Origin of the sequence: Peribacillus sp. Bi134 (assembly GCF_918698065.1) — a bacterium.
Lineage (GTDB): Bacteria > Bacillota > Bacilli > Bacillales > DSM-1321 > Peribacillus.
On record NZ_CAKKLN010000006.1, the window covers coordinates 57,672 to 173,014 of the forward strand.

The window sequence follows — 115,343 nt, forward strand, 5'->3', positions numbered from 1 at the left end:
CAAGAGAACGTCATCACTTATGTGAATCTGCAATTTGAAAAAATGGTCCATTATGAACGGTATGACATGATAGGGTTGCATCTTAGCAACTTGCCTATTAAATCTGAAAATGGGGACTTTGTTTTATTACAGACCTTACACTCAGGAAAACAGGGTGAAGAAATCGAAAGCGATATTATTGATGCCAATGGCAAAAAGAGAATAATTAAAATTACGACTTCAAGGTTTTACAATGAAGACTTCCAAACTATTGGAATCATTGCTGTCATGCAAGATATATCACAAATGAAACTACTGGAAGCTAGATTAAAACAAAATGACAAGCTGGCATTGATCGGTCAAATTACATCAGGACTTGCTCATGAAATTAAAAATCCACTTGCCATTTTATATGGATCGGCTGAAATGTTATTGGAAGAAGCAGAGGAAAGTGAATGTTCAGAAGAAATCAAGGAATTATCGGCTGACATATATGTTGTTATAAATAGAATGAAAGATATTGTAGAGAACTTTCTTAACTTTGCTAAAATTAACAAGAAGCAAAGGGAAAGTATATTACTCAATAGCATAATAGAAGAAATTATCCATTTACTGAGAGTAAAGTTAAATGAAACAAAGATTCAAATCATCAAAAAATATGAGGACGATTACTGTATTAAAGGAGCTTATGATCAATTAATACAAGTTTTCTTAAATTTAATTTTAAATGCGATTGAAGCAATGCCTGATGGTGGATCAATTACCATCACAATAAGGGAAGAAAATGATAATGTACTCGTCATTATTGAGGATACCGGCATTGGTATTAATGAACAAGATTTAGAGTGGTTATTCAATCCTTTCTTTTCCACCAAGGAAAATGGTTCCGGTCTTGGTCTTACGATTGCCCGAGATATTTTGGCCGAGCATGATGCCAAACTTGAAATGGTAAGTGAAATGGGAAAGGGGACCATCACAACATGCTGTTTTTATAGGTAATACCATAAAAGGAAAGGAAGAGTTATTGGTTGATCTGACAAGGTGTAAACCACCAATGGATCTCTCTAATTCTTTGCAAAACCGAGGAGGAGCACAATGACTGTTACTTGGAATGTATTGATAGTGGATGATGAAGAGCAATTATGTAAATTGATCGCCCGTAAATTACAAAAGGCTCAGCTGCGTACTTTTGTTGCCCACAATGGACAAGATGCTTTAAATATAATTAGTAAAACAAAAATCGATGCCGTTATTTTGGATTATATGCTACCTGATATGACAGGGATAGATGTCTTAAAAGTCATTAAAAAAGAAAATGATATTCCAGTTATAATGTTGACTGCTTACGGAAATGTTGAAAGCGCTGTATTGGCGATGAAACTTGGAGCTGCGGATTATTTAAATAAGCCGATTGAACTTGAGGAACTAAAAAAGATTGTAATAAAGGTGTGTCAGCAGCCGCGTGGGGAAAGCGATGGCAGGTTGAGTGTTCAAGGGTTTATATCCCAAAGTGGGAAGATGAATAAAGTGATGGAATTGGTGCAACGCGTAAAGGATACAGAAGCCAGCATCCTGATTCTTGGAGAGAGCGGTGTTGGCAAAACTGCTTTAGCGAAATGGATTCACGAAAACAGTATTCGCAGGGACAAGCCTTTTGTAGCGATTAACTGTGCTGCAATTCCAGAAACGTTACTAGAAAGCGAGTTGTTTGGTTTCCGAAAAGGATCCTTTACAGGAGCGACATCCTCACAAAAAGGGAAGTTTTTGGCAGCGGATGGGGGAACCATTTTCTTGGATGAAATCGGGGAAATTTCGTTAGGAATGCAAGTCAAACTACTGCATGTTATTGAAGAAAAGAAAATAATGCAGCTTGGGAGCAATGAGTACCATTCATTGGATGTAAGAATTATTGCCGCTACAAATAAAAACTTAAAAAAATTAGTCCAAGAACAGAAGTTCAGGGAAGATTTATATTACCGTCTTAATTTAATGGAGGTTGAAATTCCTCCATTACGAGATCGGAAAGAAGAAATAAGCCCGCTTGTAAATCATCACATTGAAAAACTAAATCAAAAATACAAAAAACAACTTACCATTCACCCTGAAGTTGTACAACAATTATCTTCCCATCTTTGGCCAGGTAACATTCGGGAGCTATTAAACACGATAGAGAGGATCCACATTCTAAAGCGTATAGGAACGATCGAAGTGGCCGATTTAGAGTACACATTCACCAGCCAGCAATTAGCCCATGACAAATCGTCTTTACGTAATGAGCAAAAAACGATAAGCAATAATCTTTCACAAGTATTGGAAGAGGTGGAGGAACAAATGATAAAAAAAGCACTTACGGAAACAAACGATAATCAAACAAAAGCTGCAGAAAAGTTAGGTATTGCACGTCATACTCTTATTTATAAGATGAAAAAAATGGGGATCAAACCATGAATCCGCATTTGAGGAAGAGAATATCTTGAACAGTTGCCTTTATAAAGTGTGTAGAGTTTTCGTGATGTTATTGTGCTGCCTATTTTTATTGTCCTGTAACGACTCTCATTCAATCGAATCAACAGAAAAAGAAAACCAGCCCAAAACAGATCAAACATCAGGAAATCACGTTATCCAAATCGGATCCAAATCGTTAACGGAACAATATCTGCTAATGAAAATGACTGCGTTGTTATTAAAAAATGAAGGGTTTATAGTAAAAGAAATTCGCTTTCTAGACAGCCCTTCCATTAGACAAGCCGTTGAACAAGGATTTATCGATATTTACTGGGAATATACGAATACAGCCAGAATGTACTATCATAAGAAGTCTCCCGTTTATAATGGAAATCAATTATATCAACTTGTAAAAGAAGAAGATGCTAAAAGAGGGATAACCTGGTTAAATCGCAGTGATTTTAATAGCAGTTGGGGACTCATTGTTACACGTACTTTCATGGAAAAACATCATATTTATACAATTAGTGATTTGATGAAATATATCCAAAGAGAAGAAAATAAAATAAAGATTGCAACAAACGAAGAGTTTTTGATTAGAGAGGACGGATTCAAGCGATTAAACGAGGCGTATCATGTTGACCTGGGGAAAGAGGATGTGATTGCCCTTGATTCAAAAATACTTCCATTAGCTGTAAAAGAGGGAAGAGTGGATGTTGCTGTAGGAATGGAATCAGACAGCCGTATTGAAGAATATAGTTTAGGTGTATTAAAGGAGGATAAAGTGGTGTTTCCTCCTTATCATGCCGCTCCTATAATGTTAACGAAAACAATGAAAGAATATCCTATCATCAGTAAAAAAGTAAACCTTCTTTCGGCCAAATTAACAAATGAAAAGATAGATCATTTAATCTATCAAGTAGATATTCTTCATCAAGATGTATCAAAGGTAGCCTATGATTTCTTGGTCACAAATGAATTGATCCAAAAATAAGCCTGCAAATGCAAGGCTTATTTTTTTTGATTATGGATAATTATGTATCGCAGAAAGCGTAATTTTGTAGAGAACCTATACACTGTAGAATTTTTCTACACTTATTTTGTAGAGGATTTCTACAATTCAAAGTATTCATGCTTATTATGGCTGATATTAGAGCATAAAAGAAGTTGGCATGTGACTTGCAATATTAATTTATAGCAAATAAAGAATTAGCAAATAAAAAAATTTAGCAATTCAAATTTTATAGGAGGCATCAACATGAAAATTACAGGCATTGAAATCAAGCACTATTTATTGCCGCTAGATCCACCATTTAAGGCAGCGTGGGACCCGGAACCGAGGAAAAAATTTGCATCAACCGTGGTGTATGTTCATACGGATGAAGGCATTACCGGTGTTGGGTCAGGAGACCTGATGATGGGGTTTGAAGGTCATGAGCATTTATTTATCGGCCAAGATCCTTTTGCAATAGAACGTCATTCACAAGTCATTCAGAATATTGATTTTCATTATGGACGTTGTTGGCCACTTGATTTGGCGCTTTGGGATTTAATGGGAAAAGCGACAGGACAACCAGTCTATAAATTACTTGGCGGACGTTCAAATAAATTGCTGGCTTATGCTTCGACAGGCGAAATTGTCACTCCGGATGTGCGTGCAGAACGCGCTATTTCTTTTGTGGAACAAGGTTTCAAAGCGATGAAAATTCGTTTTCACCATAAAGATGTCAAAGATGATATTAAAGTGGTGGAAGCTGTACGGAAAGCAGTTGGAGACAAGCTGGAAATAATGGTTGATGCGAATCAAGGCTGGAAAATGCCTTGGGATGTTGAACGTACCTGGGATTTGAAAATGGCTTATCAAGTCGCAAAAGAACTTGAACAGTTAAATGTCTTTTGGTTAGAGGAACCACTTCCATCACATCAATTTGAAATGATGGCAAAATTGCGTGACATGGTCGGTATTCGTATCGCAGGGGGGGAAATGAATCGGAATTGGCATGATTTTAGAGAAATGAATAAGAGTAATTCACTTGATGTATATCAACCGGATGTTGCTTTATCAGGAGGAATTACACAAACGAAAAAGATTGCTGAACTAGTTCAAGGGAGCGGTGGGTGGTTCAGTCCCCATACGTGGACAAATGGCGTGGGTCTTCTAGCGAACCTACATCTAGCTGCAGCAATCAGTCATTGTCCATATTTGGAATTTCCTTATGATCCACCTGCATGGTCAAATGACCGCCGCGATTATATTCAAAAGCACAGCTTAATGATCGACGCCGAAGGATATCTAGTCGCACCTGAAAAACCAGGCTTGGGGATCGAGTTAGACGAAGAGGCGTTAAGAAAATATGAAGTGAATCACTTTTATGTAGGAGAAAGCAATCCAATCTCTATTTAAAATGTATTCGCTTTCGAAATATGAAACTAGTAAAGAAGGGTGAAAAGAACCGTGAAACAATACCAAGCATATATTCAAGGACAATTCATCCATAGTGAAGACTATATGGATGTTATATACCCAGCAACCGGTCAAGTAGTTGCTCAAGTGTCATCTTGTACAAAGGAAGAAGCCGAACACGCCATTCAAGGAGCAAAACATGCTTTTTCCTCATGGAAAGGGTTACCGTCGTACAAAAGAGCTGAATTCGTCATGAATCTATTAAACGAAATGCGAAAAGAAGGATCATTAAATGAAATTGCCGCTGCTATTACACAGGAGATGGGGAAACCACTGTCTGCTGCAAAGTCAGAAGTCTTTTATGCAGCAGATTTAGGTGAATACCAAGCGCAGTGGGCCCGACGTATTGAAGGCGATGTAGTTGATAGTGATAATCCGAATGAAAAAATTATTTCTTTTAAAGAACCGCTTGGTGTTGTTTTAGTGATTGTTCCATGGAATTTTCCTATTTACGTATTAATGAGAAAAATCATTCCAGCACTTATTTGCGGTAATACAGTTGTCATCAAGCCAAGTGTGAAATCACCCTTATCCGCCTTAGAACTTGCACAATGTATTCATCAAGCCGGGTTCCCTGAAGGAGTTATTAATATCGTCACTGGAACTGATGATGTTGTGGGTGAAACATTAAGTTCTTCAGACCAAATAAATATGGTGACTTTTACTGGAAGTACGAGAGTCGGTAAACGAATCATGGAAAAAGCATCTCGTCATATGGTCCGTACTTCGCTCGAGCTCGGCGGAAAGGCACCTGCCATTGTTATGGAGGATGCAGATATAGACTTGGCTGTCAATGCAATAAAGGGAGGCCGGCTTGCGAACTCTGGTCAAGTTTGTAATAACACCGAGCGCGTCTATGTTCATCGGGACATTAAGGAAACGTTCACGAAAAAACTGGTCGAGGCTTTTCAATCCGTTCATATTGGTGATGGGCTAGCCGATCCGGATGTGGAAATGAGTTGCTTAATAAGCGCTCATGACGTTCAGCGTGTGCACAGCATGGTACTCGGGGCAATAGATGAAGGAGCCACGATTTTATGCGGTGGCAGTTTAGTAGAAGGATTGACCGATAGTTTTTATCCTCCGACTCTTTTAGATCAATGCACTCAACAAATGAATATCGTTCACGATGAAATTTTTGGCCCGGTGCTGCCGATCATTACATTCGATACGTTAGAAGAAGTGATTGATATGGCAAACGACTCACAATATGGCCTGACTGCCAACGTCTACACAAACAACTATCAATATGTGATGGAACTTACAACGAAGCTGGAATGTGGCGAAGTATATGTAAATCGTCAACAAGGAGAAGCTTACCAAGGGTATCACTCTGGTTGGAAACAATCGGGTATTGGCGGCGATGATGGAAAACATGGATTTGAAGAATTTTTACAAATCAAAACTGTTTATTTTAAGTTTTAATTTGGATCCGAAGAAGGTGAAATGTGTTGAACAATATGAGAGTAGAAGAGGATGAAATCGGAAAGGTTGCACTTCCTAAAGGGGCTCTTTATGGAATTAACACAGTACGAACAATTGAAAATTTGTCGTTTTCAAATCGGACGCTTCAGCAATACCCACTATACGTGGAAGCCCTTTTAATCGTAAAAAAATCAGCTGCTGCAGCAAATGTAGAAGCTAAAGTGTTTTCAAAAGAAGTGGGTGAACAGATATCCTCTGCTTGCAATCACCTTTTATCTGGAGCAAATGGAGATCAGTTTTTAATTGATGTATTACACGGCGGCGGTGGGATCGGAACAAATATGAATGTCAATGAAGTGATTGCCAATTTTGCTAATGCAGCATTCTGTGTGGAAAAAGGCAGGTATACACCCATTCATCCAACAGAGCATGTGAATGCATCTCAATCTACTTCAGATGTTTGTCATACAGCGATCCGGATGGCGATAATCTCAAGTTTTCAATTATTAAGACAAGAAATGAATGATCTTATAGAAAAAGTGACGTTCAAAGCAAGTGAATTTAGTGATATTACCACAATTTCGCGAACATGTTTACAAGATGCCATGCGTGTTACATTAGGTGAAAAATTCAGTGGTTATGCAGCAATGTTGGAGCGCCGTCTCAAGCATATGGAAAAGGCTGTTGAACAATTGCACGCAATCAATCTGGGAGGAACGGTTATTGGCTCTGGTGTCGGTGCATCGGACAGATATCGAGATGTGATTGTTATGAAGTTATGTGAAGCATCGGGACTGCTGCTTCATCATCGGGAAAATTTATTTGATGCTGCTCAAAATATGGACGATTTAGCTGATGTGTCAAGTGAACTGAAACAGCTTGCATCTTGTTTGATTAAATTCGCTAAAGATTTACGATTGCTGTCATCAGGACCAGAAGCAGGGTTTGGTGAAATCGTACTTCCAGCAGTACAAGCAGGTTCATCGTTTTTCCCGGGGAAAATAAATCCGGTTATACCGGAAACACTCATTCAATGTTGTTTTCAAGTATTAGGTTGTGATCGTGTCGTCCAGTCTGCATTAGAACATGGTGAATTGGATTTGAATGTATTCGAAGGTGCAGCGGGAGTTAATATCTTAGATGCCATGAACATGTTTTCAACCATGCTGCCAAAATTCACGATGCTTTGTATAAACGGGACTACTGTCAATGCACAGAGATGTGAACAATTATCAAATGGTCTGATTCCACTGGTTGTGACCCTTAAAGAAAAATACGGTTATGCAAAAATTTCAACGATATTGAAAGAAAAAGGTCATGAAGGTGTAAAGGAACTTTTTTATAGCGGAGGGGAAACAAATGACACAAATCAATGAGCAAACTTTATTTAAAGGAATAGAGCAACCGAAATTAGAATGGGCAAAAGAATGGCTAAAACAAACGAAAAGACTCTATATAAATGGCGAATGGCTTGATAGTGCAAGCGGGGAAACGATTGAGACAATCAATCCTTCAAACGGTAAAGTTATCGGACAATTTCAAAGTGCAACAAAAGCTGATATTGATCAAGCTGTAGCAGCCGCCCGCCAGGCATTTGACCACGGCCCTTGGCGCGAATTGACACGAAAAGACCGCGCAAAAACTTTACGCAACATTAGTGCGTTAATAAAACAGCATCAAGCAGAGCTTGCAACGTTAGAGTCATTGGATAATGGAAAGCTTTATACAGAATCATTTAATGATGACGTGCAGGAAGCTTCAGATTTATTCGAGTACTATGCTGGATGGACGGATAAATACTACGGTGAAAACAACCCGGTGGAAGGAAATTTTTTAAGCTATACGACACGTGATCCGATTGGTGTATGCGGTCAAATTGTCCCGTTTAACTTCCCGATCGATATGGCGGCCTGGAAGCTTGCACCGGCGTTGGCGATGGGAAATACCGTCATTATCAAGCCATCGAGTACAACGTCTCTTTCAGCCATCCGTTTATTTGAAATCATTGATGAAGCAGGTATCTTACCAGCTGGGGTCCTTAATTTAATATTAGGAAAAGGATCGATTGGTTCTTACATTAGCCGTCATATGGATATTGATAAAGTTTCGTTTACTGGAAGTACCGGTGTCGGAAAACAACTTGTTCATGACTCGGCAGATTCTAATTTAAAACCAGTAACACTTGAACTTGGCGGGAAATCCCCAAACATTATTTTTAGTGATGCTCCGGATTTACAGGCAGCGATCGAGCGCTCGTTTTATGGATTATTTACACATAAAGGAGAAAAATGCTCCGCTCCAACCCGTTTACTAGTTCAACGTGACGTATATGATCAAGTGGTCGATAAAATTGCAACGTACGCTAATCGTTACAAATGCGGCAATCCATTTGATCCGGAAAGTGATCAAGGTGCCCAGGTATCTAAAGCGCATATGGAATCCATTTTGAGACATATTGAAAATGGCGAAAAGGAAGGTGCCCGGCTTGTAACAGGCGGTGAGCGCGATATGACGGGTGAAAATGAACACGGATACTTTATCCGCCCAACAATTTTTGCAGATGTAGATAATAAGATGTCAATTGCTCAAGAAGAAATTTTCGGACCTGTTTTATGCATCATTCCATTTGATACAGAAGAAGAAGCAGTTCGAATTGCGAACGATACTGTATACGGACTAGCAGCGGGTCTTTGGACAAATGATGTATCACGTGCAAACCGTGTAGCCAGAAAATTAGAAGCGGGCATGGTGTTTATTAATAAATACGGATGTTACGATTTTGCGAGTCCATTTGGCGGATGGAAACAGAGTGGTTGGGGCAAGGAATATGCGATTCACTCTCTGCAATCGTATACGAAAACAAAAGCAATTTGGATGGCTTATTAAACTATGAAGGAAGCTGGGGGACGAATGATGAAAATGAAAGCGGCAGTTATGACAGGTGTTGGGGCACCATTAGACATTCAAGAAGTGGATCTTGCAGCACCGAAATCAAATGAAGTGCTTGTCAAAATAGAAGCAACCGGTGTGTGCCATAGTGATTTAAATGCTTTAAATGATGCCTCGACGCCAACCCCGACTATTTTAGGCCATGAAGGAGCAGGTGTTGTTGCTAAGATTGGACCGAATGTCAAAAATGTAAAAGTTGGTGACAAGGTTGCATTAAGCTGGGTTCCTTATTGCGGTACTTGTGAGTTTTGTGTAACAGGCGCTGTTCACTTATGTGAGTCAGCTTTTGGGCCGATGTTTGATGGAACATTATTGGATGGAACGTCTCGATTAAGTAAAGAAGGGGCAACAATTTTTCATAACTCGCTTCTATCTACATTTGCTGAATATGCAGTAGTGCCGGAAATGTCTTGCATTAAACTTCCGGACGAAATGCCGATGGCACAAGCCTCTTTAATCGGTTGTGGGGTTGCCACTGGATATGGAGCTGCGGTAAATGCGGCAAAAGTCACTCCAGGTTCAACGGTGGCTGTGTTTGGAATAGGAGGTGTAGGTGTTAATGCCATTCAAGGTGCCCGAATTGCTGGGGCAGCCAAGATCATTGCATGTGATGTAAAACCTGCAAATCTTGAAATTGCGAAACGTTTTGGCGCTACTCATACAGTTAATGTCGCAAAAGAGAATGTAGAAGAAAAATTAAAAGCTTTAACAAATGGACACGGTGTCCATTTTGCGATTGATTGTTCAGGAAATACAAAGGCAACGGAAAACGCTTGGAAAGGGACAAGAAAGGGTGGAACGGTCGTAGTGGTCGGCGCCTTTAATCCTGATATGGCATTGAATTTGCCTGCAAGCGGCTTCCATCGTGTCGGGAAAATCCTAAAAGGGAGCTTCTATGGTGATGTACAGCCATTCCGCGATTTTTCGCGAATAGCCCAGCTTTATCTTGATGGCAAATTTATGTTGGATGAACTGGTCCTTGAGCGTATAAAGCTTAATGATATCAACACTGCCTTTGATGCATTCCATGACTGCAACTGCATTAATGTAGGGAGATCCGTTATTGAGTCTTCAACACAACCAGCTATTGACAACAGGGAATTTGAAAGTGAAAAGATTGGACCGGTAATATAAACAGCTCCTTTATCATCCGATCAACGGATGAAGGATGGGCGAGCAAAGATCAGAAGTAGGAGGATATAACTTGAGTATTTCTTTTGAATTCATACCTAAAACGCAAATTGCATTCGGAATTGACCGCTCTTTGCAAATTGGAACAGATGTAAAGCGAATTAGTGGTCATAATAAAGCAGTTCTAATTACAGATCCCGGTGTAATGAAAGTTGGCCTTTCTGATATCATCGTGAAGGCGCTCGAGGATGATGGAGTGGAAACCATTGTCTTTAGCAATGTACAAAGTGATCCAACGGCAGCATCTATTGACGAAGCGGCAGAACTCATTAGGCGGTCCGGCTCTAAATGCGTAATCGGGTTGGGTGGGGGCTCTGCAATGGATGTAGCAAAGATGGCCTCCCTTGTGGCAGGAGCAGAGCATCCGGCCATGCATTATGCGCTAATGGTACATTCATTTGCACCGAAGAGCATTAAATCGATCATGATTCCCACTACTTCAGGAACAGGAGCCGAAGTGACAAGTACGGTTGTTTTTTCTACTGACGAAAAAAGAAAGGTGTGGGGATGGGATGCCGATATGGCACCCGAACTGGCCATTTTAGAACCGAAATTCACTGTAGCCTTGCCGGACTTCTTAACAGCTGCCACAACTCTTGATGCCCTTGTTCATTCGATTGAAGCATGCGCCGGAAAAAGATCGAATCCATTTATTGAAGCATTAAGCTTACAATCTATTCGATTGATAACCAAGCATTTTGAAACGGCGCTGCATAACCCTGCCGACCTGGAGGCGAGAGGAAATCTCGCATTGGCGGCAACCCTTGCAGGAATGGCCATCGAGCAAGGGGGAACCGGAATCGCTCATTGCATCGGTCATGCCCTCGGAACCCTAGGACGCATTCACCACGGCCGTGCGGTCTCCATTGCTTTAACTGCTGCATATGCATGGAACGCAGAAGAGTCCATTAAAATTCATGCTGAAATTGCCCGTGCTCTCGGAGTTAAAGAAGCGGGATTGACAGAGGAAGAACTAGCTCTGGCAGGTGCAGATGCATTTAATAGGTTAGTGGAAAAAAGTGGCTTGAAGATTTCCCTGCAAGATGATGGTTTAAGCCCGGCTGACATCGATAGCCTGGTTGAAATTGCATTTTCAGAGGAAAATACTCCAATGCGTCTAAATAATTGCCGTGTGGCAACCAAGGAAGAAATGAAACAGTTTGCCAGCAAGATTTTAACACCTTCACAAGTTAATGCTTAATAATAAATAGTTTAAATATTTTGGAAGTGTCTTATTCTTATAATTTCGAAATGGATGATGGTAAAAGCATCCGTTTCGAAATTAAGGTTGTAAGCGCTTTCCTTTAATTAGGAGGGTATTATGAAAAGTATCAGACACTTAGTGTTTTGGCCGCCGTTTTTATTACTGTTAGGCGCCGTTATTCTTAGCTTTACTAATAAAGAAGCGTTTATAAAAATAACGACTGATGCAAACAATTGGGTAATTGCAAACTTAGGAGGGGTGTTTAGTATAAGCGGATTACTAATGGTAATAGCGTGCATTGCTACTTACTTTTCTCCACTGGGAAAAGTTAAAATCGGCGGTGTAAATGCAAAGCCCATCTTGAGTTTCAAAAACTGGTTTGCTATCACTTTAACCACAACCATTGCCTCTGGGTTAACTTTCTGGGGGATTGTAGAGCCTGTATACCATGTATCAGCGCCGCCTGAGTCTTTGGGAATTGACCCAAATAGTCCAGCCGCGGCCATCTTTGCGATGTCGACGATGTACCTTCATTGGACAATTACACCTTATGCTATTTATTGTGTACCTATTATTGTTTTTGCTTTTACTTATTATAATATGCGTAAACCATATAGCTTATCGTCTACACTATCACCCGTACTAGGTAAGAAATTAGACGGGAAAAGCGGACAGGTGATTGACGCAGTCTGCTTATATACATTGGCTTTGGGTATGGCAGCCTCGATGGGTACGAGTACGATGAGTCTAGCTGGCGGAATCAAAAGTTTGACCGGAATTGAAAGTACACCGGTTGTTTGGGGAATTATCACACTCGTCGGAACGGCAATCTTTATTGTTTCTGCATCAAGCGGATTGACAAAAGGAATCCGGATACTATCTAATATTAACGTTAAAGCGTTCTATGCCGTTGCTTTATTCCTTCTTATTGCAGGTCCCACTTCTTATATGCTGAATTTAGGAACAGAATCGTTAGGTTACTACTTAACGCACTTTTTTGAGAAGAGTTTATTTACAGGATCTGCTGCTGGAGATCAATGGCCTCAATGGTGGACAACATTTTATTGGGCAAACTGGTTTTCTTGGGCAGCGATTACGGCTTTATTTCTAGGAAGAATAGCTTATGGATATACAGTAAAAACCGTAATCCTTGTTAACTTTATTTTGCCGGCGATATTCGGTGGCATTTGGATGACGATTTTTAGTGGAACATCCATTCAAATGCAAATGGAAGGGGGAGCACTCGCAGGGGTTTTGAATAACAGTGGTGCTGAATCAGTTTTATATGCAGTATTCGAAGCGCTTCCTTTTGCTCAAGTCGTTATCCCTTTTTATCTATTCATTGTTTTCCTATCATTTGTCTCGGGAGCGGATGCAAATACCGCAGCAATGGGCGGAATCAGTTCTACCGGTATCTCCCCAAAAAGTCCGGAGCCGGGTATTTTAATCAAAGCTACCTGGGGAATCACCGTAAGTTTTGTTTCCTGGATGATGATCAGCTTTGCCCAAATAGACGGGATTAAAATGCTCTCTAATCTTGGCGGTGTCCCTGCTTTGATATTAGAGCTCGGAGTATTGATTGCGCTCTTTAAAATCGCCAAATCTCCTGCAAAATATGATGTTAGTGATCAAAGCGGAGAAGACCAAGACTTAATAGATTTAGAGAAAAAAAGTGAAGTTATATAATTTTGGGAAGTTAAAAGAACCGGGACAGTCATGCTGCCCCGGTTTTCTTTGTGTAGTATTTTAGCATTTAGAAAAAGTTCTGGAATACCCTATCGAATTCTTTTCCTTCTTTCATTATACAGATTGATCAATTCTGCATTTTGCTCATTCATCTTTTTCACATTCTTATTAATCGTTGCCAATTCCCAAAGTACAGCCAATCCAAAGATTAGCATAAGCGTTAATAAATCCATTGTTGCCCTCCTATTGATGTTGTGTACCTTTAATTAAATGTTTCTTTTCACTTGGATTCATTTCCTTAACCCGGGAAGGCAAGTTCTTTCTTTGAAAATAATTGTTTTGAATCAAAGCATATATCACTAAAAAAGTTCCGAGTAATTCGTAGGATGATAGTGATCCTCCTTGGATGAGAACGATGGCCAACGTGGTGATTGGAACTAAATTGATAAATAGGATTCCATTGATCGGCGTTAAAAGTTTAATGCCTAAATTCCAGCTTAAAAGAGCTATGGCACCAGGGAAAATAATCATGAAAATCATCTCGCCATAAATGGATTGCATAACCTCTGCCGTAGGGACGGACAGGCCCATAGCCGTTGCGAGGAATGTTATGATCGCTGATACGGCTGTTCCTAAAATGCACGTTAAAGTCGAATAGCGAAGTGTTGACCATCCGTTGAATTGGTTACCGCCCATCGTATAAATAACCCACCCTATAACCCCGATAAGAATGAAAAGGATAGGGATGATGCTATCTTTCAATAAAAATACGAATGATAAGTTGCCATTGGTAATGACAAGAATGGCCCCTATCAAGGCAAGGAACATGCTGGCGATTGTATACTTCATGGGTCTGGCACTTTTGAAAACCCACAGAATTAAAATTGAAATCATGGGCATTAATGATTCCATGATGGAAGCAACAATTACCCCGTTATGCCCCAGTAAATCTTGACCTGCGAAAATGAGAAAGTTGTATACAGTGAACGCCATCGTCCCAAAAAACAATAATTTCTTTCCTTGCCCTTCCAGGCTAAAAGACTTCTTACCCTCTTTAATTAAAAGCAATATCCCTAAAATGACGCTAACAGCTAAATATCGCAAAAAAGCGAAATAAAAAGGATCAATATACATTAAGGCCCTTTCTGCAACTGGAAACATCGCTCCCCAAGAAATGCTGGCAGTCAAACATAAAAGTGCACCGATTAAAACTTGATTTTTTTTCATAAAAGCTTCCCCTCAAAAATAATGATTGATTTAATTCCTATACACACCTTATGATAAAGTCATTATCATGTAAAATGACTTAAAATGAATGTAATCATCATTATTAATGATAGTTGAGGAAGGGGGGCACTTTTATGGAAATGCGGGATTTGCAAATATTCCAGTGCGTCGCTAAATATGGCAGCGTAAGTAAGGCGGCTGTTGAGTTGAATTACGTCCAATCCAATGTAACGGCGAGGATTAAGCATTTAGAGCAGGAGTTACGAACGCCTTTATTCAATAGGCACAAACGCGGCATGTCTTTAACTGCAGAGGCCAGAAAAATGCTGGAGTATGTAAACAAAATTTTGCTAGATGTGGAAGAACTCAAGCAAGTATTCCTGGATAGTGAAACACCTACAGGGATATTGAACATCGGTACAGTTGAAACGGTCAGCGATCTTCCCAAGATTCTAGCTTCTTATCATAAACAGTATCCAAATGTCGATTTATCCATAAAGGCGGGGTTAACGGAAAACTTAATTAAAGATGTCATTGAACACAGGCTGGATGGCGCTTTTGTTACAGGACCGATTAAACATCCGCTCATTCAGCCATACGATGTATGTACAGAAAAACTTGTATTAGTTACAAGAAATGAAACATTTAACCTTGAAGAAATCATAACAGAACCATTTTTAGTATTCAGTCAGGGCTGTGGCTATCGCTCTAAACTGGAACAATGGCTGAGGGAAGAAGAAGTGATGCCCAAAAGGATCATGGAGTTCAATGTATTGGAAACGATCTTAACCAGCGTAACACTCGGTCTTGGCATTACTCTCGTACCACAATCGGCGGTAAACCACCTAACAAAAGTCCACGTGCATGCAATTCCGGAAGAATACCGCAATATCTCGACTGTCTTCATTCACCGTAAAGATGCTTATATGACAAACTCGATGAAAAGCTTCTTGCAAACGATTGAAGCTCATCATGAAAACCTATTTAAGCAAAACCCTGGACCTACTCCTGAGCTGATATGAAGGAGGAGCAGCAAATAGCTTTACATAGAATGATAGAGGATCGCTGAAACCAATTATTTTAGGCTGCGAAACTATTCATAAAAAGTAAAACATGGGGATACAGGGACAGCGATATAGCATAGTATGGTATTTATTATTGCTTCGGTTTCCTTATGCTTGTCGTTTATTAATCATGTTACTTCTAGAAAGTATTTAGCATTAACCAAAGGTGGACCAAACGTTAACTTGGAAAAGCATTTGTGAATTATTTAGACAAAAGCCAACGATTTCGTTGGCTTTTTGTCTGTACGATCATTTCAATTATCATACATTCAAATAACCTACTTAAACTAAACTGGTAGTTTAACTATAGAAAAATTGTATTACTTTTCATCAATTGGGAAAAAATATAAATAATAACAAGAAGGAGGGAACAGAGATGGAAGTAAATATGAGTGTTGAAGAAGTCGTGAATCAAATTTCTGACTTAGTAGAAAAAGAAGGGAAGCTACCTCGAAAGAAAGAGGTAAAGAAGTCAGATCCGGAGTTAATGAAGAATGCATTGTATTATTTTCCTAATTGGGATACTGCAGTAGAACATAGCATTGGATCTTAACGATAAACGATACATAAACATTTATTTTTCAAATTAGTAGAAGTTATGAAGGCCGCCAATTGGCGGCCTTTTGAACATGCGATTCTTTACATTATCATACATTCAAGCACTCCTACTCAAACTATCTATTGAATAGTTTAGTTAAATAAAGATATAGACGCATCAAAGTGAATCAATCTCATATTTTCTTTTTCGGAACGAGTGGAGTATCGATCTTTTTTAGTCGATAAAGTCTGATATTTCAATGAAGCATAGTGTAACTTTTTTCCATATGGGACCGTATAATAATTTGTTAAAACACAAGAAAAGAGGGTTCCAATGAAAAAGATATTGTTGATTTTGGCAGCCGTTTTTTTGGTAACAGGACTTAGTGCTTGTAAAGGAGTCCAGGAGGGAAATAAGGAATCTCCGCCAATTTCAGAAAAGCCAAATGATAATCCTAAGCAAACCGACGGGCAAGATAAAGATTCTTCAGGTGAATCGGGTGAAAATCCGACAAAAGATCTGCCAAATAAAACGGATACGATCATATTAGAAGGTATGGAAGAACCATTCCAATTCACGCTTCATCATAGTCAGGCATTGGGATTCTCAACCTACATCGTGGATGACATGGTCGTTGAAGAGGCTAGTTCTGGTGAAGGAGATACAATGATTGTTTTTGCAAATTTTGCAGGCAAGAGAAATGAGGATGCCAAAGTTCAGATATTTTCCAAAAGTGAGGGTACGAATGCGACAATAGAAGAACAGGCGGAGTTTGCGAGGGAAGTTGTGATAAGCAACGACTTTGAGATAAAACAGCGATCTGATAATTCGCCTAACCGATTTGATTGGTCTGAGGTGGAATTTGACATTAGTCAGAAGGGCAGTAATTATTCCATATTAGGTACAGTGTCGGTTTTTCAACATGGCGACCGCGTTTACTATGCAATCGTTCAATACCCGGAAGAATATGAAGAAGGCTTCATACCGCGGGTTGTAAAAATGTTTGATGATATCGTATGGTATGAAGCACCTTGATAAATGAGTTTGCAAAAATGGGTACACCATTTGACAGATGATGGTCATATATTTGTCTAAAAAGTGGGCATAAAAAGGAATCCTGTTGAACGGTAGGTAGCTAGTTTGTCTACAGTCTGAGAGCAGCTCTTTTGCTGCTCTTTTTTGTATGATAGGATTGTCTGCTTTATTCAGATTAAGGAGGATAAAGGATTGGGTTAGAGAATAATTAGTGATAGGATTTCGAAAACGAATTTGATAGAAAATAGGTGAAGCAAGTGGAGTTAGATACATTATATAAGACATATCGACCTTTTCTTTTTTCCATCGCATACCGGATGCTCGGATCGGTTACAGATGCAGAAGATATCGTTCATGATTTATTCCTGCAGCTTAAGCTTGATACCGACGAAATTAAGGACATGAAAGCATATCTTGCGAAAATGACGACAAATCGCTGTCTCAATTACTTGAAATCAGCCCGTAAAAGAAGAGAGGTTTACACAGGTCCTTGGCTGCCAGAACCTCGGGTAAACGAAACAGATCAGCCTCTAGATAAGGTCGTAACGGATGAAACGGTTGCATATGCCTTCCTCGTTTTGCTGGAACAGCTTTCACCTGTTGAAAGAGCGGTTTTCGTGCTTAGGGAAGCATTCACTTACAGCTATGAAGATATCGCCGAGATGCTGGAAAAGAATGAAGTGAACTGCAGAAAGATCTACAGCCGGGCTAAGCGGAAATTACAGAATGATAGGCCCGTCCATCCGGAGGATACGAAACATGTCGATCTTTTGGCAAAAAAATTCATAAAAGCATCTGCGACAGGAAACTTTGAGGAGTTTTTGGATCTTCTTACAGAAGATGTTGTCCTTGTTACTGACGGCGGAGGAAAAGTGCTTTCTGCTTTAAATCCAATTGTAACCAGACAGCGCGTATCCGCCTTTCTTAAAGGCGTTTCTGCTAAAGGAGGCTTCATAGGAGAACTTCTTCCGGTGATGGTCAATGGCCAGGAAGGAATTTTGCAAATGAAAGAAGGAAAGCCTATCAAAGTCATCTGCTTTGAATTAGATCCAAAACAAAAAAATATCCGCAAAATCTTCATTGTCACCAATCCCGATAAATTAAATCATATTCCTGTGATAGATTGAGGGGTCTTTTTTTTTGGATGTCACAAATCAAACCTCTATTTTGTCTTATAAGTGGAACCTAAAAAGATTATGGAGGAGATAGACATGGAACAACGGATTAACTACATGAAGACAAATCGTGAAGTGGTCAAATTAATGATGGGTTTGGAGGAGTACAAGAAAACAACGGAAATCGATAGCACATTAATCGAATTGATTAAAATTCGCGCCTCTCAAATCAATGGCTGTGCGTACTGCTTGGATATGCATACAAAGGATGCCCGGGCGAAGGGTGAAACGGAACAAAGAATTTACTGTTTGAGTGCTTGGCGTGAAACACCATTCTATTCTGATTCAGAAAGGGCAGCGTTGGAATTGACGGAAGCGGTCACGGCCATTTCTGCAAACGGTGTACCTGATGAACTGTATGAGAGGGTCCGCCTTCATTTTGATGAAAAACAATATATCGATCTCGTTACCATAATCATCACGATCAATGGCTGGAACCGATTGGCCATTTCAGCCCAAAACATACCAGGGCACTATAAGCCTGTAATGGAAAAATAATGTCGTTATCAAAACCCCTTGTATGGTTACAAGGGGTTTAATTGTAAAAACGTGGCTTTTTAATTAGTTTTCTTTTTTATAAAAGCGTTCACCCGTATCAGGATTATAATACACCCTTGTTTTTTCTCCTGTCACGGGGTCTATATTTATTTCATCTGTCGATTGAAATCCATCAGGAACTTTTACACCGTGATTACGTTTAAACCGTTTATCATAGATAAAGTATCCAAGTAAAATGCATAAGATAACTATAATAATTTGTAATATATAGTACCCTATGATGAATTTCATTATATTTTCTCCACAATGACGGCGGTTCCATATGCAACAATTTCGCTCATATTCGTGCCGATTTCCCCAGAATCATATCTCATCATTATAATTGCGTTTGCACCCATTTCAGTGGCATTTTTTATCATACGGTCCATAGCTTCTTTTCTTGAATCTTCAAGCATCGCTGTATATTGCTTGATTTCTCCGCCTACCAGGGATTTTAACCCTGCCATGATATCGCCGCCAATCCCTCTGCTTCTTACAATTAGACCGAAGGCAGGCCCTTTTACCTCTACAATTTTGTATCCTTCAATTTTTTCTGTGGTAACTACCAACACATTAATCGCCTCCACCTTATTTACTTTATAATTTTAAAACTTCTCTTGAAATTCCCTAGACTGAAGGCATAAACAAATGATTCAAGTTCTCTTAAAAGTTTAAATATTATATTTAGTTTATCACTCAATAATTACGAGCAATAATAATATCATTCCTTTAAATTTTAACATAATAAAAGCTTTATCCTTCTTATACGATAGGAATTTCACTTCTTTTGCACGTAACATATTTCGAGTACGCATAAAAAATCCCATTTCGTAGAAAATAAATGGGATTAAAATTATTAGTGTTAATTACTGCTGTTTTGATTGTTATATGTGTGTAGATTTATGATGCTAATTGAAACACCTTTTCCTTCTGCAATATAAATTTTTCTTTCTCATAACGGAACTCATTAGTATGGTTACGAGGGGTTTTTTAATGACTGCAGTTTTAATCATTTTTTTTGACTTTGAGATATTAAGATGAATACTATGCCTATAACGAAAAAGATAAATATGTTGATAGATTTTATAAATCCTATTGGGAACAACACAGCACAATTAATACTATGACTCCTAGGGAATAAACAAATCTGACTCTACTAATCATAACTCCTCCTATAAGTACTAAAAATAGCGGTTATTTATCTTTATTTCATTAAGAATTTCATACAATTTATTTTCATAGTACAAGCTGATTAATTGTGATCTGGATGTAACATCTAGTTCTTCAAACATTTTATTTACATAGTTACGAACTGTAGAAACACTTATATTCAGATTATCAGCTATTTCTTTATCTTTGAGACCTTGAGTTATATTTTTTATTATTCGCAATTCAACTTCATGTTGTTGTTCCCTGGTGATTAAAGATGATGTATCTGTTTTTATTATCTCTTCTATTAATAATTTCTCACGATACACATGTAACTCGTAGGAGATTTGATTAGCGAGCATTTCAGAAATCATTTCGAAATTTCCATTATCATCCTTTGTGATTATACCAACATACCCTTGCAATTCCTTATTTTTAATTTCATGGATCGGGGAAGATAAAACACTAAAATACTTCCCGGAGATTTGATTTTTAGTTTTTACAGTAGTATTTTGCAATGAACTTAAAACAAATGCATTATTTTCAACAGATTCTTTTATAACCAAATTACATATATCTTTATGTTCAAAATTACTCTTAGAGTATAAAACATTTAGCTCTTTATCAAAGATAAATATAGTAGTTTCAAAATTAAACTTGAAATTCTTAATACTATTCAATACTTTTTTACTGATATAAATGATTTGATTTTTCAATTCCATATTCATACCTCATACTTGTTCCTAAAATGAAATACCTGTTTACTCTCCTCGTTTCACAATAAACTATTTTACCTTGTGATGGGTTCCAAAAATGATGATTGCTATTTCAGAAATGATACGGCACGTCGGGTTTGGATTTTATTCAATTGCTAACTTATTTACACAGAGTATTGATGAAATTCTAAAAATAATGCTTATACACCCATCTCCTAAACCTAAAACAAAATTCGACAAGGATTTCATGGCTGGTGTAAGATGAATGAAAAAGCCAGAAATGGGGTGGATGCTTTGGTTGATTTATTACCGTCGCTGTTTGAAAAAGTGGGGATCATCGTAATTGCTGCATTCCTGCTTTCTTATATGAAACCCTTTCGGCAAATGATAGGCCATGAACATGAAATGTCGAAGAAAATCATGTTTATCGCGCTTTTTGGAACATTCGGTATCATAAGTAACTATACAGGAATCGAAATCGGGAACCATGCCATGCCGGAGGGTGATTGGCATGCTGATATTGCTCCCGATAACGCGATTGCCAATACAAGGATTATGGGCGTGGCAATCGGCGGTTTACTGGGGGGACCATTTGTTGGGTTGGGAGTAGGTTTGATTGCAGGGCTTCACCGTTATTTTCTCGGGGGTTTTACAGCGGGGGCATGTGCGATCGCCGCGATTTTAGCTGGGTTCTTATCGGGTTTTTTGGGAAAAAGGCGACGAGAGCATGGGGTGATCACTCCTTGGTTTGCGCTGCCCATTTGCATGGCTTTGGAAGCGATTCAAATGGGCATTATCCTGTTGACTACCAAACCATTTGAAAGGGCGTGGGAGCTCGTACAAGTAATCGGACTTCCGATGATCATCATCAACGGGTTCGGGACTTTACTATTCATGCTCATCATTCAATCGATTACAAGGGACGAAGCACGGACACGGGCCGTACAAACGAATCTTGCGTTTTTGATTGCAGATCAGACTTTACCCTTTTTCCGGCAAGGTCTTAATCAAACTTCATGCAAAAGAATAGCCCAAATCATCTTGGGGCTGACTGAAGCCGATGCCGTGGCCATTACCAATGATCATAGCGTACTTGCCCATGTTGGCGCTGCGTCAGATCACCATGTCCCTAAGGTGGGAATAGCGACAGGCTTAACGAAAAAAGCCCTTGAACAAGGGAAAATAATCGTGGCCAAAACAAAAAAGGACATTTATTGTTTTCATGATCAATGCCCATTGCAAGCGGCCGTAGTCCTGCCGTTGCAGGTCCAACAGAAAACGGTCGGGACTTTGAAGATGTATTTCAAGCATCCGGATAAATTAGGCCAAGTGGAACAAGAGTTAGCTGAAGGATTGGCCAAACTATTTTCCACTCAATTGGAACTCGCTAAAGCGGAAATGCAAACGAAATTATTGAAAGATGCTGAAATTAAGGCATTGCAGGCACAGGTCCATCCGCATTTTTTATTCAATGCAATCAATACGATATCTGTTCTATGCAGGACGGATGTCGAGAAGGCAAGAAGTTTATTGCAGGAGCTCAGTGCTTTCTTTCGCTCTAATTTACAAGGAGCCCGACAAATCCTGGTGCCGCTAGAAAAGGAATTAGAGCATGTTAATGCTTATTTATCACTGGAGCAGGCGCGTTTTCCAAATAAATTTCATATCGACTATCGCATTGAGCCAAGGCTGAATGAAGTTCTTATCCCTCCATTCACGTTGCAGCCACTTGTTGAGAATGCGGTACACCACGCATTTCCACATGTGAAAAGCAAAGGTCAAATCATCCTTCACGCATACTTTAAAGACGATGCCATGCGCATTGTTGTGGAAGATAACGGAAAAGGGATTTCAAGCGGGAGAATAGATGAATTGGGTAAGCATGCTGTAGAATCGGCTAAGGGTACAGGAACGGCCCTTCATAATATCAGTGAACGGCTGGAAGGGATCTATAAAGGACAGGCCAGCCTCTCGATAGAAAGTGAGACGGGACACGGAACAAAAGTGAAAATATCAATACCACTCGAAAGGAGCATATGGCAACGATGATGAAAGCATTTATCGTAGAGGATGAACCACTGGCAAGAGATGAATTGAAATATCTATTGAAGAGAAGCAGGCAAGTTGAAGTCGTGGGTGAGGCTGAGGGGATAGAAGATGCCATAAGGGATATCTCCCGACTTAAACCTGAACTTGTCTTTTTGGACATTGAGCTTGCAGATGGAAATGGCTTGCATTTGGCTAAGCAATTGGCGGAACTTGACCCCGCACCATCGCTTATTTTTGCGACCGCTTATGATGAGTTTGCCCTCCAAGCCTTCGAGTTATATGCATTTGATTATCTATTAAAGCCATTTAATGAAAAAAGGATTCGGCAAACATTGGATAAGCTCATGAAGCAGCGTCAAATCGGGAAAGACGAATCCAGGACAGCAGCTTCCGCCAGCCGAACCGCGGTGGAACAGACAGGTAAATTGGCTGTAGTGATAGATGATCGGATCGTTTTGATCGACCGGGATCATATTTTGTTCATAGGACTCATGGAAGGAAAGACGATCATTAAAACAGAGGAAAATGAATATAAAATCGGTGACCCTCTCATCGTGCTTGAAAAGAAGCTCGATAAGCGCTCATTTTTACGGGTGCATCGCGGTTTTATCGTGAATGTCATCCATATTTCTGAAATACAGCCTTGGTTCAACTCGACTTATAATCTCATTATGAGTGATGGATCAAACATCCCGGTAAGCCGGACGTATGTGAAGGAGCTAAAGCAGCTCATCGGTTTTTAAAAATTTTCATAATTCTGCATTTTACCTTCTTCATAATGCAATCTATCCCTCGATATCTGCATTATAACTTGAAAACCCATTGAATTCGCTTTCATTGTGATATCATTTTTTTACGATGTAAGTAATAGAGGGGGTTCAAATATGAATGCGGTTACAATTGTCATAGGCTCCATTTGTATATTAATGATTGCCTACCGTTTATACGGGACATTCATAGCACTCAAAGTATTAAAACTTGATGATTCCAAGCCGACTCCGGCCCATAAATTAGAAGATGGAAAAGATTATGTTCCAACAAATAAATGGGTGGCATTCGGCCATCATTTTGCAGCCATTGCTGCGGCTGGTCCTTTGGTGGGTCCGATCCTTGCAGCACAATTCGGCTATTTGCCAAGTTTATTATGGCTTTTGATCGGGGCTGTAATCGGGGGGGCCGTTCATGATGCCGTCGTGCTCTTCGCGTCGATGCGTAAAGACGGCAAATCCCTTTCGGAAGTTGCGAAAGAGGAACTTGGACCTGTAGCAGGCTTCTGTACAGGACTAGCGATGCTTTTTATCATTACGATCACGATGGCAGGACTTTCAATGGTCGTGCTGCATGCTTTGGAAAATAATCCATGGGGGACGTTTGCTGTCGGGATCACCATTCCGATCGCCATGGGTGTAGGGCTTTACCATAAAAAAACCGGCAACCTGAAAGGGGCGACCATCGTCGGGTTCGCGCTCATCATGGCCGGAATTTTACTTGGTCCGAACATTCAAGGAACGGCACTTGGTGAATTATTGACACTTGAAGCGAGTACACTTGCCATCATTTTGCCGATCTATGCTTTCTTCGCTGCCGCATTGCCTGTTTGGCTGCTGCTGGCACCACGTGATTACTTGAGTACATTTATGAAAATCGGTGTATTTGCCGCATTGATTATCGGTGTTTTCGTCGTGAATCCAGAAATCCAGTTTCCTGCGGTTACCGAATTCATTAATGGCGGGGGCCCGATCGTAGCCGGTCCAGTTTGGCCTTTCATTTCAATAACCATCGCCTGTGGAGCGATTTCAGGATTCCATGCATTTGTCGGATCAGGCACAACTCCAAAAATGTTAAACCGTTGGAGTGATATCAAATCCGTTGGTTTCGGAGCGATGCTTGTCGAATGTGTCGTCGCCATCATGGCATTGATTGCTGCGGTTTCGCTGCAGCCAGGAGATTATTTTGCGATTAACTCCACACCTGAAGTATTTCAAACATTAGGCATGGAAACCGTACACCTTGACGAGCTCAGTGAAGAAATCGGCATTAATCTGGAGGGACGGACAGGCGGGGCAGTTACACTTGCTGTCGGCATGACCTATATTTTTACCGAAATACCCTTCTTTGACAAACTGGCTTCGTTTTTCTTCCAATTCGTCATCATGTTCGAGGCGGTGTTCATATTAACCGCAATCGATTCAGGGACACGTGTTGCCCGTTACTTGATCCAGGACTTCTTCGGGGAGTTCTATAAACCATTAAAACGAGTCGACTGGCTGCCGGGGAACATCTTCGCCAGCGCGTTAGCCTGCTTTATCTGGGGATACCTGCTTTACTCTGGGGACATCGGTTCGATCTGGGCACTCTTTGGCGTATCCAACCAGCTCATGGCTTCGATTGGACTCATCATCGGTGCGACCGTCGTATTGAAAATCGCAGACAAACGCTGGTATATCTGGACATGCCTAGTACCCCTTGCCTACTTATATGTAACGGTTAATGTAGCAGGGTACTGGATGGTGAAAAACGTATACCTGAACCCGGACTCTGCAGGATTCAGCATCTTGAACGGAGTATTATCGATCACCATGTTAATCCTGGGCTTGATCATTCTGGTTGCCGCCTTGAAAAAATGGCGGGAGCTTTGGAAAATACCTCAAGCAGAACTATTGAAAAGATCAGCATGAGCATAAAAAAATCCGGGCGGAAAACTGCCCGGATTTTTGTTCGTTGCGAACGGTGGAAAATGCCCTCAATACCGTTTCCTTGTAATTAAGACACCAAAACCTGAAAAAGGAAAGTATCAATAACCCCAACTTTGTTAATGATAGCAAATGAGGAGGTGTGATAAGATGGCAAAAGATGTTCTATGTGAAGTGAATAATTGTAAATATTGGGATTCTGGAAACAAATGCAGTGCAGATGCTATTTATGTTGTCAGCCATAAAGGGAACCAAGCATCAAATAGCAAAGAAACGGATTGCAAGACATTTGATCCAGAAATTTAAACAATCGGGGGTAACCATCAACTGGTTACCTTCTTTCATATTTATTATTGATAATAAAAATCATTTTCATTCAAGATTATAGAAATTCATATTATTTTTTCTTCATGGAAAGGATATTTGGGCGATATATTTGAGAGTTTGATCGATAAAATCGTGAAATTGATCGATAAAATCGAAAGTTTGGTCGATATATACTTGAGATTGAGCGATATATCGAGAATTTGATTGATATATACGTGAATTTGAACGAAATACTCAAGAATTCGCACTATACTTGTGAGTTTGGGCAGTTTACTCGTGAGTTTGAGCAGTTTACTCGTGAGTTTGGGCAGTTTACTCGTGAGTTTGGGCAGTTTACTCGTGAGTTAAGAAGTTTTACTCGTGAGTTTGCACTTACCCGAGAATTACTTTTGAAATAGTCAGCCCATCACCGATTGGAATTAGCATGGATTCCAATTGAGGGTGATTGGCCACCTTTTCATTGAATGCCTTCATAAATGCAGTGTAATGTTTAGGTTCAGCATCCGGATCTGCGACACTGCCCCTCGCAAGTACGTTATCCATGACGATTAAAGCACCCGGTTCTGCCAGTTTAATGCAATATTGCAGGTAATTTTCATAATTGTCCTTGTCAGCATCTATAAAGAAAAAATCAAATTTCCTGTTATCACGCTCAAGTTGTTCAAGGCTTTGCAGAGCTGCTCCGGTCATATATGATACTTGGTCGCCAAAGCCAGCTTTGGTTAGATTGCGATAAGCTAACTTTGCGTATTCCTCCTTTAATTCAAGAGAGGTTAATTTTCCTTCGCTGCCGAATCCCCTGGCAAGGCAGATTCCGCTATACCCCCCAAGAGCGCCTATTTCCAATACATTTTTAGCTCCTGAAATGGATATAAGCATAGTAAGAAGTTTTCCGGATGAGGGGGATACCGATATGGACGGCATTCCGTTTTCTTGTATGGACGAAATGACTTCTTCCAAAAGGGCATCTCCGGAATAAAACACTGAGTCGATATAACTGTTAATTTGTTTCATTCGTTTCCATTCCTTTCTCATTGGAAGTTTCCTTTTCTTCACTTTTCTTATCGGCTGCTTCATTTTCTTGTATTTCAAATAATTGAATGAACTCGTTGATTAACATATCAATTGCTTTCAATTCACCGACTAAGATTTGATTGATGGATTGAAACTCTGGTTTATCTAACTGTTCCATAATGGTTGAACGTTTAAGATTCATCATCTCTAAAAAAGCAATTGCCCTTCCGCGGCGAAACGTTTTGGGGCCACGATGGTGTGAACCATGGTCTTTATGCCTGCCACCGTGATGTCCATCTTTTTTGAATTTTTCATCTCTCATGTTATAACCTCTTTCTGTGTATACAAATGTATACACTTTCTCTTTTGTTTAATGTATACATTTGTATACAAAAAGTCAACTGATAATCGAATAGAATAATCAAAATGCAGTTAATAAAAAGTTTGTCTAAATTGTTATTTAGAGAGGAAAAAAGAGACTTACATTCAAAGATTTTTTTGAAAATAGACCGGTTTGTATAACCAAGGGCAATTGGGATAGCGGTCATGGTTTCCCTATTCTCTGCGAAGCAAAATGGCTACTTGACTGATGTGGCAAATGATTTACCGGTAGCTGCCGCCTCAGGTTCATCACTTGTATTTAAAATTTGTTTGATTTTCGCCATCGTGAATGTGGTGCTTCATTGTTCATGAAAAAACCGAAGTAACAAAGATAAAAAAACAGATCACCATTCAAACGGGTGATCTGTTTTTATTATTTTTGAACTTTACTAAGTAAATCTAAAAGCTGTTGTTTTTCCGTCTCATTCAAGTTGGAAAACTGTGATGCCTGAAAATGCTCTTGTTTTGGAACGACTTCATGAAAAAACTCTTTTCCTTCATCAGTCAATGAAAGGTATTTTGTTTTCCATTCCTGCTCCCGTTTAATCAATCCCATTTCTTCCATTTTCCTTAATAGTTGAGTGATATTGCCTTTCGTCACAAAAAGCTTGTTTGCCAGTTCTTGCTGAGACAATCGTTCATGGGAACCCACTTGAACCAAGATATCGAATTGGGCTGCCGATAGATTCCATTTCTTTAAATGTTGATTGGATTCCCGGATACTCTGATTATATATTCGTGTGATTCGGAACCATAACATTAAACCTAGTCTTTCCTCATTATTAGATGTGAAGGGATGCATGAATGTCACCTCATACTTTCTTTGTCCCAATCAGTTTATGAATAAACTAATTAAGTGTCAAATGCAAAAACTTCCAACTTCTATACAAAGAAACTAGTATAATCTTACGATACTGGTTTCTTTGATTTCTTTATTATGTAGTCGTTAGTTTAGCAAAGATAATAAAAAACAGTGTTAATTCGGCTATAATCACAATATTTGGTACACCGACAAACAAATTAAAAATAAAAAAGAGTGCTAAAATCACTAAAAATAGCCCTAAATGATAAATTTGCAACCGCTGGTGTTTGTGTCTATATTGGTGGAAAACAAAAGTGGTTGAAATGAAATAGAGCAATACGGAACCAAAAACAAAATAGAGGGTGAATGAATAGTGGACCTCATGTAAAAACAATAATCTGATGGCTGCTGCAATCATGCTTATAGACATTAAAATAAACAGATGTCCGTAAATGATGATCTGGCCCGAAGATTGTACAGACTTGTCGACTTTCTTCTCCATGTTATCAAAATATTGCCACCACATAGCTATTATCAGGGCAAATGAAATGATGGAAAAGGCTATCGAATCCCAATTTCCTTGTTTAGGTTGAATTACCGCAAGAGTGCTGACAAGAGCTTCCCCAAAGAGAATGATGGTAAATAGACCAAAGCGCTCTAGCAAGTGGGCCGTATTTGTAGGAACCTTTTCTAAGCACTTTCTTCCAAGGATCGGGACAATGATATCAATCAGAATACCCAAATACAACACAGCATACCGAAGCCAAGAATCAAAAAGGACGGAGAATAATGAAATGGCGATTCCAATCCAAAAATACCTTCCCAAAAAAAGTGCTGCCTTTTTTCTAAATCCCTTTTCTATCCGCTGTACAACAAGATATTGGATAGCAGTCACGGCTCTCAATCCAATATAACCAATTAAAAAAGAAACATAATAGGGATCAAAATCAGCAGATAAGCTTGATGTCATGATCAGGACAAAAAACATTTGCAATATCAAAAATAGCCGTTGATGAAATACATCCTTTCCAAACCGGTTAATAAATATGGTTTGTCCTACCCAAGCCCACCAGATAGGAATAAAAATCAATACGAACTTTAATAAATACTCTGGATGGATATAACCATCTTCAACATGCAGTAAAACATGAGTTGCGCCAGCAACGGCCGCCACAAATAACAAATCATAAAAGAGCTCTAACCATGTAACTTTCTTTTCATCCATCTCTGCACTCCTCCCAATCGCCTTATAGTTTATAGTATGTTGGAAATATTCAGAAAATGGAAGGGGGGTTCAATATAACTTTGGGGAAAGCAATTTAGAATTCATGATCCATTATAAGAAGTTCTAATTACCCAATATTAAGTTAAGCCAAATTCAGTAAATATTTAATTAGGAATAACGTCACTTTTTTAATTTTGGTATATTATGGTACTATAGGAGATGATTTCAAACGGGGAGGGAAGTAGATGACCAGAACCATCGGCCTTATTTGTGGCAGTTTACGGGAAAATTCTTATAATCGAATCATTGCTCAATCATTGACAGATATGGTTGATTCGTATCAATTTCGCTGGATCGAAATTAATGATCTTCCGTTGTTTAACGAAGACTTAGAAATAAGTGGGGTTCCAGAAACAGTGGCATCATTTAAATCCGCCATCCAGGGCGTCGACGGTATCATTATCGTGAGTCCAGAGTACAATTCTGGAATACCAGGCGTATTAAAAAATGCATTGGACTGGGCATCAAGACCTCGGGAGTTCGCTGTTCTTACCAAAAAACCAGTTGGCCTGATTGGAGCTACTCCTGGTGGAATGGGAACTGCATTTGCTCAAATGCAAATCAGGCAAGTATTAGAAGCCATGCAAGTTCATGTTCTTCCATTTCAAAAAATGCTGATTTCGCAAGTACATAAAAAGATTGATCCTGATCGGAAAGTGCTTACTGACGATCAAACAAAACGTTATCTTGAGCGTTATTTACAACAATTCATACATTGGATCGATCACACTCCAATTATAGATTAACAATCAATGATTCTTAATCTATATATGATTGACAGGCTATGAGTTTATAGATAAACTAATAGCAACAGTCAGTTAAGTTATAAACTGACTGGAACCAACGAAGGAGTTGGGGGGATTTCCCTACATATGAACTTTCTTCGATAGCTTTTAATAAAAGGAGGACTTTAAAAATGTCTGATCTCTATTCCCGTCTTTCCAAAGATGATGCTGCCGTTCTTCTGGTGGATCATCAAACCGGTCTTATTTCCGGGCTAGTGCGTGATTATGGTGTTGATGAATTCAAGAACAATGTTATGGCTCTGGCCAATACAGCTAAGTTTTTTGATTTACCAGTCATTTTAACGACAAGCTTTGAAAACGGACCAAACGGACCGCTCATGCAAGAATTGGAAGAACTCTTTCCTCACGCACCAAAAATAGCTCGGCCTGGACAAATTAACGCATGGGATAATGAAGATTTTGTTAAAGCAATCGAAGAAACTGGAAAAAAACAACTTATTATCGCGGGAGTGGTTACAGATGTCTGTGTTGCTTTCCCGGCACTTTCCGCTTTAAAAGCTGGTTATGAAGTATTCGCTGTCACTGATGCTTCTGGAACAGTAAGCAAACAGGTAGCTGATGCGGCTTTAGCGCGTATGGCCCATGGCGGTGTGCAGCTTATGAACTGGTTTAGTGTAGCGTGCGAATTACAACGTGATTGGCGCAACGATGTCGAAGGTTTTGGTGCTTTACTTTCCAGCCAGCTTCCTGGTTATCAAAATATCATCGGAAGCTATAGGGGAGCTCAGCGCGACTTCAGCAAGCAAATCTAGATTGTGTCTTTATCCAAGTTGATAAGAGGGGCCATTATGTCCTTCCCAGTTTGTAAACAAAAAGGTTTCGGAATGTTCTCATTCCGAAACCTTTTTTATTTTTTACCGGATTTGAAGCGTTCTTAAACGCGTTTTATAAGCTGCAGCTTTCAAACAAAAAAAGAATGTACCATGATTATTCTTCAAAACCTTATTCATTTGAATAGTTAGAGGATACCCTTCGTAAAGTCTTCTTTTTGTTTATCGTTTTTTGAACCATTTTTTTATCATTATGCATTCTCCAATTAATAAACCTACTAGAACACAAGTAATGCCTATAAAATAATCTGGATTTTCAAATAAAATGTCTGCAAGTATTGTACCAATAAAAACCCCTAAAAGAATAATAATATATGATTTATATCTAAACCTTAGGTAATTAAACATGAAAATACAATTCCTCACTTTTTTAGTTAGTATATTACGCATTGTAATCTAAATATTTTGAATTTAAAAATAAAAAGAGGAGGTTTTACCTATGGAAAAAGAGATTTTAAGTCTATTTGTTACCTTTGCTATTACTTTTTCATTATTTTCAAGTAGTACTATAGCATTTGCTTCTCAAGAACATGAAAATGAAGAAATATTGTTTGAAGGAACTAGCGAGGAGCTTCACTTTAATAGTGTTGAGAACGATAACTTCATCATTTCAACAGTTACAGATGCAGAAGGGAATCAGATTACTGAAGTAAAGATTAATAAATTAACAAATCAGTTGGAAATTAATGGTATGAATTTGTCTAAAGAAGAACAGATAGAACTTAATAATTATGTTGAATATGTTAATAATGAATATATTTCCGATAGTGAATACTTTGTCTCAGCAGAAAATGAAGTTCCAATTATAGAAATGGCCTCAGCTAATGCGTGCAAGTATTAAAGTCTGGGGACGTATTATGGAAGTTCAGCTGTACCTAAAATAGGTGTTTCAGCATTTGCAGCATATCTATCTACTATTACGAAAGCTCCTTACAGTTCAGCTTTAGCAGCTGCAAGTGTTGTTGTTGGCGCTGTTCCAAATATATATTACTCTTTGAATGATGCTCAATGCACATCTGGTAAGTACTTATACAACAAAAGAACAGTGAAATTCTTTAAAGACAAGGCACGTAAAATACAAGTAGGAAAAACAAGTGTGAGTTATCAAAAAAGAGCTAAGTAAAATAGTAATCTGGAACATTACTTGTGATTTATAAACAGGTCCTGTTGGCATATTTCTTAATAGTTATAAAAAAGTGGTGGACGTTTAATCTCAAAACTTTCACGACTTTTTTTGTTTGTTTTAAAGAGTGTGTGCAATTTCATTTTAATACTGCATAATGCACTTTTAATTCACCCGCTTTTCTACAAGGCAGAATGGTAATTGACCTAGCAAGGATGCAGTATTGTGCACAAATGTTTAAAGAGTATATTATTGTGCAGTACCGATGACAACATTCGGACTGAGAAACGCTACATTTTTAATAAGAAGTGAGATATCGTAGAAGCAGGGAGAGGGATTGAGAATGTTTTTAGATGAAAGAAGCGCCAATTTACTAAAACTATTACAGCATTCGCCCATTTCAAAAATGAAAGAGCTTGAAGCCCAAACAGGTCTGACGAGAAGGCAAATCCAATATGGTCTGAGCAAAGCGAATGACTGGCTCCAATTTCATGGATATCAACCGATTCAATATAATCGTGAAATGGGCTACTCCTTTTCTGAAACAATCAGGGATGAAGAATTGAATGTAAAACTAACAAAACGCAATTATATATTTTCAGAGACAGATAGGGAAAAGGTCTTTTACCTCATGATCCTGTTAAGCCGAGAGGAATTGTCCGTCTATCATTTCCAAACGATCACCGGGCTTTCACGAAATACGGTGCTGAAGGATTTAAAAAGACTTAAAGAGAAGAACAGGGACATATCGCTCAAAATCCAGTATTCCAAACAGGATGGCTACGTGGTGATTGGGGAAAGCCGAACAAAGAGATATATCATCGAACGTCTCGTGCATGATGTACTGAACAGTCCCAATAGTGAATGGATCATGGAGTGCATATGGGGAAATCATGAAAAGCAAATCAGCTCGATCCGGTTACAGCTTGAAAGGGCCGAACGTAAATTGGGCATCACCTTTACGGATGAACGGCTTCATGAACTGAGCTATTTATTTCTATGTACAGATCAGCTCATAGGAAAAGGGGAAGAGTTACAGGCCGATGAGAGCTGGGCGCCATTTGTTGCGACGGAAGAATACAAACTGGTTGAGGAAATGACCAGGACGAATGCCTTTCAATCAGTATGGAGCGAAACGGAAAACTTATACGCAACCTTACATTTACTGAGCATGAATCGAACGAAGGATATTTCCCCTCTTAAGGATGATGAAGTCATTCAACACCTTTTGCAGGAAATCGTGGAAGAGTTCGAGAGGCTGGCATTTGTTCACCTAAAAGACAAAGAGCAGCTATGCCAACAATTATACGTTCATTTTAAACCGGCATATCATCGCCTGCGGTATGGCCTCCCGCAAATGAATCCGATGACGGGACGGGTGCAGAAGGTATATCCCGAACTGCATCATTTGACAAAAAAATCTCTGTGGGTGTTGGAGAAAGAGGTTGGCTGTCCAGTATCAGAAGAAGAAGTGGCATATTTCACAATCTATTTTGGCGGATGGCTGCGCAGGCAAGGAACAACATTGGATGATCGAAAACGGGCGATTGTCGTATGCCCGAATGGTATTGGCATCAGCAATATCCTCATTTATACATTGAGGGAATTATTTCCTGATATTTTGTTCCTGGATGTTTTGTCCGTTAGGAATGCGGCTGAATACCCGCTGTCGTACGATCTTGTTTTCTCGACAGTGCATATGAGAACAAAAGCGGCATTATTCGTTGTACCGCCGATTTTGGAAATGCAGGACAAACATACATTACGCCAGCAGGTCATGCAGGAATTGTATGGATATACGAGTGAAAGTGTGGATGTTGCAGCTTTATTAAAGATCATTTCCAAGTATGCAACCATCCATGAACAGGATCAGCTTGAAAAGGCTTTGAAGTCGAATGTGTATACCCATACACCAAAAATAACCCAATTTTCTTTAAAGGAGGCAGAGAAGCCTGTGTTAGAAGAACTGCTCAATATGCAAACAATCCAATTACAGCAGCAAGTTTCCGATTGGAAAGAAGCCATTCAAGTCGCGGCCAAGCCTCTCGTGGACTTAGGTACCGTCGAAGAACGATATGTGGATGCCATGATTGAGGCAATAGAAACGAATGGACCATATGTAGTGATAACGCCTGGAGTGGCGATTCCCCATGCACGTCCGGAGCAGGGGGTCAGGTCTTTATCCATGAGTTTGCTGAAATTGGATGAGGCCGTGGACTTTGCGCCGGATAAACCGGTCCGCCTGATTATCATTTTGGCGGCAGTGGATAACGATTCGCATCTGCGGGCATTGATCCAGCTTACTCAATTATTGAATGAGCCAGCCAATATAGAAGAAATCTTAAGCACTTCAGATAAATCGGTCCTTATGGAGTACGTTCATAAATATTCGAAGGAGGAAGCGGAATGAAAATCATGGTAGTATGCGGAAACGGATTGGGAAGCAGCTTCATCATGGAGATGAATGTGAAGAAAGCATTGACGGAAATGGGGAAGACGGCCGAGGTGGATCATACGGATCTGGCATCCGCAAAAACGGTTCAGGCTGATATTTTCCTGGGAGCGGCAGATATTGTCGGTCAGCTGGATGATGGAACCCGGACGATCGTCACACTGGAGAACATGATGAGCATCCCTGAAATCAAATCAAAATTGGAAATGCACGTAGGATAAAAAAAGGAGAGATTGATATGAAGAAAATCATGGTAGTATGCGGAAATGGATTGGGAAGCAGCTTCATCATGGAGATGAATGTGAAGAAAGCATTGACGGAAATGGGGAAGACAGCCGAGGTGGATCATACGGATCTGGCATCCGCAAAAACGGTTCAGGCTGATATTTTCCTGGGAGCGGCGGATATTGTCGGTCAGCTGGATGATGGAACCCGGACGATCGTCACACTGGAAAACATGATGAGCATTCCTGAAATCACATCGAAATTGGCTTCACATCTATAAGAAGAAAACATAAAGAAGAGGGGGAGAGGCAATGCTGGAACTTATCATGAATGACATCTTGGGTACACCTTCCATACTTGTGGGGCTGTTTGCCCTCATCGGACTGCTGTTACAGCGGAAATCCAGTGCGGATGTCGTATCTGGAACGCTAAAAACCGTCATGGGCTTCATTATCATCGGAGCGGGAGCGGCGGTGCTCATTGGCGCCCTTGATATATTCAGTAAAATGTTCGATCATGCATTCAACGTACAAGGCGTCATACCGAATAACGAAGCCATTGTCGCAGCCGCCCAAAGTGATTTTGGGACTTCGACTGCACTTATCATGGTATTTGGTATGGTTGTCAATGTTTTGCTAGCTCGTTTCACGCCATTTAAATATATATTTTTAACGGGACACCATACCTTATTCATGGCTTGTTTACTTGCAGTCACCCTATCCGTCGGCGGGCTCAGCGGATTTCCGCTTATCTTGGTCGGCTCCATTCTATTAGGAGTATGCATGGTGATGTTCCCAGCCCTCCTTCAGCCATACGTACGGAAGATTACCGGCAGCGATGATTTTGCCATCGGCCATTTCGGCACAATCGGGTATTTCGTATCCGCGACTGTGGGAAAATGGTTTGGAAATAAGGAAAAAACGACAGAGCAAATCAAGGTTCCTAAATCTTTAGGATTCCTGAGGGATACATCAGTCGCTGTATCGCTTACGATGACGATGTTCTTCGTGATCGTCGCATTGTTTGCCGGACAGAACTATATTGAAACGGAATTATCCGGCGGTTCGAACTTCATCGTATTTTCTTTCATCCAGGCGATAACATTTGCTGCAGGAGTCTACATCATCCTTGCGGGGGTACGGATGTTAATTGCTGAAATCGTTCCTGCATTCAAAGGGATTGCCGATAAAGTGGCGCCGAATACAAAACCTGCATTGGACTGTCCGACCATCTTTCCATTCGCTCCAAATGCAGTGATCATCGGGTTCCTATTCAGTTTCCTGGCTGGACTATTATCCATGTTCCTCCTTCCGGTACTAGGATTGAAAGTAATCGTTCCGGGACTTGTACCGCATTTCTTCACCGGAGCTGCAGCAGGTGTTTTCGGAAATGCCACAGGAGGCAGACGCGGAGCGATGCTTGGATCGTTTGCCAACGGACTCATCATCAGTTTCCTGCCGGCGATACTCCTGGTCTTCTTGGGGGATGTAGGGTTTGAAGGGACCACATTTGGTGATTCGGACTTCGGTGTGGTCGGTCTCTTGATCCTGAGTGTCATGAAACTTTTAGGATTATCCTAAACTGTTATACTAACAAGGTACAGAAATAAAAATATATGAATGAAACCAGCAGCCTAACATCTTCTAGATAATGGGCTGTTGGCATTTTCATCATCATTCTGATTTTTGAGGTGATTTTCATGACCAACAAGGCAATTGTGCTCGATTTGGATGGCACGACATTGAACGAAAGAAATAATGTGAATGAGACGCTGGAACAATACATAGGCGAACTCAGGAAAAGCGGTAAACTGATTTTCATTGCAACAGGAAGAACGCTGGAAGAAGTGAGGGACGTTTTGCCGTCCGGCATGGAAGCCGATGGAATGGTGACCGCCAATGGAATGTCCGTATTCATCGGAAAGGAACAAATAGTAGAACACGCCCTGTCGACGGAACTTGTGGAGGAATTGGTAGCAAAAGCAGGAGCAGAAGAGATTTTTTACGAAGTTCATCCGAATGATGGAACACGGATGGCATTACTTAAAGATAAAGACTATATGGTTAAACAAGGTTTGATACCAAAACCTGAGACAGTCGATGAAAATGAATGGCTATCAAGACAGGATGCAGTCGAAGACAAAATAAGATGGTCGGAACAATTGGATATAAGCAGCGTCGCCAAGATCTACTTTTTCAGCAATGAAATGAATACGATTCGAAAATGGAAAGCGGAGTTGGGGAAAATCAAGCAGTACAATGCCTTTACCACAGCTTCCTCCACCCATCATAATGTAGAAGTGACCGTGGAAGGCATCACAAAAGCAACAGGCGTTCAACTGCTGCTGAAACATTTTCAGCTAGCACCCGAAAATATCCTCGCAGTTGGCGATGGCGAAAATGACCTCCCGCTATTTAAACTCGCCGGACATTGCGTTGCCATGAAAAATGCCACTGACCTTGTCAAAGAACAAGCCGATGAAGTGACGGAGTATTCATATCGAGAAGATGGACTGTATCGCTTTTTAAAGGCTAAGTTTCATTGAAACCTGGAAGGCGAGTGCCTTACGTTCCAAACAACGTGTAAGTTTTGACAACTTAATTATGTCTACAAAAGGGGTTCGGAATGGTATCATTCCGGACCTTGATATTAAACAAGATTCCTTAATGGTTTTAAACTGTTTGAAACCCTCAAAGGATTGAAGAAATTTGCGACACTCCTGCCGAATAACTGGCTAGCCGAGACCCCACAGACGCTTGCGTCGAGGAGGCTTGGCAGACAGTCGGCGGAAAGGGAGCGGATTTCTGCAATCAACTCCGAACGTTTTTTATTTACTTCTACCTAATTTTAACAGTATCGGTATGAGTTTTACCATTATGTTCCCAAACTACGGACACAACTGTGCCTTTTGATGGCTTAGGTCCTAAGGAAAAATCATCTGAAAAAGGATGCAGAACAGTAATTTCGCCATCTTCCGCCCTTCCTTCTTCAAAACTATCGATACGTGTTTTAACTTTATCATTTACCTCAACTACAATGGCTTTTACAGTTGCATTATCGTTATTTCCTTGTTTTAAATGACCTTCCCATCCATATGGTTCGCTGGGATCTATATTTTTCGAATAAGTTACCTTCCACATCCCATTGTCTGAAGTTCCCGATATTACGATACTTGAGTAATACCAATAAACGCAGGCTACAATGAGAGCTAACGGTATTATAATTTTCAAATATTTATTTCTAATCATATAACCCAATGCTTTCCTCCAAATACTTGTTTTATCTATATTTTAACATATTACGGAAAAAATAAGATTTATTATACAAATCATTTTGCTTACTTGTTTACACAGATGAATTCAATGGATTGAAGAAATATGCGACATCCCTGCAAAATAAATGGCTAACCAAGGTCGCTTGGCAGAAAGTAGGCGGAAAGGGAGCGGATTTCTAAAATCAACTGGAACGTGTTTTAATTTGTCTATATTCTAGAAGTTACAGCAGTTTGTAGACAAAAGGAGATCCATCTAAGTTTTTAAGCAAAGTTGATTGGAACGGAAGGTACGAGACTCCCGTGGAAAGCGAGTACCCTACGTTCCACTTAATTAATATCGAGCTTGTCTCCAGTCTGAAGCCAATCTTAAAGATCCGCTCTTTTTCCTATAGGATAAGAAAAGCTACAAAAGCTGCTTCATTCACTTTATTTTCCGAAAATTTTAACCTCACACAATCCAAAACCCAAAACTGTTCCTTAACTGGAAGTAAAATTTTAAATATTATGATATATTAAAGGGAAATCATAATGTTTATTTTGTATAAATACGTTATTTTAGTTTCCTAGGATAACAATTACTAGACGTAGAAAGGATTAATGAAGCATGAAGAGAGTGACGACAGAAGATGTGGCAAAAATAGCGGGTGTTTCACAATCGACCGTTTCCAGGGTGTTGAATGATTACCCCTATATTAAGAAAAACACTCGTGACAAGGTTCTTGCTGTAATTAATGAGCTGGGTTTTACAAGGGATGAAATAGCCAGAAGCCTTGTTGAAAAAAGAACCAAATCAATAGGTTTGATATTAGGGAGCATTTCAAATCCATTCTTTGCTGAAACGGCGGAAGTCATTATAGAAAGGGCACAGGAATTAAAATATGATGTCATCGTTTATAACACGGGGCATAAAGATGAAAACTTGGAACAAGCCATTAATTTGCTGATTGGCAAAAGGGTAGAGGGAATCATTCTTACAAGCGTTAGTAAAAACTATACTGAAAAAATCAAAAAGTTACATGATAATGGATTTCCAGTATTATTATATAATAGTTTCCTCGATATCAAGGACGTTAACTTTATCGTAATGGACAATAATAAAGGTGCCAGGCTCGCTGTTCAGCATCTAATAAAATTAGGACATAAAAAAATTGCGAAAATATCCGGTCCATCCAAATACTTGGCAACATATGAGCGAACGGTAGGTTATAAAGAAGAGCTGATGGAGAACGGATATGAGATTGATGAAGGTTTGATTTTCAATAGCGAATTTTCCTATGACAAGATTTATTCATTTACAAAAAAACTGCTGAAAAAGAAGGACAGGCCGACTGCAATCATTGCCGCATCCGATCAGATGGCTCTCGCAGTCTTAGATGCAGCTTCAAGTCTGAATTTGAAAATCCCTGCTGATTTATCCGTTGTTGGGTTTGATAATATAAGATTGTCCTCTAATGAATTTATAGGGCTGACCACAGTATCTCAACAAATGGATCAAATGTCCTTAACAGCTTTGGAAAAACTAATCTTTCTCATAGAAAATAAAGAAACATCATCTTCATCTATACAAATTTTTCTTAAGCCTGAATTGATGGTCCGTAAAACAACAGGGCCTGCCCCCATGCAAGACTAAGGGTAAAGGCAGGTTTTGGGTTGGGCCTTAAGTGTATTTTTTATTAACACTCCTTATATAGAAATCGGTCACTTTTAATATATAAATTAAAGTTTTTTAGACTTAATATTATTTTTACTATTTACAAAAGTCAGAAAGTTGTTTATATTGTAATTTGTAATCGCTAACAAGTATTTTGCATAATTTTGAATACGTATTCAAAACCAAAATGCCAAATGCCTGAATGTAAAAAAATCGCCTCGATGAGGTAAAGATAGGTGATAGATTGGATATAAATCATTTATTTAATTTAAGCGGTAAAGTGGCTATTATAACAGGCGCAAGTAAAGGAATCGGTAAAGACTTAGCCCATTTGCTTGCGCAGGCCGGAGCCGATATAGCGATAGTTGCCCGCAATAAAGAGCAACTCGAAGAAGCTGCACATGAAATTGGGCAAACCGGTGCAAATGTTTTACCCGTTTCATTTGACTTAACAAAGGTTGAGGAAACGGCGGAAGTAATGGAAGGGATATACAAACACTTCGGTAAGATTGATATTTTAATAAATAATGCAGGAATTAACGTGGCAAAGCCAGCTGAAGTGCTGACATCGCAAGATTGGGATACAGTACTGGACATTAATTTAAAAAGTGTATTTTTTACGAGCCAAGCTGCAGGGAAGTATATGATCGACCAAAAAAAAGGCAAAATCATAAATATGTCTTCGCAAATGGCATTCGTCGGTTATTACAAAAGGGCTGCATACTCCTCCAGTAAAGGCGGAATTACACAGCTGACAAAAGCGCTTGCGATAGAATGGGCACCATATCAGGTCAATGTCAATGCCATTGCTCCAACTTTCATTGAAACACCGATGACCAAGCCGATGTTTGAAGATGAAACGTTCAAAACTGAAGTATTGAGCAGAATTCCGCTTGGCAGACTTGCTAAAACGGAGGATTTATTTGGCGGCGTGGTCTATCTGGCATCGGATTGTTCAGATATGATGACAGGTCAAACATTGGTGGTTGATGGCGGATGGACTGTCTGGTGAGTTTTTTGAATACGTATTCAAAGGAGGGGTAATCATGTCTATTGCTCAAAATATAATCCAAGATTTTCGAATGCCGACAGTTTTCCGGGTTGGTGTTGGGGCATTTACGACGTTAGTAAAGGAAATCGAAGAGCTGGGAGCCAAGAAGGTTGCGATTGTAAGTGACAAGGGTCTGGAAAAAGTTGGCGTTGTTCAAAAAGTGTTGGATCATATTAAGCCTCTATCCGTACCAACCATTACATATACGGAGATTTCGGGAGAGCCGACGTTTCAGCTATTGAAGGAGGCCGTACTAACGCTGGATGCCGAAAAATGTGATGTAATCATCGGAATCGGCGGGGGAAGTGCGCTGGATGTAGCAAAAGCAACAGCAGCTTTATGCGGGAAAGACGATATAACAAGTTATCTAAACGGTGAAAAAGTGGTGAAATCGAGAACGGTTAAATGCATTCTTTTGCCGACAACTTCAGGAACAGGTTCGGAAGTGACGATGAATGCCATTTTCGGTGATGAAGAGCAGCAAGTAAAAAGAGGGATCGTAAGCCCGGTATTCCTTCCGGATGTAGCGATCATCGATCCGGAATTGACCATTTCCTGCCCGGCACGAGTTACTGCGGCATCAGGAGTGGACGCCTTTACACATGCCATCGAATCTTATATTGCCATCAAGGCTACACCGCTTACGAAAGTTTATTCAGAGAAAGCAATGAAACTATTTCCTTCGAACATTACGAAAGCTGTCCATAACGGAAATGATTTGGCTGCACGGACAGGAATGAGCTGGGTAAGTTCATTAGCGGGTGTGGCTCTAGCAAATGCAGGGGTTGGGGCGGTTCATGCACTGGCCTATCCGCTAGGCGGTAAATATCATATTGAGCATGGTGTCGCAAATGCCCTTTTAATGCCATTCGTTTTCGAAGTGATTGGGAAAACATGCACGGAAGAAATGATGGAGGTAGCGTCCTTTTTACAGCTGGGTGATTTCAAATCACAGCCAAGCGAAGCATTGAAGGCAGTTGTTGATTATATGTATCAGCTTCTGGAGGATCTTGATTTACCTACATCGTTATCAGAACTTGGGATTGAAGAGGACTCATTACCGATGCTGGCGGAACAGGCGGCCAAAATTGATCGCTTGCTATCGAACACTCCTTATAAGCTAAATGAACAAAAGATTCTCGGAATCTATCAAAGCGCCTTTAAAGGAAGGGTGGGAAACTGAATTGATCAAGACAAATTCCGATAAAAAGAGATTATACATCGGCGGCGAGTGGCTGGCAGGAAAGAATCATTACGATCTTCGGTCCCCTTATTCCGGCAAAGTGATCGCGCAAGTGCCTTTGGCAGAAAAGGAGACGGTACTAAAAGCGATAGAATGTGCGGAACAAGGTGCAAAAGAAATGAAAAAGCTAACAGCCCTTGAGCGCTCCAATATCTTGGAACGTGCAGCCGAAATTTTCAAGGAAAGACTTGAGGAATGTGCATTAATACTCGCTAAGGAAAATGCTAAGCCATTAAAGGCGGCAAGGGGCGAAATTTTACGCACGATTGAAACATACAAGTTTGCAGCAGAAGAGGCAAAACGGATTCATGGTGAAACGATTCCGATGGATGCCGCTAAAAATGGCAAGGGCCGCTTTGCTTATACAAAGCGTGAACCGCTCGGCGTCATTGCTGCCATCACACCATTTAACTTTCCATTTAATTTAGCGGCACATAAGCTTGGTCCCGCGTTTGCTGCAGGCAACTCGGTCATTTTAAAACCGGCTTCACAGACACCGCTTAGTGCATTGGCCGCAGCCGGAATTTTTGAAGAAGCAGGTTTACCTAAAGGCGCCCTGAATGTTGTCACAGGTAAAGGAAGCGTCGTTGGCGATGTATTGGTCACTGATCCGAGAATTAAAATGGTCACATTTACAGGAAGTGTCGAAGTCGGTTTGGGGATCAAAGAAAGAGCTGGCTTGAAAAAGGTGACATTGGAGCTTGGTTCCAATTCTGCTGTCATTATCGACAGTGCTGCTGACTTGGATGCCGTTGCACAGCGCTGTGTCGAAGGTTCCTTTGCCTATTCAGGTCAGGTTTGCATCTCTGTCCAACGAATTTATGTACAGGAAGATTTATATGAGTCCTTTTTGCAAAAGTTTACCGAAAAGACTAAGCAGCTTAAATTTGGAGATCCGGAATCAGAAGATACAGATCTTTCCGCGTTGATCAGTATAAATGAAGCAAAACGAGTGGAAGGGTGGATCGAATCGGCTAGAAACGCTGGAACGGAAATTGCATATGGCGGTCAAAGAACAGGTGCAATCCTTCATCCAACCATTATCAAAAATGCGGGGTCAACACAGGAGGTAAGCTGCCAAGAAGCATTTGCCCCCATCGTTTCAGTGAATTCCTATAGCACATGGGATGAAGCCATCGATCTTGTGAATGATTCTTTATACGGCCTCCAAGCAGGCGTCTATACAACTTCGATGCCAAAAGCTTTTGATGCTGTTGAACGGCTTGAGGTCGGAGGTGTCATCGTGAATGACATCCCATCATTCAGGGTGGACCACATGCCATATGGCGGTGTGAAAAACAGCGGGACAGGCAGGGAAGGTATTAAGTATTCAGTCGAGGAAATGACTGAATTAAAACTAGCCGTCTTTACTCTCTAAATAGCGCGGTCATGAAAATAAAAAAATGAAAAAAATCAACGAACACGGAAGGGGAAATTAAAATGTCAGTACAAGAGCCTAAAGTAAAAAAAGCGGTAACGAATGAGGAAATGGAAAACAATTGGATCGTCCGTTTTGATCAAATGAAATCAAAAGGAATACCGTTAATGTTCATTGATAGTATCATTCCGGGTCATCAACGTATCAACTATACATTAATTGGTGATACAGCAAGCGAAAATGATAATTTCACTCCTGAAATTACCGAGCCGCATGGTTTTCAAATCGGAATGGTGAAAGCCCAAAAAGGGAACGGTCCTGCTTACCATACGCATGATTACATTGAATCCTTCCTTCCTCTTTCAGGAAAATGGCGTTTTTACTGGGGGAAGGGCCCTGATGAAATTGATGGCGAAACGATCATCGATCAATGGGACTTAATTTCATTACCGCCAGGCTTATGGAGAGGTTTCGAAAACATCAGTGAAGAAGATGCTTGGATCTTCGCCGTTCTTGAACAACATAAAGTATTTGATGGAAAAGACCCTTACTGGTCGCCAAAAGTGATCAAGGATGCAGCTGAATATGGATTCTTTGCCAATGATTTAGGCAAAATGATTAAACCGGATAACTTTGAAGAACTTGAAAAGGAAATTGCCGATAAATTGAAAATGGGTGAAAAATAAGAATGGCTAAAGTCCCGCTCATTTTGCTTCCTGGTACGCTTTGTGATGAGCGTCTATGGGGAACGGTGAACCTATCAGATCTTGCTGATGTGAAAGTCTGTGATGTATCAAAGGCTGATACTATAGAAGGAATCGCAAAGTCGGTATTGGAAGAGGCACCTGATAAGTTTGCACTTGCAGGTTTATCCCTGGGTGGCATCATTTCTCTGGAAATCATGCGAATAGCACCAGAACGGGTCATAAAGCTAGCGTTGCTTGATACGAATCCAAACCCTCCAAGCCTTGAACAAATCGAAGGTTGGGAGAGGTTCATCGATATGGCGAATAACGGTCAATTTCTGGATATTACTATCAATCACCTTCTGCCGGTGTTAATCCACCCCGACCGAAGAAATGATGAAGGATTAGTTTCAACGATCATCGAAATGGCTGAAAAAGTCGGGATCGAAGGATATATCAATCAGTTAAAAGCAGTGATGACGCGCTCTGACCAACGTCCCATCCTTTCTACTATTTCATGCCCGACCATGATTTTGGTAGGAAGGGAAGACAGGGTGTGCCCCCTGCACATGTCCGAGTTTTTAACGGAAAACATCCCGGCGGCGAATCTTGAAATCATAAGTCATTCAGGCCATTTAAGCCCTTTGGAACAGCCTGAAAAAGTAAGCGCTGCATTGAGGGATTGGCTGTCATGTAATTGAAATGCTGGGAACTGGATTGAACAAGATACAGTCTGTAGAAAGAGAGGGAAGACGATGAAGAATAATGCCATAAAGGAAAAAATCAAACGAGGGGAACAAGTTCTTGGTGCATTTTTAGGGCTAAATTCCCCGCCATTAGTCGAAATGCTCGGTTATGCCGACTTTGATTTCGTCGTAATAGATGACGAGCATGGTGCATTCAGTGCATCAGAGCTTGAAAACATTATCCGTACGGCAGATTCTATTGGGCTTGTCCCGATTGTCCGGGTTTCATATGACCCTTCCAGTATTCAAAAGGCTTTAGATCGCGGAGCAAAAGGTGTACAAGTACCAATGGTCAATACAAAAGAAGAGGCACTTGAGGTAGTTAAGCGGGCTAAATTCCCTCCATATGGAAATAGAGGAGTATCGTATTCCACCAGACCGGCGCGTTACGGAAAAGATGGCGGAAAACCCTATTTAGATGAGAGTAATGAAAATGTTATGATAATTGTGCATATTGAAACGCTCGCTGCAGCAAACAATTTTGAAGACATTGCAACAGTTCCTGGTATTGATTTGGCATTTATCGGTTCTACAGACCTCTCGGTGAACATGGGATACCAACTTGAAGGGGCAAGTCATCCTGAAGTGCAAAAGGTCATCGATGAACTGTTCATAAAAGGGAAAGAGCTCGATATGCCAATTGGTACCGTTGCCAGTAACAGTACTGCCGCTAATGGGGCTTTTGACAAAGGCGCCCAATATGTCGGGGTCATATTGAATAATGTGATTACGTCTGCGTTAAATGATGTTGTCTCTGTAAGCAAGGCCACTCAATCTGTTAAATGACTTTACAAGAAGTACAGCATTTCAACGAAACTATTTAAACGAAAAGGATGGTTATAATGGCAGACAAAAAGACAGGTTCAGTGCAAGTAGCTCCAAAAGAAGAAAAAACAGCAACGAATGCAAGCCAACCGGTCAAGAAAACACCGAACTTCATCTTCTATGCGGATGCTGAAGACGTTAATATGCTCGATACAAAAGATGATTATGATTACATTAATATAGAAGAAACGAATCAAAAGAAACAGAGGATGAACGGCTTTGACCCGGAATACAACAACATCGTTGATTATATTGTGAAAATCACACGTCAAATCTGGAAAGAGAAAGACATCGGACTTATATACGATACGTATAGCACAAGCATATCCGTTCATAAAGGGTTGATCAATAGCCATGGGGTTAACGAAGTCATCTCAGGTACGCTGCAAACACTGCATGCTTTTCCGGATCGGAAAGGGCTTGGATGGAGTGTAATCTGGTCAGGGGATGATGAAGCAGGATTTTTCACTTCACACCGGGGACGTTCAGTTGCAACGAACCTTGGAGATAGTTTATACGGTCCTGCCACTGGAAAGAAAGTGATGTTCAGAACAAGCGCTGATTGTATGATTTTAAATAATAAGATTTACGAAGAATGGCTTGTGATGGATACATATCATCTTGTCCTGCAACTTGGCTTGGATCCGGTCGAGTTTGCTAAAAAAATGGCAAGAAGTACGCAGAAGCTTGCTCCTTCGATACAGTTTGGATTTAAAGAGACAGCAGAAACGGGGCTACCTCCCAAACTATTCACGCCATCCTCTGATGAGTTCGAGATAGGGGAGTTCATGCAGCTTGTATTCAATCGAATTTGGGCTCGGCGCTCATTTAACTTTGTTCGGGAATATTATGAGGAAAATGCAGTCGTTCATTATGTCTGCAACAAGGACGTAATCGGAGTAAGTGAAATTCAAGGAATGTTCATGAGCCTCTTTGCCTCCATACCGAATGGGAAGGTGATTCTTGAGAGGGTAACTTGTAATAGGCGCGGCTCTGACAGTGATTGGGATGTAGCGGTCCGCTGGAGAATACAAGGCGTGCACGAAGGAACGGGATACTTCGGAGCCCCTAGCGGAAAAGCCATTGATATTGCCGGCATCAGCCACTATAAAATCCGTAATCAAAAAATTTCGGAGGAATGGCTATTGTTTGATGGAATGGAAGTGTTGCGTCAGATCTATTTGCCAGATGAAAACGAATCACAAAAAGATGGTGAATCCACAATGGATGATGGGAATTTTACCGGCGTATCATGATTGCCAGTTGACGGCTGTGCTGCAGCCGTCTCTTCACTAAACAACGATTAGGGGGAAAATAGGATGGAATATATGAAAAAAGCGGACGTAGTTGAACAGACCTCTTCACATGACGTGGAACAAACGGTGAAGTCGATTATTGAAAATGTAAAAGCAGGCGGGGATGAAGCCGTACGGGAATATGAAAAAAAATTCGGTGATTCCGATCGTCCGGTCCGGGTTAGTGAAGAGGAGATCGAGCATTGTATCAGGACTCTTCCAGAAGAGGTAAAGGTGCTGATCGATCGAGTCGTGGAAAGAGTATCCGATTTTGCTAAAGCACAGTTGAACTGCCTAACTCCATTCGAAAAGGACTTTGGCGAGGGTATTAAAATGGGGCATAGAATCGTACCGATCGAAAAGGTGGGGGCTTATGTTCCAGGCGGGAGATTCCCGTTATTATCATCAGGACCCATGGTCGTTGCCCCGGCAAAGGTAGCAGGAGCAAAAAGGATCGTTGCAGCAAGCCCGGCCAATTATGAAGGCGGCATCCATCCGGCCGTTTTATATGGCTTGATCCGCTCCGGTGCAACAGACATTTTTGCAATTGGCGGGGCGCAGGCCATTGCTGCCATGGCATATGGAACCGAATCCATCCCGGAAGTGGATATCATCGCTGGACCAGGTAACCGGTTTGTCGCAGAAGCAAAACGTCAGGTGTTCGGTAAAGTGGGCATAGACCTTATTGCCGGACCGAGTGAAGTGATGGTATTTGCTGATGATTCGGCTTCACCTCAGAAAATAGCGGCCGATTTACTTGCCCAGGCTGAACACGATCCGTACGCACGGGCCATTCTTGTCACAACGTCCAGAACGGTTGCCGAAGAAACAGAAAAAGCAATCGAAGGATTTTTGAAAACATTCTCACCATCTTCCCCTGCACACGAATCATGGGAAAAAAGAGGGGAAATCATTTATGCAGATTCATTACAAGAAGGACTGGATATTTGCAATGATTATGCCATTGAACATCTACATTTGCATATCAAAAATAGCCGCGAATTGATGGATAAACTAAATAATTATGGATCATTGTTCCTTGATGAAGGAAGTTCCGTCGTCTTCTCTGACAAAGTATCTGGAACGAACCATACATTGCCGACTCAAAAGGCAGCAAGATATACAGGGGGACTTTGGGCAGGAAGTTATGTGAAAGTCATGACACATCAGGAAATCACAGGTCAAGGCATTCAATTCCTGGCATCCCATGCGGAAGATCAATCCGAAATCGAAGGCTTGGAAGGCCATAAATTATCGGCTACAGTCAGGTTGACAGAGTGTGCTTCTAAATGATTATGATTGCTGAAAACGCATTCAATTAAGGAGCATGCTTCTGGTGCAGCCCCTTGAAGAAATGGATACTACCATTCTGCCTGAAATAGTTTCAGGTGGATGGGCAGTATCTGCAGATTAGATCCTAACCCTGAAAAATATATGAGAATATGTGTAAATACTAATAGCATCGCTTTCTGTCCAGTGGGACGAAAGGGAGGGGAATGAAAGGGTGGAATATATGGACAAAACTAAAATTAATAATCGGAAAGAAACCATCTTATTCTTTATCATTAGCTTGTTGTTCTTTGTCACCATTACCGCATTTGATCCATTTATCTCCTCTTATGCTAAGGATCTTGGGTTCGATTCAGTTATTATAGGCAGTATAATCGGAATTTCAGGGATTGTGGCCTTATTGACACGACTTCCGATAGGTGTATTTTCGGATATGCTGCATAAACGAAGATTGTTTATCCAAATGGGGTTGCTGATAACCATTGTAATGTGGACGCTAGCCTTTTTCATACCAAATGCTACCACATTGTACCTTGGGAAAATTTCGGATGGTTTAACTGGTTCCACCTGGGTTATTTACAATGTTATGTTCGCCTCTTATTTTGGTGTGAAGGAAGCTGCAAAAGCAGTGGCGATATTGGGTGTTGCATCGCCGGTTGGCTCCATACTAGGGACAACCATCGGTGCATTAGTGGCCAATAGTTATGGGTATCGGTATAGCTTTTTAGTAGCGGTGGCCGCCGCCATACTTGCGTTTGTTTTAACATTTTTCACAAAAGACCTCAGCATTAAAGGGGTAAAAGTAAAATACGATAAGAAAATACTTGTTGAGCAAATCACCGATAAAAAAATCTGGGTCATTTCCGTTTTGGCAACGATTGCTTTGATGGTCACCATTGGAACAAGGGATACGTTCACACCTTTAGTTGCAACCGACCTTGGAGCAAATCCGCTATTGATTGGCATGCTGGCAAACACACACCTGATCATATATGGCTTAGCCGCAGGATTATGCGGAGCCCTTTTTTATAAAAAAATCGGTTTAATGAATACGGCGATTTTGGGAGCGGTATTACAAGGGGTCATCATCATATTGATTCCTTATGCTGAAAATTTAACGATGCTTTTTCTATTGCAGGCATTCCAAGGTTTCGGTTACGGGCTGATCTTTACGGTCGTCACTTCCTGGGCTGTTGAAAATATCCCGGAGATTAAACAATCTACGAGAATGGGCCTGTTCCAAAGTTTATATTCGGCTGGAATGTTTTTGGGACCCGTCCTAATTGGCATCTTGATTGAAGTGTTTTCAAGATCCACAGGTTACCTGATCATGGGGGCATTATCAATTGCTTCAACCATTCTTATCAAAACCTCCATAAAACGCTCAAAAAAAGAAGCTTCTAATAAAGAATTTCCTCTTGAAGAGATGCTGATAAATAGAAAATGATTCATTGAAACAGGCAAGAGCAGACCTTAACGGGTTTGCTCTTTTTTAGTTTGAGTCGGATCCTATATTAAATAAAACAACTATCTGTCATTTAAGGCTGAGCGTCAAATCAATATTAGTTAACATTTGAGTTTGTAGACAAAAAAGGTATTACCTAAAATTTCAAAACAAAGTTGATGGGAGCGGGTGTGCGAGACTCCTGCGGGAAAAGCGCGTCAAGGGAAACCCCGCAGGCGCATGCCGAGGAGGCTCGCGGACCGCCCGCGGAAAGCGAGTGCCTGCAGTGGAAATCTACGCTGGTAAATCTTGATAATCTAAGACTATCATAGGGTCCAATGTACTTCACGTTATCAATAAAATGCATGCAGATTGTCTTAATGGCCATAATGATTTTTATTCACAAAATTTCATTAATATTGACCGCATCAATCTATGACTTTATCATAACAACAGGATAATGATAATCATTTTCAATTATGAATGTATTCGTCGGATAAGAAGTTAAGTAGTTATAGATGACGGAAAGGGTGCAAAAAATGAGAGAATCTAGAAAAGTAAGAACATTTGGGGGAGGAGCATTCATCCTGTTATTTACGATTATGATGGTGTTAACAGGATGTAATAATTCTCAAAAAACAACGGAGGCAGAGAAGACATCTGCCGCAACAAAGAATCAAGAAGTAAGGACGATTAAGCATGAAATGGGAGAAACGGAAATTAAAAACACTCCTAAAAAAATAGTTACGCTTGAGTTATCTTTCGTTGATTCTTTAAATGCCTTAGGGATAAAACCTATCGGGATTTCAGATGACAACAAAAAAGATATGATTACAAAACTTGTTGGTCAAGAAATGGATTATACTTCCGTAGGAACACGTGAGCAGCCTAATTTAGAGGTTATCAGTTCTTTACAGCCGGATTTAATCATTGCAGATGCTGAGCGACATAAAGGAATTTATAAAGATTTACAGCAGATTGCTCCTACCGTTGTCTTAAAAAGTCGGGAATCTACATATCAAGAAAATCTGGATTCTTTTAAAACGATTGCAAAGGCAGTAAACCAGGAAGATGCTGCAGAAAAAAGATTGAGCGAGCATGAAAAAACGATTAAGGAACTTAAATCAAAGCTTACTGTTGATTCAAATATGACGGTTTTACCAGCAGTTGTACGTGATACCTCATTCCAAGCCCATACTTCATCTTCGTATGATGGAGAATTGCTTGAGCGCATGGGATTGAAAAATGCCATTCAGCAGGAACTACCACATGCCGAAATGAATCTGGAGCAGCTTGTCGAGATTGATCCGGATGTGCTGCTTTTAGCGAACAATGAGGGTAAGTTACTTACTGATGAGTGGAAAGACAATCCTCTTTGGAAAGACTTGAAGGCTGTAAAAAACGGACAAGTGTATAGTGTTGATCGAGATTTATGGACGAGATACCGCGGTGTTGTATCCGCAGAGGCCATTGCTAAAGACACTTTAAAAATGCTTGGAGAAGAATAGACGAACAAAAGCGAAGTAAGAGATCCCATTCTTACTTCGCTTTCCATTAGGTTTAAATTTTGTCAGGAAGTGTGTTGTATAGAAAATGGAAACTGTAGGTAGAAGTAAACTGAAAGTGTTATGTACGGCTATAGCTGGGATCGTTTTGTTAATTTTAGGTATCCTGACGAGTATTTCTGTGGGAGCGTCCGATATTGATGCATCAATGGTTTTGAAGTCCTTTTTTGAGGCCGACTCGTCCAAGGAACAGACTATTATAAGGACTCTTCGATTGCCACGAGCTTTAGTTGGAGCGTTGGTCGGTGCTAATTTAGCGGTAGCGGGTGCTCTCATGCAGGCTATTACCCGGAATTCATTAGCTTCTCCACAAGTGTTTGGTGTTAATGCCGGTGCCTCATTTTTTATTGTGTCAGCTTTTGTTTTCTTTCCTAACCTTTCTTCCGTGTCTCTAGTTTGCGTTGCATTCATTGGTGCAGCAGTGGGAGGGATGGCAGTCTATTCTTTTGCTTCGGGGGGAGGAATGACCCAAGTGAAGCTGGCATTGGCTGGAATGGCTGTTCACTTTTTTTTATCTTCTTTAACGCAAGGCATGATCATCTTTAATGAACAAGCGAAAGATGTGCTCTATTGGTTAGTCGGGTCTATTAATGGAAAAACATGGGCTCACGTGAACATGATCCTTCCTTGGTCTCTTTTCGGGCTGCTTGTTGCTGCCATGCTCTCTCGATCTGTTTCGATCCTTGTCTTAGGAGAAAATATGGCGCAGGGACTTGGGCAGCGGGTGCATCGAATCCGTATTTTAGCAGGAATATTGGTGATCATTTTGGCAGGATCTTCGGTTGCCGTCGCAGGCCCAGTGGGATTTGTGGGATTGATCATTCCTCATATCGTCAGGAGACTGGTGGGCGGGGATTATCGAAGGATCATCCCTTTTTCTGCATTATTCGGCGCTTTACTCTTAGTTTACGCAGATATTCTCGCACGTTTCATCGCTTATCCTTTTGAGTCGCCGGTAGGCATCGTAACCGCTATGATCGGTGCGCCATTCTTCCTTTATTTAGCTAAGAAAGGGAGGAATATTAAGCAATGAAACTAAAACGGACATTTGGGTTGAAATCAACTTTGCCCCCGTATTCTATTATCCTGTTGCTGACGGTTACCGTGCTGATTTTAGCAATGGTGAGCCTGGGCTTAGGGGCCATTTATATTTCACCTTTAGAAATTATCCAAAATTTCCTTGGAAATGGCATGCAAAGTCAGACATTCATTTTGCACAACTATCGCATACCGCGCATTCTAATTGCCGTGATAGTGGGGGCCGGATTGGCAACGGCCGGAGCCATTCTGCAAGGAGTCCTTCGAAATCCGCTGGCTTCTCCAGATGTGATTGGGGTAACAAAAGGGGCCGGATTGGCAGCAGTTATCGTCATTGTTTTATTTCCGCAATCGCCCATTATCGTACTGCCTCTTTCAGCTTTTATCGGCGCTGCGGTCATGGCGGCCATTTTGATGATATTTGTTTATAAAAAAGGAGCTCAACCAAATACGATAGCTTTGGTCGGAATCGCTTTAGGGGCCATATGTCAAGCTGGCATAGAGTATTTCATGGTCAAGTTCCCGGATGATGTAAACACGACACTGCTGTGGTTGACTGGCAGTCTATGGGGAAGAGGATGGGATCAAGTATTCATTTTGCTTCCATGTCTTGTGCTTGTACCTGTATTGATTGCATTGACGTCTAAAATGGATGTACTGAGTCTTGGAGACGATATAGCTACAGGTCTCGGTGAAAGATCAAAATCACTGCGTTATATATTGTTAAGTGTTTCTGTCATATTAATCGGAGTCTGTGTAGCAGCGGTTGGTTCGATCGGGTTCATTGGTTTAATTGCCCCCCATATTGCACGGAGGATGGTAGGGTCAAAATTCAAGGTATTACTTCCTGCTTCAGCTCTTTTCGGTTCCATCTTTCTCCTCGTTGCCGATAGTCTTGGAAGAGGATTATTCCCTCCAATAGAAATACCCGCCGGAATCATCACTGCGGTGATTGGTGTACCATATTTTTTATATCTATTACGCCGTGAACGAAAAATAACATAAGGAAGGCTGGCGATCATGACAACATTATCAGCAGAGCATCTTTCTCTCTCTTATGGATCAACTCAAATTATTGAAAATATCGATTTAGAAATTCCCGAAGGCAAGATCAGTATAATCATTGGCTCCAATGGTTGTGGCAAATCAACCATTCTGAGGTCTCTAGCTAGATTATTGATGCCTCAGCAAGGCACGATCTATTTAGATGGAAAAGCAATTCATCAGCAGTCTTCCAAGGAAGTGGCGAAGAAATTGGCCATCTTACCCCAAGCTCCGGAAGCTCCGGAAGATATAACCGTTAAAGAACTATGCTATTATGGCAGGCATCCGCACAAGGGCTTATTTTCTAGACAAACCCCGGAAGATCATAGGATTGTTGACCGTGCATTATCAGCAACAAAAATGACGGAGTTTGCTGATCGGACATTGGATGCATTATCTGGAGGACAAAGGCAAAGGGCATGGATTTCGATGGCTTTAGTACAAGAAACCGACCTTTTACTGTTAGATGAACCGACAACCTATCTCGACTTAGCGCACCAAATTGAAATATTGGAATTACTGCGCGATTTAAACGTAACTTATGGACGTACGATAGTCATGGTTCTGCATGATTTGAATCAAGCGGCACAGTATGCCGATCACCTGATTAGCATCAAGAAGGGAAAAATCTATAAAGAGGGACCTCCTGAAACGGTATTCACAAAAGAGATGATCAAGGACGTCTTTAGACTGGAATGCTGTATTATTGAAAATCCAGTAGATCAAACGCCCTTATGCATTCCCATTGGTTTATCTAAAGAGTATTAGAAAAACTAACGACGATCGTGCCGGATGGAATAACGAATTACAGAAGTCAACATATTCATTGTTGGCTTTTTTGCTTATTTACGATGTTGAGAGGGATAGTTAAGATATTTTAGATCAAGAGTATAAATGATAGAATAGATAGACATATATATTAAAGGAGACTTAGTATCTTGGAAGCCAAATGTGTTAAATTCTATGAGTTTGGGAATCCAGAAAAGGTTTTAAAAGTTGAAAATAAACTTATTCAAAAACCTTTAAACGGGGAAGTCCTCGTTCGGATGACCACACGTCCCGTTAACCCGTCTGACTTGCTGCCCATTCGCGGTGCATATTCTCACCGAATTCCCTTGCCTTCCATACCTGGTTATGAAGGGGTCGGCATTGTCGAAGAGGTGGGTGCTTCGGTTTCGAAAGAACTGATAGGCAAGCGTGTTCTGCCTTTGCGCGGTGAAGGGACCTGGCAGGATTATGTTAAAACATCTGCGGGGCTGGCCATCGTCATTCCAGATTCACTTGAGGACCATATTGCAGCGCAATTATATATAAACCCGATAACCGCATGGCTAATCTGTACAGAAGTATTAACATTGAAACCGGATGATGTTTTACTAGTAAATGCCTGCGGATCTTCCATTGGCCGCATCTTTGCCCAGTTATCCAGAATTCTTGGATTTAAGCTGATTGCTGTAACGAGAAACAATAAGTATACGGAAGAACTGCTTAAACTTGGTGCTTCATATGTGATCGATACGTCACGATCATCATTGCATGATACAGTGATGGAAATGACGGATGGGCGCGGAGCAAAAGCGGCCATAGATTCAGTGGGCGGCATCGATGGCTCAGAACTCGCTTTTTGCGTTCGGCCAAATGGCATCTTATTAACGATTGGCCTTTTATCGGGACAGTCTGTGAATTGGGCAAAAATTTCCGAAAGGACAAAAGTGAATGTTAAAATGTTTCATCTTCGGCATTGGAATCAGCAGGCTTCCGTTCAAACCTGGCATGAAACGTTTAATCTTTTGATGGGGTTCATCGCTGATAAAAGGTTGAAATTCATGATGCCGGATTCCTACTATGGTCTTCAAGATGTGAAAGAAGCCATGATTGTCACAGGCAATAGAGGGAAGATATTTTTAAGCAATTGATTTTGCAATAGGCATCCACTATGTGGTGGTAATTGAAGAAGCATTCATCTTGGAGCACTTCCAATAGGTTCCTAAGGTAAATGGAAATGTCCCTTGATAATATGGAATTACTTGATTACATGTAAGGTGCTAGTTTAGAATGCGGAATAGAACATGTTAATACATGTGACGACTTTGGAGGAAATACTTATGAAAACAATATATGTGAATGCTACATTTTTTACTATGGACAAGGAAAATCAAATCTTTGAAAACGGCATGATGATTGTACAAGATCATACCATATCCTACATCGGCCAGCATGATGAACAACAATTGGCAGATGCAGATCAAGTGGTCAACCTTGGCGGGAAATGGATTATGCCAGGCCTTGTGAATGCCCATTCGCATATTGTAATGACCCTTTTACGCGGTATCGGGGACGATATGCTGCTGAAGCCATGGCTTGAAACGAAAATATGGCCGATCGAAAGCCAGTTTACAACGGAAATCGCCTCTGTAAGTTCACAGCTTGGCATCATGGAAATGATGAAATCAGGAACCACGACATTTTCGGATATGTTTAATCCTAATGGAATAGATGCGGGTGCTGTCATGGAGACGATAGGCGAAACAGGAATGCGGGGAGCCTTTTCCTACACGATCTTCAGCTTGGGTACGGAAAAAGATCAAAAGGCGAACCTCATGGGAGCTGAGCAGTTTTCAAAAAACTATAAAACGTTTGCCGATGGCCGCCTGACTACAATGGTCGCACCACATAGCCCATATGCCTGCACACCTGAAGCGATCATGGAAAGTGCACGGATTGCAAAAGAGAATGACTTGATGGTGCACATTCACGTATCGGAAACGGACTTTGAAATCCTCGACATCGAAAAACGTTACGGATCCCGTCCTGTCGAGCACCTTCGCCGTCTAGGGCTGTTCGATCAGCCTACCGTGATGGCACATGGAGTGGTTCTCAATGATGAAGAGCGGGCAATCCTAAAACAGCATGATGTTCGCGTTGCCCATAATCCAATCAGTAACCTGAAGCTCGGATCTGGAATAGCAGATGTCGTCAGCCTTCTTGAAGCAGGCATTAAAGTGGGAGTGGCAACAGATGGCGTTGCCTCCAATAACAACTTTGATATGTTCGAAGAAATGAGGACGGCTGCATTACTGCAAAAAGGAATGTATAAGGATGCTACTAAATTCCCTGCCCAAACGGCACTCGCCATGGCCACAAGAATGGGTGCCGAAGCAGTAGGCATGGGTCATACAGGATCACTGGAAGCTGGTAAAAAAGCAGATTTCATCACCATTTACCCATATGACAAAGAACATCTTCAGCCATTGAGTGAAGCCTATTCGCACCTGCTTTATGCAGCACGCGGAAATGATGTATGTGATGTATACATTGATGGCAAAAACGTCGTGAAAGATGGCCGCTGCTTAACGATCGATGAAGAAAAAGTAATCGCCGAAACAAATCGTCTGCAAGGTACCTTATCACGATAATGCAGATGTGAGAATAAAAAATGGAGCTGCCATTTGCAGCTCCTTTTTTATGGATTAAGTTAAGCGACGAAAATTGGTTGTAGGTCAATTAATCTGGTTGCACGTCGGAATAAATTTGTAGGGGATAATTCGTGTCAAATGGCATTCAAAAAAATTTACCGCCAGTATTGTAGAATAAATAGATCTCAACACTTAGAAACCCGTCGTGAGTCCAGTTTCTTGGAAATATGGAAACAAAGGAAGCCGATAAAAAATATTAATAAGAAAATAGGTATGGCAAAAACGGTAAAAAACGAAAAGACGAAAAAAATGCTGCTGACCGCAAATATTAACCAACTGGTAATCAGCAAGCAGCTGGATAAAAAATCTTTGACAGCATGGATCATGAATTTCACCACCGTATGAAGATTTATGTAATGATTATACACTATCTTCCAATCATGTTGTTTCGACGGCTCACCCTTCATTCACATCACGATGGAAATGCCTTTCCATGACATAGCCAAAAAAGGAGGCAAGCATTTGTTGAAACAGCATCCCAAGTACAACGGGTACCGCGACGGCAGCAGGGAAATAGGCGGTTGCAAGAACGGCTCCCGCACTGATGTTTCGCATGCCACCTGTAAATGTCAAAGTGATGATATCCGCCTTATCCCATCTTAAATATGCCCCGACCATCCAAGAAATGGCATACCCAGAAGCAGCTATGAACAAAACCAAGAAGGCCATGATCATTAATTTCTTATCGAAATGGGTTAAGTAAGGCGCGATTTTTGAACTGTTCAATATGACTACGATTCCAACGCTTATCTTGGAAAATGGAGCTAAGCGGGGGGATAGTGTATATTGTATCTTCCCTTTTGTAGCTTGATTCAAGAACATGGCAAGCATGGAGGGAAGAACGACCATACCGATTAATCCTTTCACCATCGAACCTAAATCCATTTCGATCGAACCGCCTCCAAAAAGGGATACACTGTATGGAACGATGAATGGCGAGAGTAGGGTGTCGATCAAGATGATCGTTAGGGCAAGTACGGCATTCCCATTATAAATGGATACCCAGATCATACTGGTGACACCGGTTGGAATCACTACAGCCAGGACTAGGCCGGTTATCGTGAAAGCATCACCATGGAACACTAAATGGCCGAGTCCAAAAGCCCAAACAGGCATAAGCAAATGAAGGATGAGCAATACGATGAAAACAGGTAAAGGGTGGGTGACTGCCTGTTTAAGAGATTCAAAGTTGGAGCCTAAACTTCCGGAAAAGGTAATGAAGGCAAATATCCATGGGACAAGAAAGGTGTAATCCATTAGGTGTTCGGCCAATAATACCCCAATAACCACGCTTATCGGCGTGATAAGGGGCATAATTTTATCCATTTGTTCATTTATTGTTTTCAGCATGATTCATCCACTTCCTGAGTAAAGTAAATTCTATTAAGTAAGTTTACCATATTCCTAAAAATATAATTTGTAAGACAAGAAATTTGTCTATATCTTTTTTGGATTTTTAAAAAAGATTACTATCACTGCCCTGGAACTCGCATCGTTCCAAAAGGGCTTCAAGCTTTCCCCGACGAGGGAGGGTTCATTAAAAAGAGGTTTTAGGCAGGATTGTTCGATGCATCGTTGTATATTCATTGAAAAATAGTTTAAAGTAGAGGAGAGAGGTGAAAGAAATGTCAGAAAAGGTTTCCAGTATTATGTGGTTTAGTCTTGCCGTACAAGCCCTGCTTGTTCTTGCTGATCATGATGGATTATGTAATAGTAATAAATTGGCCGATAAGCTTGATTCGGAGTCAGGTTTTCTTAGAAAAATATTAAGTAATTTAGTGAAGGCCGGGCTGATTCAAGCGAAGGAGGGCAGGGATGGGGGATATTCACTTGCCAAAAATCCCGAACAAATCATTCTTGCAGACATATACTCTGCAATTAAATCGGAACCTTTCTCAAAAGGCTTTCTTGATGTGAATGATAAAAAATGCTTTCATCCATCTTCTAGAGAAGCGTTATGCGGTTTGAAAAACGAGATGGAGAGCTGGATTATACACGGCTTGGAACAAAAGACGATTGCTGACTTACTATCAAAATCTTAATGTGAAAAACGAAACTGACAAGGTTTCGTTTTTATTAAACTGTATTTGACAAAAGAACAGTATGCATTATATACTGTTCCTGTATTAAATACAGTTAAATGGAGGTCATTATAAATGACAAAAAATATAATGAGTAAAGAAGAGTACCTAAATAAATCGAAAGAATTGAATATACCGGTTGAAAAGCCCAAAGTCCTTAATGATACGGATTTCATTACGGTAGCAAATGAACGGAGATCTGTTCGCCAGTACGATCCTGAATACGTGATGACTGAAGAAGAAATTCGTGAAATTCTGGATATTGCGATTCAAGCACCATCTTCTTCCAACTTGCAGCCATGGAGATTCCTTGTGATTCAAGATAAGCAAACCCAGCAAGAATTGCTTCCCATCGCAAATAACCAACAACAAATCGTCGACGCATCTGCTGTCATTGCCGTTTTAGCTGATATTGAAGGTTACAAAAATGCAGAGCGGATTTATGGTGAATTAGTCAATAAAGGGATCATGAAGAATGAAATCAAAGAGCCATATGTAGCCTCTATTCTGCATAATTACGGAAACTTTTCTGCTGAAAAGGCTTTAAGTGTAGCCATGATTGACGGTGGCTTGGTTTCCATGCAGATCATGTTGGCTGCAAAAGCAAAAGGATACGATACAGTACCAATGGGAGGCTTTGATGAAGCCAAATTTGTCGATGCATTCAATGTACCGGAAAACTTCAAGCCTGTCATGTTAATTTCCATTGGAAAAGGAACTAAAGCAGGGTTTGAAAAAGTTCGTTTGCCACTCGATACTATATTGACTTGGAATAAATACTGAGGAAAGAACGTATTAAGAGGATAGCTGAAATTTGCTATCCTTTTTTTCATGGTTTGAGATTGGCATTGAAAATGATTTAATCTCGCAAGCGATAAATGGATATGTTACAATTTTTCCATATATTTCTTTGGGAAGTCACCTCGAAAGTCCCCGACCGCAAAAGGATATTTAAGGGGATAAACAGAGCTAAAGAATTGCGCTGAAAGCCAATAATTGGTTTAGCCGTTCACAATGGATGGGAGGAAGTCCTTATGAAGAATATGAAAAGTGAAGTGTTTTCGTGGTTGAAAGCCATTTTATTCGCTTTAATGATCGTGTTCATTTGCCAACAGTTTTTATTTACGCCAGTCACAGTAAAAGGTGAATCAATGGAGCCGACTTATGAGAATGATGACCGGATCGTGGTAGCTAAAATCGGAAAGCCGGAGCGCTTCGATATGGTTGTATTTTATGCTCCGGACGCTGAAGAGAATTATATAAAAAGGGTGATCGGTTTACCAGGTGACAGTGTCGAAATGAAAGATGATGTCTTATATATCAATGGGAAAAAGTATACGGAACCATATTTGAAAACAAAAAAAGGGGAAATTCCGCCTGAAGAAAATCTGACGGAGAATTTCAGCCTGAGTGATTTACTTGGGAAATCCAAGGTACCTGCGGGTCATTTATTTGTCATGGGGGATAATCGGAGGAACAGTTGGGATGGAAGAAGATTTGGTTTTATTTCTGAAGAATCACTTGTGGGCAAAGTGAAATTTCGTATTTACCCACTTAATGAAATGGGAGTGCCGAAGTGAATTGAACACAGTAAGTACAAGTGAAAGCTAAGAGGATAATTATGTGGACTAAGTTGTATTTATAGCAGATGATGGATAAGAACCTTTTCCTGTGGTTAAGGTTTTTCATTTTGGATTGTGGGGGTATTAATATGACGAATGGGTTAGCTGCCATCTCCATCCCGATGCTGGATGAAGAAATGGGACGGCAGGTTAAAGGACATGTCGATTCACTGACGGTTCCTAAGGGAAGCTTAGGCCGGCTTGAAGAATGGATAATCGAACTGGCCAAGATGACAGGAGAGGCATTTCCGGACATTTCGAAACCGGGGGTTATCGTGTTTGCGGCCGACCATGGAATTACGGAAGAAGGGGTTTCGGCTTATCCAAAAGAAGTGACGGAACAAATGGCTCTCAACTTCCTGAATGACGGTGCCGCAATCAATGTATTAAGCCGGGCGATAGACGCTTACTTGGATATTGTCGATATAGGGATCGATGCAGATATCGAGGCACCAGGGTTAACTTCGAGAAAAGTCCGCAATGGAACTAGAAACTTTTATAAGAAAGAGGCGATGACAAAGGAAGAAGTAATTCAAGCGCTTGAAATTGGATATGAGCGTGCAGAGAAAATGATTGCCCATGGTGTGAACTGCCTGATTCTTGGTGAAATGGGAATCGGAAATACGACATCCAGTACCGCCATCATCTCCATCGTAAGCGGGAAAAGCGTCGAATCACTAGTGGGGCAGGGAACAGGATTGAATTCAGAAGGCATTTTACATAAGCGAAGAATAATTGAGGAAGCGATTTCATTAAGAAATCCCAATCCTGATGATCCAATCAACATTTTGATGAATATCGGTGGATTCGAAATTGCAGGTATGGCAGGGGCCATGCTTGCTGCAGCGAATAACCGTATACCGATTCTTGTTGATGGTTTCATTACAACCACGGCTGCTGTATTGGCAAACCTGATTTCCGGACGTGCAGTCGATTATATGTTTGTTGGACATCGATCTGCAGAACCTGGTCATAGAACGGCCATAGAACTGCTTGGCAAGGAGCCGATCCTCGACCTGGGAATGAGAATCGGGGAAGGAACAGGGGCTGCCCTGTCATACCCCATCCTTAAGGCAGCGACATTGGTCATTAAAGAAATGGCAACATTTGAATCTGCAGGCGTGTCAAATAAATAAGAAACAGGAGACCTTCGATACGCTGGTCTCCTATTTATACAGGTTAAAAAGGTGGATACTGCATTGAAATATACACTCATCCCGCTGTTACTTAATGGGCAGGTGTTCTTTATATTTCTTCATTTTCCTGACGACGGAAGGCTGGCTGATACCTAAGAATTTAGCCATTTCATATGTGGACTTGCATTGTTTACTCGCTTTCATCATCATCCATTTTTCGACTTGTTCGAGGGCGGTATTGAGATCACTATCATCAACCATCATATTGTCGATCATTAGGGTATCATCTATTTTCTCCAAAGATTCTTGTCCATGGAAATGGGAGGGGAGAAAGCCTGGGAAAATGATGGAGTCTTCCGAGGTCAAAATGAGCCGTTCAATCAGGTTTTCCAATTCACGAACGTTTCCTGACCATTTATGCTGAATCAGTATTTCATAAGTGGAAGGGTGCAACTTCTTATCTGTCTTGTATTTCTTGTTGATAATTTCGAGATTATGATTGATTAAGATGGCAATGTCTTCTTTTCTTTCGCGTAATGGAGGTATTTGGATCGGAATCACATTTAAGCGGTAATACAAATCTAGCCTGAATGTTCCCTTTTCCACCATTTCTTCAAGGTTTTGATTGGTTGCAGTCACAAGCCGAAAATCTATCCTATACTCTTTTTTTCCGCCCACTCTTTTAAAGGTCTTCTCTTGCAGGACATTTAATAATTTCACTTGCATATCCAGGGGAAGCTCCCCGATTTCATCCAGAAATAAGGTTCCGTTATCTGCTTGTTCCACCAGCCCCTGCTTCCCCTGCTTCTGCGCACCGGTGAAAGATCCCGCTTCATATCCAAACATTTCGGATTCAAAGAGACTTTCTGGGATGGTACTGCAGTTGACTTCGATGAATGGCTCTTTGCTGCGGTAACTCTGATTGTGCAGCCGCCGGGCAAATACGCTTTTTCCCACACCGGATTCCCCAAGAAGCATGACTGTCGCATCCGTTTTGGAAACACGGTGTATCGTTTTGGCGATTTGCCGCATTTCCTTACTGCGATAGATCAGCTCCTCCTGTTCCCTAAGTTCCTCGACCTCCGATTGGTATTCTTGAATCTTTTTCTCCAATTGACCGTACTGATCCTGGAGGTTCCTTATTTCAGTTTGATCTTGGGCATAGCTGACGACACGAATCAATTCACCATCCTCATCAAAGATGGGGTAGGCAGTCGACATGACGATTTTTCCCGTCTTCGTTTGCTGCATGATCTGGACAGGTGTTTTCTCTTTCAATACCATGGCGGAAATCGACGGTGAAAGGATTCCTTCCGTTTCGAGCTGGTAAACGGATTTCCCAAGATAATGTTCTGGTTCGATTCCATATATCCACCAATGGTTAGGATTCGTGAATAAAATGAATCCTTTTTCATCGGTCACGGTAATATTGTTATTGGAAGTGTTGATGATGCATTCCAAAACTCTTTTAACATTGTTATCACTCATCATTTTCCCCCTTATCCACTTTCCAGTGATTCAAATATAAATCAAAATCAGAGGTGAATCAAGAATTTTCAGATATTTTGATTTGGAATTGAATCATTTATGAAATCATGCCTGCGATAATCTCACTCACTTCATACATCAAAGCTAAAACTAGAGTAATAGAGTAGCGAACTGCCTTACTTACGGTTAACCCACATATGTTTGGGTATAAATAAAGTATAGAGTATTCGATTTGAAGGAGTGATTGACTTTGAACAGAACCTTGGGACAATTTTTATACGACTGCTTAAAAGCAGAAGGCATTACAGAGATTTTTGGTGTGCCTGGAGACTATAATTTCTCATTGCTAGATACTTTGGAAGATTACGATGGGATTGAGTTTATTAATGGACGAAATGAACTCAATGCTGGATATGCAGCGGACGCATATGCCCGGGTGAAGGGCATGTCGGCACTGATCACCACCTTTGGTGTCGGTGAAATGAGCGCATGTAATGCAATCGCTGGTGCATACAGTGAAAATGTGCCGCTCATACATATTGTCGGCTCGCCAAAGTCCATGATGCAACAGGAGAAGGAGCTTGCCCATCATACGTTAATGGACGGAGATTTTGATGTTTTCCGTAAGGTTTATGAGCATATCACCGGTTATACGGCGATCCTTACACCGGAAAACGCGGCTAGGGAGATACCGGCTGCAATCCGAATCGCGAAAGAAAAGAAAAAGCCGGTTTATATGGTAGTGGCTATCGATCTCGTTGAAAAACCGTTGATTTCCCACAGTGAGGCTTATGAGAATGCGGCCAAACCGAATGTCAATGCGTTGCAGTCAGCAGTAAAGCATATAAAGGGTATGTTAGAACATGTAAATAAAGCGGTTCTGCTTGTCGACGTAAAAACACTTCGCTATAACTTGCAGAAACCAGTACTTCAGCTCGCTGAGAGATTAAATGTTCCAGTAGCTTCGTTAATGCAGGGAAAAAGCGGGTTTGATGAGAGCCATCCCCAGTATATTGGTGTATACGGCGGAGCTTTCGGAAGTAAGGATGTAACTCGGACTGTTGAAGAAGCGGATTTCATCATAGCCGTTGGTGCTGTTTGGTCAGACGTCAATACTTCTAAAGGTACAGCAAAGCTTGACCCGTTGAAAATGGTGGAAATTCAACCTGACACTTTAAAAGTGGGGGAAGCCAGTTATATGAATGTCATGGCGGAGGAAATTCTAAGTGCGCTCCAGGACATTGGCTACCGGCAGAACGAATCTGTCGGAAACATCTCGTTTCCGTATGACACAATGGTGGAAGACCCGTCAGCACCACTGAAAGCGGCTTCCTATTATCCTCGAATTCAGCAAATGTTGAAGGAAAATGACATTGTGGTCACGGAAACAGGAACATTCTCTTATGGCATGTCACAGGTCAGATTGCCGAAAGGGGCGACCTATATTGCTCAGGGAGGCTGGCAAAGCATCGGTTATGCGACGCCCGCAGCTTTCGGAGCTTGTATAGCGGATAGAAACCGGCGTGTTCTTTTGTTTACCGGGGACGGCTCGATTCAGCTGACAGTACAGGAAATAAGCTCGATGCTGGAGAACGGCTGCAAGCCCATCGTGTTCATCCTCAACAATAACGGCTATACGATTGAAAAATTCTTAAACGTAAAAGTCGATATAGAAAAACAGAAATACAACGAAATACCAGAGTGGGATTATACAAAACTGGCTGAAGCGTTTGGTCAAGAGGCATTTACAGCAAGAGTCGAGACTAATGGTGAACTGGATGATGCCATTACAAATGCTCAGGACATGAACGCCGATAAACTTTGCCTTATAGAGCTGGTCGTGAAAGATCAAATGGATGCACCGGATTATTTGAAAAAAATAAGGCAGTACCTTGAAGAGCAAGAGAAACTAAAGTAATTCATGTACGAAATTCCCTCACTCCTGATTAAAACACTAGAATATATACTTTATGTTTTGTTTATGAACCTCACTAGATAGAAGAATTATGCGACACTCCTGCCGAATAACTGCTGGCCGAGACACCACAGGCGCTTGCTTAGATGTAGCTTGGCATACAGCCGGCGGAAAGGGAGCGGATTTCTGAAATGAAGCTGGAACGTTTTTTTAGTAGAAATTGTAGGCGAACTTGCTCTTCATCGAGTGTGGAGACAAAATGGGTTTCGGAGTCCGAATAATGAGGTGAAAGTCGAAAAAAATTCGTGAACGGTCGAATAAAGTGCCTCAACGGTCGAAAACTGTCCGGGATAGGTCGAATCCAGTGCATGAACGACCGAATACAGTGCGGGGTAGGTCGAATAAAGTGCCTCAACGGTCGAAAACTGTCCGGGATAGGTCGAATCCAGTGCATGAACGACCGAATACAGTGAGGCTTAGGTCGATAAACTGTGTCAACGGCCCAAGACAGTGCAGCTGTTCGAATACCTTGCTCCGGCCTTGATGGTTTTTACTGTAACCGTTATTGGATAGAAGAATTATGCGACACTCCTGCCGAATAACTGACTGGTCGAGACACCACAGGCGCTTGCTTAGATGTAGCTTGGCAGACAGTCAGCGGAAAGGGAGCGGATTCTGAAATGAAGCTGGAACGTTTTTTTAGTAGAAACTGTAGGCGAACTTGCTCTTCTTATTAATATACAGTCTGAAAGGTCTTCTGTGAAGAAGGCCTTTTTTTGTTGGTAATCTAGATACTGCACGGCCCGATCAAGGACAAGAATGGCAAGTTCCAGAGTGACAATACCAGTATTGGTACCTGTCATTTCAAAATTGAAACCAAGAATTTTTAAACTAATAGTATTATGAAAATGTCACTAAGTAATAGGGAAAATATTTTTCCTAAGTAGAGAAAACCATTCTTTTTAGCAATTTCTGTAGAGAAGGAGGCACAAAAAATGCGTAAAAATGTATCATTAGCGCGGTTAATAGAGTCGAATAAAGAAAATCTCAACAATAATCAGCCGTTCATAGATCTTATAGAAGAAAAAGTCCATAGAAAGCAAGTTGAAATGCAGGAAAGGCATTTAACAAAACAGGCAGGTGAGGAAAATGTTATTAAGAAAAGCTTGGTTATTACAACAAACGATTACCTTTCATAGAAAAAAGAAGGATGAAATAGCACAACGAAAGGAATTATCAAGCTTTGAAGGCGTCCGTATCAGTAATCAACTTAATTATGCGATTGTGGAAATGCAAAGGTTAATGCGCGAGGTATGAGGAAAGAGGGGGATAAAAAAGGTTAGCTTAAATTTGTATATTATTAAGTGAAGAATTTTAATGGTTTAACTAAAACTACCTATTCAGATTATTAAAATGAAAAAAGAGGTGATGATAATTAGTAAGTATTGGTCTTATAAAATGCTTTTAACTGGTGTGTTTATCATTACTACGATTATCTTTTATAAATTTGGTTTACTAGTGAAGGTTTAGTTTATTTTGTATGTCTTGCAATACTTTTAAGTGTGTTGAGTATTTTTAATCGTAAAATCAATTATAAAAAAAGACTTTATACTTTAACGAATAAAAAATAATAACATTTCATTTCCAGTTATAAATAACAAACCACATTTGGATTATCTAGCTTGGAAGGAGTCCGTATCAATAAACAACTTAATTATGCGATGCAAAGGTTAATGCGCTAGTGAGGATGAGAAGGGGTATAAGCCATAACACCAGTTGGCGGCTATTTGACATTATCATACACAAAAAAGCGTGTTTGATCTTTTTTATCAAAACACGCTCTTTGCTCCTTATCGTTTACTGCCATCACATTTAGTTAAGAACTCGGACTGCCTTCACAAAGCTAGGTCCCCAGTAAGAATTGTTAATGTTAGCGTAGGATACTCCTTTAGATGTAGAAGCATTCAGCATTTGACCGTTACCGGCATAAATTCCTACATGGTTGATTACTCCATCATTATTGGTATCAAAAAATACTAAATCCCCTTTTTGAAGGGCTTTTGAAGATACAGCTGTACCAACGTGTGATTGTGCCACTGAATTTCTAGGCAAGGAAATACCTGCACTTTTGAATGCCCTTAATGTGAACGAAGAGCAATCAAAAATGTCAGTCCGCGAAGTGCTCGCACCGTAAACATACTTGGCTCCCATGTATTTAGCACCAGCTGCCAGAACTTGATCCGCTTTGGTCGATTTGGACGGTTTATTAATTGAAGAAGCCGAGGCTTTCCCTGAAACACGGATGGTTTGGCCTATACGAATACGATCTGAATTAGAAATATTAGGGTTTATTTTAAGTAAGGCACTAAGGGAAAGGTTATATCTTTTAGCGATGGTTGATAAGGAATCCCCTAATTTAACCACATAAACGTCTGTTGTATTTTTATTATTATCCGGAGTGCTGGTAAGGGTATTAACCTTCAGGACCTGACCGGGAAAAATAAGGCTACCAGTCAAATGGTTTTTAGACTTTAATTGTTGGACAGTCATATTGTTGACTCTTGCAATTTTGTCCAGGGTGTCCCCGGATTTGACTGTATATGTAGCATTTGTTTTAGCCGTAGAGCTGGATGCAGGAGCTTGTCCGGAAACACGGATGGATTGGCCAATATAAATGCGATCCGAATTAGAAATATTAGTGTTTAATTTAAGCAGGGCACTAAGTGAAAGGTCGTATCTTTTAGCAATTTTAGATAAAGTATCCCCCAGTTTAACTACGTATTTTTCGGTTTTATCTATATTCTTAGTGTTAAGAGTATTAAATTTCAAGATTTGGCCGGGAAAAATAAGGTTACTAGTCAAATGGTTTTGAGATTTTAATTGTTGGACAGTTGTATTATTAGCTTTAGAGATTTTATCAAGGGTGTCCCCTGATTTAACTTGATAAGAACCAGCATAGGCAGAAGTGCCGGCGATAAGGGTACCTATAATGGTTCCTGCAAGAATGAAAGAGTTTTTCGAATTGTTCATTTAGGAAAGTTCCTCCTGATGTGGTAAAAAAATATGTAGCATTTATATTATAAAGGTAAGGCATATAAAAAACATGACCCATTTAAATAAAATTCAACTTTTTCGTCATTTATCAGGATAATTTGCAGATCTGTCATATTGAGTGGATTCAAGTGGATGGGCAGGATCCTTAATATCGCCTAAAGAGATAACTAGGCTAAAAGAGATTTCATAAATGGAAGCTTTGAGGTAATTAAAAAGAAAGGTAAGAATAATATAATATCCTTACCTTTCCATGATAAATTTTTTAATATTGTCTATAAACATAGGGATCGTCAGGTTCTGCGATTTTACTATGTGATGATACTCTGAGCAGGGGAATGGTTTTCTTGAATGGCTGATAATAAATGGATTCCAATTCTCCTGTCACGGAATACCACTCATCATTTTTTGGATGCATACCTTCGGGAAATTCGATCAGCATACCGAATACCCCAGAGTCTGCGACACAGTGAATGACGCCAAAGCGAAACAGGAATACCTGGTTTTTGGCTAGCTCATCTGAATTGTACGAAAACCCGGTTAACGTAATTTGTTTGCCAGTGAATTTTCCAGGAGAGTAATAGATGGCCTCTAAGTCGTTTAGATAGTTTTCATAGGTTAAATGAAGACTATCATGGTCAACTAAGTCTTTGAGCGAGTGATCCATTAAAGTTAAATAGTCATCCTTGCCATAATAAAGACTCGTATCCGGCTGCAGAAATTGATGCTGGCTATAATCATCTGAGTCATCATATACCGGGAAATGAAATCCTTTTTTTTCTACGATATTCGAGTCCATAGTGGCAACAGGCAAAAAGAGACCGGTTAAAATGGGAATGACGTAAAGGAAGTAAGTAAGGTTCTTTTTCCATTTCTTGTTTTCCTGGGAGTGATCATGTCCGCACTGACAATCAACACATTCTTCTTGATTATCTTCTTTAAAATAATGGAAGGAAGTCAATTTAATATTACTGGGGTAATAGGCTGGAAGTTAAATAGGGAGGGGGATTAAGAAAATTGAATAAAGTAAACTCCCCTCAAAGTTGTGTCACATCCAAAGGATTTACACTATTCAACATAGAGGGGATAAAATCATGGTTTATTTTTCGGTACAGCTTTATTAATTAGGTTTTTACGCGATACAAACTGATTGTCGGTAACCCAGAAGCGCCAAGGGTAATCTTTTGCTACCCCGGAGTTGTCGATTCCGACGCGGGGGCCGCTGGATATGTGTTCAGGCTGTTTTCCGACAGCTAGATATAGCGGGGGATCCGTAAAAGATCGACCATAATCATCCATGGTGATGCCCAGTGCCTTTGTTAGCTTACCTGGTCCATCGGTCCATTTACGAATATCGGCAATTCCTCGTCTTTCATGCATTAACTCGAGCCCCGAATAGGGTTCAACCGCACGGATTAAAATGGCTTCCGGATTTTCAGGCCCTCCGCTTACGACATTGACCAGTGTATGTGTGTGCATGACGTATGTATAGATCAAACCTGAATTTCCGAACATCACTTCCGTCCGTTTTGTCCTTCTATTTCCAAAGCTATGTGCGGCCCTGTCTCCAGGTCCAATATAGGCCTCTGTTTCAACAATGAATCCAGAAGCGGTTCCATCCGCTGTTTCTTTTATAATCAGGCAGCCAAGAAGGGATTTTGCCAGTTCAAGGGTAGGCTGCTGATAAAAATCCGCAGGTAAAATTGAATCGTATATCTTGTTCATGATATCACTCCATTTAGTCTCATACAGGTAAAATTCCCTTATCAATGAAAAAGAAACATGAAGGGAAAAAAAGACCGGCTGATTATATCAGCCGACCTTTCTTTAGCCTAATTCCTTTTCCGTTTCTTGATCTTTTTTGATTCGGCCCGAACCCACGGAAAGTGCCACTAATATCCCTGCGGAAACAAAAAAGATACCGGTGATGAAAACACTGGAGAATGCATCGATCCAAGCATTTTCAATCGTTTTTACAAGGACAGTGCTGACTTCTGCGGGCATTTTAAGGTTTTCAGGATAAAGCATGATGTTGAATAACGTGTCCGTTTTATCGGCTAATGCTTTCAGTGCCTCATGCAATATAGGGTCCTTTTGACTTACGACCGCATCATCCATATTTTGCTGGAGATTGTGATTCATGACAGCATTCAAAATCGTGATGCCCATCGTTCCTCCTATTGATCGGAAGAATGTCGAAGCCGCTGTAACCGACCCGAGCTGCGATTTTGGAAATTCGTTTTGAACGGCAATCATCAATGTCGGCATGACAAGACCCATGCCTATCCCAAGGATGGCCATGAATGAGTACGCAGTGAATATAGTCGTACTGCCGTCCATCATGCTCATTAGGAAAAAGCCAAGCGTCGCAAAGACCATTCCAAAGGTAAGCACGGTACGAAAACGGAATTTCAAAAGTAACCGCCCGCCAATGATGCTGGAAAGAATCATACCGATCATCATCGGAGTCATGGTCGACCCTGCTTTTGTTGGTGAAACTCCCAATACGCCTTGCATGAACAGCGGGACAAACATGATTGCCCCGAACATGCCAAGGCCAAGCAAGAATCCCAAAATATTCGTGGTGGTAAAAACTCTATTTTTAAAAAGGGATAAATCAAGGATCGGTTCGACCGCTCTTCTTTCAAAAAAGATGAATAGGGCAATGAAGACAATGGTGCTGCCGAAAATCAAGAAAGATTCTAATGATAACCATTCGAATTTATCACCACCGAAGGTCAAGCCAAGCAGTAACAGGACAATACCAGGAATCAAGGTGAAAATCCCTAGATAATCGATATTCACTTTCTCTGTTTTCCTTATCGCTTCATGTTTCAATCCTACATAAATCAAAATGGCAGATAGTAAGCCCGTCGGTACATTGATCAAAAAGATCCAATGCCAGCTGATATGGTCAACGATCAGGCCGCCCAGAAAAGGGCCGATGACAGAACTTAAACCAAAAAGGGCTCCGAATACACCCTGCCATTTGGCTCTTTGTTCCGCAGAGAATATATCACCGATTATCGTTTGGGATAAAGGCATGATCATCCCGCCGCCGATTCCCTGCAGGCCCCTGTAGATGATCAATTGCTCCATCGAAGTGGCTGTGGCACATAAAAACGAACCGATCGTAAATATGATCGTGCCAAGCAGATAAAGGGAACGTCTGCCATATAAATCAGATAGCTTTCCAACAATGGGTACAACAGTCGTTGAGGCTATTAAATAGGCAGTCGTTACCCATGCAAAGATGGTAAATCCATTCAATTCCCCGATAATTGTCGGCATGGCCGTACCGACGATCGTCTGTTCCAATGAACTGAAAAACATTCCAATGATCAATCCTGTTAAGACAAGCTTGGTATTGACCGCTTTTTTTTCCATTTGCATAGCATTTCTCCATTCCTATAACTGTATTCCTTATTCGTTTTTTGACTGATAGGTCAAAATTATAAATCTCTAATGACCATTTAGTCAACATTTTTTTTGCTAAAAAATTCAATTGCATGACTATATTGCGTAAAGGTGGATTTAAGGATACATCCATATCACTAAAGTAATTCGACCAGAAACCACCAAATCCTTCCTTATTAATGTCTCCAACGTGTTTCCATTTATCATATCCGATATAATAAGAAGGAATATAGATGAACTTATGATTGGAAGTGTAAGATATGAATAAAAAAATAGGATTTATTGGATGCGGCAAAATGGGTGAGGCGATGCTTGAGGGCATGCTGCTTGCAGAGGTCATTTCACCTGAAGGGATCATGGTCAGTACTGCGAGTGTGGAGACCAAAACTAAAATCACCACGAAATATAAGGTTAAAGGTACTTTGGATAATAAAGAGGTTGCCGGTTTTGCTGATTTTCTCTTTCTAGGAATCCAACCTGCCATGCATAAGCAAGTGCTGGAAGAAGTGAAGAATCATGTTAAAGAAGACGCTGTGATCATTACTATGGCAGCAGGCATCACTGTATCACTAGTTGAGAACAGCTTCGGAAAAAAAGTGAAGGTTGTCCGGACGATGCCAAACACTCCTTCGCTTGTCGGTGAAGGCATGACTGCCATGAGCATTAATGATCAAATTACCGATGCTGATATAGAGGATGTGACTGCACTGCTGAATAGTTTCGGTAAAACGGAAATCCTGCATGAAGATTTGATGGACGCAGTACCTGCCATCAGCGGTTCGTCGCCTGCTTATGTATATATGTTCATCGAGGCGCTGGCTGATGGAGGGGTCCGTGACGGCATTCCACGAAAACAAGCATACCGAATGGCAGCACAAGCTGTAATGGGAGCTGCTAAAATGGTACTGGAAACGGAAAGACATCCCGCTGCTTTAAAGGATGATGTCTGCACGCCGGGCGGTTCAACGATAGCTGCGGTAGCGTCTTTAGAAGAAAATCAGCTAAGATCCAGCATTCTGCAAGCAATGAAGGCATGCACGGATAAAACGAAAGGTTTAAGTAAATGAAGAAAGATGGATTGCCTTTTAGAGGGCAATCTTGTCCGTTTTTCATTTTCAGAATGTTTTGTGAAAAAAGAGGAGGATGCATAATGAATGGTTATATAGAAGAATTAAGGAAGATTCTGACGGAAGAACAAGTAACGGTGAATGAAACATTATTGGAGCAGCACAGCCATGATGAATCATATCACACTCCGCACCTTCCGGATATGGTCATATATCCAAGGGATACTGCGGAAGTAAGCTCAGTCATGCGTTATGCGAATGAGCATGAAATACCGGTCATTCCTTTTGGATTAGGATCAAGTTTGGAGGGGCATGTCGTTCCAGTCAAAGGGGGAATTTCCCTGGATCTGTCCTTGATGAATCGAGTATTGGAAGTCAGGGAAAATGACTTCCTTGTGAAGGTCCAACCAGGTGTGACTAGGACGCAGCTCAATAAAGAATTAAAAAAATACGGTTTGTTCTTTTCCGTCGACCCTGGTGCCGATGCTACATTGGGAGGGATGGCAGCTACGAATGCAAGTGGGACGACCTCGGTCAAATATGGGATAATGCGCAATCAAGTAAGGGATTTGGGAATAGTTTTAGCAAACGGTGAAGTGATTCATTCCGGAAGCTTAGCGACAAAATCATCTTCAGGCATCCATTTGAATGGCTTGTTTGTTGGCTCTGAAGGTACGCTGGGTGTATTTACTGAACTGACATTAAAGGTGTATGGCATTCCTGAAGTCACAATGGCAGGGAGAGCATCATTTCCAACCGTCGAACAGGCAGTATCTGCGGTTAATGGGATTATGCTTGCTGGTATTCCGATTGCACGAATTGAATTGGTTGATGCCGAGTCCATAAAAAAAGTTAATCATTTCATGGACAAATCCTATGAAGTCAAACCAACTTTATTCCTCGAGTTTCATGGGAACTTTGCCGGACTGGAACAGGACGTCAAATTTGCCAAGGAAATCGTAAGTGATTTTGGCTGTGGGGATATCCAGTTTGAAACCGATTCAAAAGCACGGAATGCCTTATGGGAAGCGCGCCATAATCTCGCGTACGCATTCATTCACAGCGCACCGGGGAAGAAGTTGATGGTGACCGACGTTAGTGTGCCCCTTCATGAATTATCGAATGCCATACTGGATACAAGGAAGAAAGTCGAACAATCCAAAGTGGAGGGGGCGATTGTAGGTCATGTAGGTGACGGGAATTATCACGTATTGTTCATGATCGATCTGAAAAACCCTGAAGAAGTTAAAGAAGCGAAGAGGTTAAATGAAGAAATCGTCGAATATGCATTAACCAGAGGCGGTACATGTACGGGTGAACATGGAGTGGGCCTTGGAAAATCGAAGTATCAGCGAAGGGAGCATGGAGGAGCTTACGAAGTGATGAAAACGATCAAACAGGCATTGGATCCGAAAGGAATAATGAATCCCGGGAAGATCTTCATAGATTAAGAGGAATATTCTATTTTGATAGATCAGTAATAACATTAACTGGGGAAAGGGCAGAGTAGTGGCCTTTCCGGAAAAATAGTCCGTCATAGCAGATAATTCAATCTAACTCTGGATAATTCGACCGATCGAGCAGAAAATCGGACCTAACCCCAAATAATTCGACCTAAAGGCCGGATTCGTATGAAGACATACAGCTTCATCGAGATTCTCGTCCAAAAAAAATAAGACTCCAGACAAGATTCTGGAGTCTTATTTTTTATTAAGCGTTAATGTTATTTGGGTTTAAGGCGTTTTCAACACTTACGTAGTTGTAGCCAAGGTCTGTGGCAACTGCTTCGAACGTGATTTCACCGTTCGCCACATTGACGCCTTTTGCAAGGGCATCATTTTCAAGGATTGCTTTGATGGCACCTTTGTTTGCAATTTGAAGTGCAAATGGTACAGTTACGTTAGTTAAAGCAACTGTAGAAGTTTGAGGCACTGCTCCTGGCATATTCGCCACTGCATAATGCACTACTCCATGTTTAACATAAGTAGGGTTATCATGTGTTGTTATGTGGTCGACCGTTTCAAAGATACCGCCTTGGTCGATTGCAACATCGACAATGACTGAACCTGGAGACATCGATTTAACCATTTCTTCAGTAACGAGCTTAGGAGCTTTAGCACCTGGAATCAATACAGCACCGATAACCAAATCGGCATCTTTGACTGCTTCTGCAATATTATAAGGGTTGGAGATGAGTGTAGTCAGTTCATTTCCGAAAATATCATCAAGTTGACGAAGGCGGTCTGGGCTTAAGTCAAGAATGGTAACATCTGCGCCTAATCCAATAGCGATTTTAGCAGCATTCGTTCCAACCATGCCTCCGCCGATAACAGCGACTTTACCGCGTTTAACTCCAGGAACTCCGCTTAAGAGTATTCCTTTACCGCCGTTATTTTTTTCAAGGAACTGAGCACCGATTTGTGCAGCCATGCGTCCTGCAACTTCACTCATTGGTGTCAATAAAGGAAGTGTGCGGTTTACTGCAACCGTTTCATAAGCAATGGCCAAGACACCGCTTTCTTTTAGGGCCTGAGCTAGTGCCGGTTCTGCCGCAAGATGTAAATATGTGAAAAGGATTAAATCTTTTCGGAAATATTTATATTCAGATGAGATAGGTTCTTTTACTTTCATGATCATTTCTGTGCTTGCCCAAACGCTAGCAGCGTCCTCGACTATAACAGCTCCAGCTTCTTGATATGCTTCATTTGTAAAACTGCTTCCTAGACCTGCGTTCATTTCGATTAATACTTCATGTCCTGCATTGACTAATGCTACGACCCCAGCTGGAGTGATAGCTACACGATTTTCATTGTTCTTAATCTCTTTTGGAATTCCTATTCTCATCTTAATCCCTCCAATAATATGTTTTACTATTTGTATCACAAGTATAGTTGGAAAAAGAAACAGTTAGTATGTGGAAATCAGAAAAATGAAAAAGGTGTATTTGTGGAATTCCACAAACGCAGTTTCAAAAAACATGGACTTGCCAGGATCAAAACCTATTAAAAGCTGAATTCAATTCTTTGCAATTGGTTCTTGAATGCGCTCTAGAATCCTTCTTTTCTTATAAAGCATGATTCCCGTATCGGCTATGTCGGCAATCATGGAACGATTTGTAAGGGCGCCAAATATTATTCCGGCAACAGGAACCATTTGCAAAAGCTTTTTCCAGCCAAACTGATCACGGTATGTATAAACTACTTCTCGCCATCCTTGCAGTTCTGAGGCTATTTCCCTTTTTGATTGGGAATCAGTCTGGGTCATTTTCGACAATTCATTTAATAGAGCCTTTTTGCCGACTACATCCGATGTTGTGAATTGCAGGCATTTGACGATGAATATACGTTCTTGGCGGTCCCTAGGATTGAAGCCATATGTGATGGCGATATCCTGAAGGATTTTGATCGACATGCCGAGAAGAAGGGGGATGTCGATTGCCAAGGTGAAGATTCCGCCAATCCCGGTAGTGGCACCTTGAACCGTTGCCAATTTGCTCCCTGAATTTTTAATATCCTGACTCACGCTATCCATGATATGGAGGGGGATGCTTGAAACATCTTCCAGGGCAGTAATATTCAACTCGGGATTCTTGGCTTGCAGCTGATTTAGAATATGAGCTTCTTTCGTTAAATATTTTCCGCCATTCTGAATGTAGCTGCCGATTTCATCAAGCATGACACCCAATTTTTTCTGAATGAAATCCGGTGTCAACTTATCCAATAGCTTGAAAGGGATCCGCCCAATACGTTCCCAAAACCATAGTCCTTTCTGATCCTTCTCCCATTTATCTATGATTGCTAATTCTTTTTCAAGTTCTTCTTTTGTTTCAAGTTTCATAAGATCAACCTTTCCACACCTCTAGTATTCCATATCAGGGAATATATCATTAATTTTTCTTGAAGAATTCATCATATTGATTAAGTTTAATGTTAAGAAAGAGGGACATTTTTTGAATCGGGTCTTTTAACCGGATATTTCCCACTTCCGAGATCCTTTTTAATCGGTAATTCAATGTATTCACATGGATATGAAGGTTTCTTGAAGCTTCGTTTGGGTTGCAGTCTTTCTCTAGATAGACAGTTAGTGTTTGCAGCAATTCCGTCTGGTTTTTCATGTCGTATGCTTTTAGTTTAAGGATGGAAGGATGAACACGACGCTGTTTGTTGCTTGCGAGTGATTCAATCATTTGAAACATGCCAAGTTCTTCATAATGTAAAATGAGTTTCATGTCATCAGGGAATATATTCTTCATTTTTAGGGTGTATTGAGCTTCTTCGTAACTTGATTTAACGTCCATTAAGTTTTTATACATATTGCCAGCCGTTCCAAGGATATGCTCAACACCGAAACGCCGTTTCATCTCCAGAATGAAAAAAGGAATGAACTCATAAATGGATGAAGTGAAAGAAGGGCTGTTTTCCTGGTTGGCTCCCGCGAAAAGAATGAGTTTGTTATGGTCAATGGCAAATAATGAACTGTTTATCTTTTGAGTGGTCGTTAACATGTATGAAATGTAGCGCTCCACTTCGCGATTGATTTCTTTAGGGAATTCAAATACCAATATGGAAAAAACAACTGGAACATGGATGGAGAATTTCTGATAATTTTCAATTATTTCCGATTCTTCTTGATAATGCCCGGTCAACATGCGCCAAAGAAACTCTTGATGACCGGCTTCTTTCCTTTTCTTTTTCAATTGCAATTGCTGTAACTGGTTCTTCGCTTCCTTGGCAGCGAATTGCAGAAATTTCATATCTTCTTCGGAGAAAGGTTCATTTACTTCCAAAGCCCAAATGAAACCAAGTACTTCATTATTTTTCCGGATGGAAACCGCAACCCTGTTACCGAGCCCGACATCATTGATGGCCCCGATTTTAATGGGGGCATCTTCTTTCAATAACGCGGGTATGAAGCCATCTTTCCATAAACTGTTGATGACCTTCTCAGGGACACGTCTTCCGATTATGGTCATGATACGAGCCTGATCCGTAGTATCATCGTGTGTGCTATAAGCAAGTAAGCGATGGTTACCGTCCTCGATTGTAATGGGGCAACCTAAAACAGAACTGATTCTATCGGCAAACTCCATCATATCTCCATAAAGGTCTTTAAAAATATCTCTATTTTTTTCGAATTCCTTCATTATTATTTTGCCCCTCGCTAAAAAAATTCCTTCTCCTTGAATTTTAAACGATTTTCTATTAATAAGCATAGATAAATCCTTTGTTAATACAAAAAATCCCTACCTATGGTTACCGGTAGGGATTTTATTTTAGAATAGGAAGTTAATTAAAAGATAAAACAAACCAGCTAATGTTGCCGAGATGGGAATGGTGATGAACCAAGTGATGATCATTCTCTTTGCCGTTCCCCATTTTACGCCCTTGACACGATGCGCAGATCCAACACCAAGGATTGAAGACGAAATAACATGGGTTGTACTGACGGGCATGTGTATTACAGTCGCGCCGAAAATAATGAAAGCGCCGGTTAAATCCGCTGCAACACCATTGACCGGACGGATTTTCATGATTTTGCCGCCAACGGTTTTAATGATTTTCCATCCGCCGACGGAAGTTCCAAGTCCCATTGCCAGTGCACATGAGAATTGAACCCAGAAGGGGATATCGGTACTTGATGCATAACCATTTGCAATAAGGGCCATCGTGATGATACCCATCGCTTTTTGAGCGTCGTTCGTTCCGTGTGTATACGATTGAAGTGCCGCAGTAGCAATCTGTATAGTACGGAATTTTTGGTTTGTTTTTGTCAGGTTATTGTTTTTAAAGACTACTTTAAAAATGCTGTATACGATAAACCCGATTGCAAAAGCAATTAGCGGGGAGAAGATCAAAGCTTGAAGAATTTTCATGAACCCTTCCCATTTAATGCCGGCGAAGCCTGCTGCAGCAATGGCTGCACCTGCAATGGAACCAATCAATGCATGGGAGGAACTGCTTGGTATTCCGTAATACCAGGTAAGAAGATTCCATATGATAGCGGCAAGCAGAGCAGCCAGAATTACATATGAACCATTCGGAAGCGTGAACGGATCCACGATATCCTTCGTTATGGTCTTCGCCACTCCAGTAAATGTCATAGCTCCGACGAAATTCATGATTGCTGCCATGATGATGGCATGCCTAGGCTTCATGGCCTTTGTTGAAACAGCAGTAGCTATTGCATTGGCTGTATCATGAAAACCATTGATGAAGTCAAATGCTAAAGCAAAGAAAACGATTAATATTGTTAAAATTAATAAAGTATCCATTTATTGGGGTACTCCTTAGGCGTTTTTCATTATGATTGTTTCAAGTGTATTGGCCACCGCTTGACAGTGATCGGCGATCTCTTCAAGGCTTTCGTAAATTTCTTTATATTGAATGATCCTGATTGGATCTTTTTCAACTGTAAACAAGTTTTTGATTGATTGACGTTGGATTCCGTCACAAACTGATTCAAGATCTTTAATTTTGATTGCATTTTCACGAATCATTGGCAATTTTTTAGTGGATAGTGTATCGACAGCATTTTCAATCTCATACGTACACTGTTTGATTGCATCCACAAACTTAAGCATATACTCATCTGCATTGACAATTGAGTACATTTCGAATAATGCCGCACAGTGTTCCAAACCGTCTATGACATCATCCATTCTCATGGTTAATTCAAGGATATCCTCCCGTTCGATAGGAGTGATGAAAGCATTGTTCAGCTCTTTGATCACATTATGGACCATTGAATCGCCTTTATGCTCATAGTCTTTCATCGTATCTGAAAATACTTTTAGATCGGAGATATTTTTGAGTTTATAATCCGCGAAATAGTCAGCACCTTCTTTAAGGTTTTGAGCGATGTTAAAAAGCATTACAGCGAATTTGTCTTTTTTTGATTTAAAAGCCATGTTAAAGCCTCCCAATTAGTCATGCAAATTTACGCACTTTAGTCGTACGCTTAGTATTAACAAATTGATTGTAACGAATTCATGTAGTATCCGGGAAGGTTTTTCGACGAAAATTTACAAAATCTTAATAAAACTTTACATAAAAAAACAAGGAAAATTAAAAAAAGGGAAAAACCTGCAATTATAAGGGGGTATTTGTAAAAAAAAAAGCCTTTCCGATATGGAAAGGCAAAAGTTTCTATAAAAATAAAGCAATCAAATAGTAAATGATTCCAGATAAGGAAGCGGAAATTGGCAATGTAATGAACCAAGTGACCAACATGTTTTTTGCGGTTCCCCATTTTACCCCTTTGATGCGGTGTGCAGAACCGACCCCTAGTATTGAAGAAGAAATGACATGAGTCGTGCTGACAGGCATATGCAGGAAGGTTGCACCGAAAATGATCGCTGCACCAGTCATATCTGCAGCAACGCCATTAACCGGACGGATTTTCATGATTTTACCGCCAACGGTTTTGATGATCTTCCAACCTCCGATAGATGTACCAAGCGCCATGGCAATGGCACATGATAATTGTACCCAGAATGGAACTTCAGAGGTAGAGGCATATCCGTTAGCGATCAAAGCCATCGTGATGATACCCATGGATTTTTGAGCATCATTCGTTCCATGTGTATAAGACTGGATGGCCGCCGTGAGAATTTGTATTCTCCTGAATCGCTTATTGGTTTTTCCTAAATTATTATTTTTGAATACTACCTTGAAAATACTGTATACAATGAATCCAAGCGTAAAGGCAAGGATGGGAGATAGAATCAATGCTTGTACAATTTTAGTGAATCCACTCCATTTAATTGCATCGAATCCACTGGCCACGATGGCAGCTCCCGCTATTGAACCAATGATCGCATGGGAGGAACTGCTTGGAATGCCAAAATACCAGGTGATTAAATTCCATATTATGGCCGAAATTAGTGCAGCAAGGATTACATAAGAACCATTGTTCAATGTGAAAGGATCCACGATATCCTTCGTAATGGTATGCGCAACACCGGTAAAGGTCAGTGCTCCTAATAAATTCATGACCGCAGCCATGATGATTGCATGACGTGGTTTAAGCGCCTTGGTTGATACTGCTGTAGCGATGGCGTTAGCCGTATCATGGAAACCATTGATAAAGTCAAAGACCAAAGCAAAAATAATAATTAACACTGTTAAGATGAGTATGCTATTCATACATGGAGGACTCCCTTGATTTCAAGTGTAAAGTGTATATGGATTTTGGCCAATGAATGGGCGCATAACAGTTTGCAACTCCTCAATATTTAGGATGGGAGTTTTACGTTTGATTATTCTATAAAAGCTGACACCTTCTTTTTTACTTGGTTTTAAGTCGAACTATTCAATTGTAACGAATTTCATAACTATAAGGATAGATGTTTCGTCATTTTTTTACAAAATATTTAACTTAGTGAATGATTAAAAAGATAAAATGTTTCCTTTTATATATATAAATTGGTGCGTTTTCGTTTAAGAACTCTGTAAATCCCGAGGCTTATGGTTAGAAATAGAAGGTGGAGGGATGTATAATTGGTAAATAAAAGTAAGGGGGAATGATGGAATGATTTCAAATATTGGGGAAACGATCACCTTACATAATGGAGTTAAAATGCCACAGTTGGGTTTTGGTGTATTTAAAGTGAAAAACGGCAATGAAACGGTTGAGTCTGTCAAGAAAGCGATCGAAGTTGGATATCGTGCGATCGATACGGCTGCCATTTATGAAAATGAAGAAGGTGTTGGTCAGGCGATTCGTGAATGCGGCGTGCCTCGTGAAGAATTGTTCATTACATCTAAAGTGTGGAATACAGAGCAAGGATACGAAACGACGCTCCAGGCATTTGATGATAGTTTAAATCGCCTTGGCTTGGAATACTTGGATTTATACTTGATCCACTGGCCGGGAAAAGATAAATATCTGGAAACCTGGAGGGCTTTGGAAAAGCTTTATAAGGATGGAAAGGTGAAATCAATCGGTGTAAGTAATTTCCATGTTCATCATTTGGAAAATTTACTTGCAAACAGTGAAGTGAAGCCGGTCGTCAATCAAATTGAATTGCATCCACTTTTGACTCAAGTCGAAATTCGTGATTACTGTGCAAAACATGAAATAAAGGTAGAATCTTGGAGCCCGCTAGGAAGAGGAAACCTATTGGAAGAGCCGACAATTAATCATATAGCGAAGAAGCATGGGAAAAGTTCAGCGCAAGTGTTGATTAGATGGCATCTGCAACATGATCTAGTTGTAATACCTAAATCGATTACGCCGTCCCGCATTGAGGAAAATGCACATGTATTTGACTTTTCATTAAGCCTGAATGAAATGAATCAAATAGATGCCTTGAACAAAAATGAACGGTTCGGCAGCAATCCCGATGAACTTTTGTTCTAAAAAGAATGCTGCAAATAATAGAAGGGTGTCCCGAAAATTGGGGCATCCTTTTTCTTTTTCCTTTATGAACATATTTGAGACGGTTACTGCTTATACTAACAATGTGACAAAGTTAAAGCCTATGGTATACCCGTTTAATATGTCTGATAATCCTGTTTTCGTTGCCAAATATTTTTAAAAAAAATTAGGTTTTAGATTATTTAAACGGGGAAAATAATGAGTACAGCGGCAAACAAAAAGAAAAAAATCACTAACATGAGGATTGTCCAATCAGTTACTCAAGGGCTATAGCTAGCTAACTCTACCCAATAACTAAAGCATTCACATTCATTAGATATCGTGCTAATCGGCATCATACCATTTGAATGTAAAAGTTAAAATAACTGAAAAAAGCATGACAAAATGGAAGTGATTTGATTTCTTGGAGTCTGCTGCAGAAATGAAAAAATAACTAATTTGAAGGAGGAAATATATTATGGGATTTTTATGGTCATTAATTATCGGAGGTATCATTGGTTGGTTAGCAGGTATGATCGTTGGACGTGACGTACCATTTGGAATTATCGGTAACATTATCGCTGGTTTTGTTGGTGCATGGTTAGGTTCATTAATTCTTGGGAACTGGGGACCTTCAGTAGCAGATTTCGCTATAATTCCAGCATTGATTGGTGCAATCGTATTTGTCTTCATCTTAAGCCTTATCTTAAAAGGCATGAGAAAAGCTTCATAAATAAAAAAATAAAGCTGGCCCAAGTGGCCAGCTATTTTTTATGCCAAAATGAACGGATTTCGTCCCGACATGCGTATATTTCGGCCGTATAGCGGAAAAATTCGACCCAACATGCAGAAGATCCGTCCGTGAAAAAATATGAGCGACAATTCGGATAATATTAATGAAGAAATAAGAACACCGTCCGAAATGGAACGGTGTTTTTTTGTTTAAATGGTGACATCGAATATATCAGGTTCATCAATGAAAGGAGCTTCAATGATCATTTTTTCTTCTGATATGGGATGGATGAATTCAATTTTCCTTGCATGAAGGGCTTGACGTGGAAATGTCCTTTTTCCGCCATATAAGGTATCTCCGGCCAATGGGTGGTTTAAATGACTGAAATGCACCCTGATTTGATGGGTTCGGCCGCTTTCCAAGGTGCAGCTGACGAGCGTCAAGTTTTTCTTGGGATCTCGGTTGAGCACCCGATAGTGGGTGACTGCTGTCTGGCCTGTAGGGGAAACCCTTCTTCTCGTCGCATGGTGGCGGTCGCGGCCAATTTTTTCTTTGATTTCTCCTTCATTCTTTTTAATGTTTCCTTCGACTAAAGCTAGGTAAGTCCGCTTGATTTCCCTTTCTTCCAACATTCTGTCCAGCATGGACCCAATAAGGCGGTTTTTGGCAAAAAGGACGGCACCGGTGGTATCTTTATCAAGCCTATGAATATGCTTGATCATACAGGTCTGGCCGGTTTTTTGAAGATGGTGCGCGACACCATTGAGGAGGGAGTGTGCTTCACCGGGCTGAGAAGGATGGGTATCCATTCCAGCCGGTTTATTGGCTATCAACAACACATCATCTTCATATAAGATGGAAATTCCTAAGTCTGCCGCTTGTACTGTTTCATTTTCAGCGTGATCCAATAAGGGGATGCTGATCGAATCTCCTTCATTAAGGATAGTTGACCATGCGATGGAATTCCCGTTCACTGTCACTTCTTTACTCATTCTCCATTCATGCACTAATTTTTTTGGGGCCTGCCAATGCTCCCTAAAAAGCTTTTCAATTGTTAATCCTTTCCAACTTCGGAGAACATCAATTATTAAATGTTGGTTAGTTATTCTGAAATTTTCCAATAAAAACTCCTACTTTCGACTGCTTTGGTTTTGATTAAATGAAAAAAATATATAATAATTAAGAATTAGTCATGAAAAAGTAACCTTGGACCTATTGATGAAATTTCCGTGGTGGAAATTACCACATATTTTTTACAATATTTATGTTATTCTAGTGAGAAAGAAATCGCTTGTCCTAGAATATACATATAATAGATAGGTCTAACGGATCTGAAAAAAGGTGGTTTTTTTAGTGAAGACGGTCTTTTCTTCAACGGAAGAACAAGAGCAAGAAATAGCGAGTCTCGTTTCTCGTTTCTACGAATCTGTATTTCCCAAATACTTTACGGAAAGTGAAATCCTTCATTTTCGCGAGATTGGCGTTTTAAAGCCCAATCAAAGTTCTGTTACTTACTTGGCAACATTAAGAGACGCATTTCAAGTAATGACATGTCTTCAAGTACTTATGTCGATATTAGACAAACAAAAGAGAGAAGATTTTATGGAATCTGAATCTGAAGAATTGTTCCAACATAACATCACTCTATTGAATGAATGCGGAATATTCTTCCCCTTTTATTATGACCATTTTTCAAGTATAAACCATGAAGCGAATAATGAGATGCAGATGATGGACATCCAGGTGGCGAATCAATATTTAGTATAAGGCAAAAAAAATGAGCCGGCTATAACGGGAGAAGCATTTCCGTTAGGGCCGGCTCATTTTTTCCATCCTTAATTAATATCGTGGTCCTTGAACCATTTCTCGAACGTTTCCTCATCATTATAGCCAACGATCCGTTCTTGTTCTTTGCCATTATTATAGTGAACGATGGTCGGTGTGCTTTTGATGCCATAATCGCTCCATCCTTGTTCAAACTCCAAAAGATTGTATTGAACTAGATCGATTCCCAGCTTTTCTGCCAAAGGAGCCACGATTGGCGTGGTTTTTTGACAATGCGGGCACTCAGGACTATAGAAGTAAACGGTCACATCTTCATTATCCTGGAGGTCCTGCTCCAATTCTTCAGGCAGGATCAAGTTTTGATAATTGGGGTCATCCAGCTGATCGACAGTAGCGGGTTTAAGCTTATCCTTACCGTATGGATTTCCTTTTGATTTTTCTTCTTTTTTCAAGTTTGTAAAAACGCCCAGCAGGACAAATATCGCGACGATTATCACTAAAAATATAGCCATTTTCTTCATTAAGCTGCAACCTCCTTGGATCTTGTCCATATGATGTAACTGCATATGAAAATAATGATGAATGCAGTCAAGGCTAGGAACGGGATGGTGATGAAACCAAATACGTTTATATATTGACCTGTACATGGAACCCTTCCGCATGCAAGGGTGTGGTCAGAAAAGAATGAAACCTTTTGTATCAAGTAATGGTACGTGGAAATGAATGCACCGATAGCGGATAATATCATCGTATAAAAGCTGATCCAATAATCTTTTCGAATGATTGCAATTCCTAAAATGATCGTAAAGGGATACATGATGATCCGCTGATACCAACAGAGGACACAAGGTTCATATTGCTTGATTTCAGAAAAATATAAGCTTCCAAACATAGCAATGATGGAAGCAGCCCAGGCTACAAATAATAAGTTTTCCACACTGCGTTTTGTATTGTTCATGGTTCCTCTTCCCCATCTCTTTTTACTCTCATGAAAAGTATAGTATGTAAGGACCGGGTATGTAAAATATATATTCTTTTAACGGACATTCAGAATGTTTTTATTTGTAATCCATGGGTAGGTTCAGTTGTTTTAATTTTTGAATAAGGGGTATAATTCTTATGGAAGAGATTAAAGGAGTCTGAGGAAAAATGCCCAATTTGGACCTGCATAAATATGAAAAAATAATGGAAATACGTAATATGAGGCTAGGAGACATAGATGAAATAATTGCTTTGCAGTCGAGTTGCTTTCCTGGAATGGTTCCCTGGAAGCGAGATCAGCTTGAGAGCCATCTGGCGATTTTTCCAGAAGGACAGTTTGTGGCTGAATATGATGGAAGAGTGATTGGCTCATGTTCCAGTCTCATTATTAATTTTGACGAATATGATGACCGCCATACATGGGATGATGTAACCGATAATGGGTACATCACGAATCATAATCCGGACGGTTATAATTTATATGGAATCGAGGTCATGGTCCATCCTGAATTCCGCAGGATGAAAATTGGCCAAAGATTATATGATTCAAGGAAAGAGCTTGTTGCCCATTTGAATTTAAAAAGCATCATTATCGGGGGAAGGATCCCCAATTACCATAAACATGCGGAAGAACTATTACCAAGGGAATATGTGAAAGAAGTGCAATTGCATAAAATATATGATCCGGTTCTTTCATTCCAGCTTTTAAATGGGTTCACGCTTATGAGGATCAATCCGAATTACTTGCCTGATGATCTGCAATCGAATAAGTATGCTACTCTCATGGAGTGGAATAACGTCGATTATCAGCCGAAAACAAAACGTTATTATAAAACATCAGAGCCGGTACGTATCTGCGTCGTGCAATACATGCTGCGTAAAATCGATTCATTCGAAGATTTCGCTAACCAAGTCGAATATTTCACCGATGTTGCTTCGGATGCTAATGCGGATTTCGCCGTGTTCCCGGAATTGTTCACCACCCAGCTGATGTCTTTCTTGAATGAAAGATCACCAAGCTTGGCTGTCCGGAAACTGTCGGATTTCACGGAGCAATACATTGAATTGTTTACCACTTTAGCTGTAAGGTATAACGTCAATATCATCGGCGGTTCCCACTTCGTTAAAGAAGATGATGACAATATCTATAATATCGCTTATTTATTCCGTCGCGATGGGACGATTGAAAAGCAATATAAAATTCATATCACACCGAATGAAAGAAAATGGTGGGGTATTAACGCAGGTGACCGCGTTCGTGTCTTTGATACGGATTGTGGAAAAATTGCGATACAAATTTGTTATGATATTGAGTTTCCGGAACTCGCCCGGATTGCTACCGACATGGGAGCCAAAATCATATTCACTCCATTTTGTACAGAAGACAGGCAAGGCTATCTGCGAGTTCGTTATTGTGCCCAGGCCCGTGCAGTCGAAAACCAAATTTATACTGTTATTTCCGGAACGGTCGGAAATCTTCCGCAAACGGAAAATATGGATATCCAATATGCCCAATCGGCAATCTTCTCTCCATCGGATTTCGAATTTGCGCGTGACGGCATAGTCGGGGAAACCAGCCCGAACCTTGAGATGGTCCTGATTGGCGATGTCGATTTGGAAATCTTAAGGCGGGAGCGTCAGTCTGGTACTGTAAAGCAATTGAAAGATCGCCGCCATGATATTTACCATCTGCATTACAAAGATGGCCAAAAATAAAGAGGTAAACGAGCTCGTGATGTGAAGAATGCTAGATTCGGTTCTTTTCATTACGAGCTTCATTTATTGGAATAAATGTGATAATTTTGTATATGTAAGGTAGATACATAATAATTACAAATATGAGGCGTTTGGGAGGAGATGTTGGAGATGGATTGGAAATCTTTATACACCACTTGGGCAGGGTACCAGAATTTAAATGGGGAATTACGTGTCCTCCTTGAGGAAATGCAGCGGGATGAAGCACAACTCGAAGATGCCTTTTATAAAAATTTAGAGTTTGGAACAGGCGGAATGCGCGGGGAAATCGGAGCGGGAACGAACCGGATGAATGTTTATACGGTAAGGAAGGCAACGGTTGGGTTGGCTCAGTATATCTCTTCGTTTGGGGAAGAAGCGAAAGGAAGAGGGGCTGTGATCGCTTATGATTCAAGACATAAGTCCCCGGAATTTGCACTGGAAGCAGCTAAGACCTTGGCAACATTTGGGGTGAAAGCTTATTTATTCGATGAATTGCGTCCAACTCCAGAATTGTCATTTGCGGTTCGCGAGCTGAATGCTTTTGCTGGGATCGTCATCACGGCAAGCCACAATCCGCCTGAATATAATGGTTACAAGGTTTATGGGTCAGATGGGGCACAATTGCCACCGGATGCGGCGGATCAAGTGATCAGCTACGTGAATGCCATTGAAAACGAGCTTGAAATTCAGGTTGAAGAAGCTGAAGTCCTTAAAGGGCAGGGCCTCATCGAAATGGTTGGGGAGGAAGTGGATGCAGCGTATAATCGCGCGTTGCTTACAGTTCCAGAGAACCCGCAGCTTGCCGAGGAAATAGATGTGTCAATCGTCTTTACGCCGCTTCATGGAACGGCAAATAAATCCGTCAGGCGGGCACTGCAAAGCTTAGGTTATCAAAATTTGCATATTGTTAAGGAGCAGGAATTGCCAGATCCGGATTTTTCGACAGTTCAGTCTCCAAACCCGGAGGAACCTGCTGCATTTGAAATGGCCATCGAGCTTGGTAACAAGGTGGAAGCGGATCTATTGATAGCAACGGACCCGGATGCCGACCGGCTTGGAATTGCCGTGAGAGACGAGATGGGCCAATATGTTGTCCTGACTGGTAATCAAACAGGTGCCCTTTTCCTGGATTATTTACTCTCCCAGAAAAAAGAAAAAGGGAAGATTCCTCAAAATGGAGTCATCTTAAAAACGATCGTCACTTCAGAAATCGGGCGTACGATTGCCGAGTCATATGGCTTGAAGACGGTTGATGTACTTACCGGATTTAAGTTCATTGCCGAGAAAATAAATCAGTACCATGAAAGCGGGGAAAGCAGCTTTTTGTTCGGATATGAAGAAAGCTACGGTTATCTGATTAAAGACTTTGCACGTGATAAGGATGCCATTCAAGCTGCGGTGCTTGCTGTCGAGGTCTGTGCCCATTATAAAAAGCAGGGATTGACCTTATATGAAGGGTTGCTGAATGTGTTTGAAAAGTACGGCTTTTACTTGGAAGGTTTGCGTTCATTGACTTTGAAGGGCATTGAGGGAGCGAAACAGATTTCTGGAATATTGAATCAATTCCGTCAAAATCCTCCTTCCCGAATAGCTGGCATTCCGGTAGTCGTTGAAGAAGATTACCAAAGCAGCAAGAAGCGTACATTACTTTCAAATAATGAAGAATTGATCGAGCTTCCGAAATCAAATGTATTGAAGTATTTCCTTGAGGATGGTACATGGGTTTGCCTGCGTCCTTCAGGCACTGAACCGAAAATTAAATTCTATTTCGGTGTCCAAGGTAAATCAATGCAAGAAGCTGAGTCCAAGTTATCGGGAGTCATGGAAGATTTCATGAGCAAGATTGAAGCATTGGTTTAAATGTATGAAAGCTAAACGAAAGACTTCTTCAGGTCTTTCGTTTTTTTTTTGATTTTTAGTTGCATGAAAAATCAAAATTCTAGGAATTTCCGTTGCGGTTTTGGTATACTGTATTGGCGACTGATCTCGGAAAACATCGGGGAATAATGGAGGTTTAATTCATGAAATTAGTAATCATTAATGGTTCACCACGTAAACAAGGGCGTACGGGGATTGCCTCACGCTACATATCCAAGAAATACGGAGCGGAACTTATTGATTTAAGCAATAGCGAAATCCCTTTATATTCAGGTGAAGGTGAACAATATCAACTGGAAGTTATTCAAGGACTTCGGAAAAGCATCGAGGAAGCTGATGGCGTAATTCTGACAACTCCGGAGTATCATGGTTCCATGAGCGGAGCCTTGAAAAATGCCTTGGATTTTCTAAGCAGCGAACAATTCACGCATAAACCAGTCGCTCTATTGGCTGTTTCCGGCGGAGGAAAAGGCGGGATCAATGCCTTGAATTCCATGAGGACAGTGGGTCGAAGCCTTTATGCAAATGTGATCGCCAAACAATTGGTTCTGGATCCGCATTGCTTCGATTACGAAAATGATGGTTTATTTGAAGAATCTGCATTACTTGTAGAAGGTATGATTGAAGAGCTTAAAATGTATGCAACGGCATATGCTACAATCAAAAAATGATGAAATGAGGGTCAGGTATTTACATACCTGACCCTTCCTTGTTTTTATAGGGTTTCACCAGCCAAAGTTATATCCCCGAAAATCGATCCTCTTGTATAATTTTTCCCGTTTTGCAAAAACTATAGTTGATTTTAGCTTGGAAGTTCACTTAAATAATCACTTGTTTTTTCTGCTGCATGATCCAGATAACGAAGCAGTGCATACAGCTGGGATTGAACGATTTGATAATCATGCTCAAACCTGTAAGCGTGCAGAAAATGTTCTATTTTTTTTGAAAGAAAGTGATCTTTCGTTCGAACCATCAATACTAACAAGCTGTCCCAATCAGAACGGTGCGTGTGAAACAATGCCTGATCATAATCAGCAATCCTCATGTTCTTCTCCCCCTTATTAAGGAGCTATTTGTATTTTGTTCAGATATGACAGAACATTTCCTTACAATAAGTGGCGATGTATTTGGAACGCGGTTGTTGCTTTTTACCTGAATAAAAATAAAAGGTGAGTACATGAGAAAAATAATGGTAATTGGAATACTGGTGCTTCTTTTTTTCCCTGAACCATCGCTGGCGGCAAAAGTGTATTCCCCTGAACAGATGGAAATGGATCTGCAAGGAATCCAAAAGCAGTATGAATTGGACGTTCAAATTATCGGACAAACTGAAAAGGGAAAAAATATAAAGGCAGTCAGGTTAGGAAAAGGAAAAAGATCGATTTTGCTGGTGGGATCACATCATGGTCGGGAATGGCTCAGCTCCAAACTTTTAATGCGCATGCTTGAAGAATATGCAGCCGCATATCGAGCGGGCAAACCTGTTGGAGAATATCGGACGGAATCATTGGATGAAGTGAGCATCTGGTTCATCCCGATGCTGAATCCAGATGGCGTCAGCATCCAGCAAGGAGATTTATCCAACTTAAATGTTCTTGAAAAGGCTGCGGTATGGAAAATGAATCGATATAGCAGGAATTGGTCCCGGTGGAAAGCCAACGCTAATGGCATTGATTTAAATAGGCAGTATCCGGCTGGATGGAAAGAAGTCATGAGTCATGAAACAAAACCGACGTATCAATTTTATAAGGGCCGACAACCACTTGAAGCAGCTGAAGCTATAGCGCTTACGGATTTCACGAAAAAGATCGATCCCCTTATTGCCGTTTCCTATCATACCTCAGGAAGGGAAATCTTTTGGCATTACAATAATAAACGGAAAAATATGGCGAGGGATTATGGGATTGCGAAAAAGGCTGCCGAATTGACTGGATATGAACTGACCTTTCCGGACAAAGAAGCGGTAGGAAGCGGATATACGGATTGGTTCATAACTGAATTCCGCCGCCCGGGAATGACGATTGAACTTAGTTATTTAGTGGATGAAACCAATCCGCCATTGACTGTGTTTCCTGAGGAGTGGGAGAGGAATCGATTAGTTGGAATCATGCTTGTAAAAGAAGCAAAGCAGCTGCATAACAACTGAACAATTTTACATAATAATACTAACCGGAAAGTATGAGGAGGAAAGATTTTGAAAAAAGTCATCGTGATGCTAATGGGTATTTTTTTGATTATGCAAGCAGGGGCCATTTCAGCACAAGCCCAAAAACCCGATTACGAAAAATACGGAAAGATTGCGATTACAATAGTTCAGGCAGATTATCCTGAAGTTGAGATTACCGATTACGAATATAAGGGCAGAAAAACAGTAGCGAAAAATTTAGTCGAAGACGATTTCAGATTTTTGGTCGAGAATAAAGGTCAGAAGTTCAATGTCATCGTGACTGTACAACATGATTTGAAAAATGAAAAATTACTTAGTTTGAAGGTCACAGAACAAAAAGGAAAGTGAGATCGGAACAACCGGAAAACTTAAGGGATGCATTACAGACATCTTCACCTCGAGAAGATGTTTTTTTCTGATTTTGTTTAAAGGTTGTCCGGGAAATGGTGGATTTCGGATTAGCTGCCAGTGGGGAATGATGGCAGCCGTTCAGCTTCCATGAAGTTTTCATTGCATTTATGAGCAGCTAACAAGTATAGTTAGTATCAGAATGAAACAATAAGCTTGATTGTAGGGGTATTAGAAAATGAGAAAGTTTAAGAAAGTTTATGTGGAAATTACGAATATATGTAATTTGAAGTGTAATTTTTGTCCAAGCTCCAGTCTGCAAAGGACCCTGAAATTCATGGATCCTGAAGGGTTTACGGATGTTATCAAGAAAATCAAACCACACACCGATCATATTTATTTTCATCTGATGGGTGAACCGTTTTTAAATAAAAATTTGGGTACATTCCTGGATATCAGTGCTGAAAATGACCTGAAGGTTAATATTACAACGAACGGTACTTTGATTCAAAAGGTCAAAGACAAGCTGCTCTCCAAAAAAGCCCTTCGGCAGGTGAATATTTCACTTCATAGCTTTGAGGCAAACGATACGAGCAATAGTCTTGACTCTTATGTCAGTAATATTGCCGATTTTATAAATGAAGCAAATGAAAAAAGCGAAGTGATTTGTGCCATTCGTTTATGGAATATGGATACGGATGAATTAAAAGCGAGTAATGGCCTGAACGATGATATTCTGAGCATGCTGGAGGAGAAGCTTTCATTGGACATTCGCTTAAGTGAAGCTCTTCAGCAAAAGAATAATATAAAGTTGAGGGACAGGGTTTATATAAACATGGCCGAAAAATTCGAGTGGCCGGAATTGGACCGTGACATTATCGATGAAAATATTTTCTGCTATGCCCTTAGAGATCAATTAGGCATCTTGGTGGATGGTACAGTCGTACCTTGTTGCTTGGATAGTGAAGGCAAAATACCGCTGGGAAATATATTCGAAACATCACTTGAAGACATTTTAAATGGCGAACGGGCGAAAAATATGTATGATGGTTTTTCAAGAAGATGTGCAGTTGAAGAATTATGCAAACGATGTGGCTATGCAAAGCGTCATAAAAAATAAATGAAGGAAAACCACCGGTACATTTCGTGGTTTCAGACTGTAGACAAACTCGATGAAAACTCAGTTTGCCTACAGTTTTTTATTTTAAAATGTTCAGTTGATTTCAGAAATCCGCTCCCTTTCCGCCGACTGTCTTGGGCCGTTGACGAAGTTTATCGACCTAAACCACACCGTATTCGACCGTTGAGGCACAGTATTCGACCTACCCCGCACTGTATTCGGCCGTTTAAGTTCACCTCACTATATTGGGCTCTGAACCCCATTTTGCCGCCAAATTGAGACCATGGCCATCTCCGTGGTTTTTTTGTGCTTGAAGCATTTCCTTCCTTTTTATTAAAAATTCAGAATATTATTGTTTTATTAAAAGCCCTGTGATAAAATACTCTCTATTATTGTTGAAGTGAAAACTTCATATTGTCATATAAAAAGTTTTGGATTCATATCTTGTTTCAGAGGGGATGTTTTATGGATTTACAGCAAAAAGTTAAAGAAGTATTCCCTGGTTTATCTACTGGTCAAAAAAAGGTAGCAAAATACTTGTTGGTGCATTCACATACATTTGCAGTCACTTCAGCTCAAAAGCTCGGAAAGGATATTGGGGTGAGTGAAACGACCATCATCCGCTTTTGCTATTCATTAGGGTTAAGTGGATATGCTGAGCTTCAAAAGCTTATTCGCAATCAGTTGATATACGAGAGCAGCAGTTTGAATGAATATCATTCTTCAAAACTTGAAGCCGCGAGTCAGCCAAACTTCATGGCTCAGGTGATGGGGCAGGATATCATCAGCATCGAAAAGACAATGAAAAATTTATCAAATGAAGATTTCTCCAAAACAGTCGATAAATTGGCGGCAGCTGACAATGTTTTAATATCCGGACACCGTTTATCATTTTCGGCAGCACATTGGTTAACCTTTACGCTTAGGCTTGTTAGGGAAGAGGTTCATTTATATCGCCCTGATACTGATGATATATTTTTAATGTTGAATAAAATGACTGAAAATTCCGTTTTTGTGGCCATTTCATTTCACCGCTATGTTAAAGAGACTGTGAAAATAACGGAAATGGCCAAAAAAGCGGGTGCATTTGTAATTGGGGTTACGGATTCCGAACTGGCTCCGATTGCTGAATACACTGACATTTTACTGCCCATTTCAACACCAAGGACTTCCACGATCGATACCGCACCGGTTTTATTCTCATTATTGAATAGTTTAGTAGCTGGTGTATCGATTAAGGACGAACAGGGTTTCAAAGAAAGAAAAGCTATATATGATGCGTTCAATCAAGACGATTACTTCTTTTGAGGTAAAACTTCCACCAGTTTGGGGAACAAGCCGATTAAACCGGGATACAAGGGGGAGACAGAAATGGATATCACACAATCTATCGAAAAATTAAGGCCGCGTATACTCGATATTTTTGACCATTTACACGCAAATCCTGAAACGAGTTGGAATGAAGTGAATACGACAGCTTTCATTTCAAATATTTTAACGGAGAATCAGTGTACGGTGAAAACATTCGAGGACTGTACAGGAGTGATTGGGGAAATCGGGGATGGGAATTTTACGGTCGGGTTACGATCGGATATCGATGCACTTTGGCAGGAGGTGCATGGCACGTTTCAAGCCAATCATTCGTGTGGACACGATGGTCATATGACCTTGGCACTTGGAGTATTCCTGGTATTGAGGGAAATGGACTTTCATCCTAGAGGGAAGCTGAAGTTCATTTTTCAACCTGCCGAAGAAAAAGGCACGGGCGCCTTGAAGATGATTGAAGAAAAGGTATTGGATGATGTCGATTTCCTTTATGGAGTGCACTTAAGACCGGTTGAGGAAGTGAAGGATGGGCAAGCGGCGCCAGCCATTGTGCATGGAGCCGCTCAGTTCATTAAAGGTGAAATAGCGGGAACTGATGCGCATGGAGCCAGACCGCATCAAGGACAAAATGCCATCGAGATAGGAGCGGCATTCATCACTTTGTTAAATGGTATCCATCTCAATCCGTCCATCCCTTATTCCGTAAAAATGACGCAGTTTTTTGCTGGCGGCGAAAGTTCCAATATCATCCCGGGGAGAGCCACTTTTTCCTTGGATTTAAGGGCACAGGATAATGCAGTGATGGAAGAGCTCACCAAAAAGGTGGAAAAGGTTGCAGAATCTTTGGCCATTGTCCATGGAGTCGAAATGAAACTCGAACCGGGAACCTGTGTTGCTGCAGCAACCGTGAACGATCAAGCCCAGGAAATAATGTCTGAAGCGATAGCCGATACACTCGGGGAAAAAAATCTGGTAGCTCCTGTCATTACAACCGGGGGAGAGGATTTTCATTTTTATACGTTGAAAAGACCTGAACTCAAAGCGACGATGCTTGGATTGGGCTGTGATTTGGCACCAGGGCTCCATCATCCGAACATGACTTTCAACAAAGATGCTTTGTTATCGGGAATTGAAATCCTGGCCAAAGCCATCATACTGACTTTCGAGAAATATGGGGATGGGGGCCACTTACATGACTGATGAATTAATTGTTAAATCCCTATCCACATTAGAGGATTTACAAGAAGTGCAGCGACTGGAAGCCCTCGTATGGGGTATGGATTGCGTTCCCATCCATCAGACGATTACGGCAGTCAAAAACGGCGGGCTTGTTTTAGGCGGCTATATCAATGGCCAGTTAGTCGGGTTTCAATATAGTTTCCCGGGATTCAAAGACGGAAGGGTATATCTTTGTTCACATATGTTAGCCATCCATCCGGACCATCAAAAGAAGGGCTACGGCAGATTACTTAAACTTGCACAAAAAGAAGAAGCACTAAAAAAAGGCTACGACTTGATCACATGGACGTATGATCCATTGGAAAGTGTGAATGCAAACTTGAATATCGGTAAGCTAAAAGCTGTTTGCTCTACATATATGGAAGATTGTTATGGAAATATGAAGGATACCCTCAATGAAGGACTGTCCACTGATCGATTCATGGTGGAATGGAATATACGGCAGGAAGCAAAGGAAGAGACTCCGCTTCCTGATGAAGCCATACACCTCGTAACGACAGCAATGAATGACCAAGGCTTTCCTTACATCAAGGATTATCATTTCGAAACCAATGCCGAGGTGATTGCCATACCCATTCCGACAGATATTCAACAAATCAAAAAAGCTGATCTTCGCCTTGCGATTGATTGGCGGTTAAAAACCGGTGAATTATTCAAAGCCTTTTTTGCCAAAGGATATGTTGCAGCCGGGATCGAACGGGAAAAAGGTAAAAACATTCAAAACTATTTATTAAAAATAAAAGAATAAGAGGGGATTCGGGATGAAAATAACAGAAGTGCGTTTACGTCATTTAAATATGGATTTGGTAGCTCCCTTTACAACAAGCTTTGGAACGTTTGTGGATAAGGAGTTCATTCTTGTGGAAGTGAAAAATGGAGAAGGGCTTTCGGGCTGGGCTGAATCTGTGGCGTTTTCAGCACCTTGGTATAACGAAGAAACCATAAAAACCAATTGGACCATGCTGGAGGATTTCCTGATTCCGCTTGTATTGGATAAAGAAATAGAGCATCCTCGTGATGTATCGGATATGTTCTCGCATATTCGTAAAAATAATATGGCAAAATCGGCAATCGAGGGAGCCATCTGGGATTTATATGCGAAAGAAAAGAATATTCCATTAAGTATGGCTTTAGGCGGAAAACTGGAAAAAATCGATGTTGGAATCAGCATCGGCATCCAAAAAACGGTACCTGAATTACTGAAGAAGATAGAAGCTGGATTGAGGGATGGGTATAAAAGAATCAAAATGAAAATACAACCAGGATGGGATGTAGATGTAATCAGGGAAGTACGCAATCGTTATCCCAATGTTCCGATCATGGCAGATGCAAACTCCGCTTACCGGCTGAAAGACATCGAATTACTGAAACAACTTGATCAATTTGATTTAATGATGATCGAGCAGCCCTTGTCATCAGATGATATTGTCGATCATGCCACATTACAAGCGGAAATCAAAACACCGATTTGCTTGGATGAAAGTATACATTCCGTCGAAGATGCAAGAAAAGCCCTTGAATTGGGAAGCTGTAAAATCATTAATATTAAGATCGGCAGGGTTGGCGGTTTAACGGAAGCAATGAAAATACATGAATTATGTAAAGAAAGGAATGTACCGGTTTGGTGTGGAGGCATGTTGGAATCTGGTGTCGGGCGTGCTCATAATATCGCTTTGACAACACTTGATAACTTCACGATGCCTGGTGATACGGCAGCATCCGCGAATTATTGGCATAAAGACATCATCCAACCAGAGGTTACAGTGGAAGGTGGTGTCATAACCGTCCCAAAGGCGGCAGGCATTGGCTATGAAGTCGATTATGCTGCGATCGATGAATTCACTTCCTATAGTAAAAGATATCCTAATAAATAAGAGTAAGAATAAAAGAACTCCCGGCTTCATGGACATCGGCCCGTTAACTTGAAGCTGGGAGGCTATTAAAGAACAGGATCACGATGAAGGGGAAGATATTTCTTTTAACTTAAATTATCAGAATAATCATATAATTAGGGTGGTATTTGATATGAAAAATAGTATAAATCTTGCAGGAGCATATATTGGAATCATCATTGGAGCAGGTTTCGCTTCAGGACAAGAAGTATTACAGTTCTTCACGAGTTTTGGAATCTACAGTGTATTGGGAATTGTGGTGGCGACAGCTTTATTCGCGTTTTTAGGCATGCAAGTTACCCAGCTGGGGAGCACTCTCCAAACACGCTCCCATAAAAGCATCATCGATCATATCTGTGGCCGCTATATAGGCAGGGTGGTCGATATTATCATCACATTTTTCTTGTTTGGCGTTACAGTCATCATGATTGCCGGTTCCGGAACGATTTTTGAGGAACAATTCGGGATTCCAAGCATTGTCGGTGCAATCGTCATGACGGTGCTCACGATTGGTACGCTTTTACTTAATGTTAATAAAATAATGTCCATCATTAGTGCCGTCACACCGTTTTTATTTGTTATCATGATCATTATTTCAGGTTATTCATTTTTTACATCCGATCTAAGTTTCAATCAAATCATTTCATCTTCAAGTAAAGGAACGGCTGCAACCGGGAATTGGATGATGGGTTCATTACTTTATGTTTCATATAATATGACTGCCGGAATAGCCATGCTAGCCGTAATGGGAGGGACCTTCAAGAATAAGAAAGAGGCTGGTATGGGAGGAATTCTAGGAGGGATCGGTTTAGGGATCCTGCTATTCTTGATCAATTTGGGGATGATGTCCGACTTGAAGGGCATAGAAGGCTCAGGAATGCCTACCCTTCATTTAGCGAATCAGATTTCTCCATGGTTGGGATATATCCTATCAATCATCCTTTTAGGAATGATTTATAATACCGCTGTCGGGATGCTGTATGCGTTCACCGCCAGGTTGGTGCCTGCCGAAACGAAACGCTTTAAAATATCCGTGATTATAGTCGGCATCCTCGCTTTCCTTGCAAGTTTCGTTGGCTTTATTAAATTGGTTGGGACGGTATACCCTGTCACAGGATACTTAGGTTTTGTCATCATTGCAGCGCTCATCATTTCCTGGATCCGTTCAAGAACGAAAAAAGAGGCTGTGAATACGGAATTCGCGAAATTTTAATTTCAAAGGGATTAAGTGCAGAACTGCACGAAACTTTTGGCCTGGCATCTTCTATATGGAGGTGTTTTTTTTCTGTTATCGAGGACCTTTCTCATGATCACGGCATTTTTCCTCCTTTTTTTCATACATTAGTTTAAAGGCGAAAGACAAGGGGGATATCGGATGAATGAAGCGGAGCAAAAGGCTCTGGAATATGCCATTAGTGAAATTACCGAAATAGCAACAGGGTTCGGGTTGGATTTTTACCCGATGCGCTATGAAATTTGCCCTTCAGAAATCATTTATACATTTGGTGCCTATGGGATGCCTACCCGTTTTTCTCATTGGAGCTTTGGGAAGCAATTTCATAAAATGAAGCTGCAGTACGACTTTGGATTAAGTAAGATCTATGAACTGGTCATTAACTCTGATCCTTGTTACGCTTTTCTGCTGGACTCCAATTCACTTGTACAAAATAAATTGATTGTTGCCCACGTTTTGGCGCATTGTGATTTCTTTAAGAATAATATACGTTTCAATAATACTAAGAGAGATATGGTAGAAAGTATGTCGGCAACTGCAGAAAGAATCCGTGAATATGAAATCCTGCATGGCAAAAAGGAAGTGGAAACCTTCCTTGATGCACTTTTAGCCATTGAAGAACATATCGATCCGTCGCTGATGAGACCAAAGCTTGCCTGGACGATGGAGGATGAGGAAGAAGAAGAGGAAATAAAACCGACAGCCACACAATATGATGATTTATGGGACCTTGATAATAAAGATAAACCGAAGAAATCCAACATTAAAAAAAGAAAAAAATTCCCGCCAAGGCCTGAAAAGGATATTATGCTTTTCATAGAACAGTACAGCAGGGATTTAACCGATTGGCAACGGGATATCATGACGATGATCAGGGAAGAGATGCTGTATTTCTGGCCGCAGCTGGAAACGAAAATCATGAACGAAGGCTGGGCATCCTACTGGCATCAGCGCATAATCCGTGAATTGGATCTATCCTCAGGGGAAGCCATTGAATTCGCGAAACTGAACGCAGGGGTCGTTCAGCCATCACGGACCAGTATCAATCCTTATTATCTCGGCTTGAAAGTGCTTGAAGATATTGAAGAACGCTATGATAATCCAACCGAAGAAATGATCAGGCTGGGCGTCAAGCCTGGATCTGGCCGGGAAAAGATGTTCGAAGTCAGGGAAATCGAATCTGATATTTCCTTTCTCCGCAATTATTTGACGAAAGATCTGGTCATGCGGGAGGATATGTACTTATTCCAAAAGCAGGGCAAGGATTATAAAATCGTCGATAAGGCATGGGAACATGTTCGTGATCAACTCGTCAGTATGAGGGTTAACGGCGGTTTCCCCTATATCACAGTAAATGATGGGGACTTCATGCGCAATGGGGAACTTTATCTAAAGCATTGGTATGAAGATATTGAACTGGATCTGAAATATCTCGAAAAAGTCATGCCATATATCTATCAGCTCTGGGGCCGCCCCGTGCATATGGAATCAGTCATGGAAGGAAAAGAAGTCCTGTTTTCCTATGATGGAAAAGGTATTCACCGGAAATATTTATAAAGCTGAAAAAACTGCCGGTCACTCGGCAGTTTTCTTGTTTTTGTCTCATAAATATATACGGAAGAGCGCCTACATTCTTACTGGCAACAGGCTACGAACAAGTCCGTTCCGTGGTGGCTTATCTGACAGGGGATGTCGAGGGGGTAAAAGAAGTGCGCTTGCAACTTCCTGAAACAGGAGTTTGCAGTGTGAATCTGGCATCTAGTTCCTACGATTCTGATATTCCTCCAACTGAAACAAACAATACTTCTTGCTGTGGCAGTCCTGTTTCAGTGAGATTGGAAATAAAAATTAATTCCTGTTGTAAATAAAATAGAAGACCAGTCTGAAACCAGGCTGGTCTTTTTATAATTTCTTCGGGTACTATTCAGGGCTGCCGTTGCAATCGCTTTATTCGGAGTTATTGTGAAGCCCGTTTTTAAGAAGAGTATGAAAATTATTGCTGAATAGTTAATGCTTGATTAAATAAGACTATGCTTATACAATGATGATTAATAATCACATAAGCATATACTTATTTACTTTGTGCTAGGAGGGATGAAAAGCTATGAATGAAGCGTTGGATTTGGAAACCACGGCAAACATTCTTAAATTATTAGGTGATAAAACCCGTTTGACCATGATTAAGATCATGGCTGAGCATGAATGCTGTGTCTGTGAATTTGTGGACCTATTCGAGATGAGCCAGCCCGCTATCAGCCAGCATTTACGAAAGTTGAAAGATAGCGGGATCGTGAATGAAGCGAGGAGGGGACAATGGGTTTTTTACTCGTTAAACCCGTCTTCTTCCCATTACACATTTATTCAGACGGTCATCAAGGACTTGCCAAGTCAAAACTTTAAATTAGAAAACTTAACAGCACAAGGAAAACGGATTTGTTGTGACTAACTAGGAGGTACTACTTCAGTGGGATCAGTTATTTTGGCAGTTATCATCTTTTTATTAACACTCATTCTCGTCATCTGGCAGCCGAAGGGATTGTCAATCGGATGGTCAGCTTGTGGCGGTGCGGTTTTGGCCTTACTTGTTGGAGTGGTGGACTTTACTGATGTCATGGACGTGACATCGATAGTCTGGAACGCGACACTCGCCTTCATCGCGATCATCATCATCTCGCTTATTTTGGACGAGATAGGATTTTTTGAATGGGCAGCGCTGCATATGGCGAGAGCCGCCAAGGGAAATGGAGTAAGGATGTTTGTCTATGTAAGTATCCTTGGTGCTCTTGTGGCTGCCTTTTTTGCGAATGACGGAGCCGCCCTTATCCTCACACCAATCGTATTAGCAATGGTTCGGGCATTGAAATTTAGTGATAAAATGATTTTCCCTTTTATCATGGCAAGTGGGTTCATTGCTGATACAACCTCACTGCCTTTAGTGGTGAGTAATCTTGTAAACATTGTATCTGCAGACTTTTTCAATATCGGTTTTGCCGAGTTTGCTTCTAGAATGATCGTACCGGACATCTTTGCACTTATTGCAAGCATCTTGGTTTTATATATATTTTTCCGTAAAAGCATACCGAAAAATTATGATGTATCACAGCTTAAAAAACCAGCGGAAGCCATTCAGGACCACAGGATGTTTAGGCTGTCCTGGATCGTATTAGGAATATTGCTGGTTGGTTATTTTTCCAGTGAATTCATTGGGGTTCCTGTATCCATCATTGCAGGCATTGTCGCCATCTTCTTCCTCATGATGGCTAGAAGGAGTCCAGCGGTCAACACAAAAACCGTTATCAAAGGCGCACCATGGGCAATCGTCTTTTTCTCAATTGGTATGTATGTAGTGGTTTATAGCCTGCGAAATGTTGGCTTGACGAATGTATTAACGGATTTAATCCAAGTTACCGCCGATCAAGGATTATTTGTAGCAACGATTGGGATGGGCTTCATCGCCGCCATTCTGTCATCACTTATGAATAACATGCCGACCGTTATGATTGATGCCCTTGCCATTTCCGACACCCATACAACAGGCGCAATCAGGGAGGCCCTTATTTATGCAAATGTCATCGGTTCGGACTTGGGCCCGAAAATCACTCCTATCGGTTCTTTGGCTACGTTATTGTGGCTGCATGTCCTTTCATTAAAAGGTGTAAAAATCTCATGGGGAACTTATTTTAAAACGGGAATCATCTTAACCATCCCAACATTGTTCATCACATTGGTCGGCTTATATATATGGCTGCAAATCATTCATTAAACACTTACTACAAACAAAGGAGAGAAACAGCATGGCTAAAAAAACACTTTACTTCTTATGTACAGGGAACTCTTGCAGAAGCCAAATGGCTGAAGCATGGGGTAAGAGATATCTAGGTGACGAATGGCAAGTGCTTAGCGCAGGAATCGAGGCCCATGGGTTAAATCCAAAAGCTGTAAAAGCGATGAATGAAGTTGGATTGGACATCTCCAATCAAACATCGGATATCATCGACCCTGACATATTGAATAATGCCGATTTTGTCGTTACATTATGTGGTGATGCGGCAGACAAATGTCCAATGACGCCAACGCATGTGAGACGTGAACATTGGGGCTTTGATGACCCGGCAAGAGCGGAAGGAACAGATGAAGAAAAATGGGCTACCTTCCAACGTGTTCGTGATGAAATAGGAGAAAGAATTGCACGTTTCTCTAAAACGGGTGAATAAATAAAATTGAAACGCCTTGGGTGTTAGTGGGCGGACCAAAGACCATAAAGAAAGAGCTGCCATAATTGGCAGCTCTTTTCATCATTAAATCTTAATATCGACCTTGGCATTTTTCTGAAGTTCTTCCACATGCTTCACAAGCTTTTCTTGTTTCTTTTGCTGCTCTAGTTGTTCCTTGATTTGCGGCTTCATTTCCTCGATTTTCTGTACCTTCTGTCCGCTTGTTTTAGCTTGCTCTGCAACCTGGTCATAATACTTTTGGATTTCTTCATCAGTTGCTTCTTCCACTTTAATCTCTTTTTCAACGTACTTCGTATATGGGATGTTCTCTGCAATCTGAGCATTCAGCGTTTCCGAATTCAGGCCTGCTTGCTTCATCGCTTCCTTGAATTTCTCTTCACTCTCATATTGCTTTTTGATTTCGGCAAGTTGCTTATCAATTTCGGCCTTGGAAGCTGTGTAGCCCTTTTTATCAGCTGCTTGAAGCAGTAATTTTTGCCCCACTAAAGAGTTGAGCGTTTGCTCTTTAGTTTGTTTGGCTCCCTCCTTGGTTGTCGGGTCTTGTCCGAATTGCTGCATCTGCATTTGTGTGGTGGACAACACGGTATTATATTCCGCACCTAAAATTTTTTCGTCATTGACGATGGCCACCGTTTTCTTTTCATCCACCTTTTGCTTGTCTAGTTTCTTCTGCATTTCTTCCATCTGTTTTTGCTGTTCCTCAGTTGCTTTAGCCGTTTCTTTCTCAGTTGTTTTAGTCTCTTTCTCGTCATTTTTCTTATCAGCTTCATCGTTCGAACCACAAGCCGTCAGAACAACTGCCAATAATCCAATGATGATTGGGTACAATAGTTTCTTCATATTTCAGTCTCCTCTCGTATTCAATGCTAAAAAATCATCTAATGCGCATTATAAAGGAATTTCCCATTAAAACACAATAAATTCATTCTTTTTTCCAGAAAACAGGAAGATAGTATAGGCATCATCTCATTATATAAGTGTAACATTCGCGGAAATGAACCAATTTACCCTTCGACATGAAATAAGCTTAAAAAATGCGAAGGCTGATACCTGGTGCAGTCAGCTTGTATTCAATCTCTTAATCACAAACGTAACTACTGTAAATTGGTTTAGTAAAAGAAAGACTCGTCAGAAGATTCTTGGATACTCTTCTAGGAATTAAGCGGTATAAATCTCTACTTAATTTCCACATATGTGTTTTCTTCATCGATAGATATCATCGGTTCCACCAGCATTTTGACAAAAAACTTAGTTGACAGAATCCTTGTAATAAGTAGTTTATTATCAATATACATTTGATTGAAAGCTTCCTATAGGAGATTTTAGAGATATGTAAATCCCTCGATGAATCTCTTTTGAAAAGAAGGGAATATTTTCTCTTCCAGGTTAGTATTCAAAACATACAAAAACACATTTCCTTTTTCCTACAGAAAGCGGCTAACAATTTTACACGCAAGTTATTAATATAAAGACAAGGAAAAAATTTCTAAGAGACTATCTGATGATTTGTCAGCGCTTCCATTACAGTTTGGTCCTAAAGGAGGATACAATTCATGGACGTGGTTGAGTAAGAGTGTAGATTATGTAAGCGCTCAAATAAATCAATACATCCTATGGGTTATTATCAATAATCTTAAAATATATTCTAGGAGGATAATTGAATGAAAATAAAAAAGGCTCCATTTCTTTCTTTACTAATGGTTGGTATTCTTGCTGTTGCTACTCCACTTGCTAGTGCAGCTGACAACAAGGCTAAAATGTTAGAAGTCCCTATTAAGGAACCTTCTGTTAATTTAATTTCAGATGTTGTTTACTCTCAGCAACCTATTTATGGTGATTCCAATGTTCCGCTAGAAATGGATATATTACAGCCTGAAGGTAAAAAACCACTTCCTGCAGTTGTATTTGTACCAGGAGGTGGATTCATGTCAGCTAATAACGATAAGTCTGTACAACAAAGAATGACCATTTCAGAGGCAGGTTACGTTGTCGCTAGTATTGAATATCGGGTTACGCCTCAGAGTACCTTCCCTTCACCACTTGAAGATGTGAAAGCGGGCATTCGCTACCTGCGTGCCAATGCTGAAAAATTTAATATCGACCCTGAGAATATCGTTGTAATGGGTAGTTCAGCTGGCGGATATCTTGCTGCGTTTGCTGGAATAACTAATGGTTTGGCGGAATTCGATAAAGGGGAAAATCTAGATCAAAGCAGTGATGTGAAAGCGGTTATCGATTTATATGGGCTTTCTGACTTAACGAGAGTTGGAGATGGCTTTTCAGAAGAGATTCAGGCCCTTCACAAATCTCCTTCCGCACCAGAAGGTATGTGGGTAAATGGACCTTCCGTAATGAGCCCTGGTGGTTCGATTTTTGATAATCTTGAAAAAGCAGCCAAAGCAAACCCGATCACATATATCACTAAGGATGCACCTCCGTTCTTAATCATGCACGGAGATAAAGATACACTTGTTTCACCAAACCAAACTGAAATATTACACGAAAATTTAATTAACAAAGGGGTTGATTCCACTTATTATGTTGTAAAAGGTGCTGGCCATGGTGGAACTCACTGGGTGCAACCAAAAGTCATGAAAATCTTGATTAACTTCTTAGATAAACACGTAAAAGGTAAAGAAAATAAAAAGAACTAAAGAGAGAAAAAAGAATTGAAGCTAAATCCTTCCGTGAATCATACGGAAGGGTTTCTTAGTGTGCAGTGGATTCCAATGGAAATACAAAATTTTTATCTCAGTAAAACAAGAAACAAAAAGTCTGCAAAGGTCTTCTTCCAGAAAAGCTTTGCAGTCTATTTGAAATCAAACGAAAAAGTAGAAAGAAAAAACTCTACATAAACATTAATACGAAACTAACAAGCAATTTTCTAATGAATAGTAGACTCGGTAGAAGATACTGATAAGGCCATAACAAACAAGGCTAGTAGCCATAGGGGCTCGCCCTTTATAAATTGTTTAGAAATCGAAAGAGATTAGGATCAAGGGAGATTTGAAAACGGAGTTCCCTGCTTTTCTAAAACACTATAAATATTAGTCGAATGAAAACTGTGCAAATTAAATTAGGGAACGTCTTCTTTCTTATATATCACTAAGCTGTTTTACTAGTTGGATAGGTTGCACTATCCGAATAGACTACATAATAACTGAAAATAAACTTCTTTTTTCCTACATTAAGTGGCTAACAATCCTTACAGCCAGCTAATAAAATTAGATTACGGAAAAGTCAGTTACTTAAAAGGAGGGAACAGAGGTTACAAAAAAATGAAAGCGTTTCCTATTGGTGCAGGGTATGATTTGTTAAATGAAATCTAAATTTAAAGGGGGGCAATAATAATGAAGTTGATTAATCCAATGAAAGTAATTGACGGAAGCCGCATCCATTCATTCCATATTTGGCTTGTTTTCTGGCTTTTTCTCGTCATTTTGTTTGATGGATATGATGTTGTCATATACGGGGCTGTCGTTCCATCCCTTATTAAGGAGTGGGGAATATCGGATGTTACAGCAGGTGCAATTGGTAGTTATACGGTAATGGGTACAGCGGCCGGCGCAATCGTATTCGGGTTACTTGCAGACAAATTGGGCAGGAAGAAAATTATCTTGTTGACCATTTTTCTCTTCAGCTTTTTCACACTGCTATCTGGGTTCGCGAATGGACCGACAATGTTTATAATTTTTCGGGTCATTGCAGGTATTGGCCTAGGGGGAGTCATGCCAAATGTTATTGCCTTGACCACTGAATTTGCACCTAAGCACATCCGTTCTGCTCTCGTGTCATTCGTTTTTTGTGGTTATTCGGTAGGAGCTATAGCAGCTGCACTTACAAGCCGGTCGCTTCTGCCGACTGTTGGCTGGGAGCCCGTTTTCTGGCTCGCGGGAATCCCTCTTTTGTTTTTTCCATTGTTAATCAAAGTCATACCGGAATCTGTTAGCTTCCTAATTCAAACTGGTAGAGTGGAAGAAGCCAAGAGAGTTCTTGCCAAGATTGATCCTACAATAAACGTGAAAGAGGCAATAGAACTTAAGAAACCTGATGAGAGAACACCAGGTTCACCTGTTATAAAATTGTTTGAACAAAAACGTGCAATAAGCACCGTAATGTTCTGGATTTCCTGCTTCAGCGCATTTATTTTGATTTACTCGATGAATACATGGCTTCCACGCCTTATGATGCAGGCTGGTTATGACCTTAAATCAAGCCTCACCTTTATTGCGGTCATGCAAATCGGAGCTATTGTAGGGACCATCGTATTTGGCCGATTGGTGGATAAACTGGGCTTTAAGAAAGTACTTGTTCCCCTGTTTTTCTGTGGTGCGATTGCCCTGTCGCTCATTGGCTTCACGAACAGTCCATTTATCGCATATGGCCTGATTTCAGTAATAGGTGCTGCATCGGTTGGTGTACAGAATATGTCAAATGCATTTGTTTCACAGTATTATCCTACTGAAATGCGTTCTACGGCCCTAGGCAGTACCATGGCTTTTGGACGTATGGGGGGGATAGTGGCTCCAACATTCGTAGGTATTCTTCTTACAATGAACTTGCAGCCCCAGTATAACTTCGCAGCAATTGCAAGCGCCGCTGTGCTTGGGGGATTCGCGATGCTGTTCGTTCAGGAGAAGCATGGTAATTATAATAAGGAAGCGGACAAATCTGAATCGGCAGAAGATCGTTTGAATGCCGCTAAATAATATTCAATCCCGATGAGATACTCTCTTCGGGATTTACGACTGAGAGGAAGGGGAAGAGGAAATGAGCATAAACCTGAAGCATATTTTTACGGCAAACATACATGTGGACGATCCTATTGAAGTAGGGGATGTGGGAACGGGTATAAGAAGAATCATTCCTATAACGGGTGGAACGTTTTCCGGACCTGGGATAAAAGGAATTGTTTTACCTGGTGGCGCGGATTACCAGATGATTCGATATGACGGCATGACGGAGGCGCTTGCCCATTATACGATTCAAACAGAGGAGGGGGTGCTAATTTATGTTGTGAACAAAGGTTACCGGCATGGCCCCAAAGAAATTATTGACCGTATCATCCAAGGGGAAGAGGTTCCAATTGGATCTTATTATTTTAAAACGGCTCCCTTGTTTGAGACCGGGAGTGAAGAATATGCTTTTTTAAATCGAAATATTTTTGTAGGAGAAGGCATAAGAAGACCTTCTGATGTGCAGATGAAATTTTATCAGGTACTATGATTTTTGGTTTTCCCTCTTTCATTATGTGTTTCTTCATTTACAATAGGATTAGGGAGAATTAGGAAGGAGGGAAGGGTTTTGTCTAGCAGTAAAAGAGAGAAATTAATGAGAAAAGTAGATAACCATTTGCGAAAGACATCACGTTATTTGATTAAGATTGACACCGAAGAAGAGGCACTGCAGTACTTGACCGATTCCTTTCGTTCTGAACTATACTGCGATTTTGTTGGTGTCGTGTTAGAAGAGGGCGGGCAGCTTTTACCGAAAGCGTGGAGCGGCAACATACCTTCTGTAACCGAGGCCTTTCCATTTTCCACAGATGACTGTTCCTCCAAATTATTTCGTCAAAGTATGACGTATAAAACAGCGGAAGTGCCGGAAAAATGCCATATGGCAAAAGTATTGAAGAAGGCCAACATTAAAACATGGTTTACTGTCCCCCTCAAAGACGACATTCACCATTTTGGCTTCTGCATAGTTGGTTTCTTAAGCTTCGTCCCGCTTTTGGATATGGAAGTTCACTTTGAGGAATTTGGAAAGGACATGGCAGTTGCCATGGCAATGGCGAGGGAAAAGGAAACACAGCTGAAAAAAATAGAAGGCATTGAATGGATTAGCAAAAACCTCTCACTCGATGCACCTCTTGAACAGCATATCGCCGAACTGACGTCTAGGGCAGGAAAAGGGACCAATGCCGATTTTGCGTGCATTTATTTATATAATGAAAAAGAAAACTGTTTTGTTTTCCAACAACCTGCTTACGGGAAGATGGAATACGCACACAAAATCATGATCCAAGACAATTATATGCTGAAAGACTACTTTCCCTTTCTGGAAACACCTGGTGGGAATCAGCTAACGATTCCTCTTTTCAATGATCTGAAACCAATAGGAGTCCTGCATGTTGGGAACGAAGGGACAGGTGTATTCTCAGAAGATGATTTGAGAATGTTGGAGCTGTTGTCCAAACACGTTGCTGCTTTGCTCGAAAATGCTCGTTTATATCATAGCGAAAGAGATCATAAACACAGGCTTCAATTTCTTTTGGATTCTCAGCAAGCGCTTGTAAAAGAAACCGTTGAAGTTGACAATTTTGATGGCATCACAACCATGCTCGGCGGAATATTTCAAAGTTCGGTCATCTTATTTGACCGGTTTATGCGGGAGTTATCAGTTCTCGACTATGGACATGAAGGTGGTCCGCTATATATACATCAGTTGGCTGAAAGAGCAAAGGAGGAACTTGGTAACCAAAAAGGGAACGAGCTTATCACTATGCAAGATCCCACTAGCGCAGACTATTATTTTTCATTCTGGCCAGTTAGTGGCGGTGGCAATTTACTTGGCTACCTAGCCATTCGCAGGTCTGGTGTAGAGATGGATGAGTTCGACCGTCTGACGGTAGATTTAGCTCGGAATATTTGCTCAATCCAGTTTATAAAGCAAAAGCTCGTCCTAGATGCAAAAGAACAGGCAAAGGATAGCTTCATTAGCAAATTGCTGACAGAAAAAATTGATAATGAAGAAAGCATTATCCAATATGCAAACTTATTTCAATGGGACCTGTTCAGCCGCCATCGGTTGGCTGTTTTGTCCATAGAGCTTGATGGAAGTGAAATGGAAGGAAGCAATCTTCTTGAACAGCAGACGAAAAAAACGCTTGTTTGGGATTCAATAAAATCTCATCTGTCGGAGCTCGATCGTACTTTTATATCTGCATCACATGACGAAAAGTTTGTTCTACTTGTTTCAACTGAAATGGAAGGGAATAAGCCGAAAAAGTTTTGGGCTACGCTTTTTGAAAGTATTCAGCGCTGGGTCGCGAAGGGATCTATCGAATGTAAAGTACTGATGGGGATCGGGAGTGAAACGGAGAATATCCAGGATTATTATGTGAGCTATCAGCAGGCCGTCCAGGCATTGAATATAGTTAGTAGTCGGTTCGAAAACACTGGTTATTCACTTTTTAAAGACCTCGGTTCCTATACCATTCTCCATCATTTGGGTCATTCAACTGCCATTGATTTATTTGTGAAGAGTCAACTAGGGCCTCTTATCAAATATTCAGAAGGGAAAAACATCGATTTGTTCAATACTCTCCATGTTTTCCTTCAAAATAACGGGAATGTAAAAGGTACGGCTGAAGAACTTTATATTCATCGGAGTTCCCTCATATACCGGCTTGAAAGGATCGAATTGCTTCTGGATGCCGAATTAAATGACGCTGAAGTCCGGTTCAATCTGATGATGGCATTAAAGCTTTATGATATGAATGGTGGACTTTTCTAAAACAGCCTTTATAGGCTGTTTTTTTATCCTACAAAATAGCCGAAGTAATTATAGTTTTTTCCCTCATTTTGTAGGTACAAACCTAAGATTACCAAGGTTATAATTAATTTACAGAATATTGATAATTTTATATAGTCGGGAGATGGAGAGATGGCAATTCAAACAATTGGGGTAGTTGGTGCAGGTTCAATGGGTTCAGGCATAGCTAATCTAGCGGCAATGAATGGGTTTACCGTTATCTTGTGTGACATTGAAGACAGCTATTTAGAAAATGCAATAAAACGTATTGGAAAGTTTATGGATAAAAGTGTTGCAAGGGGAAAAATGACCGAAAACCAAAAACAGGAAACGCTTGGACGCATCCAAACCACGACGCTCCTCGAAGAAATGAAAGACGCGGACGTGGTTATTGAAGCCGTTTTGGAAGACCTTAATCTAAAAAAGGAAGTGTTCTCTGCACTCGACCAAATCGTTCGTGAAGGCGTGATTCTGGCAACTAATACATCATCGATGTCGATTACAGAAATTGCAGCAGCGACACAACACCCGGAACGGGTGGCTGGTATGCATTTTTTTAATCCGGCACAATTAATGAAACTTGTAGAGGTGGTTCGTGGATATCAGACAAGCGATGAAACTGTAGAGGAATTGAAAGCGCTCTCTAAACAGCTGACCAAAGAGCCGGTGGAGGTGAAAAAAGATACGCCGGGATTCATTGTCAATCGGATCATGATTCCACAGTTTATCGAGGCGATCAAGCTGCTTGAAGAAGGCGTGGCTTCTGCTGAAGATATCGATAAGGCCGTTACGCTAGGCCTGAACTATCCTATGGGTCCATTCACACTGCAGGACTTTGCGGGTGTGGATATTGGGTACCATGTGATGGAGTATTTCAAAGAGGAATTCAACGATGATCATTTTGCTCCCCCTCTTCTTCTGAAACAGCTAGTCAGGGCGGGGAGACACGGTAAGAAGACAGGCGCTGGGTTTTACGACTACGAATAATAAGAATGGGGTTGAAATGAATGTATAAATTTTTATTGTGTGAAATCGAAGATAAAATCGCGGTTGTAACCATTAACCGGCCTCCCGTCAATCCATTGAATACAAAGGTATTCCAAGAACTTTCAATCGTATTTGATGAGCTTGAAGCCAATGAAGATGTTCGAGCGATTGTCCTTACTGGCAGCGGAGAGAAAGCATTCGTTGCAGGAGCTGACATCAATGAAATGGCAAGTCTTGATCTTGTCGGAATCAATATGATGAACAAGACATCCAGAACGGTATTTACGAAAATTGAGAATGTGACAAAGCCGGTCATTGCCGCGTTGAATGGAATGGCGCTGGGTGGGGGTCTCGAGCTCGCGCTTGCCTGTGACCTGCGTATAAGTTCCGATCGTGCGAAGTTTGCTTTCCCTGAAGTTGGCCTCGGTATCATTCCAGGGGGAGGCGGTACCCAGCGGCTACAGAAGATCGTCGGACAGGGTGTTGCCAAAGAACTGCTTTATTTCGGCGATATGATCGATGCGCAACGGGCATTGGATTTACATATCGTCAATAAATTGGTCGCAGCTGGTGAGGTGCTGGAGACAGCGAAGGAATGGGCCGGGAACTTGGCAAAAAAACCACCGGTTGCTCTTCAAATGGTGAAGACTGCAGTCAATGCAGGAGGCAATACTGACCTTGAATCGGGTTTGATTATCGAAAGCGTATGCTTTGGCAATGCATTTTCAACGGAAGATCGGAAAGAAGGACTTAAGGCTTTCGTTGAAAAAAGAGAACCAATTTATTCAGGAAGATAAACAGTGAAGCAACACTAGATATGTAAAACCCATAAACGTAGATATGAAGGCAATTAAAGAGGTATTCAACTGTAGATTCAAGGACATTTAATGGTGGTAGCTAGGAACATGAGGCAAAATGATACGCCCAAAACTACGAGTATTGATTATCAGGTTTAAAATAAAAAATTAAAATGAGGTGAATGAAGTGAAGGAAATCTTATTGTTAGAAGGAGCAAGGACGCCATTTGCTGAAATTTCCGGATCATTCCGTGATATCACAGCAACGGACTTAGGCGTCTTTGCCGCAAAAGAAGCCATACGGCGAGCCAAAATTTCAGGTGAAGATATCGATCAAGTTGTATTCGGGAATGTGCAGCAATCAAGCAAAGATGCCCATTTGCTGGCAAGACATGTTGGGTTAAAAGCTGGTACCCCGATTCACGTCCCTGCATTGACCATTAATAGACTGTGTGGAACGGGTGTTGAATCTATTTTAACAGCGGCGCGTTACATTTTAACAGGAGAAGCGAATGTCATATTAGCAGGTGGAACTGAAAGCATGAGTCAGGTACCGCATGTAATTCGCGGAATGAGATGGGGAAGTCAACTAGGGGCGCCTGTTGTAGAAGACTGGGTATGGGACGGGCTATACGATACTTATGGAGAATGTACAATGGGTGAAACCGCTGAAAATTTGGCTGCCAAATATAGTCTGTCCAGGGAAGAAGTCGACCAGCACGCTCTCGCAAGCCATGAACGTGCCCTTGCTGCAAGAGAAAAAGGCTATTTAAATGAAGAAATTGTACCTGTTAAAGTGAAAGGCAGAAAAGGCGATAAAGTCATAGAAGACGATGAACACATTCGGGAAACTAGCATGGAACAGCTTGGGAAACTGAAGGCGAGATTTGTTGAAAACGGAGTAGTTACACCAGGTAATGCGAGTGGCATGGTTGACGGAGCGGCGGCAGTCATTGTCGCCTCAAGTGACTATGCGGAAGTAAAAGGACTGAAGCCGATTGCTCGACTTGTTTCCTGGGACGTAGTCGGAGTAGAGCCAAAGTACATGGGGATTGGACCTGTTCCGGCCATTCAAAGTGCATTAAAAAAAGCTAGCTTAACAATCGCAGACTTAGATCTGATTGAAATCAATGAAGCATTCTCAGCTCAGTACCTTGCTTGTCAAAAAGAATTAGGCTTTGACCTTGAAATAGGAAATGTAAACGGTGGGGCAGTTGCAATGGGGCATCCGCTAGCAGCGAGCGGAACAAGAATCGTAACCGCACTCATTTATGAATTGAGAAGACGCAATAAAAAATATGGGGCAACAGCTGTTTGCATTGGCGGAGGTCAGGGAATTGCGGCAATTTGGGAAGCGTTATAAAGTTGTGATTTATAGAACCGTATAATCAAAGTTTAAGGCAGTCCTTTTCCAGGGATTGAAAGGATTTTGTGTACAAATGACGAAATAACTGATGAAAATGCGGATTCCATAACGAGGCGTTCATGCTGAAAATAGAAGTTAATGTAGGCTAAATGGTTCAGTTAAAAGGGAAAACAAGTTTCTGGTTAGAAAAATCACATATAGAGGCAGGAAAAATGGCGAGATTTTTAGAACCATACGGGAGCGAGTGAGTATATGGAAAAAGATCAGAATCTTTTGACAGTTTATGGCTTATTGGAGCGTGCTGTTTCAGCTAATGGGGATAAAGAAGCGATATATGATTTGAAGAGACGGGTCTCCTACCATGAAATGAAAAAGGATGTGGAACGGTTTGCCGGGACACTCTACAATCTGGGCATAAAAAAAATGGACCGGATTGCTGTGTCATTGCCCAACTGGTATGAAACAGCGGTTATATTTTTTGCTGCAGCCAAAATTGGGGCGGTGATCGTCCCCTTTAACCATAAATATCGAACACATGAAGTCGAATACATCTTAAAGAATTCCGAGCCGAAAGCGTTGATAGTGACGGAAGAATTTGATCAAAACTTTGGGTTAAAAGAAGCGCAGTCGATTGTGCCGTCATTAATCTCTGTACGGTTCACACGGGATGGCCTCCATCCATATGAGGACCAAACCGATGGTGATGTCATGGAAGCAGAAATTGATGTAAATAACGATCTATTTTGTATTTTATATACGTCCGGGACAACCGGCGTGCCAAAAGGCGTTATGATCACGCATAGAGGTGTGGTACAATCCGCGAATACATTGGCAGGGGAACTTAGATGTACTGAAGAGGACGTTTTTGTTGTATCAGCGCCGCTGTTTCATATCTTTGGCATGGCATGCAACTTGTTTTGCGGCGTATCCGCCGGGGCACGAATGGTGTTACAGGAAAAATATCATCCCCGTGAAACTCTTAAACTGATTGAACAAGAAAAAGTTACGATAAAGATGGGTGTACCGACAATGTTCATTAAAGAAATGGAACTGGATGATTTTGATAGTTACGACTTGTCGACATTGCGTACAGGCATGGTGGGATCTGCTCCAATTCCACCAAGTAAAGTCAAGGAAATACGAGATCGCATGGGCATAAAACTTTGTCAATCATTTGGGATAACGGAAACGGTTACGGTTACATTGACTCCTTATGATGATGATGAACAGAAAATAACGAAGACACTAGGAAAACCGATTCCTGGGGTTGAGTTGAAAATTGTTGATGAAAACCGGCTTGAAATCCCATTAGGGGAAACAGGAGAGATAGCCCTCAAAAGCTTTGGGATAATGAAAGGCTATTACAAAATGCAAGAACATACGGACGATGTTCTAGATCGGGAAGGCTGGTTCTATACCGGTGATCTAGGTGTGCAGGATGAAGAAGGATATCTGCATTTTGTAGGCAGAAAAAAAGAAATGATAATCCGTGGGGGCTATAACATATATCCTCAGGAAATTGAAAGTGTGCTGACCAAACATCCAAACATAATGGTTGCTGCAGTCGTGGGCATTCCAGATGAAGTGCTTGGTGAAGTGGTGTGCGCGTTCATTCAGCTAAAAAAAGGAACAGAAATTTCAGAAGGTGAAATTAAAGCCTTTGTAAAGAAACAAATAGCAAATTATAAAGTCCCGGAAAAACTCATGTTCATTGAGGATTTTCCAATGACGGCTAGCGGAAAAATTCAAAAATCGAGACTTCTTGATCCGATGGATGCGAAGGTCAGTCGTCCAGTCTGAAATTGAAAGGAGCATATCTAACATGATAGCAGAATATTCGTTCCAGGTAAGATGGGGTGACACGGACGCAGCAGGAATAGTGTTTTATCCCAACTTTTATAAATGGATGGATGAAGCCACTCATGAATATTTGTCAGCCCTAGGGTATCCATCCTCCAAACTTTATGCAGAACAGCAAATTGGTGTCCCTTTATTAGAAGCTAACTGCATTTTCAAATGTCCTCTTTTCTTTGAGGATAGCGTGGTTGTGCAAAGTACAGTTGAAGAATTACAA

General features: G+C 40.7%; 107 protein-coding genes and 1 pseudogene (2 of these 108 cut by a window edge). 81 read left to right on the forward strand and 27 right to left on the reverse strand.

What is annotated here, in order from left to right; all coding sequences use genetic code 11:
• The 10 genes from LQ188_RS14110 to LQ188_RS14155 form a co-directional block, all read left to right on the forward strand.
• Positions 1-978: the end of a PAS domain-containing sensor histidine kinase gene (locus LQ188_RS14110; protein WP_230177140.1), read on the forward strand. The gene continues 1,137 nt to the left of window position 1, outside the view; 978 of the gene's 2,115 nt are visible here — the last part of the coding sequence; its start codon lies beyond the left edge, outside the window; it ends in the stop codon at positions 976-978.
• Positions 979-1,074: 96 nt separating this feature from the next.
• Positions 1,075-2,427: a sigma-54 dependent transcriptional regulator gene (locus tag LQ188_RS14115; RefSeq protein WP_230177142.1), complete on the forward strand. Its 1,353-nt coding sequence runs from the start codon at positions 1,075-1,077 to the stop codon at positions 2,425-2,427.
• Positions 2,428-2,452: 25 nt separating this feature from the next.
• Entirely contained in the window at positions 2,453-3,418 is a 966-nt protein-coding gene (locus LQ188_RS14120; RefSeq protein ID WP_230177143.1) for a glycine betaine ABC transporter substrate-binding protein, read from the forward strand.
• 264 nt (positions 3,419-3,682) lie between these two features.
• Positions 3,683-4,828, forward strand: a complete 1,146-nt coding sequence (locus tag LQ188_RS14125) for a mandelate racemase/muconate lactonizing enzyme family protein (protein ID WP_230177145.1) — start codon at positions 3,683-3,685, stop codon at positions 4,826-4,828.
• A gap of 51 nt (positions 4,829-4,879) precedes the next feature.
• On the forward strand, positions 4,880-6,313 hold the full coding sequence (gene aldA, locus LQ188_RS14130; RefSeq protein WP_230177147.1) for an aldehyde dehydrogenase: 1,434 nt from the start codon (positions 4,880-4,882) through the stop codon (positions 6,311-6,313).
• A gap of 35 nt (positions 6,314-6,348) precedes the next feature.
• Positions 6,349-7,689, forward strand: coding sequence for a lyase family protein (locus tag LQ188_RS14135; protein WP_230177425.1), 1,341 nt, complete (start codon positions 6,349-6,351; stop codon positions 7,687-7,689).
• The gene (locus LQ188_RS14140; RefSeq protein ID WP_230177149.1) at positions 7,673-9,199 is read left to right on the forward strand and encodes an aldehyde dehydrogenase family protein; all 1,527 of its coding nucleotides are present in this window, start codon (positions 7,673-7,675) and stop codon (positions 9,197-9,199) included. Before LQ188_RS14135 ends, LQ188_RS14140 begins: the two co-directional genes overlap by 17 nt.
• Before the next feature lie 24 nt (positions 9,200-9,223).
• On the forward strand, positions 9,224-10,396 hold the full coding sequence (locus LQ188_RS14145) for a Zn-dependent alcohol dehydrogenase (RefSeq protein ID WP_230177151.1): 1,173 nt from the start codon (positions 9,224-9,226) through the stop codon (positions 10,394-10,396).
• Between the two features lie 70 nt (positions 10,397-10,466).
• Positions 10,467-11,654 carry an iron-containing alcohol dehydrogenase gene (locus LQ188_RS14150; RefSeq protein WP_230177152.1) on the forward strand — a complete coding sequence of 396 codons (1,188 nt, stop codon included), beginning with the start codon at positions 10,467-10,469 and terminating at the stop codon, positions 11,652-11,654.
• Between the two features lie 120 nt (positions 11,655-11,774).
• A complete protein-coding gene (locus tag LQ188_RS14155) occupies positions 11,775-13,343 on the forward strand; it encodes a BCCT family transporter (protein ID WP_230177154.1) in 1,569 nt (522 codons plus the stop codon).
• A gap of 89 nt (positions 13,344-13,432) precedes the next feature.
• On the opposite strand, the gene LQ188_RS14160 is transcribed toward LQ188_RS14155, so the two are convergent.
• Both LQ188_RS14160 and LQ188_RS14165 read right to left on the reverse strand, forming a co-directional pair.
• Entirely contained in the window at positions 13,433-13,576 is a 144-nt protein-coding gene (locus LQ188_RS14160; RefSeq protein ID WP_230177156.1) for a YrzO family protein, read from the reverse strand.
• A 10-nt stretch (positions 13,577-13,586) separates the two neighbouring features.
• Positions 13,587-14,570 (reverse strand): DMT family transporter, encoded by a 984-nt coding sequence (locus LQ188_RS14165; RefSeq protein WP_230177158.1) that lies wholly within the window; start codon positions 14,568-14,570, stop codon positions 13,587-13,589.
• Positions 14,571-14,704: 134 nt separating this feature from the next.
• On the opposite strand from LQ188_RS14165, the gene LQ188_RS14170 reads away from it, so the two are divergent.
• From LQ188_RS14170 to LQ188_RS14190, 5 genes are all read left to right on the forward strand, one after another.
• Positions 14,705-15,592: a LysR family transcriptional regulator gene (locus tag LQ188_RS14170; protein WP_230177159.1), complete on the forward strand. Its 888-nt coding sequence runs from the start codon at positions 14,705-14,707 to the stop codon at positions 15,590-15,592.
• A gap of 418 nt (positions 15,593-16,010) precedes the next feature.
• Complete coding sequence (locus LQ188_RS14175) at positions 16,011-16,187, forward strand: hypothetical protein (protein WP_164468801.1); 177 nt, start codon at positions 16,011-16,013, stop codon at positions 16,185-16,187.
• 318 nt (positions 16,188-16,505) lie between these two features.
• Positions 16,506-17,207 (forward strand): hypothetical protein, encoded by a 702-nt coding sequence (locus LQ188_RS14180; protein WP_230177160.1) that lies wholly within the window; start codon positions 16,506-16,508, stop codon positions 17,205-17,207.
• Between the two features lie 257 nt (positions 17,208-17,464).
• On the forward strand, positions 17,465-18,334 hold the full coding sequence (locus LQ188_RS14185) for an RNA polymerase sigma-70 factor (RefSeq protein WP_101224373.1): 870 nt from the start codon (positions 17,465-17,467) through the stop codon (positions 18,332-18,334).
• An 84-nt stretch (positions 18,335-18,418) separates the two neighbouring features.
• The gene (locus LQ188_RS14190; protein WP_101224372.1) at positions 18,419-18,880 is read left to right on the forward strand and encodes a carboxymuconolactone decarboxylase family protein; all 462 of its coding nucleotides are present in this window, start codon (positions 18,419-18,421) and stop codon (positions 18,878-18,880) included.
• 63 nt (positions 18,881-18,943) lie between these two features.
• On the opposite strand, the gene LQ188_RS14195 is transcribed toward LQ188_RS14190, so the two are convergent.
• The 3 genes from LQ188_RS14195 to LQ188_RS14205 form a co-directional block, all read right to left on the reverse strand.
• Positions 18,944-19,171, reverse strand: coding sequence for a hypothetical protein (locus LQ188_RS14195; protein ID WP_101224371.1), 228 nt, complete (start codon positions 19,169-19,171; stop codon positions 18,944-18,946).
• Positions 19,171-19,491: a YbjQ family protein gene (locus LQ188_RS14200; protein WP_095391560.1), complete on the reverse strand. Its 321-nt coding sequence runs from the start codon at positions 19,489-19,491 to the stop codon at positions 19,171-19,173. Before LQ188_RS14200 ends, LQ188_RS14195 begins: the two co-directional genes overlap by 1 nt.
• A gap of 609 nt (positions 19,492-20,100) precedes the next feature.
• Positions 20,101-20,790, reverse strand: a complete 690-nt coding sequence (locus LQ188_RS14205) for a LuxR C-terminal-related transcriptional regulator (RefSeq protein WP_230177161.1) — start codon at positions 20,788-20,790, stop codon at positions 20,101-20,103.
• 255 nt (positions 20,791-21,045) lie between these two features.
• Between LQ188_RS14205 and LQ188_RS14210 the strand changes: the two genes are divergently transcribed.
• The 4 genes from LQ188_RS14210 (at position 21,046) to LQ188_RS14225 (ending at position 25,832) form a co-directional block, all read left to right on the forward strand.
• A complete protein-coding gene (locus LQ188_RS14210) occupies positions 21,046-22,833 on the forward strand; it encodes a sensor histidine kinase (RefSeq protein WP_290370122.1) in 1,788 nt (595 codons plus the stop codon).
• The gene (locus LQ188_RS14215) at positions 22,830-23,576 is read left to right on the forward strand and encodes a LytTR family transcriptional regulator DNA-binding domain-containing protein (RefSeq protein ID WP_230177162.1); all 747 of its coding nucleotides are present in this window, start codon (positions 22,830-22,832) and stop codon (positions 23,574-23,576) included. The genes LQ188_RS14210 and LQ188_RS14215 overlap by 4 nt, the downstream gene beginning before the upstream one ends.
• A gap of 141 nt (positions 23,577-23,717) precedes the next feature.
• Positions 23,718-25,511, forward strand: coding sequence for a carbon starvation protein CstA (gene cstA / locus LQ188_RS14220; protein ID WP_101224368.1), 1,794 nt, complete (start codon positions 23,718-23,720; stop codon positions 25,509-25,511).
• A gap of 165 nt (positions 25,512-25,676) precedes the next feature.
• Positions 25,677-25,832: a DUF1540 domain-containing protein gene (locus LQ188_RS14225; protein ID WP_065310844.1), complete on the forward strand. Its 156-nt coding sequence runs from the start codon at positions 25,677-25,679 to the stop codon at positions 25,830-25,832.
• A 393-nt stretch (positions 25,833-26,225) separates the two neighbouring features.
• On the opposite strand, the gene LQ188_RS14230 is transcribed toward LQ188_RS14225, so the two are convergent.
• Both LQ188_RS14230 and LQ188_RS14235 read right to left on the reverse strand, forming a co-directional pair.
• Entirely contained in the window at positions 26,226-26,867 is a 642-nt protein-coding gene (locus tag LQ188_RS14230; protein ID WP_230177163.1) for an O-methyltransferase, read from the reverse strand.
• Positions 26,854-27,189 (reverse strand): hypothetical protein, encoded by a 336-nt coding sequence (locus LQ188_RS14235; protein ID WP_230177164.1) that lies wholly within the window; start codon positions 27,187-27,189, stop codon positions 26,854-26,856. Before LQ188_RS14235 ends, LQ188_RS14230 begins: the two co-directional genes overlap by 14 nt.
• Before the next feature lie 224 nt (positions 27,190-27,413).
• On the opposite strand from LQ188_RS14235, the gene LQ188_RS14240 reads away from it, so the two are divergent.
• A complete protein-coding gene (locus tag LQ188_RS14240) occupies positions 27,414-27,560 on the forward strand; it encodes a hypothetical protein (protein ID WP_230177165.1) in 147 nt (48 codons plus the stop codon).
• Positions 27,561-27,621: 61 nt separating this feature from the next.
• Here the strand turns inward: LQ188_RS14240 and LQ188_RS14245 are convergent, their stop codons facing one another.
• On the reverse strand, positions 27,622-28,050 hold the full coding sequence (locus tag LQ188_RS14245; protein ID WP_101224365.1) for a MarR family transcriptional regulator: 429 nt from the start codon (positions 28,048-28,050) through the stop codon (positions 27,622-27,624).
• A gap of 133 nt (positions 28,051-28,183) precedes the next feature.
• Positions 28,184-29,275: a low temperature requirement protein A gene (locus tag LQ188_RS14250; RefSeq protein ID WP_230177167.1), complete on the reverse strand. Its 1,092-nt coding sequence runs from the start codon at positions 29,273-29,275 to the stop codon at positions 28,184-28,186.
• A 245-nt stretch (positions 29,276-29,520) separates the two neighbouring features.
• On the opposite strand from LQ188_RS14250, the gene LQ188_RS14255 reads away from it, so the two are divergent.
• From LQ188_RS14255 to LQ188_RS14290, 8 genes are all read left to right on the forward strand, one after another.
• Complete coding sequence (locus LQ188_RS14255) at positions 29,521-30,081, forward strand: NADPH-dependent FMN reductase (protein ID WP_101224363.1); 561 nt, start codon at positions 29,521-29,523, stop codon at positions 30,079-30,081.
• A 170-nt stretch (positions 30,082-30,251) separates the two neighbouring features.
• On the forward strand, positions 30,252-30,893 hold the full coding sequence (gene ycaC / locus LQ188_RS14260) for an isochorismate family cysteine hydrolase YcaC (RefSeq protein ID WP_101224362.1): 642 nt from the start codon (positions 30,252-30,254) through the stop codon (positions 30,891-30,893).
• A 517-nt stretch (positions 30,894-31,410) separates the two neighbouring features.
• Positions 31,411-31,812, forward strand: a complete 402-nt coding sequence (locus LQ188_RS14265; RefSeq protein WP_230177168.1) for a hypothetical protein — start codon at positions 31,411-31,413, stop codon at positions 31,810-31,812.
• Between the two features lie 625 nt (positions 31,813-32,437).
• Complete coding sequence (locus LQ188_RS14270) at positions 32,438-34,504, forward strand: BglG family transcription antiterminator (protein ID WP_101224360.1); 2,067 nt, start codon at positions 32,438-32,440, stop codon at positions 34,502-34,504.
• On the forward strand, positions 34,501-34,767 hold the full coding sequence (locus LQ188_RS14275; RefSeq protein ID WP_048883162.1) for a PTS sugar transporter subunit IIB: 267 nt from the start codon (positions 34,501-34,503) through the stop codon (positions 34,765-34,767). The genes LQ188_RS14270 and LQ188_RS14275 overlap by 4 nt, the downstream gene beginning before the upstream one ends.
• Before the next feature lie 17 nt (positions 34,768-34,784).
• Positions 34,785-35,051 carry a PTS sugar transporter subunit IIB gene (locus tag LQ188_RS14280; protein WP_048883161.1) on the forward strand — a complete coding sequence of 89 codons (267 nt, stop codon included), beginning with the start codon at positions 34,785-34,787 and terminating at the stop codon, positions 35,049-35,051.
• 31 nt (positions 35,052-35,082) lie between these two features.
• Entirely contained in the window at positions 35,083-36,351 is a 1,269-nt protein-coding gene (locus tag LQ188_RS14285) for a PTS ascorbate transporter subunit IIC (protein WP_230177169.1), read from the forward strand.
• Positions 36,352-36,470: 119 nt separating this feature from the next.
• The gene (locus LQ188_RS14290; protein ID WP_230177170.1) at positions 36,471-37,316 is read left to right on the forward strand and encodes an HAD family hydrolase; all 846 of its coding nucleotides are present in this window, start codon (positions 36,471-36,473) and stop codon (positions 37,314-37,316) included.
• Positions 37,317-37,608: 292 nt separating this feature from the next.
• On the opposite strand, the gene LQ188_RS14295 is transcribed toward LQ188_RS14290, so the two are convergent.
• Complete coding sequence (locus LQ188_RS14295; protein ID WP_230177171.1) at positions 37,609-38,028, reverse strand: hypothetical protein; 420 nt, start codon at positions 38,026-38,028, stop codon at positions 37,609-37,611.
• A gap of 621 nt (positions 38,029-38,649) precedes the next feature.
• Between LQ188_RS14295 and LQ188_RS14300 the strand changes: the two genes are divergently transcribed.
• The 17 genes from LQ188_RS14300 to LQ188_RS14380 all read left to right on the forward strand — a co-directional run bounded on the left by LQ188_RS14300 (position 38,650) and on the right by LQ188_RS14380 (position 57,122).
• Positions 38,650-39,675 carry a LacI family DNA-binding transcriptional regulator gene (locus LQ188_RS14300; RefSeq protein WP_101224356.1) on the forward strand — a complete coding sequence of 342 codons (1,026 nt, stop codon included), beginning with the start codon at positions 38,650-38,652 and terminating at the stop codon, positions 39,673-39,675.
• Positions 39,676-39,940: 265 nt separating this feature from the next.
• A complete protein-coding gene (locus LQ188_RS14305) occupies positions 39,941-40,708 on the forward strand; it encodes a glucose 1-dehydrogenase (protein WP_101224355.1) in 768 nt (255 codons plus the stop codon).
• 34 nt (positions 40,709-40,742) lie between these two features.
• Positions 40,743-41,930, forward strand: a complete 1,188-nt coding sequence (locus LQ188_RS14310) for an iron-containing alcohol dehydrogenase (RefSeq protein ID WP_101224354.1) — start codon at positions 40,743-40,745, stop codon at positions 41,928-41,930.
• A 4-nt stretch (positions 41,931-41,934) separates the two neighbouring features.
• Positions 41,935-43,368, forward strand: coding sequence for an aldehyde dehydrogenase family protein (locus LQ188_RS14315; protein ID WP_101224459.1), 1,434 nt, complete (start codon positions 41,935-41,937; stop codon positions 43,366-43,368).
• 62 nt (positions 43,369-43,430) lie between these two features.
• Positions 43,431-44,054 (forward strand): hypothetical protein, encoded by a 624-nt coding sequence (locus tag LQ188_RS14320; protein ID WP_063594732.1) that lies wholly within the window; start codon positions 43,431-43,433, stop codon positions 44,052-44,054.
• Positions 44,055-44,056: 2 nt separating this feature from the next.
• On the forward strand, positions 44,057-44,755 hold the full coding sequence (locus tag LQ188_RS14325; protein WP_230177172.1) for an alpha/beta hydrolase: 699 nt from the start codon (positions 44,057-44,059) through the stop codon (positions 44,753-44,755).
• Between the two features lie 54 nt (positions 44,756-44,809).
• The gene (locus LQ188_RS14330; RefSeq protein WP_230177173.1) at positions 44,810-45,586 is read left to right on the forward strand and encodes an aldolase/citrate lyase family protein; all 777 of its coding nucleotides are present in this window, start codon (positions 44,810-44,812) and stop codon (positions 45,584-45,586) included.
• A gap of 56 nt (positions 45,587-45,642) precedes the next feature.
• Positions 45,643-46,881 carry an ester cyclase gene (locus LQ188_RS14335; RefSeq protein ID WP_230177175.1) on the forward strand — a complete coding sequence of 413 codons (1,239 nt, stop codon included), beginning with the start codon at positions 45,643-45,645 and terminating at the stop codon, positions 46,879-46,881.
• A 63-nt stretch (positions 46,882-46,944) separates the two neighbouring features.
• Complete coding sequence (hisD, locus tag LQ188_RS14340; protein ID WP_101224350.1) at positions 46,945-48,213, forward strand: histidinol dehydrogenase; 1,269 nt, start codon at positions 46,945-46,947, stop codon at positions 48,211-48,213.
• A gap of 220 nt (positions 48,214-48,433) precedes the next feature.
• Complete coding sequence (locus LQ188_RS14345; protein ID WP_230177176.1) at positions 48,434-49,657, forward strand: MFS transporter; 1,224 nt, start codon at positions 48,434-48,436, stop codon at positions 49,655-49,657.
• 536 nt (positions 49,658-50,193) lie between these two features.
• On the forward strand, positions 50,194-51,162 hold the full coding sequence (locus LQ188_RS14350) for a Fe(3+) dicitrate ABC transporter substrate-binding protein (protein ID WP_101224349.1): 969 nt from the start codon (positions 50,194-50,196) through the stop codon (positions 51,160-51,162).
• Between the two features lie 85 nt (positions 51,163-51,247).
• Positions 51,248-52,252, forward strand: coding sequence for an iron ABC transporter permease (locus tag LQ188_RS14355; protein WP_230177177.1), 1,005 nt, complete (start codon positions 51,248-51,250; stop codon positions 52,250-52,252).
• Positions 52,249-53,262 carry an iron ABC transporter permease gene (locus tag LQ188_RS14360; protein WP_230177178.1) on the forward strand — a complete coding sequence of 338 codons (1,014 nt, stop codon included), beginning with the start codon at positions 52,249-52,251 and terminating at the stop codon, positions 53,260-53,262. The genes LQ188_RS14355 and LQ188_RS14360 overlap by 4 nt, the downstream gene beginning before the upstream one ends.
• Positions 53,263-53,277: 15 nt before the next feature.
• A complete protein-coding gene (locus LQ188_RS14365; protein ID WP_230177179.1) occupies positions 53,278-54,069 on the forward strand; it encodes an ABC transporter ATP-binding protein in 792 nt (263 codons plus the stop codon).
• Positions 54,070-54,239: 170 nt separating this feature from the next.
• Complete coding sequence (locus tag LQ188_RS14370) at positions 54,240-55,217, forward strand: zinc-dependent alcohol dehydrogenase family protein (RefSeq protein ID WP_230177180.1); 978 nt, start codon at positions 54,240-54,242, stop codon at positions 55,215-55,217.
• Between the two features lie 189 nt (positions 55,218-55,406).
• Positions 55,407-56,717, forward strand: coding sequence for an amidohydrolase family protein (locus LQ188_RS14375; RefSeq protein ID WP_230177181.1), 1,311 nt, complete (start codon positions 55,407-55,409; stop codon positions 56,715-56,717).
• 138 nt (positions 56,718-56,855) lie between these two features.
• Positions 56,856-57,122 (forward strand): hypothetical protein, encoded by a 267-nt coding sequence (locus LQ188_RS14380; protein ID WP_230177182.1) that lies wholly within the window; start codon positions 56,856-56,858, stop codon positions 57,120-57,122.
• A 51-nt stretch (positions 57,123-57,173) separates the two neighbouring features.
• On the opposite strand, the gene LQ188_RS14385 is transcribed toward LQ188_RS14380, so the two are convergent.
• Positions 57,174-58,127, reverse strand: a complete 954-nt coding sequence (locus LQ188_RS14385) for a bile acid:sodium symporter family protein (protein ID WP_230177183.1) — start codon at positions 58,125-58,127, stop codon at positions 57,174-57,176.
• A 275-nt stretch (positions 58,128-58,402) separates the two neighbouring features.
• Here LQ188_RS14385 and LQ188_RS14390 point away from each other — a divergent pair, with 275 nt between their 5' ends.
• The 4 genes from LQ188_RS14390 (at position 58,403) to cobT (ending at position 61,616) form a co-directional block, all read left to right on the forward strand.
• Positions 58,403-58,819: an Rrf2 family transcriptional regulator gene (locus LQ188_RS14390; protein WP_101224342.1), complete on the forward strand. Its 417-nt coding sequence runs from the start codon at positions 58,403-58,405 to the stop codon at positions 58,817-58,819.
• A gap of 114 nt (positions 58,820-58,933) precedes the next feature.
• Positions 58,934-59,641, forward strand: a complete 708-nt coding sequence (locus LQ188_RS14395) for a nitroreductase family protein (RefSeq protein ID WP_230177184.1) — start codon at positions 58,934-58,936, stop codon at positions 59,639-59,641.
• A 251-nt stretch (positions 59,642-59,892) separates the two neighbouring features.
• A complete protein-coding gene (gene lepB / locus LQ188_RS14400; RefSeq protein WP_101224340.1) occupies positions 59,893-60,438 on the forward strand; it encodes a signal peptidase I in 546 nt (181 codons plus the stop codon).
• A 131-nt stretch (positions 60,439-60,569) separates the two neighbouring features.
• Positions 60,570-61,616, forward strand: coding sequence for a nicotinate-nucleotide--dimethylbenzimidazole phosphoribosyltransferase (gene cobT / locus LQ188_RS14405; RefSeq protein ID WP_230177185.1), 1,047 nt, complete (start codon positions 60,570-60,572; stop codon positions 61,614-61,616).
• An 87-nt stretch (positions 61,617-61,703) separates the two neighbouring features.
• On the opposite strand, the gene LQ188_RS14410 is transcribed toward cobT, so the two are convergent.
• Positions 61,704-63,107, reverse strand: a complete 1,404-nt coding sequence (locus LQ188_RS14410; RefSeq protein WP_101224338.1) for a sigma 54-interacting transcriptional regulator — start codon at positions 63,105-63,107, stop codon at positions 61,704-61,706.
• 247 nt (positions 63,108-63,354) lie between these two features.
• On the opposite strand from LQ188_RS14410, the gene LQ188_RS14415 reads away from it, so the two are divergent.
• Together LQ188_RS14415 and LQ188_RS14420 are read left to right on the forward strand one after the other, a co-directional pair.
• Positions 63,355-65,022, forward strand: coding sequence for a thiamine pyrophosphate-binding protein (locus LQ188_RS14415; RefSeq protein WP_230177186.1), 1,668 nt, complete (start codon positions 63,355-63,357; stop codon positions 65,020-65,022).
• A gap of 992 nt (positions 65,023-66,014) precedes the next feature.
• Positions 66,015-66,218 (forward strand): hypothetical protein, encoded by a 204-nt coding sequence (locus LQ188_RS14420; protein WP_230177187.1) that lies wholly within the window; start codon positions 66,015-66,017, stop codon positions 66,216-66,218.
• Positions 66,219-66,891: 673 nt separating this feature from the next.
• On the opposite strand, the gene LQ188_RS14425 is transcribed toward LQ188_RS14420, so the two are convergent.
• From LQ188_RS14425 to LQ188_RS14440, 4 genes are all read right to left on the reverse strand, one after another.
• On the reverse strand, positions 66,892-68,049 hold the full coding sequence (locus LQ188_RS14425; protein ID WP_230177188.1) for a C40 family peptidase: 1,158 nt from the start codon (positions 68,047-68,049) through the stop codon (positions 66,892-66,894).
• A gap of 286 nt (positions 68,050-68,335) precedes the next feature.
• On the reverse strand, positions 68,336-69,031 hold the full coding sequence (locus tag LQ188_RS14430; protein WP_230177189.1) for a TIGR03943 family protein: 696 nt from the start codon (positions 69,029-69,031) through the stop codon (positions 68,336-68,338).
• Positions 69,032-69,162: 131 nt separating this feature from the next.
• Positions 69,163-69,795 carry a DNA-3-methyladenine glycosylase gene (locus tag LQ188_RS14435; RefSeq protein WP_101224332.1) on the reverse strand — a complete coding sequence of 211 codons (633 nt, stop codon included), beginning with the start codon at positions 69,793-69,795 and terminating at the stop codon, positions 69,163-69,165.
• A 102-nt stretch (positions 69,796-69,897) separates the two neighbouring features.
• On the reverse strand, positions 69,898-71,463 hold the full coding sequence (locus tag LQ188_RS14440) for an MDR family MFS transporter (protein ID WP_230177190.1): 1,566 nt from the start codon (positions 71,461-71,463) through the stop codon (positions 69,898-69,900).
• A 284-nt stretch (positions 71,464-71,747) separates the two neighbouring features.
• On the opposite strand from LQ188_RS14440, the gene proC reads away from it, so the two are divergent.
• Both proC and LQ188_RS14450 read left to right on the forward strand, forming a co-directional pair.
• On the forward strand, positions 71,748-72,554 hold the full coding sequence (gene proC / locus LQ188_RS14445) for a pyrroline-5-carboxylate reductase (protein WP_230177191.1): 807 nt from the start codon (positions 71,748-71,750) through the stop codon (positions 72,552-72,554).
• Between the two features lie 83 nt (positions 72,555-72,637).
• Entirely contained in the window at positions 72,638-74,005 is a 1,368-nt protein-coding gene (locus LQ188_RS14450) for an FAD-linked oxidase C-terminal domain-containing protein (protein WP_230177193.1), read from the forward strand.
• 259 nt (positions 74,006-74,264) lie between these two features.
• Here the strand turns inward: LQ188_RS14450 and ald are convergent, their stop codons facing one another.
• The 6 genes from ald to LQ188_RS14480 all read right to left on the reverse strand — a co-directional run bounded on the left by ald (position 74,265) and on the right by LQ188_RS14480 (position 80,698).
• The gene (ald, locus tag LQ188_RS14455; RefSeq protein ID WP_053533925.1) at positions 74,265-75,398 is read right to left on the reverse strand and encodes an alanine dehydrogenase; all 1,134 of its coding nucleotides are present in this window, start codon (positions 75,396-75,398) and stop codon (positions 74,265-74,267) included.
• Between the two features lie 171 nt (positions 75,399-75,569).
• Entirely contained in the window at positions 75,570-76,391 is an 822-nt protein-coding gene (locus LQ188_RS14460) for an EcsC family protein (protein ID WP_230177195.1), read from the reverse strand.
• A 49-nt stretch (positions 76,392-76,440) separates the two neighbouring features.
• Positions 76,441-77,697, reverse strand: coding sequence for a helix-turn-helix domain-containing protein (locus LQ188_RS14465; protein ID WP_230177196.1), 1,257 nt, complete (start codon positions 77,695-77,697; stop codon positions 76,441-76,443).
• 129 nt (positions 77,698-77,826) lie between these two features.
• Positions 77,827-78,825, reverse strand: coding sequence for an inorganic phosphate transporter (locus tag LQ188_RS14470; RefSeq protein WP_101224327.1), 999 nt, complete (start codon positions 78,823-78,825; stop codon positions 77,827-77,829).
• Positions 78,826-78,840: 15 nt separating this feature from the next.
• Positions 78,841-79,461, reverse strand: a complete 621-nt coding sequence (locus LQ188_RS14475) for a DUF47 domain-containing protein (RefSeq protein WP_063235631.1) — start codon at positions 79,459-79,461, stop codon at positions 78,841-78,843.
• A gap of 238 nt (positions 79,462-79,699) precedes the next feature.
• Positions 79,700-80,698, reverse strand: coding sequence for an inorganic phosphate transporter (locus tag LQ188_RS14480; RefSeq protein WP_101224326.1), 999 nt, complete (start codon positions 80,696-80,698; stop codon positions 79,700-79,702).
• Positions 80,699-81,083: 385 nt separating this feature from the next.
• On the opposite strand from LQ188_RS14480, the gene LQ188_RS14485 reads away from it, so the two are divergent.
• Positions 81,084-81,914 carry an aldo/keto reductase gene (locus tag LQ188_RS14485; RefSeq protein WP_230177197.1) on the forward strand — a complete coding sequence of 277 codons (831 nt, stop codon included), beginning with the start codon at positions 81,084-81,086 and terminating at the stop codon, positions 81,912-81,914.
• A 475-nt stretch (positions 81,915-82,389) separates the two neighbouring features.
• Positions 82,390-82,644, forward strand: coding sequence for a GlsB/YeaQ/YmgE family stress response membrane protein (locus LQ188_RS14490; protein ID WP_170946860.1), 255 nt, complete (start codon positions 82,390-82,392; stop codon positions 82,642-82,644).
• A 209-nt stretch (positions 82,645-82,853) separates the two neighbouring features.
• Here LQ188_RS14490 and LQ188_RS14495 read toward each other — a convergent pair whose 3' ends face one another.
• Positions 82,854-83,765: an RluA family pseudouridine synthase gene (locus LQ188_RS14495; protein ID WP_230177198.1), complete on the reverse strand. Its 912-nt coding sequence runs from the start codon at positions 83,763-83,765 to the stop codon at positions 82,854-82,856.
• Between the two features lie 232 nt (positions 83,766-83,997).
• Here LQ188_RS14495 and LQ188_RS14500 point away from each other — a divergent pair, with 232 nt between their 5' ends.
• Entirely contained in the window at positions 83,998-84,411 is a 414-nt protein-coding gene (locus tag LQ188_RS14500; protein ID WP_048689759.1) for a DUF5365 family protein, read from the forward strand.
• A gap of 68 nt (positions 84,412-84,479) precedes the next feature.
• On the opposite strand, the gene LQ188_RS14505 is transcribed toward LQ188_RS14500, so the two are convergent.
• Both LQ188_RS14505 and LQ188_RS14510 read right to left on the reverse strand, forming a co-directional pair.
• The gene (locus LQ188_RS14505; protein WP_048689755.1) at positions 84,480-84,950 is read right to left on the reverse strand and encodes a thioredoxin family protein; all 471 of its coding nucleotides are present in this window, start codon (positions 84,948-84,950) and stop codon (positions 84,480-84,482) included.
• Positions 84,950-85,387 carry a disulfide oxidoreductase gene (locus LQ188_RS14510; protein ID WP_101224324.1) on the reverse strand — a complete coding sequence of 146 codons (438 nt, stop codon included), beginning with the start codon at positions 85,385-85,387 and terminating at the stop codon, positions 84,950-84,952. Before LQ188_RS14510 ends, LQ188_RS14505 begins: the two co-directional genes overlap by 1 nt.
• A gap of 191 nt (positions 85,388-85,578) precedes the next feature.
• Here LQ188_RS14510 and LQ188_RS14515 point away from each other — a divergent pair, with 191 nt between their 5' ends.
• The 3 genes from LQ188_RS14515 (at position 85,579) to LQ188_RS14525 (ending at position 89,696) form a co-directional block, all read left to right on the forward strand.
• Positions 85,579-87,126 (forward strand): carbon-nitrogen hydrolase family protein, encoded by a 1,548-nt coding sequence (locus LQ188_RS14515; protein WP_230177199.1) that lies wholly within the window; start codon positions 85,579-85,581, stop codon positions 87,124-87,126.
• 150 nt (positions 87,127-87,276) lie between these two features.
• Positions 87,277-89,007 carry a phospho-sugar mutase gene (locus LQ188_RS14520; protein ID WP_230177200.1) on the forward strand — a complete coding sequence of 577 codons (1,731 nt, stop codon included), beginning with the start codon at positions 87,277-87,279 and terminating at the stop codon, positions 89,005-89,007.
• Positions 89,008-89,168: 161 nt separating this feature from the next.
• Positions 89,169-89,696, forward strand: coding sequence for an NADPH-dependent FMN reductase (locus tag LQ188_RS14525; RefSeq protein WP_230177201.1), 528 nt, complete (start codon positions 89,169-89,171; stop codon positions 89,694-89,696).
• A 131-nt stretch (positions 89,697-89,827) separates the two neighbouring features.
• Here LQ188_RS14525 and LQ188_RS14530 read toward each other — a convergent pair whose 3' ends face one another.
• Positions 89,828-90,070: a YhdB family protein gene (locus LQ188_RS14530; RefSeq protein WP_048689737.1), complete on the reverse strand. Its 243-nt coding sequence runs from the start codon at positions 90,068-90,070 to the stop codon at positions 89,828-89,830.
• A 132-nt stretch (positions 90,071-90,202) separates the two neighbouring features.
• On the opposite strand from LQ188_RS14530, the gene LQ188_RS14535 reads away from it, so the two are divergent.
• From LQ188_RS14535 to arsC, 13 genes and pseudogenes are all read left to right on the forward strand, one after another.
• Positions 90,203-91,171, forward strand: coding sequence for a M14 family zinc carboxypeptidase (locus LQ188_RS14535; protein ID WP_230177203.1), 969 nt, complete (start codon positions 90,203-90,205; stop codon positions 91,169-91,171).
• Between the two features lie 48 nt (positions 91,172-91,219).
• Entirely contained in the window at positions 91,220-91,540 is a 321-nt protein-coding gene (locus tag LQ188_RS14540) for a DUF3889 domain-containing protein (protein WP_230177204.1), read from the forward strand.
• A gap of 238 nt (positions 91,541-91,778) precedes the next feature.
• Complete coding sequence (locus LQ188_RS14545; protein ID WP_101224318.1) at positions 91,779-92,660, forward strand: radical SAM/SPASM domain-containing protein; 882 nt, start codon at positions 91,779-91,781, stop codon at positions 92,658-92,660.
• A gap of 465 nt (positions 92,661-93,125) precedes the next feature.
• Entirely contained in the window at positions 93,126-93,968 is an 843-nt protein-coding gene (locus LQ188_RS14550; protein WP_230177205.1) for a MurR/RpiR family transcriptional regulator, read from the forward strand.
• A 63-nt stretch (positions 93,969-94,031) separates the two neighbouring features.
• The gene (locus tag LQ188_RS14555) at positions 94,032-95,186 is read left to right on the forward strand and encodes a M20 peptidase aminoacylase family protein (protein ID WP_230177206.1); all 1,155 of its coding nucleotides are present in this window, start codon (positions 94,032-94,034) and stop codon (positions 95,184-95,186) included.
• Positions 95,179-95,973 (forward strand): GNAT family N-acetyltransferase, encoded by a 795-nt coding sequence (locus tag LQ188_RS14560; RefSeq protein ID WP_101224316.1) that lies wholly within the window; start codon positions 95,179-95,181, stop codon positions 95,971-95,973. Before LQ188_RS14555 ends, LQ188_RS14560 begins: the two co-directional genes overlap by 8 nt.
• A 13-nt stretch (positions 95,974-95,986) precedes the next feature.
• Entirely contained in the window at positions 95,987-97,099 is a 1,113-nt protein-coding gene (gene menC / locus LQ188_RS14565) for an o-succinylbenzoate synthase (RefSeq protein ID WP_230177207.1), read from the forward strand.
• Positions 97,100-97,250: 151 nt separating this feature from the next.
• On the forward strand, positions 97,251-98,330 hold the full coding sequence (locus LQ188_RS14570; RefSeq protein WP_101224314.1) for a hypothetical protein: 1,080 nt from the start codon (positions 97,251-97,253) through the stop codon (positions 98,328-98,330).
• A gap of 162 nt (positions 98,331-98,492) precedes the next feature.
• On the forward strand, positions 98,493-99,908 hold the full coding sequence (locus LQ188_RS14575; protein ID WP_101224313.1) for a SpoVR family protein: 1,416 nt from the start codon (positions 98,493-98,495) through the stop codon (positions 99,906-99,908).
• 56 nt (positions 99,909-99,964) lie between these two features.
• Positions 99,965-100,219: pseudogene (locus LQ188_RS14580) on the forward strand (flavoprotein); the annotation flags it as partial.
• Positions 100,220-100,455: 236 nt separating this feature from the next.
• Positions 100,456-100,797 (forward strand): metalloregulator ArsR/SmtB family transcription factor, encoded by a 342-nt coding sequence (locus LQ188_RS14585; RefSeq protein WP_101224312.1) that lies wholly within the window; start codon positions 100,456-100,458, stop codon positions 100,795-100,797.
• An 18-nt stretch (positions 100,798-100,815) separates the two neighbouring features.
• Positions 100,816-102,114 (forward strand): arsenic transporter, encoded by a 1,299-nt coding sequence (locus LQ188_RS14590; RefSeq protein ID WP_230177208.1) that lies wholly within the window; start codon positions 100,816-100,818, stop codon positions 102,112-102,114.
• 31 nt (positions 102,115-102,145) lie between these two features.
• Entirely contained in the window at positions 102,146-102,565 is a 420-nt protein-coding gene (arsC, locus tag LQ188_RS14595) for an arsenate reductase (thioredoxin) (protein WP_230177209.1), read from the forward strand.
• Positions 102,566-102,649: 84 nt separating this feature from the next.
• On the opposite strand, the gene LQ188_RS14600 is transcribed toward arsC, so the two are convergent.
• Positions 102,650-103,426 carry a SurA N-terminal domain-containing protein gene (locus LQ188_RS14600; protein ID WP_230177210.1) on the reverse strand — a complete coding sequence of 259 codons (777 nt, stop codon included), beginning with the start codon at positions 103,424-103,426 and terminating at the stop codon, positions 102,650-102,652.
• 821 nt (positions 103,427-104,247) lie between these two features.
• On the opposite strand from LQ188_RS14600, the gene LQ188_RS14605 reads away from it, so the two are divergent.
• The 9 genes from LQ188_RS14605 to LQ188_RS14645 form a co-directional block, all read left to right on the forward strand.
• Entirely contained in the window at positions 104,248-105,240 is a 993-nt protein-coding gene (locus LQ188_RS14605; RefSeq protein WP_230177211.1) for an alpha/beta hydrolase, read from the forward strand.
• Positions 105,241-105,936: 696 nt separating this feature from the next.
• Positions 105,937-107,295, forward strand: coding sequence for an aromatic acid/H+ symport family MFS transporter (locus tag LQ188_RS14610; protein ID WP_230177212.1), 1,359 nt, complete (start codon positions 105,937-105,939; stop codon positions 107,293-107,295).
• A gap of 61 nt (positions 107,296-107,356) precedes the next feature.
• A complete protein-coding gene (locus tag LQ188_RS14615) occupies positions 107,357-107,812 on the forward strand; it encodes a DUF3237 domain-containing protein (protein WP_230177213.1) in 456 nt (151 codons plus the stop codon).
• 78 nt (positions 107,813-107,890) lie between these two features.
• Complete coding sequence (locus LQ188_RS14620) at positions 107,891-110,101, forward strand: helix-turn-helix domain-containing protein (RefSeq protein WP_230177214.1); 2,211 nt, start codon at positions 107,891-107,893, stop codon at positions 110,099-110,101.
• Between the two features lie 150 nt (positions 110,102-110,251).
• Entirely contained in the window at positions 110,252-111,106 is an 855-nt protein-coding gene (locus LQ188_RS14625) for a 3-hydroxyacyl-CoA dehydrogenase family protein (protein WP_230177215.1), read from the forward strand.
• A gap of 20 nt (positions 111,107-111,126) precedes the next feature.
• Positions 111,127-111,903: an enoyl-CoA hydratase-related protein gene (locus LQ188_RS14630; RefSeq protein WP_230177216.1), complete on the forward strand. Its 777-nt coding sequence runs from the start codon at positions 111,127-111,129 to the stop codon at positions 111,901-111,903.
• Positions 111,904-112,090: 187 nt separating this feature from the next.
• Positions 112,091-113,266, forward strand: coding sequence for an acetyl-CoA C-acetyltransferase (locus LQ188_RS14635; protein ID WP_230177217.1), 1,176 nt, complete (start codon positions 112,091-112,093; stop codon positions 113,264-113,266).
• Positions 113,267-113,521: 255 nt separating this feature from the next.
• Positions 113,522-115,069: a class I adenylate-forming enzyme family protein gene (locus LQ188_RS14640; RefSeq protein ID WP_230177218.1), complete on the forward strand. Its 1,548-nt coding sequence runs from the start codon at positions 113,522-113,524 to the stop codon at positions 115,067-115,069.
• Between the two features lie 25 nt (positions 115,070-115,094).
• Positions 115,095-115,343: the 5' portion of a thioesterase family protein gene (locus tag LQ188_RS14645; RefSeq protein WP_230177431.1), read on the forward strand. It continues 171 nt past the right edge of the window; only the first 249 of its 420 coding nucleotides appear in the window; it begins with the start codon at positions 115,095-115,097; the stop codon falls past the right edge of the window.

Excerpts from the sequence above, each read along its gene's own strand:
- LQ188_RS14115 (WP_230177142.1), top strand. The coding sequence starts at position 1,075 with ATGACTGTTACTTGGAATGTATTGATAGTGGATGATGAAGAGCAATTA.
- LQ188_RS14125 (WP_230177145.1), top strand. The coding sequence starts at position 3,683 with ATGAAAATTACAGGCATTGAAATCAAGCACTATTTATTGCCGCTAGAT.
- LQ188_RS14135 (WP_230177425.1), top strand. The coding sequence starts at position 6,349 with ATGAGAGTAGAAGAGGATGAAATCGGAAAGGTTGCACTTCCTAAAGGG.
- LQ188_RS14140 (WP_230177149.1), top strand. The coding sequence starts at position 7,673 with ATGACACAAATCAATGAGCAAACTTTATTTAAAGGAATAGAGCAACCG.
- LQ188_RS14145 (WP_230177151.1), top strand. The coding sequence starts at position 9,224 with ATGATGAAAATGAAAGCGGCAGTTATGACAGGTGTTGGGGCACCATTA.
- LQ188_RS14155 (WP_230177154.1), top strand. The coding sequence starts at position 11,775 with ATGAAAAGTATCAGACACTTAGTGTTTTGGCCGCCGTTTTTATTACTG.
- LQ188_RS14160 (WP_230177156.1), bottom strand. The coding sequence starts at position 13,576 with ATGGATTTATTAACGCTTATGCTAATCTTTGGATTGGCTGTACTTTGG.
- LQ188_RS14165 (WP_230177158.1), bottom strand. The coding sequence starts at position 14,570 with ATGAAAAAAAATCAAGTTTTAATCGGTGCACTTTTATGTTTGACTGCC.
- LQ188_RS14170 (WP_230177159.1), top strand. The coding sequence starts at position 14,705 with ATGGAAATGCGGGATTTGCAAATATTCCAGTGCGTCGCTAAATATGGC.
- LQ188_RS14175 (WP_164468801.1), top strand. The coding sequence starts at position 16,011 with ATGGAAGTAAATATGAGTGTTGAAGAAGTCGTGAATCAAATTTCTGAC.
- LQ188_RS14180 (WP_230177160.1), top strand. The coding sequence starts at position 16,506 with ATGAAAAAGATATTGTTGATTTTGGCAGCCGTTTTTTTGGTAACAGGA.
- LQ188_RS14190 (WP_101224372.1), top strand. The coding sequence starts at position 18,419 with ATGGAACAACGGATTAACTACATGAAGACAAATCGTGAAGTGGTCAAA.
- LQ188_RS14195 (WP_101224371.1), bottom strand. The coding sequence starts at position 19,171 with ATGAAATTCATCATAGGGTACTATATATTACAAATTATTATAGTTATC.
- LQ188_RS14205 (WP_230177161.1), bottom strand. The coding sequence starts at position 20,790 with ATGGAATTGAAAAATCAAATCATTTATATCAGTAAAAAAGTATTGAAT.
- LQ188_RS14210 (WP_290370122.1), top strand. The coding sequence starts at position 21,046 with ATGAATGAAAAAGCCAGAAATGGGGTGGATGCTTTGGTTGATTTATTA.
- LQ188_RS14215 (WP_230177162.1), top strand. The coding sequence starts at position 22,830 with ATGATGAAAGCATTTATCGTAGAGGATGAACCACTGGCAAGAGATGAA.
- cstA (WP_101224368.1), top strand. The coding sequence starts at position 23,718 with ATGAATGCGGTTACAATTGTCATAGGCTCCATTTGTATATTAATGATT.
- LQ188_RS14225 (WP_065310844.1), top strand. The coding sequence starts at position 25,677 with ATGGCAAAAGATGTTCTATGTGAAGTGAATAATTGTAAATATTGGGAT.
- LQ188_RS14230 (WP_230177163.1), bottom strand. The coding sequence starts at position 26,867 with ATGAAACAAATTAACAGTTATATCGACTCAGTGTTTTATTCCGGAGAT.
- LQ188_RS14235 (WP_230177164.1), bottom strand. The coding sequence starts at position 27,189 with ATGAGAGATGAAAAATTCAAAAAAGATGGACATCACGGTGGCAGGCAT.
- LQ188_RS14240 (WP_230177165.1), top strand. The coding sequence starts at position 27,414 with ATGGTTTCCCTATTCTCTGCGAAGCAAAATGGCTACTTGACTGATGTG.
- LQ188_RS14245 (WP_101224365.1), bottom strand. The coding sequence starts at position 28,050 with ATGCATCCCTTCACATCTAATAATGAGGAAAGACTAGGTTTAATGTTA.
- LQ188_RS14250 (WP_230177167.1), bottom strand. The coding sequence starts at position 29,275 with ATGGATGAAAAGAAAGTTACATGGTTAGAGCTCTTTTATGATTTGTTA.
- LQ188_RS14255 (WP_101224363.1), top strand. The coding sequence starts at position 29,521 with ATGACCAGAACCATCGGCCTTATTTGTGGCAGTTTACGGGAAAATTCT.
- ycaC (WP_101224362.1), top strand. The coding sequence starts at position 30,252 with ATGTCTGATCTCTATTCCCGTCTTTCCAAAGATGATGCTGCCGTTCTT.
- LQ188_RS14265 (WP_230177168.1), top strand. The coding sequence starts at position 31,411 with ATGGAAAAAGAGATTTTAAGTCTATTTGTTACCTTTGCTATTACTTTT.
- LQ188_RS14270 (WP_101224360.1), top strand. The coding sequence starts at position 32,438 with ATGTTTTTAGATGAAAGAAGCGCCAATTTACTAAAACTATTACAGCAT.
- LQ188_RS14275 (WP_048883162.1), top strand. The coding sequence starts at position 34,501 with ATGAAAATCATGGTAGTATGCGGAAACGGATTGGGAAGCAGCTTCATC.
- LQ188_RS14280 (WP_048883161.1), top strand. The coding sequence starts at position 34,785 with ATGAAGAAAATCATGGTAGTATGCGGAAATGGATTGGGAAGCAGCTTC.
- LQ188_RS14285 (WP_230177169.1), top strand. The coding sequence starts at position 35,083 with ATGCTGGAACTTATCATGAATGACATCTTGGGTACACCTTCCATACTT.
- LQ188_RS14290 (WP_230177170.1), top strand. The coding sequence starts at position 36,471 with ATGACCAACAAGGCAATTGTGCTCGATTTGGATGGCACGACATTGAAC.
- LQ188_RS14300 (WP_101224356.1), top strand. The coding sequence starts at position 38,650 with ATGAAGAGAGTGACGACAGAAGATGTGGCAAAAATAGCGGGTGTTTCA.
- LQ188_RS14310 (WP_101224354.1), top strand. The coding sequence starts at position 40,743 with ATGTCTATTGCTCAAAATATAATCCAAGATTTTCGAATGCCGACAGTT.
- LQ188_RS14320 (WP_063594732.1), top strand. The coding sequence starts at position 43,431 with ATGTCAGTACAAGAGCCTAAAGTAAAAAAAGCGGTAACGAATGAGGAA.
- LQ188_RS14325 (WP_230177172.1), top strand. The coding sequence starts at position 44,057 with ATGGCTAAAGTCCCGCTCATTTTGCTTCCTGGTACGCTTTGTGATGAG.
- LQ188_RS14330 (WP_230177173.1), top strand. The coding sequence starts at position 44,810 with ATGAAGAATAATGCCATAAAGGAAAAAATCAAACGAGGGGAACAAGTT.
- LQ188_RS14335 (WP_230177175.1), top strand. The coding sequence starts at position 45,643 with ATGGCAGACAAAAAGACAGGTTCAGTGCAAGTAGCTCCAAAAGAAGAA.
- hisD (WP_101224350.1), top strand. The coding sequence starts at position 46,945 with ATGGAATATATGAAAAAAGCGGACGTAGTTGAACAGACCTCTTCACAT.
- LQ188_RS14345 (WP_230177176.1), top strand. The coding sequence starts at position 48,434 with ATGGACAAAACTAAAATTAATAATCGGAAAGAAACCATCTTATTCTTT.
- LQ188_RS14350 (WP_101224349.1), top strand. The coding sequence starts at position 50,194 with ATGAGAGAATCTAGAAAAGTAAGAACATTTGGGGGAGGAGCATTCATC.
- LQ188_RS14355 (WP_230177177.1), top strand. The coding sequence starts at position 51,248 with ATGGAAACTGTAGGTAGAAGTAAACTGAAAGTGTTATGTACGGCTATA.
- LQ188_RS14360 (WP_230177178.1), top strand. The coding sequence starts at position 52,249 with ATGAAACTAAAACGGACATTTGGGTTGAAATCAACTTTGCCCCCGTAT.
- LQ188_RS14365 (WP_230177179.1), top strand. The coding sequence starts at position 53,278 with ATGACAACATTATCAGCAGAGCATCTTTCTCTCTCTTATGGATCAACT.
- LQ188_RS14375 (WP_230177181.1), top strand. The coding sequence starts at position 55,407 with ATGAAAACAATATATGTGAATGCTACATTTTTTACTATGGACAAGGAA.
- LQ188_RS14380 (WP_230177182.1), top strand. The coding sequence starts at position 56,856 with ATGGCATTCAAAAAAATTTACCGCCAGTATTGTAGAATAAATAGATCT.
- LQ188_RS14385 (WP_230177183.1), bottom strand. The coding sequence starts at position 58,127 with ATGCTGAAAACAATAAATGAACAAATGGATAAAATTATGCCCCTTATC.
- LQ188_RS14390 (WP_101224342.1), top strand. The coding sequence starts at position 58,403 with ATGTCAGAAAAGGTTTCCAGTATTATGTGGTTTAGTCTTGCCGTACAA.
- LQ188_RS14395 (WP_230177184.1), top strand. The coding sequence starts at position 58,934 with ATGACAAAAAATATAATGAGTAAAGAAGAGTACCTAAATAAATCGAAA.
- lepB (WP_101224340.1), top strand. The coding sequence starts at position 59,893 with ATGAAGAATATGAAAAGTGAAGTGTTTTCGTGGTTGAAAGCCATTTTA.
- cobT (WP_230177185.1), top strand. The coding sequence starts at position 60,570 with ATGACGAATGGGTTAGCTGCCATCTCCATCCCGATGCTGGATGAAGAA.
- LQ188_RS14410 (WP_101224338.1), bottom strand. The coding sequence starts at position 63,107 with ATGATGAGTGATAACAATGTTAAAAGAGTTTTGGAATGCATCATCAAC.
- LQ188_RS14420 (WP_230177187.1), top strand. The coding sequence starts at position 66,015 with ATGCGTAAAAATGTATCATTAGCGCGGTTAATAGAGTCGAATAAAGAA.
- LQ188_RS14425 (WP_230177188.1), bottom strand. The coding sequence starts at position 68,049 with ATGAACAATTCGAAAAACTCTTTCATTCTTGCAGGAACCATTATAGGT.
- LQ188_RS14435 (WP_101224332.1), bottom strand. The coding sequence starts at position 69,795 with ATGAACAAGATATACGATTCAATTTTACCTGCGGATTTTTATCAGCAG.
- LQ188_RS14440 (WP_230177190.1), bottom strand. The coding sequence starts at position 71,463 with ATGCAAATGGAAAAAAAAGCGGTCAATACCAAGCTTGTCTTAACAGGA.
- proC (WP_230177191.1), top strand. The coding sequence starts at position 71,748 with ATGAATAAAAAAATAGGATTTATTGGATGCGGCAAAATGGGTGAGGCG.
- LQ188_RS14450 (WP_230177193.1), top strand. The coding sequence starts at position 72,638 with ATGAATGGTTATATAGAAGAATTAAGGAAGATTCTGACGGAAGAACAA.
- ald (WP_053533925.1), bottom strand. The coding sequence starts at position 75,398 with ATGAGAATAGGAATTCCAAAAGAGATTAAGAACAATGAAAATCGTGTA.
- LQ188_RS14460 (WP_230177195.1), bottom strand. The coding sequence starts at position 76,391 with ATGAAACTTGAAACAAAAGAAGAACTTGAAAAAGAATTAGCAATCATA.
- LQ188_RS14465 (WP_230177196.1), bottom strand. The coding sequence starts at position 77,697 with ATGAAGGAATTCGAAAAAAATAGAGATATTTTTAAAGACCTTTATGGA.
- LQ188_RS14470 (WP_101224327.1), bottom strand. The coding sequence starts at position 78,825 with ATGGATACTTTATTAATTTTAACAATATTAATCGTTTTCTTTGCTTTA.
- LQ188_RS14475 (WP_063235631.1), bottom strand. The coding sequence starts at position 79,461 with ATGGCTTTTAAATCAAAAAAAGACAAATTCGCTGTAATGCTTTTTAAC.
- LQ188_RS14480 (WP_101224326.1), bottom strand. The coding sequence starts at position 80,698 with ATGAATAGCATACTCATCTTAACAGTGTTAATTATTATTTTTGCTTTG.
- LQ188_RS14485 (WP_230177197.1), top strand. The coding sequence starts at position 81,084 with ATGATTTCAAATATTGGGGAAACGATCACCTTACATAATGGAGTTAAA.
- LQ188_RS14490 (WP_170946860.1), top strand. The coding sequence starts at position 82,390 with ATGGGATTTTTATGGTCATTAATTATCGGAGGTATCATTGGTTGGTTA.
- LQ188_RS14505 (WP_048689755.1), bottom strand. The coding sequence starts at position 84,950 with ATGAAGAAAATGGCTATATTTTTAGTGATAATCGTCGCGATATTTGTC.
- LQ188_RS14510 (WP_101224324.1), bottom strand. The coding sequence starts at position 85,387 with ATGAACAATACAAAACGCAGTGTGGAAAACTTATTATTTGTAGCCTGG.
- LQ188_RS14515 (WP_230177199.1), top strand. The coding sequence starts at position 85,579 with ATGCCCAATTTGGACCTGCATAAATATGAAAAAATAATGGAAATACGT.
- LQ188_RS14520 (WP_230177200.1), top strand. The coding sequence starts at position 87,277 with ATGGATTGGAAATCTTTATACACCACTTGGGCAGGGTACCAGAATTTA.
- LQ188_RS14525 (WP_230177201.1), top strand. The coding sequence starts at position 89,169 with ATGAAATTAGTAATCATTAATGGTTCACCACGTAAACAAGGGCGTACG.
- LQ188_RS14530 (WP_048689737.1), bottom strand. The coding sequence starts at position 90,070 with ATGAGGATTGCTGATTATGATCAGGCATTGTTTCACACGCACCGTTCT.
- LQ188_RS14535 (WP_230177203.1), top strand. The coding sequence starts at position 90,203 with ATGAGAAAAATAATGGTAATTGGAATACTGGTGCTTCTTTTTTTCCCT.
- LQ188_RS14545 (WP_101224318.1), top strand. The coding sequence starts at position 91,779 with ATGAGAAAGTTTAAGAAAGTTTATGTGGAAATTACGAATATATGTAAT.
- LQ188_RS14550 (WP_230177205.1), top strand. The coding sequence starts at position 93,126 with ATGGATTTACAGCAAAAAGTTAAAGAAGTATTCCCTGGTTTATCTACT.
- LQ188_RS14555 (WP_230177206.1), top strand. The coding sequence starts at position 94,032 with ATGGATATCACACAATCTATCGAAAAATTAAGGCCGCGTATACTCGAT.
- LQ188_RS14560 (WP_101224316.1), top strand. The coding sequence starts at position 95,179 with ATGACTGATGAATTAATTGTTAAATCCCTATCCACATTAGAGGATTTA.
- menC (WP_230177207.1), top strand. The coding sequence starts at position 95,987 with ATGAAAATAACAGAAGTGCGTTTACGTCATTTAAATATGGATTTGGTA.
- LQ188_RS14570 (WP_101224314.1), top strand. The coding sequence starts at position 97,251 with ATGAAAAATAGTATAAATCTTGCAGGAGCATATATTGGAATCATCATT.
- LQ188_RS14575 (WP_101224313.1), top strand. The coding sequence starts at position 98,493 with ATGAATGAAGCGGAGCAAAAGGCTCTGGAATATGCCATTAGTGAAATT.
- LQ188_RS14585 (WP_101224312.1), top strand. The coding sequence starts at position 100,456 with ATGAATGAAGCGTTGGATTTGGAAACCACGGCAAACATTCTTAAATTA.
- arsC (WP_230177209.1), top strand. The coding sequence starts at position 102,146 with ATGGCTAAAAAAACACTTTACTTCTTATGTACAGGGAACTCTTGCAGA.
- LQ188_RS14600 (WP_230177210.1), bottom strand. The coding sequence starts at position 103,426 with ATGAAGAAACTATTGTACCCAATCATCATTGGATTATTGGCAGTTGTT.
- LQ188_RS14605 (WP_230177211.1), top strand. The coding sequence starts at position 104,248 with ATGAAAATAAAAAAGGCTCCATTTCTTTCTTTACTAATGGTTGGTATT.
- LQ188_RS14610 (WP_230177212.1), top strand. The coding sequence starts at position 105,937 with ATGAAGTTGATTAATCCAATGAAAGTAATTGACGGAAGCCGCATCCAT.
- LQ188_RS14615 (WP_230177213.1), top strand. The coding sequence starts at position 107,357 with ATGAGCATAAACCTGAAGCATATTTTTACGGCAAACATACATGTGGAC.
- LQ188_RS14625 (WP_230177215.1), top strand. The coding sequence starts at position 110,252 with ATGGCAATTCAAACAATTGGGGTAGTTGGTGCAGGTTCAATGGGTTCA.
- LQ188_RS14630 (WP_230177216.1), top strand. The coding sequence starts at position 111,127 with ATGTATAAATTTTTATTGTGTGAAATCGAAGATAAAATCGCGGTTGTA.
- LQ188_RS14640 (WP_230177218.1), top strand. The coding sequence starts at position 113,522 with ATGGAAAAAGATCAGAATCTTTTGACAGTTTATGGCTTATTGGAGCGT.